Below are 115,343 nucleotides of genomic sequence, written 5' to 3'. Positions count from 1 at the left end.
TGCTTGACCATAAACTTACGGAACTCATCAGTACCTAATGGCGGTGACTTGGCATAAGGATCAGGATCGGTTTCCCACTCAACCTTCATCATCAAACCCGGTCGCCATTCGCGGGGCAGCATCACGCAGCACATACCTCCCCCATAACCATGGGGAGAGATATTCGGCCCTCCATACCCATTGACCTTGAAGTAGTTGATTGCGGCCGAAGTATGATTGACGCCATTCAGGTTCCCTCCCAGATATTCAGACTCCCCCAGCGAACAACCCGCCAAACTTAAGAACAACACCCCCCATAACCAGTTGAGTACACACGCAGCCCTCATTTCCAATTCCTCGCAGCGATACTCCAGTGACAAATTAAAACCGCCTAGTGCAAGGGGACTTCATTTATTTCAGGAACAACCACCTTATGAACTATTACTTCGGACATACCGCAGGCTCCTTCATTTCCAGAGGTTCCCTGATCGGGCTATTGGGCGAGGGGTAGCGCCAACATGAAGTCGTGACCTTGACCTGATGGCAGGGGAAAAAATGCACCTCCAGCGCACACAGGCCCTCTTCTTCATAGGGTGGCAAGGGAACGCTGGCGGTGTGTTGCTGATAATTAGCGGCGTGCTTGGCGTAGGCCTCTTCATCAAATCCATAGCCAGTTGTTTTGCGCTTGATCTTGGCATAAGGATCAGGATCGATTTCCCACTCAACCTTCATCATCAAACCCGGCCGCCATTCGCGAGGCAGCATCACGCAGCACATACCTCCCCCATAACCATGGGGAGAGATATTCGGCCCTCCATACCCATTGACCTTGAAGTAGTTGATTGCGGCCGAAGTATGATTGACGCCATTCAGGTTCCCTCCCAGATATTCAGACTCCCCCAGCGAACAACCCGCCAAACTTAAGAACAACACCCCCCATAACCACTTGAGCTCACACGCAGCCCTCATCTCCAATCCCTCGCAGCGATATTCCAGTGACAAATGAAAACCGCCTGATGCCAGGGGAATTCACTTATTTCCGAAACAACCACCTCATAAACTGTTACTTCGAACATACGGCAGGCTCCTTCATTTCCAGAGGCTCCCTAACCAAAACTTTCGACCACCTTCAAAAAAGCAACTTAGAGTCTTGAATCACATAGATTTCCAAGTCTCCGAAGAAGCCTTCCTGCTCCGCTTTGAGAGCCAGGTGGTAGCAGGCTTCGAACCGTTGTTCTTCTGTGCTGTCCGGCATTCGCTCACTTGCCAGTCCAAGCAATTGCTGGGCATCGCTGAGGCTGCCCAGGCGAAAATACTGTTCATCGGTCAGGGTGATGGCTGCCGGCGGCTCCGGCGCAGCGGAGCTTGAGCGGTAGGTGCCGGACCGCCAGACGGGTAGCCGGTCGCGGTCCAGCCAGCTCCAGAACAACGCCACGCCGAGGAACTGCTCCTTCTGCTCCGGGTCCAGCACTCGGTCCAGCAGATGCGGCAGCACTCGTGGGTCGTAGAAACGCAACAGCCCACTCAGCCCTCCCCATTCCAATTGCGAGAGGCCTTGAAACGTCTTGGCCAGCGACTCGAACGGTAAAGGCGAGAGCAACACCAGGAGCCGTGACTGCGGCGCCAGGTGCTCAACCAACTCGCCCAACCAGCTCTTGTGCCGCCACTCATCAAGGCTGATTCGTATCAGCAGTGGTGCCTGCTCCAGGAGTGCCTCTTCAGGCAGGCCACTGAACAACGAAAACCAGGGCATGGCCGGCTCCATCAGGGCCAGCCCTGGCAGGATGGCCAGGTCACAATTGGCCTGGTCGATCAGTACGTCGACATGGTTCAAGCCCGCCGCAGCTACCATGTCGGTAATCTGCTCTAGCCAGACATCGAAGGATGGGTTCATTCCGCTCACCTCAATTGGTCACGCGCATAACGGCGCCTGCAGCTTGTGCCTGGGCTTTCTTCAGGCAGTCCTCGCAAACGGAGGTAGGTAGTTCAGGAAGCGGGAAACCCTGGCCTGCCGGGCCTTCCCATACGTGCCGGCCCTTGAGATTGAGCGTGCCGGGGCTGTGGATTTCGATGGCGCCATCGGGGGTGATGCGGATGTAGCCACCGCCGCTGGCCAGGGTGATGCCGTTCTGGGCGGTGATCTGCAGGTGGCCCTGTACCGATTGCAGGGTGATGTCCCGCTGGGCGATGAGGTTAAGCAGGTCGCCGTGGGATTCGATTTCCAACGGGCCCCTGCCGGATACCAGGCGCAGGCCTTCTTGCTGGGCCAGCAGCGACAGACCCTGATTGGACTGCAGGGCCAGACGCTGGGCGGCGGCGAGGTTGATTTCGTCCAGGCTCTGTAGGTAGAGGGTCTGATCACTCTGCAGCAGCAGGCTGGATGGGGTGACGGCGGCGATACCGCTCGGAGCGCTGAGCAGAATGGCCGGGCCTTGCAGCCCTTTGCCCTGCTTGAGGAGGTCGTCCAGGCCTTCATGGCTCGACTCGCGGCTTTGGTGGGCCCGGGCGATTTCCTGCCACTGTTCGAGCTGCTGGCTGGCCTTTTCCATCTGGACGACAGCGGGCTTCATCTCGAGCACCTGCCCCTGGGCCCTGGCCTGCTCGTCGGCACTGATGAACACCCCCTTGCCCGCGCGGATGGCGCCCCAGCCATCGGTGCGCAGCTCGAAGCCTTCGCCGCGCTTCTGCCGCTGGCCGTCCACCAGGTGGCCGAGGTTGAGCTGGCTCTTGCCGCTGTGTTCGGTGCTGAGCTTGATGTGCTCCTGGCCACGGCTGTCGTCCAGGCGCAGCTTGTTGTTGGCCGGGGTGCGCAGGACGTTGCGCTTGTAGTTCTTCAGGGTCACCAGGTCCGGGTGCTGGCTGTCGTGCAGGGCGAAGGCGATGAAGCCCCGGTCCGGGTCGCCGTGCTCGAAGGCGATGGCGACTTCGGTGCCCTGGATCAGCGGCAGGTGCAGGCCGTAGGTGTCGCCGGCGTAGGGCCGCGCCAGGCGCAGCCACAGGCTTTCCTGCCCGGCGGGCCAGCTGTCCTGGTCGAAGAGGAAGTTGACCTTGTAGCGGCCGTCCAGGTCGATGTGGCTGTAGAGGTCGCCCGCCTGCGGGCTGGTGACCCGCGCCGGGATAGTGCCGGCGATCACCGGTTTGGCCAGGCGTTCCGGGCGGAAGCAGATGTGCTCGGCGTAGGGGATGGCGCTGAAGCTTGCCTGGAAGCTGCGGTCGCGGGCGGCGGTGGTCTCCAGCCGGGTGATGACGGCGCCGGGGGCGAAGGCTTCCGGCGCGCCGCCTTCGACCTTGAGCACCTGGCCCGGCGCCAGGGCGGCGCTGCTGGTGAGGCCCGACAGGCTGGTCTGCTGGTTGAGGTAACGCTCGTGGGCGAGGCGGGCATAGAAGAAGCCGCTTTCGCTCTGCAGGTCTTCATCGCGGGCGTGGGGGTCGTCCAGTTCGGTATAGGGCTCGGCATAGTGATAGGCCTCGCCGTAGGTGGTGGGGTCGCCCCGGGTCTGGTCGACTTCGCCGTCGAGGTAGGCGGCGGCATCGCGCGGGGTGTAGGCGCGAATGCGCAGGTGCTTCTCCACCACGCCATGGCTCGTTTGCAGGCCCCAGACGGCATCCGCTCCGCTGCTTTGGGTGCCCGATTGCGGGCGGCAGGGCAACTGGAGGCCGAACTGGTAGTTGCGCTGGTCGTCGTGGAACTGGACCACGTCGATACCCAGGCGCTCGTCGGCGGTGAAGCGGAACCAGATGCCGACCTCGGCCATCAGGCGCCGGATGAAGGCCAGGTCGCTCTCGCCGTACTGCATCACCTGCTCACGCTTGGGGTATTCGCGCTTGAGGTCGAAGAGGAAGTCCTGGCCGGCCCAGCGGTGGCGGTCGCTGCGCAGGATCTGCTCGACGATCTCGGGCACCGAGAGGTGCTGGTAGATGCGGTACTGGCGGCCCCGTCCGAGCAGCGCCAGGCGCGGCTCCAGGGTGAGTTGGTAACGGGCCTCGTCGTTGGAGCCGGAGAGCCGGCAAAAACCGGTCACCACGCCGTGCAGGGTGCGCAGGGGTTGCGCGGGGGGCAGGCTCAGGCCGACGAAGGGCACCGGGGTGGGCGGCGGATGGAGGCTGAAGCGGGCGGCCTGGCCGAGGAAGCGGTCAGCCGGCAGGTCCCGCGCGGTGGCGGTGAATTCCACCTGGTAGGAGAAGGGTTCACTGAGGGCTTCCTTGCCGTGGAAGGCCAGCACGTCGAGGGCGGTATCGAGCCCGTCGACTGTGAGCGTGTGCCGGCTGTGATCGAAGAAGGGGCGGATTTCAGCGAGCATGTTCAGGCCTCCTCGAGCATCCCGTGCGGATGCTCAAGCGAATCGGAGAAGTGCAAGGTGATGCCGTCGGCATCGCTATGGCTCAGGGTGACGCCGCGGGTGCCCAGCCGGCTGGCCTGGCGCTGCAACAGTTGCTGGCTGAGCACCGGCAGGATCTGCTGGTTGAGCAGGCTGTCGATGTTGCGGGCGCCGGTGTCAGGCAGCAGGCAGGCGGCGGCCAGGGCATCGCTCAAGGCGTCGTCGATGCGGCAGTCCAGCCCGTAATGGCGCTGCAACCGGCGGGCGACCTGGGCGAGCTTGAGGTCGACGATGCGCTTCAGCGAATCGGCCCCCAGCGGCCGGTAGATCAACGTCTGGAAGCGGGCGAGCAGCGCGGGCTGGAAGTGCTCGCGCAGGATTGGGCGCAGCAGTTCCTGAAGGGTGCCGTCGGTGGCGTCCGGCTGCTCCTGCAGGCAGGCCTGCAGCAGGTCGCCGCCGAGGTTGGAGGTCATGAGAATGACGGTGTTGCGGAAGTCGATCTCGCGCCCCTCACCGTCGCGCATGAAGCCCCGGTCGAAGACCTGGTAGAAGAGGTTCAGCACGTCGCGATGGGCCTTTTCCACCTCGTCGAGCAGCACCACGCTGTAAGGGCGCTGGCGTACCGCTTCGGTGAGCACACCGCCCTGGCCGTAGCCGACGTAGCCGGGCGGCGAACCCTTGAGCTGGCTGACAGTGTGGGCCTCCTGGTACTCGGAGAGGTTGAGGGTGATCAGCGATTTCTCACCGCCGAAGAGGCTGTCGGCCAGCGCCAGGGCGGTTTCGGTCTTGCCAACGCCGCTGCTGCCCACCAGCAGGAACACGCCCTGGGGCGTGCGTTCGTCGGTGAGGCCGGTACGCGCGGCACGCAGTCGCTGGGCCAGCGCAGCCAGGGCGGTGTGCTGGCCTATCACTCGCTGGGCCAGGCGGTGCTCCAGTTCCAGCAGATTGGCCTGTTCGTCCTTGAGCAGGCTGCCCAGGGGTACGCCGGTCCAGTCGGCGATCACCTCGGCGACGTTGCGCGAAGTGACGTCGAGGGAAAGCAGAGGCCGGTCGCCCTGTGCTGCTTCCAGTTGGCGTTGCAGCTCTGCACAACGCTCCGCCTGCCGGGGCTCTTCCTGGCGAGCGGCGAGCAGTTGCAGGCTCAGTTCGAGTTCAAGGCGATACTGGCGCTCCAGCTCGCAGTGCTGGCGTTCCAGCTCGGCGCGCTGCTCGGAGAGTTCATCGAGCCGCCCGGCGGGGGGGCGCCCTCCCAGGTGACTGTCCGCGTCCAGGGCCTGCTGCTCCAGCTCCAGGGCCGACAACCGGGATGCCAGTCGCACCAGCGATTGGGGCTCGCAGTCGAGACTCATGCGTACCCGGGCGCTGGCGGTGTCCAGCAGGTCGACCGCCTTGTCCGGCAATTGGCGCCCGGTCAGGTAGCGACGTGAAAGGCTGACCGCGGCCTGCACGGCGGCGTCTTCGATATGCACGCCGTGGTGGCGGGCATATCGGCCCTTGAGGCCCCGCAGCATGAGGCAGGCGCCGGCGTCATCCGGTTCGTCGACCTTGACCATCTGGAATCGACGCTCCAGCGCGGCGTCGCGCTCGAAGTACTGCTTGTACTCGCTCCAGGTGGTGGCGGCGATGGTGCGCAGTTCGCCACGGGCGAGTGCGGGCTTGAGCAGGTTGGCGGCATCGGCGCCACCGGCCTGGTTGCCGGCGCCGATCAGGGTGTGGGCCTCGTCGATGAACAGCAGGACCGGACGCTCCGCACGCTGGACGGCGTCGATGACCTGCTTCAGGCGCTGCTCGAACTCTCCCTTGACGCCGGCCCCGGCCTGCAGCAGGCCGAGATCGAGGGTGCGCACGCTGACCGTCTTGAGGCTGTCGGGGACGGAGCCCTCGGCAATGCGCAGGGCCAGGCCCTCGACCAGCGCGGTTTTGCCGACACCGGGCTCGCCCACCAGGATGGGGTTGTTCTTGCGCCGGCGGCTGAGGATGTCGATGACCTGCCGGACTTCGTCGTCACGGCCGAATACCGGGTCGATTCGCCCCTCGCGTGCCTGGGCGGTCAGGTCCTGGGTGAAACGCTCGAGCACCGCGTGAAGCGCATCCGTTCCCGCCTTGCCAGCCGGCGCGGTGGCCAGCACGGCGGCGCAATTCTCGTCACCTTCGAGGGCGGCCTCCCGTTGCAGCGCCGGACGTTCTTCGGAGTGCTGGTCGAGCATGGGCAGCAGGCGCTGGACCTGCGACTCGCCGAGGCTGAACAGGGGCCAGGCGGCCTCGCAGCGGATCAGATGGGGGGCCTCCAGCAAGGCACCGAGCAGGTGCAATGAGCGCAGGCGGTCGTTGTCCTCATCCAGCGAGGCCCGCAGCCAGGCGCTCTTGATGAGTTGCTGCAACTCGGCACTGAGCTGAGGCTTTTCACGCACGCTGCGGGGCAGGCGGTCCAGGTGGTCGAGCAGGCCCTGCCACAGCGCGTCGAGGTCCCATTCATAGCGGCGGGCGATCAGGGTGAGATCGCCCTCCCCCTGCTCCAGTAGCTTGAGCAGCCAGTGTTCGGGGGTGATCTGCCCGTGGGCGCGGCTCTGGCACAGTGATGCCGCGGCGCTGAGTGCCCGGGCGCAATAGGGATTGAGGCGACGAAGCAGGCTGGCGGGGTTCTGGGCCATGGAGGTGCGTCCTTGTACGAAGTGCGGGGCGCTTGCGCGTCCGATGGGAAGAGGCAGTGCGCCGGGTGCTGCGCGCCCCCGGCTCACCGCGACGGGCGAAGCCTGAGCTCCGCCCGTCATGCCCGACGTCAGGCGCTCTGACGCTCGTTCCAGGAATCGGAGTGGATGATGTTCCCGTCCTTGTAGGTCCAGGTGATCTTCTCGTAGCGCAGCTCGACCTGTTCCAGGTGGTTGTGCTTCTCCTTGGCCGGGTCCTTCACGTCATGCATCTTCGGCGCGACCTTGACGACCTTGACGTTCTCCAGCTTGGTGTTGAAGTACTCGACTTCCTGGCCGGCGTCGTCGATGCGATACCACTTGAACTCGGCGCTCTTGAGGGTCTGACCGGTGGTCACGGCCTTGTACAGGTAGGGACTGGACGCATCGATTTCCTTGGTGAAGAGGAAGGGAGTGTGCACCCGGGTTCCAGTCAGCTTGCCGGTGTTGTTGTCGGTCGGGATGTAGAGACTGTGATCCTGGGCGACGACCTCGATGCTGCCCTCGCGTTTCTGCACGTCCACCGAACCCTTGATGTCTGCGCCACCATCGTCTTGCAGCCAGAGGTATACGGGAATTGCCATTTGAAACTCCTTCTCAGAGGTTGACAGCCGCAGAGTGCGACTGGTGCTTGCCGTCCGGAGCGGTGGTGGGCAGCGCGCAAGCCCCCACTTCCGGCACCAGACGGATATCGACGCGCCGGTTCGCGGCACGTCCGATCTCGGTGTCATTGCTGGCGATCGGCTGGCCGGCGCCGAAGCCCTGTACGGCGAAGCAGCTGTCGGGGATATCGCCCATGCGCTGCATCCAGTCCCGTACGGCGCCGGCCCGAGCGCGGGACAGCTGGAGGTTCTGTTCGGCGTTGCCGGTGGCATCGGTATGGCCAGCGATGACGATCAGCCAACCGGGCTGGGCCTTGATGCCGACCAGGGCATTGATCAGCAGCTTGGTCGACTCAGGCTTGAGGGTGGCGCTGCCCACATTGAACAGCGACAGGCTGTCGAGCCTTAGGGGTTCAGGCTGAGGCTGATCCGCGACCTGCGCAGGTGCGTCCTGTGGCAACCGGTGGCGGGTGATCACGGCCAGCAGTTCACGCCTCAGGCGTTCGCCCTGATACAGGCCCATTCCGAGCCAGAGGGGTTCCCCATGGCGGTAGTAACCATCCAGGCGATCGGCGTCGGCACGCAGGACAGCTGCGGCGGCCTCGCGCAAGGCGAACTCGGGCAGGTTGCGGCTTGGTACATAAGGAATGGCCAGATAACGCTGCAGGTCATCGCTGACCTGACGCACCAGCCTGCTGTTCTGCCAGGTGGAGCCGGCCATGGCCAACAGGATGGCCGCCGTCGATAGCCAGAGAGCAACCGATCCGGCGCGGGCCAGGGCCGAGCTTCGTACCGTTACAGGCAGCAATGGCAACAGCGGGTCTGGAAGGGGCAGCCTTGCCGGCGCCGCCGGGACATCCAACTCACTGAGAACGGTCTTGCCATGCAGCCATTGCTGCCAGAGATTTCCGGGGAGACTGCGGGGCAAGGCCGGGACCAGCATGATCCCATGCGCAAGCGCGGCCGGCTCCCTTCGGATGGTGAAACGAACCAACAGATGCTGATTCAGCCATTCCGCGGCGCTGTCCAGCACGACGCTGGTCCGCAGCCGAGCCGCCGACAAGGAGAACGCCCCCCTGCACTTCTGCCATTCGCCAAGACCGATCCGAGCCCCCGCCTCGAAGACCTCCGGCTGCACCGCACCTTCCGTCCAGCAGAACCAGGGAGAGTCGGCTCGAGGGCATTGCAGATAGGTGACCCGAAGCAGTGGCAAGGCGGCGCCCTGTCGACGTGCCAGCGCCAGTTGATGGTGAAACGCCAGGAGACGCCCTTCCAGCTCAGCGGCATCATCGTGTTCGTTGGGGTTGATGACCAACAGAACAGCGAGCTGTCCAGCCCAGTGGGGCCGAAGCGCCAGAATGCTGCCAACCCGAAGTGGCAACCTCTCGCAGTCTTCCACCCGCAGGTAGCAGCCTTGCGACGTCGTCCTCAGCAAGGCCCCGTCCGCCGAGTCGCCGAAGAGACCCGACAGGCCATCACCACAAACCAGTACCAGGGGCTGTCGGAAGTCCGCCGCGGGCAAGGGTATGGCGCTGTCCAGTGCGGGAAGCGGGTGACTGACCCTGCGCCAGACAAGAAATGCCACCAGGGTGACGGCCAGAGCCGCACCACTGCGCTGCCACGCCTCGAGGGGAAAGAAGAACAGGAGTAACAGTGTGAGCAGCGCTGCCCATGCGCAGAGACCACGCTTCAGCGTGACGGTCATGGTGCCTCCTTCATGCCACACCAGGCAGCAGCGAGGCGACCGCACGCTGGAGCAGATGATCCATTGACCACCAGGCACCGGCGATCAGCGCAGCCGCCACGAACAGCTGGATGACAGGGCTGCGCAACCATTGCTGCAAGACGAAGCCGTGACCGCGCGCGGAGTCGGAGATCAATCCATCACGCACGACCAAGGGGCGGACCTGAGCGTCCAGCGTGCTCAGAAGCTCCTCTCGCTCAGGGGCCTGCAAGTCTCGATAGCGTCCCTTGAACCCCAGCATCAGCACACGGTGGTAGACCGTCAGGACCTGTGGGTCTGGCGCGGGTTGGCGCAGGACTTCGCGCATGTCCTCGTAGAGGAACTCGCCCGCCTGGTGACGGTTGAAGAACTTCGCCTGCAGGGGCTCGCTGGCCCAATTCGCATGAGCCTCGTCACTGGCATAGCCGAGTACCGTTTCATCCAGCAGGGCACATTGGGCATAGCTGATGCAGTCAATGCTCCGCTGGCTGATACCCGCTTCCTCCAGGGCATTGCGCAGGGTTTCGACCTGCTTGCAGCAATGCCGCCAGAGTTCGCGGCCACTCTGCGCAACAGCACCTTCGCGCAGGGATACGACAAGCAGGTAGGTGTCCTGAAGCAAGGCATCGATATCGATTGCCATGGGCTGTTTCCTTGTCGCGGCCTGGTTCATGAGCGCAGCACCGCGAAGAGTTCGAGTCGCGCCTCGATCAAGGCGGCGGGCACGTAGATGGCGCAGACGCCTGCGGCCAGCATGGCGCGCCCCTTGGGATGGTCGAGATCCAGCGCGAAGTACTGGTTCTCCAGGCGCAGCGGAATGGCAGCCGGCACGTGGCGGAGCGGTTGAAGCGGAACGCCGTCGAGCGCGGCATTGACCAGGTGATCGACGTCGTCCGGCGAACCCAGCTTGCACAGGTGCGGAAACTGGCTGTGCAGTTGTGCCGCCGAAAGACGCGAACGTACGGACAGGTAGAAGTCGGCACCGCCCGGCTCGCGCAAACGCGGATCGTTGAGTGCCACCTGCCAGCGGTTGGCCCCGCGCTCTTCCAGTTCCAGGGCGATGACGCGCGACGGCAGGCTGGCCTCGAGCAGGGAAGAGATCATGCCCATCAGCGGTGGCAGCACGGTCTCCAGGTGCTCGTGCCGGTAGGCCGGAATCTGCTCGATGTCGTGCTCAAGCGAAAAGGTCGACAGGCTGCCGGCAAGCTTCACCAGTTCCCGGTAGACCTGCTCGGGATGGCGCGCGGGATGGGCCCTCAGATCGGCCAGGATCGGCTGGTAGGTATTGAGAGCATTGAGCAGCCAGAACAGCGAGACATCCGCCACTGCGAAATCGGCCATGCGCTGATTGCTTTCGCGGCGCATGCCCATCAACCGCTGGCGCTTGGCGGACAACTGAGTGAGCAGGTTATCCAGTTGCGTCGAGAGCCCCGGATGAGCAGCGAAGCTCAACAGTGGCGGTACATAGACGGGGTCGAGCCCCCAGATACCTTGGGGGTCGCGCACCAGGCGCGCAACCGGACAGGTCAGGTAGTCGCCATTGTCATCACTGGCCAGGCGCAGGCAGAGCTGGTGCTCCATTACGCTGATGGACTGCCGCTCATCGCCGTAGAGGTCCTGCACCGCTCGCCAATCCTGGCGGTAGCGGGTCGGCCGGTCCTCGCGGTCGCCCTCGAGCAGACAGTTGTTGCCATTGCCCTGCTCCAGCGGCAGCGCCAGCAGCACCAACGCGCTCTGTAGGTCGTCCGGCAGCACAAGGGACAGCTCCAGCGCAGGAGGCAGACGGTCGCTACGGTCCGTGTCGATCAGGGTGCCGTCCGGCATCCTCAGGTGCAGCCGGAATGCCTTGAGCTTCCCAAGCTTCAGCGCGTCCGGATCGAAGGCGGCCGCCAGCGCGCCCCAGGGGTGAACCAAAGCAAGGTGGGCGATGCATTCGTTGGTCCAGGCCTCCCAGCGCGCCTGCTGCTGGAACTGCTGCGGGGACAGGAGCGTCCCCGCAGCCCATAGGGGGCGGTCGATGTTCATGACGTCGTTTCCCTATGGAAGTGCTCAGGCCTTGGCCTTGGGCATTTGCGAAACCAGCGACAGGTTGACGTCCATGCCTTCTACCTGGAAGTGCGGTACGGCGTAGAGCTTGACGCGGAAGAAGCCGGGGTTGTCGTCGATATCCTCGACTATCACCTTGGCTTCGCGCAGGGGGTAGGAAGCCTGCAAGTCGTCACTGGGGTCGGTCATCTCGGTGACCAGGCCGCCAATCCACTTGTTGAGCTCCAACTCCAGCACGCGACGGTCCTTGGTGGTGCCGATGTTTTCCCGCTGGATGAGCTTCAGGTAATGGGCGATGCGCGACAGCAGGAAGATGTAGGGCAGGCGCGCGTTGATGCGGCTGTTGGCGGTCGCATCGGCCGTGTCGTACAGCGCCGGCTTCTGCGCCGAGTTGGCGGAGAAGAAGCAGGCGTAGTCGCGGTTCTTGTAATAGGACAGGGGGATGAAACCGAGGTTGGCGAACTCGAACTCGCGGGTTTCCGGAATCATCACCTCCGAGGGAATCTTCACCTGGTTACCGGTGCCCAGATCGTAGAGGTGGATCGGCAGGTCGGTCACGGCGCCGCCCGATTGTGGGCCACGGATCTGCACGCACCAGCCGTTGTTGATGAAGCTCTTCACCATGTTGGCGGCAAAGGCGAAGGAAGCATTGGTCCACAGGTACCGGTCATGGTCGGGACCTTTCACCTTTTCCACGTAGTTGAAGTTGCGTACGGGAATGGTGTCCGGGCCGTAAGGCAGGCGTCCGAGGACACGCGGCAGGGTCAGGCCGATGTAACGGGCGTCGTCGCTGTCACGGAAGGACTTCCACTTGATGTACTCAGCCCTGTCGAAGTAGTTGCCGATGTCCTTGATGGCGGCGACCTCTTCCATGGTCTCCTTACCGAAGAACGCGGGCCCGACGGAGCCAATGAACGGCATGTGGGCTGCTGCGGCGACCTTGGACAGGTTGCGCAGGAGGGCGATGTCCTGGGGGCTGCTGTCGAACTCGTAGTTGGAAATGGCGGCCGCGATCGGCTCGCCACCGGGGGTGTCGTACTCCTGGGTATAGGTGTGGACGTAGAGGCCGCTCTGGGCGATCTCCGGTGCGTCGTCGAAGTCCTGAACCAGGTGCTCCTTGCTGACATCGAGCAACTCGATACGCACGTTCTGGCGGAAATCGGTCTGGTCGATCAGCGACTTGACGCCACGCCACGTGGACTCGACGCGCTGGAAGTCCGGGTGATGCATCACCGCATCGAGCTGACGACTGATCTGGGCGTCGAGGGATGCGATGTGTTCGTCGAGCAGGGTCTTGTCCAGGCGTTCCACCCGCTGCGACGACTGCTTGAGCAGGTCGAGGAACACGCTGACGGCTGCGGTGACCCGCTCGTCAGCGGAGGCTTCGGACAACGCCTCGTTGTTCTGAAAGGCTTCGATCCCACCCAGCTCGCTGATGGGGCTGAGGTTGATCTTGCTGAAGAGTGCGGCATAGACGCCCTGGTGCTCCTGGGTTGCGGCGGCACCGCCAGAGGCTGCGGAGGTGTGTTCTACGGACATGGAGGACCTTCCTTTGAATGACCGGATGCGTTAACGCGCATCCTGGGGAGCGAGCGCGGCGAGTTCGGTTCGCAGTTCTTCGCTGAGGGCGTCGTCCTTGAGGATGCGTTCCAGTTCGTGGCGGAACGTGGCGTTGTCCAGCAGGTTGGACTTGAGGTCGCGCAGCAGATTGCGCATGGCGAGCAGGGCGCGGAGCTGAGGGATCTGCCGGGCCACCTGCTCAGGCTCGAAGTCCTTCATGCGGGAGAAGGCCAGCTCGACGGAGGTCTCCGAGTCGTCGCCGGCCAGGGTGTTCTCCACCGCCAGTTTCAGGCGCGGGTTGAAGTCGGCGAGCACGCTGTCGAAGTTGTTCCTGTTGATGTTGACCTTGCTGCGCTCGGACAACGGGCGCGCTTCCTGTCCATTGCTGTAGTCGCCCATGAGCATCAGCTTGAGGGGAAGTTCGATCTTCTTCTGGGCGCCACCGGTGTGCAGGTCGAGCTTGATGTTGATGCGGGCCTTGGGTACTTCGTTCTGGAAACTGTTCGATGCCATGACTACTCCAGGAGTCTCCCTTGCGGGAGGTCAGATGAAAGTGGTCGAGCAGGAATTCATGACCACAGCCAGGCGCATGCATGGGCTGTCGGTTCGATCAAGGCGAGTGAATTCCATTTCGCGCTCTTTGCTGGGTTTGCAGGGGGAACAACGGCAGGAGCGGTTGCTCCCGGTGTCACCTGGTTTTGAAAGCGATCGCCACGCTGGCGGACCGGCAGATATCTAGACCGATAACGGCAAGGCGGGGAAAGAGGACCAATCCGAGAAGTAAGGGGGAATGGTCTGATGCCGTCAGATTCTGCCGAGCGACTGCAACCCACATCGGCATTGAGGAAGGTGATGGCGGGCGTCGTCCACCCGGACTGGCCGCGGCTCAATCCGCCAGGATGATCTGGTTCTTGCCGCTGCGCTTGGCCTGGTACATCGCCGCATCCGCGCGGGCGTAGAGGCTGTCCAGGCTGCCGTCGTCCCGCAGGCTGGCGAGGCCCTGGCTGATGGTGACGCCGAAGCCCTGGCCCGAGATGTTGAACCCCAGGCGCTGCACTTCACGCTGCAGCCGTTCGGCGATCTGCCGCGCCAGCTCCGGCGGGCAACCGGGCAGCAATGCGGCGAACTCCTCGCCACCGATTCGGCCGAACAGGTCGCCCCGACGCAGGGCGTTGGCGCCGCACTGGGCGATACGTTGCAGCACCTGGTCACCGGCCTGGTGCCCATGCGTGTCGTTGATCTTCTTGAAGTCGTCGATGTCCAGCAGGATGAAGGCGAGCGGGCTGCCGTACTGCACCGCGTACTCGAACTCGCGCTGGGCGCATTCGAAGAAATGCCGGCGGTTGCTGCTCTTGGTCAGCACGTCGGTGGTGGCCAGGCGATGGAGTTCGCCCTCCAGCTGCTTCTTCTCGGTGATGTCCTCGGCGATGCCCACCACCACGGTGCTCTGCCCTTCGCCCCCGCCTTGGCTGATGAAGCACTTGTCGCTGATCCAGCGCAGCTGGCCGTCCGCACGCAGGATGCGATATTCCCGGGCTTCCACGGCGCCCTTCTCCAGCACCTCGGCGAAGGTCCGGGCGGCGTACTCCAGATCATCCGGATAGATGCAGTTGCGCCACTCGTTGTAGTCCGCCAGCAGCAGGGCGGCGGAGCGACCGAACATCCTCTCGTAGGCGGGGCTGACATAGATGACCTTCTGGGACTCCCAGTCGAACGCCCAGAGCACGGCATTCACGCTGCCCAGCAGGCTGTTGTAGATGGCTTCGCGCTCGCGCAGCCGCTCCACCTCGCCACGGCTGTGGAGCAGCGCGAGGGTGAGGGATTCCAGTTCACTGGGAGAGTCGACGGATGTATCCATAGCGGCCGCTACCTTGACGGGACCTGCCTTGGACAGAGTAGGCGGCCGGAAGTGCGGCGGGCGATCCAGCCGACGGTCAGGCGTGGCTGGCGTGACGAAAGGCCGGAAAGCGGTTGAGCAACCGATGCAGCACGAACACTGCCACCAGGGTCATGAACACCGCCACGCAGACCGAGGACAACCGGTAGGCGATGGCGTAGGCGACATCATGCTGCGGCGTCAGGTACTGGCCGAAGACGATGGCCAGGGTGGTGAGAGCGCCGAAGCCGACGCCCTGCGCGCCCTCCAGCACATGCAACCGGGCGCAGCAGAAGGCCGCCGTCCAGTAGATCAGGGTCACCAGCGGCAGGACGTCGTAGTGGCTGTAAAGCACCAGTTGCAGCGCCAGTCCGATACCGCAGCCCAGCAGGGTGCCGAGGGCGCGGATGCGACCGGCGAAACGGATGCCGTTCCAGTGCATGGGAAAGAGCACGAGGATGGACGCCACCTGGGCCGAGAGCGAGTCCTTGAGGTCCAGGCTCTGGAACACCATGAAGGAAAGGGTCGCCAGGCTCGCCCCCAGCACCGCCTCGTGGCGCTGGCTCGGCAGGTCCTTGGATGGCACCGAACGGGCGGGCCGTGACTCGGCGTCGGGGAACAGCCAGAACATCAGCCAGGCGATGAGCACCGTCAGGGCGGCCGCCGCGAGATTGCTGGCGATGAGGTCGAGCAGGTGGGTTTCCGGGTAGCTGGCGAAGTGCAGCTGCATGGACAGGAACACGGTGCCCAGTGCGCCGAACATGAAAAGCGGCCCCTGGGCCATCAGGCGGAAGCGCCAGAGAAAGGCGAGGAAGGCCAGGGGCGCCATCAGTTGCGGACGGTCTCCGAACAGGCCGTGGATCAGCAGTACCTCCAGGCTCACCACCACCGACTGGAGCAGGAACTGGCGCACCACGTGGGCATCGATGCTGGGCGTCAGTCCCAGCAGCAGCATGGGGTAGACGCAGAAGAACGAGCCGTTGTCCCAGCCCATCAGCTTGCAGACGAACAGGCCCAGGGCGCCACCGCCCGCCAGGCGCAGGCATTGGCGCAGGTCGTTCTCGGTCAGTCGCTGGCGGCGCACCATCGCCTCAGTACAGGTAGTGCAGCAGGCTGATGACGGTGATCTGCAGCCGGCCGAAAAGATCGGCCAGGCCCGAGTCGCGCGGATAGAGCTGCACCGTCGCCTTGGCGCCACTGGGCAGGACGCGGGGCAGCGCCTCGGTGAGCTGCACGTGGAGGCGCTGGCGCTGGGCATCGCGCACCCAGCGGTCGGAGATGGTCGGCGCGGCCAAGTCGCCATTGGCATCCAGCTGACCCTCCTTGACGCCGGCATCGATGGCACTCACGCGGGCGGCGAACACCTGCCCGGGCAAGGCGTCGAACACCACGGAGGCGCCGTCTTCCAGGCTCACGTAGCGCAGCGCCTTCTCGCGGAAGTCGGCGCTGATGTCCGCCTCGTCCGCCACCAGGGCCGCCACCGGACTGCCCGCGGCCAGGTAGGCGCCAGCGGACAGTTGCAGGTTGCTCAAGGTACCGGCGCGCTCGGCCCGCACTTCGCTGAAGTCCTGCTGCAGGCGGGCCCGCTCCAGGGCATTGCGGGCCTGGCGCAGACGCAGGTTGTCGTCCCCCTCGGCGCCCCGCTGGACCAGCAGCTCGCGGACTCGCGCGCCGGCCGCCGCCACCCCGGCCTGCGCCGCCTGGCGCCGGGCTTCGGTCTGTTCGAAGAGCTGGCGGGAAACGTGCTGGCTCCGCACCAGGCGCGCCAGCCTTGCGCACTGGCGCTGCAACTCGCTGGCGGTGGCCTGGGCGGCGGCCAGTTCGGCACGGGCGGCGGCGATGGCCGCATCCAGCTGGCGGTTATCCTGCCGGGCCTGCTCGAGCGCCAGCTCGGCGGCGCGCACGGCCAGGCGGAAGGGCTCGGGGTCCAGGCGGAACAGCAGCTGTCCGGCGTCGACGTGCTGGTTGTTGCGGACGGCCACCTCAAGCACCTGGCCCTCCACCCTGGGGGCGACGCGCAGGACGGGACGGGTCAGCTGCGCCTGGGGCGTGATGGGCATCCAGAGATCCGCCGCGAGGAAGTAGGCGAACAGCAGGACGAACAGGACGATGGCCACCTGGACCCGGCGGGCGAATTTCTGATCCGGAGTCATGGGGGAACCTCGAAAGGCCCGCGGAAAAAGCGGACAACAACGACGGAAACGGCCGACCTCGACCGGGAACCGCTCATGGGGCCAGTATATTTTCGGGGATTTCGTCGATAATCTGCGGTTTTCGAGAAGCAGTCTTACACGGGGAGTAACAATGGACACGCTCCACTGCATGCGGGTTTTCGTGCGGGTCATCGACACCGGCAGCTTCACTGCCGCCGCCCAGGCCATGGATCTGTCCACCGCCCAGGTCTCGCGGCTGGTGTCGGAGCTGGAGCAGCAGCTCCAGGCTCGCCTGCTCCACCGCACCACCCGCCGCCTGGCCCTGACGGAAGTGGGCGAGCGCTACCTGCAGCGCTGCCGACAGATCCTCGGTGAAGTGGATGAGGCCGCCGCCGAAGCCCGGGGCGCCCACCTCAAGCCCCACGGCCGCCTGCGTGTGCACACCATGACCGGGCTCGGCCTGCAGCACCTGACGCACCTGGTGGCGCGCTACACCGAACGCTATCCCGAAGTGGTGGTGGAGCTCACGCTGTCCCAACGCACGCCGGACCTGCTGGAGGACGGCCATGACGTGATCATCACCTTCGCCCGCGAACTGCCCGACTCGCAGATGGTGGCCCAGGTGCTGGGCTCCATGTTCAGCGTGCTGTGCGCCGCCCCCGACTACCTGAAGAAGCGGGGCGTACCCATGGAGCCGGCGGATCTGCGCCAGCACCGGTACCTGCGCCTGCTGGACCCGCTTTACCACGACAACTGGTTGTTCGATGGAGAGGACAGCGAGTTCGACGTGCTGCCGGCGGAAAGCTTCCAGGTGAACGTCGCCGAATCCCTCGCCAAGGCCGCCCAGGCCGGCATGGGCGTCTGCCTGCTACCCTCGTTCGTCGCCTGCCCCCCGGTGCGCGATGGCAAGCTGCTGCGGCTCCTGCCGGAATACCGCCTGCGCGAGCGCAGCATCTATGCGGTCTACCCATCGCGGCGTTTCCTCGATGCCAAGATCAAGACCTGGGTGGAATTCCTCAAGGCCGAATTGCCGCCGCTGCTTGCCCAGGACGAGGCCTTGCTGGAGGACCCGAAGCACTGGGCGATCAACTCGAAATTGTTGCGCCAGCAGAAATAGTCATTCACTGAAACCGCTGTTTTTCGCCTGCCAGGACCTCCCTAAGATGGCGCCATGTTTCGCAAGAAACCATCCAAGAGGTTCAAGATATGCAACGCAACCTGATCGCTACTGCCTTTTTCGCCGTTTTTTCCCTCTTTTTCTCGCAACTGACCCTGGCCGAAGAGTCCAGCGCCTTTGTTGCACGCAACGCAGCGCTGGCCGAACAGCGCGCCGCGGCCGCACACCAGGACGCCGTTGCCAAGCAGAACGCTACCCCGCAGCGGGCCGAGAAGGCCGCCAGCGACAGCTGATCACTGCGTCCCCAAGGTTCTCCACCTCCTGACGTCGGTGCGTGACAGCTCCTAATCGACGTCTTGTTCAAGCCGCCCATGATGGGCGGCTTTTTTTGGTTCTTCGCAGATTATCGGGGAAGGGACTTGCTCAAGCCGGATTGTCGAACCGGCGTCAGGTTTTGTGGGGGATCGGCTCATTTCCGCGCAGGCTGCGAGTTGCTGTTTCGCCCTCCCGGGCGAGTCCCTTGTGCGCCCAGCATGGGCGCCATCCTAGAGGTGAAAGTCCTCTCTTGAGCTGGCCACAGCGAATGAAGTGAAGCGCAACTGCATGAAGGCGACTGAGTGTGGGGAGGAAGCGTGGAGCGTAAACCGCGAGCCGAGTTACACGAACTGCATCTGAGGCGTTACCGGACAGGGCGAGCAGCCAAGGTACTGCGAAGCTCTTGTGGCCAAAGCCCGGTGACGTAAATGCAGCGGTTGTGCGGTGAAGGATGGCGTTCTTACCTGGGGAGATCTCGCCTTATGCCTGAAAGGGCAACGACGTAAGTTGGAGCGAGAAGTCAGCAGAGGCCGTAGTAGTTGCGCTGCAGCGAAGGGCCGAACGAGAAGGAGTGAGGTTCACCATGGCGATACAGCAGGCCTTGCATCAGATGCCCGGGAAACCGGGGCGGGGACGGAGCTGCAACGGGTGAAGCCCGACGCGGGGCGTCCAGCGATGAAGCCGGCTGTCCGCGCCATGACCAGAACCACACGGGGTCAGGGCTTCTGCAAGAAGTCCTGACAAGAGAGAACCTGCAACTGGCGCTCAAGCGCGTTCGGGCTAATAAAGGTGTTGCGGGCGTCGACGGTCTTGGGATCGATGAGACGGTCGAGCATCTGAAAACGGCCTGGCCCGCGATACGGGCACAGTTGCTGGCCGGGACGTATCGGCCAAGTCCGGTGCGTAGAGTCCTGATCCCCAAGCCGGAGGGTGGCGAGCGCAAGCTGGGCATCCCGACGGTGACGGACAGGCTGATCCAGCAGGCGCTGCTACAGATTCTGCAGCCGTTGCTGGACCCAGGGTTCAGTGATCATAGCTACGGCTTTCGTCCCGGTCGCAGCGCTCACCAAGCGGTACTGGCAGCGCAGCGATACATTCACTCGGGGCGGAACATCCTGGTGGACGTCGATCTGGAGCAGTTTTTCGATCGCGTCGACCATGACCTGTTGATCGCTCGACTGAGCAGAAAGGTGACCGACCGAGGCGTTCTGCGTCTGGTCCGGGCCTACCTGAACAGCGGGACGTTGATCGACGGCGTGGTGGTGGCCAGTGAACGAGGGACACCGCAAGGCGGCCCCCTTTCACCACTGCTGGCCAATGTATTGCTGGATGAGGTGGACAAAGAGTTGGAGCGACGAGGCCATTGCTTCGTCAGGTACGCGGACGACGCGAATGTTTACGTACGCAGCCTCAAGGCCGGTCAGCGGGTAATGGCAGTGCTCCGTCGCCTTTATGATCGACTCAGGCTGCAAGTGAACGAACGCAAGAGCGCGATTGCCAGTGCGTTTGGCCGCAAGTTCCTGGGCTACAGCTTTTGGCTGTCGGCTCAAGGCGAGATCAAACGCGGGGTGGCCAGCCAAGCACTGCAGCGGTTCAAAAGCCGCATCCGACAGCTGACGTCTCGAAACGGAGGCCGAAGTGTGTCGCAAGTGGTGGAAAGCCTGAGGCCTTACCTACTGGGTTGGAAAGCGTACTTCGGTCTATCGCAAACCCCTCGTCGTTGGCGGGGTTTTGATGAGTGGATACGCCGACGACTCAGGGCCATCCAGCTCAAACAATGGAAAACCGGACGGAGAACGTACCGTGAACTGCGCAAACTTGGAGCATGGCCTGATCTGGCAGCGGCGATAGCCGGCAACAGCCACAGGTTCTGGCACAACAGTGTCGGTCTGATCCATGGAGTGCTTACGGTGGCGTGGTTCGACCGGTTGGGTCTACCTCGACTCTGCTGACCTCAACTTCTCGAACCGCCCGGTGCGGACCCGCATGCCGGGTGGTGTGGCAGGGGCGCGGCCCGATGGCCGCCCCCTATGCCGATTCTCAATCGCCGAAAGGAACCAAAGGGCTTGCCCCTGCATCCAGGTTTGGCTGTGCCAAACTTCCCTCGCTGCATCGTCGCTCCGGGGGCACGGCGCGAGGGGCCATCCATGGCCCCACACGCCTCTCGCGGCATCCATGCCGCTCGTCCTCCTGCACGACGACTCCGCTCGGCCTCCTGACGGGGCACTTCGCGCGGCGTCATATTCTTCGCCTGGTTTCAGATTGGTTTGGGCAGCAGGATGACTTGTCCCCTGCCGGCGCGAGTCACCCCTCTCCTCTTCTGGGAGAGGGGCGGGGGAGAGGGCGGTATCCGCAGACTGGGAGTGGGTCAGGGCGCCACGCAAAATCGCCAATCCAGTGTGAACAGGATTTCCCCGATAATCCGCGATGAACCTTTTTTTATGCGCTGGGCGGGGAGCGGCGGAGCAACCGAGGACCTTCGTGGCCCCGGAAAAGAAAAAGGCCGGCTTCATTGCCGGCCTCTTCCAGAGGGTTGCCCCGAATCAGGCAGTGGCCGGACGCAGGGAATAGGTCTTGAGCTGCTCGGCGAAGTCCCGGAGGGACTGGATGCCGCTGGTTTCGGCCTCGTGGATCCATTCCTTCATGGCCGCCAGCATCTCGTGGCCATTGGCACTGGTCTTGACCCAGATCTGCTGCAGCGCGAGGCGCTTCTCATAGATCACCTTGAGTGCCTGGCTCTGCTCCAGCATGGCGGCGATGCGCGCCTGGTGGCTCTCGTCCAGCAGGCTCGTCTCGCGGGAGAGCAGGCGCTTGGCGCGGCGGAACAGGTGGCGCACCGACTCGTCGGCCTTGGCCAGTTCCTGCTTCACCAGCGGGCTGATCACCAGCTTTCGGTACTGCGCCATGATCTGGAAGCGGTTGTTGAGGATGGCCATGGCGGTGTCCATGTCCAGGCTGCCCTTGCCTTCCACACGGTGGGCGATGGGCGCGACACGCTGCACCTTGGCCAGGCCCAGCAGGCTGAACAGGCGTATCCAGGCCCAGCCCATGTCGAACTCCCACGACTTCACCGAGAGCTTGGCGGAGTTGGGGTAGGTGTGATGGTTGTTGTGCAGTTCCTCGCCACCGATGAGGATGCCCCAGGGCACCAGGTTGGTGGCGGCGTCGCGGCACTCGAAGTTGCGATAGCCGATGGCGTGGCCCAGGCCATTGATGACGCCGGCGGCCCAGACCGGGATCCACATCATCTGCACGGCCCAGATGGTGATGCCGGCAGCGCCGAACAGGGCGAGGTCGATCAATGCCATCAGGGTCACGCCGCCGATGGGATAGCGGCCGTAGACATTGCGCTCCAGCCAGTCGTCCGGGCAGTTCTTGCCGTAGATGCGCAGGGTTTCCTCGTTCTTCGCCTCCGCCTGGTAGAGCTCGGCCCCCTGGCGCAGCACGGTCCAGAGCCCCTTCACCACCGGGCTGTGGGGGTCGTCGACGGTCTCGCATTTGGCGTGGTGCTTGCGGTGGATGGCGGTCCACTCACGGGTGTTCATGGCAGTGGTGAGCCACAGCCAGAGGCGGAAGAAATGCTTGAGCGCGGGATGCAGCTCAAGGGAACGATGGGCGGAATAGCGATGCAGATAGACGGTGACGCTGACGATGGTGATATGGGTCAGCACCAGGGTGACCGCCACCAACTGCCACAGCGACAGGTCGAGAATTCCGTTGTACCACATGGATGGTGTTGCCTCGGATGATGTGAACGGGACTTGTCAGGCACGACAGGTTCTGGATTATCACAAAGCGATCGGAGAAAACCATCCTCTCTTTTAGATAGAAGCCCTCCGACCGTCGGTTGGCCCTATAATGCGATCCGCCCACGAACGATCAAAGCCAGGAAGGCCACGCCTCCATGCGTTCCAAGTTCAACGCCCTCAGACTGGTACTCACCTATTTCGTCCTGGCCAGCCTCTGGGTGCTCTTCAGCGACCGCGTGCTGCTCGGCCTGGTGGGTGACCGCGATCTGCTGGCCGAACTGCAGACCGTCAAGGGGTTGGCCTTCGTCGCCGTCACCAGCCTGCTTCTGTTCGGCCTGATCTGCCTGCACCTGCGCAGCCTGCGCAGCTACCTGGATGCCCGTCGCGCCCACGAAAGCAGCCTGCGCCAGGCCGCCGCCGTGTTCGACGCCACCCAGGAAGGCGTGCTGGTCACCGACGCCACGCGCAGCATCGTCCACGTCAACCGTGCCTTCGCCCGCATCACCGGCTACGAGGAGGCCGAGGTGCTGGGCCATGATCCGCGCCTGTTCAGCTCCGGTCGCCATTCCCGGGAGTTCTACAATGCCATGTGGCACGCCCTGGACAGCCGCCGGGAATGGAGCGGCGAGGTCTGGAACCGACGCAAGGACGGCGAGATCTACCCGCTCTGGCAGAACATCCGCGCCATCCATGACGAGGACGGCGTGCTGACCCACTACGTCGCGGTGTTCTCCGACATCAGCGCCATCAAGCGCTCACAGAACGAACTGGACTTCCTCGCCCACCACGACCCCCTGACCAACCTGCCCAATCGCCTGCTGTTCACCGAGCGCGTGGAGCAGGTGCTGGAGCGCTGCCGCCGCGAGCATCGCAACGGCGCCATCCTGCTGATGGACCTGGACCACTTCAAGCACATCAACGAAAGCCTGGGCCCTTCCCAGGGCGACCTGCTGCTGAAAATGGTCGGGACTCGCCTGCAGACGCTGCTGGAAGGCGGTATGACCCTCGCGCGGCTCGGCGGCGACGAGTTCGGCCTGCTCTGGGACAACTGCCCCCTCGCCGACCAGGCCGCCGCGCTGGCCGAACGCATCCGCTCCGCACTGGCCACCCCCTTCCGCATCGGCGGCCACGACCTGTTCATCAGCACCAGCCTCGGGATCAGCCTGCTGCCGGAGGAGGACGACAATGTCGAGCGGGTGATGCGCAACGCCGACTCGGCACTGTTCAAGGCCAAGAGCGCCGGCCGCGACTCCTACGCCTTCTACAGCCAGGAGCTGACCGCCCAGGCCCAGCAGCGGGTGGAGATGGTCAGCGCCCTGCGCGTAGCCCTGGAGCGGGACCAATTGCGGGTCCACTACCAGCCCATCCGCCGCCTGGCCGATGGCCGGCTGATCGGCTTCGAAGCCCTGGTGCGCTGGGAGCATCCCGAACGCGGCCTGGTGTCGCCAGGCGAGTTCCTCCCGGTGGCCGAGGACAGCGGCCTGATCGGCGGCATCGATGTCTGGGTGCTGGAGCGCGCCTGCCGGCAGATCCAGCAGTGGCTGGAGCAGGGCCATGAACTGGATTTCGTCGCGGTGAACCTGTCCTGCCGGCTGTTCCGCCGCACCGAACTGGAAGGCCAGGTGGCCCGGGTGCTGGCCGCCACTGGCCTGCCGCCGGGCTACCTGGAACTGGAGATCACCGAGAGCGCGGTGATGGAAGACCCGGACACGGCCGAGGCGCTCCTTTCCCGATTGCGTCAGTTGGGCGTGCGGCTGGCCATCGACGATTTCGGTACCGGCTACTCCTCGCTGCAGCGCCTCAAGCGTCTGCCGGTGCACAAGCTGAAGATCGACCAGAGCTTCGTCCGTGGACTTCCCGCCGACCAGAACGACATCGCCATCGCCCGGGCCGTCACCGCCCTGGGCCACAGCCTGGGACTCGCCGTGCTTGCCGAGGGCATCGAAACGGCCGACCAGGCCACCTTCCTCCGGGACCTGGGCTGCGAGTACGGGCAGGGCTACCTGTTCAGCCGCCCCGTCCCGGCAGAAGAGGTTGAGCGGCTCTGGTCCCCGGTCTGACCTCACCATCGAACAAAACTTTCAGCTATATAAAAATTCTTAAATAGTATTTTTAAGAATATATGGCAGCTGCTTAAGATCCGCTCCACGCCACGCGGAACCCTCTCCGTCCCACGCCGCGGGCCTCATATCCAAGGAGCACGATCATGAGCGCACCCCTTCGCAGCCTGGAAGGCCAGGACGATGCCGCCCTCCTGCGCGAAATCCAGAACGCCCTGCACGGCCTGCGTTTCGGTTCGGTGGAAATCACCCTGCATAACGGCCAGGTGGTGCAGATCGAGCGCAAGGAAAAATTCCGTCTGCAACCGCCGAACAACCGCACCAGCTGATCCACCCGCACAGGCCGAGACACGGCCGACCCAAGGCCCGACCGGACAGCCGGAGGGCGACTCGACAACCCCATCCAACCCGCCAACAGCACAAGATTCCCGTCAGGAGCTGCACCATGTCGATTCGCCGTTTCGCCCTCGCCACCCTCGCCAGCGCCCTGATCGCCGGCCCGGCCGCCGCCACCGAACTGCTCAACGTGTCCTACGACCCGACCCGCGAGCTCTATCAGGATTACAACGCCGCCTTCGCCAAGCATTGGAAGGCCCAGGGCGGCGACGATGTGAAGGTCCAGCAATCCCACGGCGGCTCAGGCAAGCAGGCCCGCGCCGTGATCGACGGCCTGAGGGCCGACGTGGTGACCCTGGCGCTGGCCGGCGACATCGACGAATTGCACAAGCTCGGCAAGCTGATCCCCGAGAACTGGCAGGCCCGCCTGCCCGACAACAGCACCCCCTACACCTCGACCATCGTGTTCCTGGTGCGCAAGGGCAATCCCAAGGGCATCAAGGACTGGGGCGACCTGACCAAGGCGGGCGTGGAAGTGATCACCCCGAACCCCAAGACCTCCGGCGGCGCCCGCTGGAACTTCCTCGCCGCCTGGGCCTGGGCGAAAAAGACCTACGGTAGCGACGCCAAGGCCCAGGAATACGTGAAGGCGCTGTACCAGCAGGTACCGGTACTGGACACCGGCGCTCGCGGCTCCACCATCACCTTCGTCAACAACAACATCGGCGACGTGCTGCTGGCCTGGGAGAACGAAGCCTTCCTGGCCCTCAAGGAGCAGGGTGGCGAGAACTTCGAGATCGTCGCCCCGAGTCTCTCGATCCTCGCCGAGCCGCCGGTATCCGTGGTGGACAGGAACGTCGACAAGAAGGGGACCCGCAAGGTGGCCGAGGCCTACCTGCAGTACCTCTACAGCGAAGAAGGCCAGCGCATCGCGGCGAAGCACTTCTACCGCCCGCGCAACGAGAAGGTGGCGGCGGAGTTCGCCAGCCAGTTCCCGAAACTGGACCTGGTGACCGTGGACAAGGACTTCAACGGCTGGAAGGAGGCGCAACCCAGGTTCTTCAACGACGGCGGCATCTTCGACCAGATCTACCAAGCCCATTGATCCCCAGGGTGCGCTGCGCGTACCAGCCGCCAGCAGGAATGCAGGCCCCGCGCGCGGCGCCCCTACTTCACGTACAGGTCCATTCCATGTCCCGCCGAACGTCCCCGGTCATACCCGGCTTCGGGCTGACCCTGGGGTACACCCTGGTGTACCTCAGCCTGTTGGTGCTGATTCCCCTGGGCGCCCTGTTCCTCAAGACCTTCGACCTCACCTGGGCGCAGTTCTGGAACATCGTCAGCGCACCCCGCGTGCTCGCCGCGCTCAAGCTCAGCTTCGGCACCGCGCTCGCCGCCGCCGTGCTCAACGGCATCATCGGCACCCTGCTGGCCTGGGTGCTGGTGCGCTACGAGTTCTTCGGCCGCAAGGTCATCGAGGCCATGGTCGACCTGCCCTTCGCCCTGCCCACCGCGGTCGCCGGCATCGCCCTCACCGCGCTCTACGCGCCGGCCGGCCTGGTGGGCCAGTTCGCCACCGACCTCGGTTTCAAGATCGCCTATACCCCGCTGGGCATCACCCTGGCGCTGACCTTCGTCACCCTGCCCTTCGTGGTGCGCACGGTGCAGCCGGTGCTGGCCGACATCCCCCGCGAGGTGGAAGAGGCGGCTGCCTGCCTGGGCGCGAAGCCCCTGCAGGTGTTCCGCCACGTGCTGCTGCCGGCCCTGCTGCCCGCCTGGCTGACCGGCTTCGCCCTGGCCTTCGCCCGGGGCGTGGGCGAGTACGGCTCGGTGATCTTCATCGCCGGCAACATGCCGATGAAGACCGAGATCCTGCCGCTGCTGATCATGGTCAAGCTGGACCAGTACGACTACGCCGGCGCCACCGCCATCGGCGTGCTGATGCTGGTGGTGTCCTTCCTCCTGCTGCTGCTGATCAACCTGCTGCAACGCCGCATCGAGACCCCCTGAGGAGAGCGCCATGAGTTCCGCAACCCTGACCTCCGTCAGCGCAGCCCGCCGTGGCAGCGCCTGGGGACGCCGCCTGCTGATCGGTGCCGCCTGGCTGGCCTTCGTGCTATTCCTCGTGCTGCCGCTCCTGGTGGTGTTGAGCGAGGCCCTGAAGATGGGCCTGGGCACCTTCTTCGCGGCCATCCTCGAGCCCGACGCCCTGTCCGCCCTCAAGCTGACGCTGATCGCCGTGGGCATCTCGGTACCGCTGAACCTGGTGTTCGGCGTGGCCGCCGCCTGGTGCGTGAGCAAGTACGAGTTCCGCGGCAAGAGCCTGCTGGTGACCCTGATCGACCTGCCGTTCTCGGTATCGCCGGTGATCGCGGGCCTGATCTACGTGCTGCTGTTCGGCGCCCAGGGCTACTTCGGCGAATGGCTGATGGACCGTGACATCCAGATCGTCTTCGCCGTGCCCGGCATCGTCCTGGCCACCCTCTTCGTCACGGTGCCCTTCGTCGCCCGCGAACTGATCCCGCTGATGCAGGAGCAGGGCACCCAGGAAGAGGAAGCCGCGCGCCTGCTGGGCGCCAGCGGCTGGCAGATGTTCCGGCACGTGACCCTGCCCAACATCAAATGGGGCCTGATCTATGGCGTGGTGCTCTGCACCGCGCGGGCCATGGGCGAGTTCGGCGCGGTATCGGTGGTGTCCGGCCACATCCGTGGCGTCACCAACACCCTGCCGCTGCATGTCGAGATCCTCTACAACGAGTACAACCACGCCGCCGCCTTCAGCGTCGCCAGCCTGTTGCTGGCCCTGGCGCTGTGCATCCTGCTGCTCAAGCAGTGGAGCGAATCCCGTCTGTCCCGCCTACGTCACAGCGACGCGGAGGAGTAAGCCATGTCCATCGAAATCCGTAATGTCAGCAAGACCTTCGGCGCCTTCCGCGCGCTCGACGACATCAACCTGGATATCCACAGCGGCGAGCTCGTGGCCCTGCTCGGCCCGTCCGGCTGCGGCAAGACCAGCCTGCTGCGCATCATCGCCGGCCTGGAAACGCCGGATGCCGGCAGCATCCAGTTCCATGGCGAGGACGTCTCCGGCCACGACGTGCGTGATCGCAACGTCGGCTTCGTGTTCCAGCACTACGCCCTGTTCCGCCACATGACCGTGTTCGACAACGTCGCCTTCGGCCTGCGGATGAAGCCCAGGGGCGAGCGCCCGAGCGAGAAGCGGATCGCCGAGAAGGTCCACGAGCTGCTGAACATGGTGCAGCTGGACTGGCTCGCCGACCGCTACCCGGAGCAGCTTTCCGGTGGCCAGCGCCAGCGGATCGCCCTCGCCCGCGCCCTGGCGGTGGAGCCGAAGATCCTGCTGCTGGACGAGCCCTTCGGCGCGCTGGACGCCAAGGTGCGCAAGGAGCTGCGCCGCTGGCTGGCGCGCCTGCACGAGGACATCAACCTGACCTCGGTGTTCGTCACCCACGACCAGGAAGAAGCCATGGAAGTGGCCGACCGCATCGTGGTCATGAACAAGGGCGTGATCGAGCAGATCGGCTCCCCGGGCGAGGTCTACGAGAAGCCCGCCAGCGACTTCGTCTACCACTTCCTCGGCGACTCCAACCGCCTGCACCTGGGCGATGAGCGGCACCTACTGTTCCGGCCCCACGAGGTGTCCCTGTCCCGCGGCGAGGAGGCCGAACACCGCGCCGCCCAGGTCCGCGACATCCGCCCGCTGGGCGCGATCACCCGGGTAACACTCAAGGTCGAGGGCCAGGACGAGCTGATCGAAGCCGAGGTGGTCAAGGACCATGACAGCCTGGTGGGCCTGGTCCGGGGCGAGACGCTGTTCTTCAAGCCCAAGGCCTGGCAGAAAGCCGTGGGCGCATGACTGGAACGGGTACCCCGGCGACGCGCCAGGGGTCGCCGCGCCGCGCGCACTGGCAGGTGGAACCTGAAAGCGCGACACAGCCCACAACAAATCACTCTTTCGGGTAATAGCCTCGAGGCCAAGGCACAGTAGGCTGTGCCGCTCATTCCACGACTCCTCAAGAACAACAAGAACAGGAGCAACCACGATGATCCGCAAGGTCCTGCTGTACCCGCTGTTCTGGCTGCTGCTCGCCCTCTCCGACCCGGCCCATGCCCAGTTGTCGGCGGCGACACTGGCCCAGGTCCACGCCTGCCGCGCCACCAGCAGCCTGCTGCTGTTCCGCGGAGAAGGCTTCCAGGACACCCACGCCGCCCGCATGAAGGCCGACCTCGCCGCCCTGGACACCGCCTACCGGCGCATCGCCGACCCCGGCGAGACGCTGGCCAGCGCCCACGCCAACCTGCTGGAACAACTGCGGCGAGGCGCCACCTTCGGCCCCCGCGAAGAGGACGTGCCCTGGCGTTATCCACAGGAGCTGGCCAAGGCCCTGCGGGACTTCCTCATCGCCGCCCGCACCCGGGAGGACGCCTCCGAGGCCGACGCACTGCCGGCCAAGGTGGAATACCTGAACGTGCAATACCTGAGCCGCGCCTACATCGGCACCTTCGAGATCGCCCGGGAGGACGGTGGCATCTACGTCGGCCAGGACGAGCGCCTGCTGCTGCCGGCCATCGACCAGGCCCTGGCGCCCCTGGACGACAAGGCCGACCCGAGCCTGGCGAGGCTGAAGACCCGCTGGAGCTTCCTCAAGACGGCGCTGGCGGACCTCAACAGCCAGAGCAATGCCCTGGTCAGCGCGTCCGGCCGGCCCTACGCGCCCATGGTGGTGGACCGCCATGCCAGATCCATGAGCACGGCGTTGCTGGCGAAAGGCGATTGAAGGCGCCGACTCGCGTCAACCTCAGACCGCCGCCTTCTTCTCGCGGATGCAGGTGGGACCGGCGCGCTCCTCCACGGCGCGCTCGACCTCCCTGCGCAGGCCCATCAGGAAGCCCAGCTCGGCCAACACGAACAGTGGGCCGACGATCAGGCCCGACAGGTCGTCGACGAAGGCCGGCTTGCGCCCCTCGTAGTGGTGACCGACGAACTGGATGATCCAGCCCACCACGAACAGCGCGAGCCCCACGCCGAGCCACAGGGCGGTGCTCTGCACGGCGAGGCCGGCGCCCACCCAGAGACAGAGCAGCAGCACCATGGCCATCACCAGGCCGTAGGCGCCATCGAGGCGGAAGTAGAAGCGGGCGGACAGCAGGCTCACCAGCGCCGCAGGTGACAGCCAGAGGCCGAAGGCCTCGAAGCCCGGGCGGGACAGCAGCACGGCCACCGCCAGCACGATCATCGGGATACCGACGAAGTGGGTGGCGATGTTGCGGCGGTCGCGGTGGTACTCGGCGTACTGGCCAAGATGGTCGATGAGGGTTTTCATTGTCCTGGTCCTCAGGTTCGCGGGCGGTTGCGCGAATGATGGCGCCCCGCACCGGACAACCTCTGTCAGCTAGCCGACAAAGCCCATGAATGAATTCAAGCACCTTCCCGACCTGCTGCTCACCGGCCACTGGTTCAGCCAGTTGCCCGTCGGCCTGCGCGACGCGCTCCTGGCCATGGCCCAACTGCGGCGACTGGCCCCCGGACAGCGCCTGTTCCGTCGGGGCGACCCACCTTGCGGCCTCTATGCCGTGCTGGAAGGCGCGATGCGCGTCGGCAGCATCGGCGAAAGCGGCAAGGAAGCCTTGCTGGTGCTGGTGGAGCCGCCCCACTGGTTCGGCGAGATTTCCCTGTTCGACGGCCAGCCCCGCACCCACGACGCCTTCGCCGAAGGCCAGGTGACCCTGCTGCACCTGCCCCAGGTGCCCTTGCTGGCGCTGCTGGAACGGGAGCCCCGCTACTGGCGGGAGATCGCCCTGCTGATGAGCCAGAAGCTGCGCCTGGCCTTCATCGCCCTGGAGGAGATGAGCCTGTTGCCGGCGCCCCAGCGACTGGCCCGGCGGCTCCTGATGATCGCCGAGGGGTACGGCGCCCTCAGCGGCCAGCGGCGGGTGCTGCATCTGGCCCAGGAGCCGTTGGCGATGATGCTGGCGATCTCGCGCCAGACCACCAACCAGATCCTCAAGGAACTCGAAGCCCAGGGCGCCGTGCGCCTGACCTACGGCGAAATCGAGATCCTCGACCCCGACCTGCTCAAGCGCGCGGCCCAGGGCAAGACGCCCTGAGGCGAGCCCTCTTGCGACCCCCGAGATCGCATGCCTTCGGGCACGCCTTCCCCGTTCAACAGCATCCCGGGCCCCAGTGCCCTAGAAGCGCAGGCTCAACCTCGCCGTCAGGCCGTTGTCCCGCCCGTCCTCCGCGTAGGTGCCGTTGTAGAACAGCCCCAGGTAGGCCGCTTCGACCAGTTGATAGTCCGCGCCCAGGTCGAGGCGGAAGGCGTCGCGCAGCAAGGCCGCATCACCGCCACTCGCGTCCTGCAGGCGGCTGTCGCTGAAGGCATGGCGCCATCCGGCGCCGAGTCGTGTGGTGAGACGCCGGCCGGAGCCGAGGTCGAAGCGGGTGGTGCCGCGCAATCCGAAGGTGCCATAGCCCAACTCGTCCCGCTGGCTGCCCGTGGTGGCGATGGCGTCGCTGTCCAGCCGCAGGTAGGCCAGTTCGGTGTAACCCTCGACACTGAAATCACGGAAATCCAGCGAATAGCCGAGCTCGCCGAACACCTGGTCGGCATCGCCATCGGCCGCGCGTCCGTCGCCGTCATGGGCACTCCAGGCCGCCCCCAGTTTCACACCGATCTGGTTGTAGACCTTGGTGCCGGCATAGGCCCCCAGATGCAGGCTGTGGATATCCGCCCCCGCGCCGCTCAGGTCCATCGAGGTGGCCGAGTAGCCGCCCATGCCTCCCACCAGCCAGTCTCCCAGGGGCCGTTCGGCACCCAGCAGCATGCCCGCAAGATCCCGCTCCCGACGGGGTGCGCGATGGTCGGCGTCCACCGATCCCCGGCTGCCGAAGGCGCGGGCCCAGGCGGGTTGCTGCCCCTCTTCCAGGGGCGGCTCACGGAAGGAGAAGCGCAGTTGCTGGATGCGTTCCGATGCCGCGTCGCGCAGGAAGTGACTGTCCTCCAGCAGCGTCGCGCGACTGGCGGCGGCCAGTTCGTCGCCGGGAGTGGGCAAGGCCACCAACAGGGCACAACTGCCGCAGAGTATCGCGGGCGATCGAGGGAACCTGGACATCGGGGGGCTTCCGGATAGGAACTTGGATAACTCTAGCCCCTGATCAGGTCATGCATTTTTTCGAGTGTCCATCGGCATTTCTGGTTTGCCGGACCCACTGCGGACGGCTGCAATGGCCCTCCGTCCAACAAGGAGCCATGCCATGCGCCAGCCACCCTCCCCCGCCTTGGGCGCCCACGCGTCGATGCTGCTCTGGGCGCTTCTGGTGGCGCTGTCGTTCTTCGCCGCCGCCGAGGTGAACCCGGCCCTCGACGCGCTGCCCCTGACCGCCCTGCGCCTGCTCCTGTCCGGCTGCCTGTTCCTGCCTTTCCTGCTCCTGCGCCGCCCCGCCCTGCCCGGTGCTCGCGCCCTGCTGGCCCACGCCGTGCTGGGCGCTCTGCTGGCGATGTACTTCGGTGGCCTGTTCGAGGCCCTGAAGCGCACCCGAGCACTGGACACCGCCCTGCTCTACGTCAGTGTTCCACTGCTGACCCTCGGCGCCGAACGCCTGCTGCTGGACCGTCCGGTGTTGCAGCGCCTCTGGCCCACCCTGGTAGCCGCCCTCGGGGCGCTGGCCCTGCTGGGCCTGGAGAACGCCCATTTCGACGCCTACGCCTACGGCGTCTACGGCCTGGGCTGCCTGGCCATGGCCGGCTACGGTCCCTTGAGCCAACGCCTGAAACCCTGGCTTGGCCCCGAGCGCGGCGCCGCCTCCCTGGCCTCTGGCAACCTGCTGGCCGGAGGCGTGCTGCTGGCCCTGGCCTGCACCCTGGGCCAGCGCTGGGAGGGCCTTCAGGGCCTCTCCAGCCGGGACCTGGGCTGGCTGCTCTACCTGGCGCTGACCGCCACCCTGGCCACCTTCTGGCTGCTGCACCGGGCCATTCACTGGCTGCCACCGGCCACCGTGATCGCCTACAGCTATGTCAGCGGCCTCTTCGCCCTGCTGCTGCAAAGCGCCTGGCTGCAACAGATGCCCGCCCCCCTGGCCTGGCTGGGCACGGGGCTGATCGCCCTCGGCATCGCCTGGCTGGCGCGATTGAGCCCGGTGCGGGTCGCCACGACATGAACGCTTGCCAGCCCATCGGGTAACCGCTCTGATGACAGCCTCCCACCTTGGAACGCCCAGATGCTGCTCGCCAACGCCCTCCGCAAGATCGACTTCCAGGACCTGCTGGTCTTCCTCGAGATCTGCGAGCGCCAGCATCTGGGCGAAGTCGCCGAGGCTCTGAACCTCAGCGCATCCAGCGTCAGCTACAGCCTGAAGAAATTGCGCGGCTGCTTCGATGACGAGCTGTTCATTGCCACCCGCAGCGGCATGCGTCCCACCCGCAAGGCGCTGGCCATGCGGCCCCAGGTTCGCACCATGGTGGAGATGATGAACGGTTGCCACGGCGACCAGGGTGCCTTCGACCCCTGCCAGGCGCCACGCACCTTCCGGCTCTGCGCGCCGGAGTATTTCGAACTGCTGATCCTCCCCGCGCTGCTGCGTCGACTGAACGACGCGGGCTACCCGGTGAGCCTGGACGTGCAGCGCCTGGGCCGGGATATTCCCGCCGAAGCCCTGGTTCAGGGCGGGCTGGACCTGGCGCTGGGCTTCGGCCCCAACCTGCATCGCGCCCATCCCGCGCTGATGAGCCTGGCACTGCTGAAGGACGAGCTGCTCTGCATCAGGGATGCGGCGAGTGCGCCGGTGAATGACCTCGACGACTTCTGCGCCCGCCGTCAGGTGTTCCCGACGCCCTGGAACTCGGAGCGCAACATGATCGACGGCTGGTTGCAGGAGCAGGGACGCGCCCGGCAGATCGCCGCCCGCACCAACAACTACCTCGCCGCCCTGCAGCTGATTCCCCACAGCGACCTGCTGCTGGTGCTGCCGGAACGGGTGTATGAGCGCCTGGGGGACGCGCGAACGGCCCGAAGCCCGCTCCCCGGGCTACCGAGCTTCTCCCTGGAAATGCTCTGGGCCCAGCCGTTCGACCAGGACCCGGCCAACCTCTGGCTGCGGGAGCAGATTCTCAGCGTGTGTGCCGAGCAGTCACTGCTCTAGCCGTTCGTCCAGAACGCGGTCGAGCAAGCTTCGGCTGGATGCCAATACCTCGGCCTGCGTCGTCTCGCTGGCCAGCATGCGCGCGACCACCAGCGCACCGACGCATTGGGCGATCAGCGCCCAGGCCAGTTCGTCATCCCCAAGGATCTCGGCCCAGGCCCGCTGGAGCTGCTGCATCCAGTGCTCGGCCCGTTCCCGGACAGCCTCGTCGGCGCGGGCGATCTCCGCGCCCAGGGCCGGGATGGCGCAACCGGATTCCGGATGCCGCACATGGGCCATGCAGAGGTAGTGGTCGAGGCAGCGGTCCAGCCTGTCGCGGCTGAAGCCGGACTCCTGGGTGATCCGGCCGATGAGGCTGCGGGACAGTTCACGCTGGACGATGGCGCTGAAGAGGTCGTCCTTCGAGGGGAAGTGGCTGTAGAAGGCGCCGCCGGTCAGGCCGATGGCCTTCATCAGGCCATCGACGCCGGTGGTGGCGAAGCCGCCGCGCTTGGCGAGCGCGGCGCTGCTTTCCAGCAGCTTCTCCCGGGTTTCTTCCTTGTGACTGGCGGAATAACGCATGGCGACCCCCTCGCTCGATCTGGCTTGACGCGTCGCGAAGGGTAACATAACGTCCGTTTACCTAACGATCGTTCATCAAGGTGAAGCGCATGCCCAGCGAGCCCCATAACAAGAAAGTCGTACTGGTGATCGGTGCCGGTGATTCCACGGGGGGCGCCATCGCCAGGCGCTTCGCCCGCGAGGGTTACATCGCCTGCATGACCCGCCGCAACGCCGAAAAACTGCAGCCCCTGGTGGACGCCATCCGCGCCGAAGGCTTCGAAGCCCACGGCTTCGGCTCCGACGCCCGCAAGGAAGACGAGGTCGCCGAACTGGTGGAAACCATCGAGCGGGACATCGGCCCCATCGAGGCCTTCGTCTTCAACATCGGCGCCAACGTGCCCTGCAGCATCCTCGACGAGACTGCGCGCAAGTACTTCAAGATCTGGGAAATGGCCTGCTTCTCCGGCTTCCTCACCAGCCAGGCCGTGGCGCGCCGCATGGTCGCCCGTGGGCGCGGCACGCTGCTGTTCACCGGCGCCACCGCCGGCCTGCGTGGCGCCGCCGGGTTCGCCGCCTTCGCCGGCGCCAAGCACGCCCTGCGCGCGCTGGCCCAGAGCATGGCGCGGGAGTTGGGGCCGAAGAACATCCACGTGGCCCATGTGGTGGTGGATGGCGCCATCGACACCGACTTCATCCGCGACAACTTCCCCGAACGCTACGCCCTGAAGGACCAGGACGGCATCCTCGACCCCGAGCACATCGCCGAGAACTACTGGTACCTGCACAGCCAGCCCCGGGATGCCTGGACCTTCGAGCTCGACCTGCGCCCCTGGATCGAACGCTGGTGATCAGCGCTCTGTCCTTGCGGCCTCGATGAGGTGCCGCTCCTCCGGAATCAGGAACGACAAGAGAAAAACAAATGACCAAGACCCTTGAGTTCTACTTCGACCTCGGCAGCCCGGCCAGCTACCTGGCCTGGACCCAGCTGCCAGGTATCTGCGCCCGCCAGAGTGCCGAGTTGCGCTACCGGCCCATGCTGCTGGGCGGGGTGTTCCAGGCCACCGGCAACGCGTCGCCGGCCGCCGTCCCGGCCAAGGCCCGGCACAGCATGATCGACCTGCAGCGCTTCGCCCGCCGCTACGGCGTACCGATGCACTTCAATCCGTACTTCCCCATCAACACCCTGACCCTGATGCGCGGCGCCATCGGCTTGCAACTGCGCCAGCCGGAACGCTTCGAGGCCTACCTGGAGGCGATGTTCCGCGCCCTCTGGGAGAACAAGCGCAATCTCGGCGACCCCGCCGTGCTGGCGGCCACGCTGCAGGACGCCGGGTTCGACCCGCAGGCGTTGCTCAGCCTGGCAAGCGATCAGGCGGTCAAGGACGCCCTGAAGTCCGCCACTGAGGAAGCCGTCCGCCGGGGCGTGTTCGGTGCGCCCACCTGCTTCGTCGGCGATGAGATGTTCTTCGGCCAGGACCGGCTGGATTTCGTCGAGGAGGCGCTGGCCTAACCGGGCATCACACTGGGCTTGGACGCCAGCACGCTGGCGTCCAAGCCGAGCATCCGCGCGGCCTTGTGCCGGGCCAGGGGGCGGGCGTCGGCGCCTTCGGGCAGCTCCGCGACGAGACGGGCGATGTGCAGGATCAGCCCGTCACGGGAATGCACACCGCCTCCCAGCTGGAACGCCGCCGCGATCAATTGGCGCAGTTCCAGCGGCAGGCGCCAGCGAGTACGCAGCGCCGAACCGAACGGGGCGCCGTGCTTGCGCAACGCCGCCTCCACGTCGTCGTCGACCAATGCCCGGCCACCGGAGTCCCGCCAGGCCTGGATGCTCCGCAGCACCGCGAGGTCCCCCAGCAGATGCAAGAGACCTGCGGTGTAGCAGCGCTCGGCGTCGCCCTCCAGGCATTGGGCAAGCCAGCGCGCCGTCTCCGCGGTGCGCTGGGACTGCTGCCAGATGCGCTCGCCGTGGGGCAACAGCAGCGGGTCGCCGAGGCTGACGCTGCGCTGCAGCGCCAGGCCCAGCGCCAGGTTGAGGCTGTACTTCGCGCCCAGGCGGGACAATGCCTGGGGCAACGTCTGGCAGGCGCTTCCCACATGCCGAGCGGCGCTGTTGGCGGCGGCGATGAGCTGGCCGGTGAGCTGCGGGTCACGGCGAAACAACGGCTCCAGGTCCGCGAGATCCCGCTGATGGGCGTTCAGGGCCAGTTCGAGCGCCTCCAGCACCTCGGTCAACAGGGGCGCTCCGGCCGAGCCGTCGCGGGCCTCGCTCAGGTAATCGTCCAGCTCCCGGGTCGCGTCCACCGCCGGCATCGGGCAGGCGATCTCTTCCCCGGGCTCGAGCAGCAGGTTGCGCAAGCGCTTGAGCAGGTCCTCGGTGTTGAAAGGCTTGGCCAGGTAGGCGGTCGGTGCGAGGGGCAGTGCGGCACGCACGCTGGCGGCATCCACCCGGTCGGTGAGGAGAAAGAAGGGGACCGGCGGATGGCGACGCTGCCGACGGACTTCCCGCAGCAACTCCAGGCCGCCGATGCCGGGCAGGCCGTAATCGACGATCAGCAGGTCGGGCCAGCCGTCGACGCACTGCTCCAGGACGGCATTGCTGTCCGCCAGCACCTTGAGGTTGGCGTCGCAGCGCGCCTTGCGCACCAGCTCCGCGAGCAGTTCGGCGCTCCAGCGATCAGGGTCGGCAATCAGCACCCGGGGTGCCTGTTGGGGTTCAGCCATGGGTGGCCTCGGTCTCAAACGCTACTGCATCCCCGGCCGATCGACGGAAGGCCCGGGTTCCAGCGGACACTCCAGCAGACTAGCCAATGGCATCGCCATCGGCCATGAGTCGTGTCAACGCAACAGGCGCTGTGGTATGCGCTCCAGCAACCGGGGATCGAGGCGAAGGAGGCGTGCGGAGCGCTCTCCCAGCAGGCTGGCGAGCGGCTGGTCGTCCGGCAGTCGCAACAGGGCGGCGCAGAGGTTGAGGACCAAGGCTTCCCGAGAAAACACGCCGCTGCCCAGGCCATGGAAGGCGGCCACCAGTTCCCGCAGCCCGAACGGCAGGCGCCAGCGGATGCGCAGCGCCGAACCGAAGCTGGCGGCGCGTCGACGCAAGACGTCCTCCAGCTCCTCGTTGCCGAGGCTGCCACCGGCATCCTGCCAGTCCTGGAGGCTGCGCAGCAGCGCCAGTTCGCCGATGTTGTGCAGAAGCCCGGCGGTGTAGCAGAGCTCGGCATCCAGATCGAGTTCGCTGGCCAGCCAGTAGCCCAGCTCCGCACTGCGCTGGGCGGATCGCCAGACCGTCTCGGCCAGCTCCGCCAGACGCGGGTCCCGCAGGCGCGCGTTGCGCTCCAGGGCCATGCCCAGCACCAGATTGAGTACGCGGGTGATGCCGAGGCGCTGCATGGCCTGGGCCAGGGTCTGGCAGGGCATGCCCAGGTGCTGGGCGGCGCTGTTGGCGGCGGCGATCAGGCGGGCGGTGATCTGCGGATCGCGGGAAAACACCTCGTCCAGGTCACGCAGGTCCACCTGGTCGGCCTGCAGGGACTGGCTCACGGCTTCGCGCACGTCACCCAGCAAGGGGGCGCCCTGGCCTTCCTCACGCACGCTGTCGAGGTACTCCGCCAGGCTGTTGAGCAGCAGGGCCGGCTCAAGGCGACCGGCCCGCTCCTCGGCAGCCGGCAGCAGCGCCACAAGGCGCTTGCGCAGCTTGGCGGCATTGAAGGGCTTGCCGAGGTAAGCGGAAGGCGCCAGCGGGCGGACGGCGCGGACACTGGTGGCATCCACCCGACCGCTGATGAGGATGAAGGGCAAGGCGGGAAGTCGGGGGTGGCGCCGCAACTGGCGCAGCAGCTCGACGCCATCGATTCCGCCCAGTTCGCCATCGGCGATCACCAGGTCAGGCAACCCGCGCTTGCAGCGCGCCAGGGCTTCACGGCCATCGGCCACCTGCATCACCTTGGCGTCCGGACGTACATCGAGCACGAGCTGGGCCAGCAAATCGGACGTCCAGGGGTCGGGCTCGGCAATCAGGATGTGCGGAACCTTGGGGGTGGGCATGGCGATCTCGGCTGAAGGGTGGGTCGTCCCTGACGAAATGACGCACGTCCGGGAGCTGGCCGAAATGCAGATCAGATTCGTCTGAAAAAACTTAAGCGCGCAGTCTAATTCGGGGCCGTTCGGCTGGATAGTGGCCTAGTCCAGCGATCGTGAACTCATGCCGGGCGAGGTCGTACCCACGGCAAATGCGCCGGTGCGCACGGAAAGAAAAAGACCCGCCGGGGCGGGTCTTTCTTCAGCACCTGGGCGATCAGGCCAGTTCGTCGAAGCACTCGGCGACAATGGCGATGCCCTTGTCCAGCTGTGCGTCGGGAATGGTGACCGGCATCAGGAAGCGGATGACGTTGTAGTAGGTGCCGCAGGACAGCAGGATCAGGCCCTTCTCGCGAGCGCGAGCGACGATCTTGCCTACCAGCTCGGCAGCCGGCTTGCTCTCGTCACCGCCTTCGAACAGCTCGATGGCGACCATGGAGCCCAGGCCGCGGACGTCGCCGATGACCTTGTGCTTGGCCGCGATTTCACGCAGGCCGGCCTTCAGGCGCTCACCCACTTCCTGGCTGCGGGCCAGCAGGTTTTCTTCGTCGAACACCTTCAGCACGGCCAGGGCCGCGGCGCAGGCGATCGGGCTGCCGGCGTAGGTGCCGCCCAGGCCACCGGGGGCGATGCTGTCCATGATCTCGGCCTTGCCGCAGACGCCGGAGATCGGGAAGCCGCCGCCAACGGACTTGGCGAAGGTGGTCAGGTCAGGCACAACGCCCAGTTGCTCGGTGGCGAAGAAGGTGCCGGTGCGGCCAGCGCCGGTCTGCACTTCGTCGGCGATCAGCAGGATGCCGTGCTGGTCGCACAGGGCGCGCAGGCGCAGCATGAAGGCCTTGGAGTTGACGTAGAAACCACCTTCGCCCTGGACCGGCTCGATGATGATGGCGGCGATGTCCTGGGGCTGGGCGTCATTCTTGAAGATGCGCTCGATGCTGGCGATGGAGTCGTCTTCGCTCACGCCATGCAGCTCGCACGGAGCCAGGGCGCGGAACACGCCACCCGGCATCAGGCCCATGCCGGCGGAGTACGGAACCACCTTGCCGGTCAGGGACAGGGTCATCATGGTGCGGCCGTGGTAGGCGCCGGTGAAGGCGATCACGCCGGCGCGGCCGGTGGCGGCACGGGCGATCTTCACGGCGTTTTCGACGGCCTCGGAGCCGGAGGTCACCAGCAGGGTCTTCTTGGCGAAGTCACCCGGTACGCGCTTGGCGATCTCTTCGCAGAGCTCGATGTAGGGCTCGTAGGCCAAGACCTGGAAGCAGGTGTGGGACAGCTTGGTCAGCTGCTCCTGGACGGCGGCGACCACTTTCGGGTGCAGGTGGCCGGTGTTCAGCACGGCGATACCGCCGGCGAAGTCGATGTACTCGCGACCGTCGACATCCCAGACGGTGGCGTTCTCGGCGCGCTCGGCGACGATCGGGTGGATCTGGCTGACACCGCGGGCAACGGCAGCGGCACGGCGTTTCAGCAGGGATTCATTCTTGCTCATAAGTTCCTCACGGCCGCTCATCGGGCGGCGCAGTCTCAAGGATTAATGCCCCCGGTAGGGGCCGTCGCAGCATACGATGATCGACTGCGAGGGCTTGCCGGAGGCTCGTTTCTTCAGGGGTGGAGCTGGGGCGCCGCGCGCTCTTTCGCGCCTTGTCCCGTCTGGGGGAGCCTGCAGGGGCTCAACACTGTTCTACTGCGTGAAAGCCGGATTTGGCCATCTTTTCCGATTTCCCTCGTCAAATAGCTCGCTATTCTCCTCAGCCAACCGAAAAACCTGCCTCAAACCGGTCTTCCCCTCGTTACGAACGGTCGAGCCCAACAGGCTCCGGATCAGATACCGCCGAGGCAGAGATACTTGATCTCCAGGTAATCCTCGATGCCGTACTTGGAACCTTCACGGCCCAGGCCGGAGGCTTTCACACCGCCGAAGGGCGCGACTTCGTTGGAGATCAGGCCGGTGTTGATGCCCACCATGCCGTACTCCAGGGCTTCGGCCACGCGGAACACGCGGCCCAGGTCGCGGGCGTAGAAATAGGAAGCCAGGCCGAACTCGGTATCGTTGGCCATGGCGACCACGTCGGCCTCGTCCTTGAAGCGGAACAGCGGGGCCAGCGGACCGAAGGTCTCTTCCTTGGCCACGGCGGCGCTCTTCGGCACGTCCACCAGGATGGTCGGCTCGAAGAAGGTGCCGCCCAGGGCGTGGGGCTTGCCGCCGGAGAGCACCTTGGCGCCCTTGGAAACGGCGTCGGCGATGTGCTCCTGCACCTTGGCCACGGCTTTCTCGTCGATCAGCGGGCCGGTGGTGGTGCCCTCTTCCAGGCCGTTGCCGATCTTCAGCTTGGCCACGGCGGCCTGCAGCTTGGCGGCGAAGGCGTCGTAGATGCCGTCCTGCACGTACAGGCGGTTGGCGCAGACGCAGGTCTGGCCGTTGTTGCGGTACTTGGAGATCAGCGCGCCTTCGACGGCGGCGTCCAGATCGGCGTCATCGAAGACGATGAAGGGGGCGTTGCCGCCCAACTCCAGGGACACCTTCTTGATGTCCTTGGCGCACTCGGCCATCAGTTGGCGGCCGATTTCGGTGGAGCCGGTGAAGGACAGCTTGCGCACGATGGGGTTGCTGGTCAGCTCGCCACCCACTTCGCCGGCGGAACCGGTCACCACGCTCAGCACGCCCTTGGGAATACCGGCGCGCTCGGCCAGGACCATCAGGGCCAGGGCGGAATAGGGGGTCTGCGAGGCGGGTTTGATCACCATGGTGCAGCCGGCGGCCAGGGCCGGGCCGGCCTTGCGGGTGATCATCGCCGAGGGGAAGTTCCACGGGGTGATCGCGGCCGTGACGCCAATGGGCTGCTTGATGACGATCAGGCGCTTGTCCGGCTGGTGGCCGGGAATCACGTCACCGTAGACACGCTTGGCTTCCTCGGCGAACCACTCGATGAAGGACGCCGCGTAGGCGATCTCGCCCTTGGCCTCGGCCAGCGGCTTGCCCTGCTCGATGGTCATCAGGCGACCCAGGTCGTCCTGGTTCTCCATCATCAGCTCGAACCAGCGACGCAGCTTGGTGGAGCGCTCCTTGGCGGTCAGCGCACGCCAGGCCGGCAGGGCGCGCTCGGCGGCCTCGATGGCGCGACGGGTTTCGGCGGTGCCCATCTTCGGCACGCTGCCGATGATCTCGCCAGTCGCCGGGTTGTTGACCTTGATGGTCTGGCCGTTGTCGGCATCAACCCAGGCGCCATCGATGAAGGCTTGCTGGCGGAACAGCGCGGCGTCTTTCAGTTGCATCTCTGTCTCCTTCACACCGGCGCGACACGGGGCGCCGGGGCAGGTTGTCGTTCTTCGGCCCATGCAGGATTGGCCAGGAGGGAGTCGACCGAGCGGCCCGGATATCCTGGTACGGCAGGGGGCGTTTGAAATCTCAAACGGAATCCTAGGGTGCCGAAAACCTTAGGGCAATAGCCTGTTCGATAAAATCAACAAAAAGTCACTGCAGCTTGTCGAAATCCTGATCAAACGTGACCAGAACCGGAACCATCGTTCAACATCACGAACAAGGCGACGCGCATGGACGACAGCGCTGGAGATGGGTATGATGCGCCCCGCGTGCATCCGTAGCTCAGCTGGATAGAGTACTGCCCTCCGAAGGCAGGGGTCGTGGGTTCGAATCCCGCCGGATGCGCCAGACACAAGAAAGGCCCCAGGAGAAATCCCGGGGCCTTTTGCTTTTTCAGCGAGAACCTCTCAGTCCATCTGCCTTGTCCGGCGCCTCAGACTGTCGAAACGCACACTGCCCGCCATGAGGCGAGCCTGCCACGGACGAGGACCGGGTCCACCTGAAGGCCAGCCGGTGGAGGTAGCGACGCTGCTCCTCGGCGGTGGCGGGAGTGCCGAGGCCGGTGGTCATCAGCAGGTCGCCCTCGCCCAGCCACTCGGTGGGATCGGGTAGTTCGCAGACATGGGCCCAGCGAACGGGCCGGTCGAGGCCCGCCGCGCCGCTCAGCAGTCGCGAGCGGCGTTCCGGCAGGCCGAGCAGGTCACGGAGATTCAGAGGCATGTAGAGGGCGCTCCGGCGGTCCGCCACCAGGGTAAACGCCGGCCGTCTCCGCTGCCCCGGGCTCACCAGCTGGCGGGCAGCATGCCGAGTGCGGAGGCGACGGCATAGACGCCGCTGGCGGCGAAGATGGCGATGATCGCCACCTGGATCGACGGATGGGCGTACCAGCCGCAGGTGAACTCGGGCTGGCGATCCCCGGAGCGTCGGGCGGCGTTGAGCAGCAGGATCGGGATGATGCCCATCGGTACGCCGCCGAAGGTGCCCAGGTAACGGCGCGACAGGCCGCTGAGCTGGTTGTTGCCGCGGGTGCGCAGGCTGGCCTCGGCCATGTAGAGCAGGGTGATGATGCAGAAGAAAGAGGTGATGGCCAGGCAGGCCAGCCGCGGCAGGTAGCCGACCTTGCGGGCGGCGTAGGCCATGCTGAACACGCCCGCGCCGATGATGATGGCGATGGACTCCAGCGAGCCCAGGGCGTGCGCCTTGAGTCCGGATTCCGCTTCGGAGCGCTGGTTGATACCCACTTATCGTGTCCTCTGTTGTCGGGGTGCTGGGGGCGGCCGGCGGGGCTCATCCGAGAATCAGGTAGGTCTTGCGGACGGTCTCGCGGATGTCCCAGGTGCCAAGGGAGTTGGCCGCGAAGTAAAGGGCGTCGCCCGCCTGGAAGTGGATCGGATCCCCGGCGTCCGGCGTGAAGCTGCCGGCGGAAGCGCCCCGGGGTGCACTCCCAGATGCCGGTAGAGGCGTTCTGCCCGGGCAACTCCTGGTGCAGGGCAGTGGCGGCCCGGGCGACAGGCTCGCCGAGGGGCTGGCCGACCGGGGTGGCGGCCCAGGCGTTGGTGGCGAGGACGACGCGATCCGCCTGGATCCGCGCCTGGGCGGTGCTGACCTGTGCCGGGCGGCCGGGCAGGAGTTCGGTGACGCCGGAGCGCTCGTGGATCTCCACGCCCCTGGCCAGGGCCACCCGGCGCATGCCTCGGGCCAGCAGCGCAGGCTGTACGGTGGCATTGCTGCGCTCGAAGACGCCGGCCAGGAGAACGGTCGGGCCACCTCGGCTGCGTCCAGGCGCTGGAATGGCGTCACGCCCAAGGCGTTCGCAGGCCTGGAGGGTGGCGTTCCAGGCGTCCACGTGGCTGGGCGTGGTGGCCGTCCAGAGCCAGCCCTGCTGCCGGAAGTGGGCATCGATGCCATGTTCGGCGCAGAACTCGCCAAGTTCGGAGATGGCGCGCTCGGCGCTCTCGCCCAGGAAGCGCGCCTGCTGGGCGTCGCAGAAGCTCCTCAGGGAGCCGATCTTCGGCAACCAGGACATGACGAAACCGCCGTTGCGTCCTGAGGCCCCGCCCCCGCAGACGTCATGCTCGACCAGTATGACGCGGGCGCCAGGTTCGAGTTGCTAGAGCGTCAAGGCCCTCCACAGGCCGACGAAGCCGCTGCCCACCACGAGGAAATCGACCTTGTGGTTGCCGGCGATGGGCGTTCGGGCCGGTCTTCCGGCCTCGGCGGTCTCCAGCCAGTAGCTGGTCTTCAGGGGCGGGGTAAGCGGGAGTTTCATGTCGACGACCCGTGGGTGGCTGTGGGGTCGTGTCAGTTTCAGCAGGCGCGGCCGGCGCAACAATCGAGCGCGGCTAAGAAACGAAACGCCCCGCTCATACGATGGTATGAGCGGGGCGGTGGGTGGGTGCGATCGCGGGGCGCGTCAGAGCAGGCTTCTGAGCACCAGGAAAGCACCGGCGCTGAGCAGCGCCGCGGCGGGCAGGGTGATGATCCAGGCGAGGCCGATGGGTTTCATCAGGCCCCAATTCGTCTGGCGGTTGACCAGGCCGATACCGAGCACGGCACCGATCAGGATGTGGGTGCTGGAGACCGGCAGGCCCATGACCGAGGCCGCCATCACCACCCCGGCGGCGGCCAGTTCGGCGGAGAAGCCTGAAGCCGGGTGCAGTTGGGTGAGGTTGTGACCGACGGTCTGGATCACTTCCTTGCCGATGAACCAGAGGCCGACGATCAGTGCCACGCCGAAGGTGATCATGGCGATGGTAGGGATGGCCGCCTGGGTGCCGGTTTCCCCGGTGCGCAGCACATCGATGATCGCGGCGAAGGGGCCGATGGCATTGGCGATGTCGTTGGCACCATGGCTGAAGGCGAATCCGCAGGCGGTGAACACCTGCATCCAGCTGAAGATGAGGAAGGTCGCGCGGCCGAGGGGCTCGTCCCGCAGCGAACGGGCGAAGACGTAGGTGGACATCCATACGCCGACACCGATCATGCCCAACAATAGATAGCTGTTGAGGGTGGTCAGACCCAGTTCGAGGTTCTTCAGGCCCTTGAACAGCAACATGGAGCCGATGACCATGGCGCCGATTGCGGCCACCAGCGGCACCCAGGTCTCCAGGGCACGGTGAGAGGCGATGTCCTCGCGCTGTCGTTCGAGGTGATAGAGACCCTTGAAGTAGTCGGACTCCAGGTCTTCGGGATCGAAGTCCCGGTCGCTCATCAGTTGCTGGTCCCGCGCCATGGCGTGGGTGTAGGCGACCTTCTGCAGTTCAGAGAGACGGTCAAAGCCTTCCTGATGCTGGGCCTTGTGGGCACGCTTTTGTTCCCGCAGGGCTTCCAGGCGGTCTTCGGCGCGCTCGTTGTAACTGAGGATGTGCTTCTTGATCTGGTTGAACAGCAGGAAGGCCACCAGGCCGCCTAGCAGCGGAGAGAGTACCCAGGAAATGACGATCTCGCCGATCTTGCCCCACTGCACCAACTCGAACGCAGCGTCGCTCCCCTGCATCAGGATGCCGAGGGTGATGGAGCTGCCGACAATGGCACCAATGATGGAGTGGGTGGTGGAGACCGGATAGCCGCGCTTGGTGGCGAACAGCAGCCACAATGCGGCGGCGATCAGCGCCGACATCATGATGTAGACGAAGTCCATGGGCGCGACCTGCATGGCGCCCAGGTCGACGATGCCGCCGCGGATGGTCTGGGTGACGTGGCCACCGGCGATGATGGCGCCGGACACCTCGAACACGGCGGCGATGATAAGTGCCTGCTTGATGGTCAGCGTGCCGGCGCCCACAGAGGTACCGAAGGAGTTGGCGACGTCGTTGCCGCCGATGTTGAACGCCATGAACACGCCGAACAGTGTGGCCAGGACGAACAGCAGGATGTGGTTACCCTGGACGTAGTCAACGCCCCAGAACAGGAAGTAGCCAGTGACGGCGATGAACAGCGTGCTGAAGAACAGGCTGATGGGCGAGATGCCGGACGGCGACGCACTAGGGATCGTCGTGGGGTTGGTCATGGAAACTCCAAAGCATGGCCGATTGTCGCCGAGCCCAGGCCAGACGGCCCGCCACTCGACGGCACGAACCCCCAGGGTTCGTCGCCGCGCAAAATTAAGACAGTTTCATGACCATTTGATGACAGCGCATCGCTGGCTGGACGTCAGGTACGCAGCGGGCAGGAAGACGGCAGCTGCCTGCTCGATGGCGGGCGACAAGGCACACTTGCCAGTCCTCGGCGGAGGGCATGGGACGGCAGACGCAGTCTCGGCAGCGCGTTTGGGGGACTTTTGCGACACCCGATAGCCATCAGGCGCCCCACTGCCTGCGGCGCCCGTGAAGCGGCCTGTGCAGGTTTTCCGGGCGCCCAAAGACAAACCCCCGACACGCGTTAGCGTATCGGGGGTTTGGGATAGGAGCTTGACGATGACCTACTCTCACATGGAGAAGCTCCACACTACCATCGGCGATGCGTCGTTTCACTGCTGAGTTCGGGATGGGATCAGGTGGTTCCAACGCTCTATAGTCGTCAAGCAATTCGGTTGGGGCATCGTCTGGGACGCTACCCCTAATCAGGTATGTGACAGTTGTTGGCTTTGCGGTTCATGCGAACTTTCGGTTCACATCGACTTCACCAGTCGCACCCACAATCACCAGATTGTTTGGGTGTTATATGGTCAAGCCTCACGGGCAATTAGTATTGGTTAGCTCAACGCCTCACAGCGCTTACACACCCAACCTATCAACGTCGTAGTCTTCGACGGCCCTTCAGGGGATTCAAGATCCCAGTGAGATCTCATCTTGAGGCGAGTTTCCCGCTTAGATGCTTTCAGCGGTTATCTCTTCCGAACATAGCTACCCGGCAGTGCCACTGGCGTGACAACCGGAACACCAGAGGTTCGTCCACTCCGGTCCTCTCGTACTAGGAGCAGCCCCTCTCAAATCTCAAACGTCCACGGCAGATAGGGACCGAACTGTCTCACGACGTTCTAAACCCAGCTCGCGTACCACTTTAAATGGCGAACAGCCATACCCTTGGGACCGGCTTCAGCCCCAGGATGTGATGAGCCGACATCGAGGTGCCAAACACCGCCGTCGATATGAACTCTTGGGCGGTATCAGCCTGTTATCCCCGGAGTACCTTTTATCCGTTGAGCGATGGCCCTTCCATACAGAACCACCGGATCACTAAGACCTACTTTCGTACCTGCTCGACGTGTCTGTCTCGCAGTCAAGCGCGCTTTTGCCTTTATACTCTGCGACCGATTTCCGACCGGTCTGAGCGCACCTTCGTACTCCTCCGTTACTCTTTAGGAGGAGACCGCCCCAGTCAAACTGCCCACCATACACTGTCCTCGATCCGGATGACGGACCAGAGTTAGAACCTCAAGCATGCCAGGGTGGTATTTCAAGGATGGCTCCACGCGAACTGGCGTCCACGCTTCAAAGCCTCCCACCTATCCTACACAAGCAGGCTCAAAGTCCAGTGCAAAGCTACAGTAAAGGTTCACGGGGTCTTTCCGTCTAGCCGCGGATACACTGCATCTTCACAGCGATTTCAATTTCACTGAGTCTCGGGTGGAGACAGCGCCGCCATCGTTACGCCATTCGTGCAGGTCGGAACTTACCCGACAAGGAATTTCGCTACCTTAGGACCGTTATAGTTACGGCCGCCGTTTACCGGGGCTTCGATCAAGAGCTTCGCTTGCGCTAACCCCATCAATTAACCTTCCGGCACCGGGCAGGCGTCACACCCTATACGTCCACTTTCGTGTTTGCAGAGTGCTGTGTTTTTAATAAACAGTCGCAGCGGCCTGGTATCTTCGACCGGCATGGGCTTACGGAGCAAGTCCTTCACCCTCACCGGCGCACCTTCTCCCGAAGTTACGGTGCCATTTTGCCTAGTTCCTTCACCCGAGTTCTCTCAAGCGCCTTGGTATTCTCTACCCAACCACCTGTGTCGGTTTGGGGTACGGTTCCTAGTTACCTGAAGCTTAGAAGCTTTTCCTGGAAGCATGGCATCGACCACTTCGCTTTCTAAAAGAAAGCTCGTCATCAGCTCTCGGCCTTGAACACCCGGATTTGCCTAAGTGTTCGGCCTACCACCTTAAACTTGGACAACCAACGCCAAGCTGGCCTAGCCTTCTCCGTCCCTCCATCGCAGTAACTAGAAGTACGGGAATATTAACCCGTTTCCCATCGACTACGCTTTTCAGCCTCGCCTTAGGGGCCGACTCACCCTGCGTCGATTAACGTTGCGCAGGAACCCTTGGTCTTTCGGCGTGGGAGTTTTTCACTCCCATTGTCGTTACTCATGTCAGCATTCGCACTTCTGATACCTCCAGCAAGCTTCTCAACTCACCTTCACAGGCTTACAGAACGCTCCTCTACCGCTCGTCTTGCGACGAACCCGTAGCTTCGGTGTGTAGTTTGAGCCCCGTTACATCTTCCGCGCAGGCCGACTCGACTAGTGAGCTATTACGCTTTCTTTAAAGGATGGCTGCTTCTAAGCCAACCTCCTAGCTGTCTAAGCCTTCCCACATCGTTTCCCACTTAACTACAACTTTGGGACCTTAGCTGACGGTCTGGGTTGTTTCCCTTTTCACGACGGACGTTAGCACCCGCCGTGTGTCTCCCACGCTGACACTTCCAGGTATTCGGAGTTTGCATCGGTTTGGTAAGTCGGGATGACCCCCTAGCCGAAACAGTGCTCTACCCCCTGGAGTGATACGTGAGGCGCTACCTAAATAGCTTTCGAGGAGAACCAGCTATCTCCGAGCTTGATTAGCCTTTCACTCCGATCCACAAGTCATCCGCTACCTTTTCAACGGGAGTCGGTTCGGTCCTCCAGTCAGTGTTACCTAACCTTCAACCTGCTCATGGATAGATCGCCCGGTTTCGGGTCTATACCCAGCGACTAAACGCCCTATTAAGACTCGCTTTCGCTACGCCTCCCCTATTCGGTTAAGCTCGCCACTGAATATAAGTCGCTGACCCATTATACAAAAGGTACGCAGTCACCTAACAAAGTAGGCTCCCACTGCTTGTACGCATACGGTTTCAGGTTCTATTTCACTCCCCTCTCCGGGGTTCTTTTCGCCTTTCCCTCACGGTACTGGTTCACTATCGGTCAGTCAGTAGTATTTAGCCTTGGAGGATGGTCCCCCCATGTTCAGACAAAGTTTCACGTGCTCCGTCCTACTCGATTTCACTTCCAAGAACCTTTCATATACGGGGCTATCACCCACTATGGCCGCACTTTCCAGAGCGTTCTATTAGATTCAAAGAAGCTTAAGGGCTAGTCCCCGTTCGCTCGCCACTACTAAGGGAATCTCGGTTGATTTCTTTTCCTCAGGGTACTTAGATGTTTCAGTTCCCCTGGTTCGCCTCTTGCACCTATGGATTCAGTACAAGATACCTAGGTTATCCTAGGTGGGTTCCCCCATTCAGAGATCTCCGGATCAAAGTCTGTTTGCCGACTCCCCGAAGCTTTTCGCAGGCTACCACGTCTTTCATCGCCTCTGACTGCCAAGGCATCCACCGTATGCGCTTCTTCACTTGACCATATAACCCCAAGCAATCTGCCTGCGATCATGGTGTGAAGACGACATTCGCCGAAAATTCGCGCTTGAACTCGCAAATTTTGCCTTGAGTTGCTGAATGCAGTGAAACATTCAACAAGTCACTTCTATCACATACCCGAATTTTTAAAGAACGATTCTGAAGCAAAGTCCAGAATTCAATATCCAACCACGGATACTCAATTCTGCACTCTTGGCTGCCTGACTGGAGAGTGGTGGAGCCAAGGAGGATCGAACTCCTGACCTCCTGCGTGCAAAGCAGGCGCTCTCCCAGCTGAGCTATGGCCCCAATGTCGGCCGGTCATTCGACCCCGCGACAATTGGTGGGTCTGGGCAGATTCGAACTGCCGACCTCACCCTTATCAGGGGTGCGCTCTAACCAACTGAGCTACAGACCCAATCGCCTTCGCAATTGAATCAAGCAATTCGTGTGGGAACTTATGAAGAAGCTGATGTCTTCGATTAAGGAGGTGATCCAGCCGCAGGTTCCCCTACGGCTACCTTGTTACGACTTCACCCCAGTCATGAATCACTCCGTGGTAACCGTCCCCCTTGCGGTTAGACTAGCTACTTCTGGAGCAACCCACTCCCATGGTGTGACGGGCGGTGTGTACAAGGCCCGGGAACGTATTCACCGTGACATTCTGATTCACGATTACTAGCGATTCCGACTTCACGCAGTCGAGTTGCAGACTGCGATCCGGACTACGATCGGTTTTATGGGATTAGCTCCACCTCGCGGCTTGGCAACCCTTTGTACCGACCATTGTAGCACGTGTGTAGCCCTGGCCGTAAGGGCCATGATGACTTGACGTCATCCCCACCTTCCTCCGGTTTGTCACCGGCAGTCTCCTTAGAGTGCCCACCATAACGTGCTGGTAACTAAGGACAAGGGTTGCGCTCGTTACGGGACTTAACCCAACATCTCACGACACGAGCTGACGACAGCCATGCAGCACCTGTGTCTGAGTTCCCGAAGGCACCAATCCATCTCTGGAAAGTTCTCAGCATGTCAAGGCCAGGTAAGGTTCTTCGCGTTGCTTCGAATTAAACCACATGCTCCACCGCTTGTGCGGGCCCCCGTCAATTCATTTGAGTTTTAACCTTGCGGCCGTACTCCCCAGGCGGTCGACTTATCGCGTTAGCTGCGCCACTAAGATCTCAAGGATCCCAACGGCTAGTCGACATCGTTTACGGCGTGGACTACCAGGGTATCTAATCCTGTTTGCTCCCCACGCTTTCGCACCTCAGTGTCAGTATTAGTCCAGGTGGTCGCCTTCGCCACTGGTGTTCCTTCCTATATCTACGCATTTCACCGCTACACAGGAAATTCCACCACCCTCTACCATACTCTAGCCCAGTAGTTTTGGAGGCAGTTCCCAGGTTGAGCCCGGGGATTTCACCTCCAACTTGCTGAACCACCTACGCGCGCTTTACGCCCAGTAATTCCGATTAACGCTTGCACCCTTCGTATTACCGCGGCTGCTGGCACGAAGTTAGCCGGTGCTTATTCTGTTGGTAACGTCAAAACAGCAAGGTATTAACTTACTGCCCTTCCTCCCAACTTAAAGTGCTTTACAATCCGAAGACCTTCTTCACACACGCGGCATGGCTGGATCAGGCTTTCGCCCATTGTCCAATATTCCCCACTGCTGCCTCCCGTAGGAGTCTGGACCGTGTCTCAGTTCCAGTGTGACTGATCATCCTCTCAGACCAGTTACGGATCGTCGCCTTGGTGAGCCTTTACCTCACCAACTAGCTAATCCGACCTAGGCTCATCTGATAGCGTGAGGTCCGAAGATCCCCCACTTTCTCCCGTAGGACGTATGCGGTATTAGCTCGAGTTTCCCCGAGTTATCCCCCACTACCAGGCAGATTCCTAGGCATTACTCACCCGTCCGCCGCTCGCCGGCATCCCGAAGGACCCGCTGCCGCTCGACTTGCATGTGTTAGGCCTGCCGCCAGCGTTCAATCTGAGCCATGATCAAACTCTTCAGTTCAATACTGCTTGGGTTTTGAGAAAACCCTAAACCTGGCTCAGCAATCGCAAATAAACTCTCGAATTCACGAGTGTTACTTGTGATGCTGATAATCAGTTGACTATCAGTCTTACCTCACAAGCACCCACACGAATTGCTTGATTCAGTTGTTAAAGAGCGTTTCGATCAAGTCTTTCGTCTCAACCGAGGCCGCGCATTCTACAGCAGCCCTTCTTGCTGTCAAGCTGTTTTTCAGAAATTTCCTTCTTACTCAACCGCTTGCAAAATTGGATGGTTCAACTTCGCTAACCATCCAGCAGCGCCACTAAGTGACAGCTGCGAACCTACGTTTCATAGGCTTTCACTAAAAGGCAAAGCCCCGGCATGCAGTGAGCATACCGGGGCCTTGGGATAGGAGCTTGACGATGACCTACTCTCACATGGAGAAGCTCCACACTACCATCGGCGATGCGTCGTTTCACTGCTGAGTTCGGGATGGGATCAGGTGGTTCCAACGCTCTATAGTCGTCAAGCAATTCGGTTGGGGCATCGTCTGGGACGCTACCCCGAATCAGGTATGTGACAGTTGTTGGCTTTGCGGTTCATGCGAACTTTCGGTTCACATCGACTTCACCAGTCGCACCCACAATCACCAGATTGTTTGGGTGTTATATGGTCAAGCCTCACGGGCAATTAGTATTGGTTAGCTCAACGCCTCACAGCGCTTACACACCCAACCTATCAACGTCGTAGTCTTCGACGGCCCTTCAGGGGATTCAAGATCCCAGTGAGATCTCATCTTGAGGCGAGTTTCCCGCTTAGATGCTTTCAGCGGTTATCTCTTCCGAACATAGCTACCCGGCAGTGCCACTGGCGTGACAACCGGAACACCAGAGGTTCGTCCACTCCGGTCCTCTCGTACTAGGAGCAGCCCCTCTCAAATCTCAAACGTCCACGGCAGATAGGGACCGAACTGTCTCACGACGTTCTAAACCCAGCTCGCGTACCACTTTAAATGGCGAACAGCCATACCCTTGGGACCGGCTTCAGCCCCAGGATGTGATGAGCCGACATCGAGGTGCCAAACACCGCCGTCGATATGAACTCTTGGGCGGTATCAGCCTGTTATCCCCGGAGTACCTTTTATCCGTTGAGCGATGGCCCTTCCATACAGAACCACCGGATCACTAAGACCTACTTTCGTACCTGCTCGACGTGTCTGTCTCGCAGTCAAGCGCGCTTTTGCCTTTATACTCTGCGACCGATTTCCGACCGGTCTGAGCGCACCTTCGTACTCCTCCGTTACTCTTTAGGAGGAGACCGCCCCAGTCAAACTGCCCACCATACACTGTCCTCGATCCGGATGACGGACCAGAGTTAGAACCTCAAGCATGCCAGGGTGGTATTTCAAGGATGGCTCCACGCGAACTGGCGTCCACGCTTCAAAGCCTCCCACCTATCCTACACAAGCAGGCTCAAAGTCCAGTGCAAAGCTACAGTAAAGGTTCACGGGGTCTTTCCGTCTAGCCGCGGATACACTGCATCTTCACAGCGATTTCAATTTCACTGAGTCTCGGGTGGAGACAGCGCCGCCATCGTTACGCCATTCGTGCAGGTCGGAACTTACCCGACAAGGAATTTCGCTACCTTAGGACCGTTATAGTTACGGCCGCCGTTTACCGGGGCTTCGATCAAGAGCTTCGCTTGCGCTAACCCCATCAATTAACCTTCCGGCACCGGGCAGGCGTCACACCCTATACGTCCACTTTCGTGTTTGCAGAGTGCTGTGTTTTTAATAAACAGTCGCAGCGGCCTGGTATCTTCGACCGGCATGGGCTTACGGAGCAAGTCCTTCACCCTCACCGGCGCACCTTCTCCCGAAGTTACGGTGCCATTTTGCCTAGTTCCTTCACCCGAGTTCTCTCAAGCGCCTTGGTATTCTCTACCCAACCACCTGTGTCGGTTTGGGGTACGGTTCCTAGTTACCTGAAGCTTAGAAGCTTTTCCTGGAAGCATGGCATCGACCACTTCGCTTTCTAAAAGAAAGCTCGTCATCAGCTCTCGGCCTTGAACACCCGGATTTGCCTAAGTGTTCGGCCTACCACCTTAAACTTGGACAACCAACGCCAAGCTGGCCTAGCCTTCTCCGTCCCTCCATCGCAGTAACTAGAAGTACGGGAATATTAACCCGTTTCCCATCGACTACGCTTTTCAGCCTCGCCTTAGGGGCCGACTCACCCTGCGTCGATTAACGTTGCGCAGGAACCCTTGGTCTTTCGGCGTGGGAGTTTTTCACTCCCATTGTCGTTACTCATGTCAGCATTCGCACTTCTGATACCTCCAGCAAGCTTCTCAACTTACCTTCACAGGCTTACAGAACGCTCCTCTACCGCTCGTCTTGCGACGAACCCGTAGCTTCGGTGTGTAGTTTGAGCCCCGTTACATCTTCCGCGCAGGCCGACTCGACTAGTGAGCTATTACGCTTTCTTTAAAGGATGGCTGCTTCTAAGCCAACCTCCTAGCTGTCTAAGCCTTCCCACATCGTTTCCCACTTAACTACAACTTTGGGACCTTAGCTGACGGTCTGGGTTGTTTCCCTTTTCACGACGGACGTTAGCACCCGCCGTGTGTCTCCCACGCTGACACTTCCAGGTATTCGGAGTTTGCATCGGTTTGGTAAGTCGGGATGACCCCCTAGCCGAAACAGTGCTCTACCCCCTGGAGTGATACGTGAGGCGCTACCTAAATAGCTTTCGAGGAGAACCAGCTATCTCCGAGCTTGATTAGCCTTTCACTCCGATCCACAAGTCATCCGCTACCTTTTCAACGGGAGTCGGTTCGGTCCTCCAGTCAGTGTTACCTAACCTTCAACCTGCTCATGGATAGATCGCCCGGTTTCGGGTCTATACCCAGCGACTAAACGCCCTATTAAGACTCGCTTTCGCTACGCCTCCCCTATTCGGTTAAGCTCGCCACTGAATATAAGTCGCTGACCCATTATACAAAAGGTACGCAGTCACCTAACAAAGTAGGCTCCCACTGCTTGTACGCATACGGTTTCAGGTTCTATTTCACTCCCCTCTCCGGGGTTCTTTTCGCCTTTCCCTCACGGTACTGGTTCACTATCGGTCAGTCAGTAGTATTTAGCCTTGGAGGATGGTCCCCCCATGTTCAGACAAAGTTTCACGTGCTCCGTCCTACTCGATTTCACTTCCAAGAACCTTTCATATACGGGGCTATCACCCACTATGGCCGCACTTTCCAGAGCGTTCTATTAGATTCAAAGAAGCTTAAGGGCTAGTCCCCGTTCGCTCGCCACTACTAAGGGAATCTCGGTTGATTTCTTTTCCTCAGGGTACTTAGATGTTTCAGTTCCCCTGGTTCGCCTCTTGCACCTATGGATTCAGTACAAGATACCTAGGTTATCCTAGGTGGGTTCCCCCATTCAGAGATCTCCGGATCAAAGTCTGTTTGCCGACTCCCCGAAGCTTTTCGCAGGCTACCACGTCTTTCATCGCCTCTGACTGCCAAGGCATCCACCGTATGCGCTTCTTCACTTGACCATATAACCCCAAGCAATCTGCCTGCGATCATGGTGTGAAGACGACATTCGCCGAAAATTCGCGCTTGAACTCGCAAATTTTGCCTTGAGTTGCTGAATGCAGTGAAACATTCAACAAGTCACTTCTATCACATACCCGAATTTTTAAAGAACGATTCTGAAGCAAAGTCCAGAATTCAATATCCAACCACGGATACTCAATTCTGCACTCTTGGCTGCCTGACTGGAGAGTGGTGGAGCCAAGGAGGATCGAACTCCTGACCTCCTGCGTGCAAAGCAGGCGCTCTCCCAGCTGAGCTATGGCCCCAATGTCGGCCGGTCATTCGACCCCGCGACAATTGGTGGGTCTGGGCAGATTCGAACTGCCGACCTCACCCTTATCAGGGGTGCGCTCTAACCAACTGAGCTACAGACCCAATCGCCTTCGCAATTGAATCAAGCAATTCGTGTGGGAACTTATGAAGAAGCTGATGTCTTCGATTAAGGAGGTGATCCAGCCGCAGGTTCCCCTACGGCTACCTTGTTACGACTTCACCCCAGTCATGAATCACTCCGTGGTAACCGTCCCCCTTGCGGTTAGACTAGCTACTTCTGGAGCAACCCACTCCCATGGTGTGACGGGCGGTGTGTACAAGGCCCGGGAACGTATTCACCGTGACATTCTGATTCACGATTACTAGCGATTCCGACTTCACGCAGTCGAGTTGCAGACTGCGATCCGGACTACGATCGGTTTTATGGGATTAGCTCCACCTCGCGGCTTGGCAACCCTTTGTACCGACCATTGTAGCACGTGTGTAGCCCTGGCCGTAAGGGCCATGATGACTTGACGTCATCCCCACCTTCCTCCGGTTTGTCACCGGCAGTCTCCTTAGAGTGCCCACCATAACGTGCTGGTAACTAAGGACAAGGGTTGCGCTCGTTACGGGACTTAACCCAACATCTCACGACACGAGCTGACGACAGCCATGCAGCACCTGTGTCTGAGTTCCCGAAGGCACCAATCCATCTCTGGAAAGTTCTCAGCATGTCAAGGCCAGGTAAGGTTCTTCGCGTTGCTTCGAATTAAACCACATGCTCCACCGCTTGTGCGGGCCCCCGTCAATTCATTTGAGTTTTAACCTTGCGGCCGTACTCCCCAGGCGGTCGACTTATCGCGTTAGCTGCGCCACTAAGATCTCAAGGATCCCAACGGCTAGTCGACATCGTTTACGGCGTGGACTACCAGGGTATCTAATCCTGTTTGCTCCCCACGCTTTCGCACCTCAGTGTCAGTATTAGTCCAGGTGGTCGCCTTCGCCACTGGTGTTCCTTCCTATATCTACGCATTTCACCGCTACACAGGAAATTCCACCACCCTCTACCATACTCTAGCCCAGTAGTTTTGGAGGCAGTTCCCAGGTTGAGCCCGGGGATTTCACCTCCAACTTGCTGAACCACCTACGCGCGCTTTACGCCCAGTAATTCCGATTAACGCTTGCACCCTTCGTATTACCGCGGCTGCTGGCACGAAGTTAGCCGGTGCTTATTCTGTTGGTAACGTCAAAACAGCAAGGTATTAACTTACTGCCCTTCCTCCCAACTTAAAGTGCTTTACAATCCGAAGACCTTCTTCACACACGCGGCATGGCTGGATCAGGCTTTCGCCCATTGTCCAATATTCCCCACTGCTGCCTCCCGTAGGAGTCTGGACCGTGTCTCAGTTCCAGTGTGACTGATCATCCTCTCAGACCAGTTACGGATCGTCGCCTTGGTGAGCCTTTACCTCACCAACTAGCTAATCCGACCTAGGCTCATCTGATAGCGTGAGGTCCGAAGATCCCCCACTTTCTCCCGTAGGACGTATGCGGTATTAGCTCGAGTTTCCCCGAGTTATCCCCCACTACCAGGCAGATTCCTAGGCATTACTCACCCGTCCGCCGCTCGCCGGCATCCCGAAGGACCCGCTGCCGCTCGACTTGCATGTGTTAGGCCTGCCGCCAGCGTTCAATCTGAGCCATGATCAAACTCTTCAGTTCAATACTGCTTGGGTTTTGAGAAAACCCTAAACTTGGCTCAGCAATCGCAAATAAACTCTCGAATTCACGAGTGTTACTTGTGATGCTGATAATCAGTTGACTATCAGTCTTACCTCACAAGCACCCACACGAATTGCTTGATTCAGTTGTTAAAGAGCGTTTCGATCAAGTCTTTCGTCTCAACCGAGGCCGCGCATTCTACAGCAGCCTTTCTTACTGTCAAGCTGTTTTTCAGAAATTTCCTTCTTACTCAACCGCTTGCGTGATTTGGCGATTGCCTCGTCACTAAGTTGTCGATTAGGAATTTTCCTTTTACATCAACAACTTATCGCCTTCTGGAAGCTAAGTCCCCGTCAGCGAGGCGCGCATTCTATACAATCCACCAACCCTGTAAAGCACTTTTTTGAAGTTTCTTAAAAACCTCGTTCAAATGACCTGCTCCCGATGCAGCTGAGCGATACGCTCTTCCGTCAAACCAAGTACCCGCGCCAGTACCTGATCAGTGTGCTCGCCCAGAAGCGGTGGCGGCAGGCGGTACTCCACGGGCGTCTCCGATAGACGCAGGGGGCTGGCCACCTGGGGCACCACGCCTGCCAGGGCATGCTCCAACTCGACGCGCAGCCCACGTGCCTGAACCTGCGGATCGGCGAATACCGCTGCCAGGTCATTGATAGGGCCACAGGGAACGCCGACTGCCTCCAGCGCAGCGACCCACTCGGCGGTGGTCTTGAAGACGGTCGCCTGGCGAATCAGCGGGATCAGCTCGGCACGATGAGCCACCCGAGCCTTGTTGGTTGAAAAACGCGGGTCGTCCGCCCACTCCCGATGACCGGCGACCTCGCAAAACTTGCGGAACTGGCCGTCGTTACCGACGGTAAGGATGAAGTCCCCATCCGCGGTGGGAAAATCCTGGTACGGCACTATGTTGGGATGGGCATTGCCCAGGCGACGAGGCGGGTTGCCCGTGGTCAGGAAGTTCATCGCCTGATTGGCCAGGCAGGCCACCTGCACGTCCAGCAGGGCCATGTCGATGTGCTGCCCCTTGCCGGTCAGTTCCCGGGAGGCCAGCGCTGCCAGCATGGCAACCGACGAATAGAGCCCGGTGAGAATGTCCGTCAGGGCGACACCGACCTTCACCGGTCCAGCGCCTTCCTCCTGATCGGAACGGCCGGTGATACTCATCAGCCCACCCAGCCCCTGGATCATGAAGTCATAGCCCGCCCGCTTGGCGTAGGGACCGAACTGGCCGAAGCCTGTGATGGAGCAATAGATGAGGCGCGGATTGAGGGCCTTGAGGGACTCGTAGTCCAGGCCGTAGGCCGCCAGCCCACCTACCTTGAAATTCTCGATGAGGATATCGGAGCGGGACGCCAGCTCACGCACCAGCGCCTGCCCTTCCGGCTTGGTGAAGTCGATGGTCACTGACTGCTTGTTGCGGTTGGCGGAAAGGAAGTAGGCCGCCTCGCTGGTATCCCGGCCATCGGCCCCCTTGAGGAAGGGCGGCCCCCAGGCACGGGTATCGTCGCCGGCGCCCGGCCGCTCGACCTTGATCACCTCGGCCCCCAGGTCCGCCAGTATCTGCCCGGACCAAGGGCCGGCCAGTACGCGGGAGAGGTCGAGCACACGAATATGGGAAAGCGCGCCAGCCATGGGAACCTCTTCTTATATAGAGAGAAAAGCCGGAACCGCACCTTGCGCCTCCGGCTTTCGACTCGCAGGCCTTAGAAGAACGCCTGGATGCCGGTCTGGGCGCGACCCAGGATCAGCGCATGGACGTCATGGGTCCCTTCATAGGTGTTCACCACCTCCAGGTTGACCAGGTGGCGGGCCACACCGAACTCGTCGGAGATGCCGTTGCCGCCCATCATGTCCCGCGCCACCCGAGCGATCTCCAGCGACTTGCCACAGGAGTTGCGCTTCATGATCGAGGTGATCTCCACCGCCGCGGTGCCTTCGTCCTTCATCCGCCCCAGGCGCAGGCAGCCCTGCAGGGCCAGGGTGATCTCGGTCTGCATGTCCGCCAGCTTCTTCTGGATCAGTTGGTTGGCCGCCAGGGGACGGCCGAACTGGTTGCGGTCCAGCACGTACTGGCGCGCGGTATGCCAGCAGTATTCGGCGGCACCCAGGGCGCCCCAGGAAATGCCGTAACGTGCCGAGTTCAGGCAGGTGAAGGGACCACGCAGGCCACGGACGTCGGGGAAGGCGTTCTCTTCCGGCACGAAGACGTTATCCATGACGATCTCGCCGGTGATGGACGCCCGCAGCCCCACCTTGCCGTGGATCACCGGTGCGGACAGGCCCTGCCAGCCCTTTTCGAGGATGAAGCCGCGGATCTCGCCCGCATCGTCCTTGGCCCAGACCACGAAGACATCGGCAATCGGGCTGTTGGTGATCCACATCTTCGCGCCGCTCAGGCGGTAGCCACCGTCCACTTTCTTCGCGCGGGTGATCATGGAGCCCGGGTCGGAGCCGTGGTTCGGCTCGGTCAGGCCGAAGCAGCCGATCCACTCGCCGCTGGCCAGCTTCGGCAGGTACTTCTGTTTCTGGGCCTGGCTGCCGAACTCGTTGATCGGCACCATCACCAGGGAGGACTGCACGCTCATCATGGAGCGGTAGCCCGAGTCGACACGCTCCACTTCCCGGGCGATCAGGCCGTAGCAGACATAGTTGAGGCCGCTGCCGCCGTACTCAGCCGGAATGGTGGCGCCCAGCAGGCCTACTTCACCCATCTCGCGGAAGATGGCCGGATCGGTCTGCTCGTGGCGGAAGGCCTCCAGCACCCGTGGAGCCAGCTTGTCCTGGGCGAACTGGTATGCGCTGTCACGCACCATGCGCTCTTCTTCGGTGAGCTGCTGGTCCAGCAGGAGCGGGTCGATCCAGTTGAAGCTTGCTTTGGCGGCCATGGGGAGTGTCCTCGGTAAGCGGGAATGGAGTCGGGCCATCAGTGGCCCTGATCGTTATCAGTGTCGCTTCATCCTAGACAGCCTAGGCCGTAACCGACAAACGAGGATTTCGCATGCTGTTGTGCTAATTTCTCACTCCGAGATGCTCTTTTCCCGTGTTTTTGGCCACTTATTGTGAGACTGAGGTACAGCATGCGCAGGAAGATTCCCAGCACCGGCGCCCTGGTCGCCTTCGAGTCCGCCGCACGCCACCAGAGCTTCACCAAGGCCGCAGAAGAACTGGCCCTGACCCAGAGCGCCATCTGCCGGCAGATCGCCGGGCTGGAGGAGTTCCTCGGTCTGGAGCTGTTCCGCCGCTCCCGACGCGGGGTGAAGCTGACCGAAGCCGGGCTCGCCTACTCCCGCCGCATCGCCGCCCAACTGGATGCGGTGGAGCGCGACACCCTCGCCGTCATGGGCCAGCAGGGCGCGATGACCGTGGAACTGGCCATAGTCCCCACCTTCGGCACCCAGTGGTTGCTGCCACGCCTGAAGGACTTCCAGCGACTGCACCCGGAAGTGACGGTCAACCTCACCAACCGCACCCGCCCCTTCCTCTTCGCCGACACCGATTTCGACGCCGCCCTCTACTTCGGTGACGCCGAGTGGTCCGGCACCCGCGCCGACTTCCTCATGCACGAAAACGCCCTGCCGGTATGCAGCCCGGCCCTGCTGGAGGGACGCGACCGCCTCGACGCCGAGACCCTGGCACGCCTGCCGCTGTTGCAGCAGACCACCCGCCCCTATGCGTGGCGCCAGTGGTTCGGCTCCCAGGGCATGACTGTCGCCCGCGACCTCAGCGGTCCCCGCTACGAACTCTTCTCCATGCTCGCCCAGGCCGCGATGCACGACATGGGCGTGGCGCTGATCCCGCCTTTCCTGATCCAGCGGGAACTGGCGGACGGCCGCCTGGTGATCGCCAATCCCCACAGCTTTCGCAGCGACAAGGCCTATTACCTGATCATTCCCGAGCGCAAGCTGGAGTCCGCCGCCCTCGGCGCCTTCCGCCACTGGCTGGTGGACGCCGCCCGCCTGTATCGCCACGAAGCGGGGCTGGACTGACCCGCTGTAACCCCCGGTAGCAATCCTCCCGGGCGACGCCCTGCACGGCTGGCCCAGCCCACGCCAAAGCCACTTTCCGCCGCCGGCATCACCCCCTCGGGTGAGGCCCGAAATCGCCCGTTCAGGCAGTTATGGCGCCCATGGCGCCTGATTAGCATGAGGCCTCCCAAATCCCGCTCTGGAGAGCCGCATGACAACAAGAACAATGCGCGGAATCTTCCCGCCACACCTGCTGGCCGCCGCCGTCGCCCTGGGCTGCAGCGACCAGATCCACGCCATCACCTTCAACATCGGCGACATCGAAGCCCAGTTCGACTCCTCCCTCTCCGTCGGTGCCAGCTGGGCGGTGCGCGCCCCGGATCCGGAGTTCTATTCCACCGCCAGTGGCGGCGAGGCACTGACCCGAACCTCCGACGACGGCCGGCTGAACTTCAAGAAGGGCGAGACCTTTTCGAAGATCTTCAAGGGCATCCACGACCTCGAACTGAAGTACGGCGACACCGGCGTCTTCCTTCGGGGCAAGTACTGGTACGACTTCGAACTGAAGGACGAGCACCGGCTCTTCTATGACATCGACGATCACAACCGCAAGGAAGGTGCCCAAGCGTCCGGCGCCCAGCTGCTGGACGCCTTCCTCTACCACAACTACAGCCTGGGCGACCTGCCGGGCAGCTTCCGTGTCGGCAAGCAGGTAGTGAGCTGGGGCGAGAGCACCTTCATCGGCAACTCCATCAACAGCATCAACCCCATCGACGCGGCGGCCTTCCGCCGGCCGGGCGCCGAGATCAAGGAAGGCCTGATCCCGGTGAACATGCTCTACCTGTCCCAGAGCCTCACCGAGAACCTCTCGGCCGAAGCCTTCTACCAGCTGGAGTGGGACCAGACGGTAGCCGACAACTGCGGCACCTTCTTCGCCACCTCGGATGTGGTGGCCGATGGCTGCGTGGACCGCCTGATCGTTAGCGGACCGGATCTGCCGCCCGGCGTCTCCCCCAATACCGGTGGCACGCTTTACATACCCCGCGCCGGTGACCGCGACGCCCGCGACGGCGGGCAGTTCGGCGTGGCCCTGCGCTGGTTCGTGCCGGAGCTGAACGACACCGAGTTCGGCGCCTACGCCATGAACTACCACAGCCGCGGCCCGATCTTCAGCACCCTCCGCACCACCACCCCGAGCCTGGCGATCATCCCCGGCGCGCCGGGCGCCCGCTACTTCATCGAGTACCCCGAAGACATCCGGCTCTATGGCCTGAGTTTCCAGACCAATATCGAAGGCACCTCGGTAGCGGGTGAACTGAGCTTCCGGCCCAACATGCCGTTGCAACTGAACAGCACCGACCTGTCCTTCGCCGCACTGGGCATCCCCAGCGTCCCCATCTTCGAAAGCGGCCACGCCCGCAACGTCGCCGGCGAGGAGATCCACGGCTACATGCGCAAGCCGGTCACCCAGGCCCAGGTCACCGCCACCCAGTTCGTCGACCAGGTGATGGGTGCCAGCCGCCTGACCCTGGTGGCCGAAGTGGGCTACAACCACATCGGCGGCATCAGCGACGACATCGGCGACCTGCGTTTCGGCCGCGAACCCATCTACGGCCCCGGCCAGCTCTCCTCCCAACCCCTGTGCCTGGCCCTCACCGCGGCCAGCCCGAACCAGCGCGAATGCAACGACAAGGGCTTCTACACCAGCAGCTCCTGGGGCTACCGCGCCCGGGCGGTGTGGGATTACCCCAACGTCGTCGCCGGCATCAACCTGAGCCCGAGCATCGCCTGGTCCCACGACGTGGACGGCTACGGCCCGAACTTCAACGAAGGCTCCAAGGCCGTCAGCCTCGGCCTCAGCGCCGACTACCAGAACACCTACACCGCCAGCCTCAGCTACACCGACTTCTTCGGCGGCCACTACAACACCACCACTGATCGCGACTTCGTCGCCGTCAGCTTCGGCGTCAACTTCTGACAAAGGGGTCCGTGACCATGAAAAACAGTCTCCTGCAAGGCGGCGTTCTCGCCCTCGGCCTGTTGGCCCTTCAAGCCGTGGCCGCCGTCGCTCCCGACGAAGCCGCGCAACTGGGCGCCAGCCTCACCCCACTGGGCGCGGAGAAGGCCGGCAACGCCGACGGCAGCATTCCCGCCTGGACCGGTGGCCTGCCCACCAATGCGGCGACCGTGGACGACCGAGGCTTCCTCGGCGATCCCTTCCCGGGCGAACAACCCCTGTTCACCATCACCGCCGCCAATGCCGAGCAGTACAAGGACAAGCTCTCGCCCGGCCAGATGGCCATGTTCAAGCGCTACTCCAGCACCTACCGCATCCCGGTCTACACCAGCCACCGCAGCGCGGCCGTCCCCCAGACGATCTACGACGCAGCGAAGCAGAGCGCCCTCAACACCCAGCCGGTGGACGGCGGCAACGGCCTGACCAACTTCGCCGACAGCCACTACTACGCCTTCCCCATTCCCAAGGATGGCGTCCAGGTCATGTGGAACCACATCACCCGCTACCGGGGCGGCAACGCCCGGCGCCTGGTGATCCAGGCCACGCCCCAGACCAACGGCTCCTTCACGCCGGTGCAGTTCCAGGACGAGGTGGCCTTCCCGGCGGACATGACCGCGCTGGACAAGGAAAAGTCCGCCAACGTCCTGCTCTACTTCAAGCAGCGCGTGGTCGCGCCCTCGCGCTTGGCCGGCAACGTGCTGCTGGTCCACGAAACCATCGACCAGGTGAAGGAGCCGCGTCTGGCCTGGCTCTACAACGCCGGCCAGCGCCGGGTCCGCCGCGCGCCCCAGGTGTCCTACGACGGCCCGGGCACCGCCGCCGACGGCTTGCGCACCGCCGACAACTTCGACCTGTTCTCCGGCGCCCCGGACCGCTATGACTGGAAGCTGGTCGGCAAGAAGGAGATGTACATCCCCTACAACAGCTACAAGCTGGAATCACCCCAGGTGAAGTACAAGGACATCATCCAGCCGGGCCATGTGAATCCGGACCTGACCCGCTACGAGCTGCACCGTGTCTGGGAAGTGGTGGCCACCCTCAAGCCGGGTGAGCGGCACATCTATGCCAAGCGCCACTACTTCATCGACGAGGACAGCTGGCAGATCGCCTATGCCGACCATTACGACGGCCGCGGCCAGCTCTGGCGAGTGGGCGAAGGCCACGCCAGCTACCACTACCAGCGCCAGGTCAGCGCCTACGCCGTGGAGACCCTCTACGACCTGATCGCCGGACGCTACATCGCCCTCGGCCTGAAGAACGAGGAGAAGCGCGGCATCGAGTTCGGCTTCGCCGCCAATGGCGCCGACTACACCCCCGCCGCCCTGCGCAACGCCGGGATACGCTGACCCGACAGCGCCCCGCAAGGGGCGCTCACTCCCGGCGTTTTATGGCTTCGCATCACGCCGGTCCATGCTCCTTCACCCCCCAATCCGCGAGGCCTAGTCTCCCAGGACCCGGTTCACCCATTACAACAACAGCGCGAGAACCGCAGATGCCCCGCTCCGGCCAGACCACCCCCGTACCATCGTCTCGCCTGCCGCGCCTGCCACCGGGCCACATACCCCGTCCCGGCCTGGTGGAGCGCCTCGCTGCCCAGGACGCCCAGTTGCGGCTGCTGTCGGCCCCTGCGGGCTTCGGCAAGAGCGTGCTGCTCAACGAATTCCTGCGCACCCACGGCGGCAACGGCCGGGTGATCTGGTTGAACCTGGCCGGCCAGGCCCTCTCCCCGGGGCAATTGATCGCGCATCTGGCGAGCGAGCTGGACCGCGACCTTCCGGCGCTGCCCGCGCCACAGGCCCTGCAACAGCTGCTCGCCCAGCGCGACGCACCCCTCTGGCTGGTGCTGGACGACTACCCCGGCCAACCGCCCGCCGAACTCGACGACTGCATCGATCAACTGCTGGCTCGCGCCCTCCCGGAGCTGCGCCTCCTGGTCAGTACCCGCCAGCGGCCCGACTGGAACCTGCCGCGCCTGCTGCTGGCCGGCGAACTCCTGGAGCTGGACGCCCGGCAACTGGCCTTCGACCGCGAACACTACGAGCGCCTGGTGGACAGGCTGGCCCCGCAGACCGCCGCCGCCGCCCGGGACGAACTCTGGCGGGCCACCGAAGGCTGGTGCGCCGGCGTGCGGCTGCAACTCACGGGCGGATCCCCGTCCGGTGCCCAGGGCAATCATTGCTGGCTGAAGGAGTACCTCGACCATGAACTGCTCAACCGGCTGAGTGAGGACGAAGCCCAATGCCTGTTCGCCCTGGCGCACCTGCCGAAGGTTTCCGCCACCCTCTGCCAGCAACTCTGGGAAGACTGCGATGGCACCGCCCTGTTCGAGCGCCTGCTGGCCCGCCAGGCCTTCTGCATGCCGCTGGATGAGCACGGCAGCTGGTACCGGGTGCTGCCCGTGGTCGCCCGCGTGTTGCGCCATCGCCTGAGCGAAGCCGCCGCCACCCGCCTGCACCTGGCCGCCTGCCGCGTGTTCATCGCCGCCGGCCAGGTGGAGGACGCCATCGAACAGGCCCTCTGCGCCGGCCAGCCGGAGGCCGCCGCCAACTACCTGGAGCGGCTCGGCCAGGAATGGCTGACCGGCGAACAGCACCTGGCCCGTCTGCTGGCCTGGCGCAGTCGCCTGCCCGGCACCCTGCTGGAAAGCACACCGCGCTTGCTGACCCTCAATGCCTGGGGGCTGCTGGTGTCCTGGCGACTGGACGAGGCGGACGCCTGCATCGCCAAGCTCGGGCATTTCCTCCCGCAGCCCAGCGCCCGGCGCAACCGCAAGCTGCTGGCCAACTGGCAAGCCCTCCGCGGGGTCCTCATCGCCCTGCGCAGCCAGTCGGCCACCCACGCCGTCCGCCATTGCCGCGAGGCCCTGGCCGAACTTCCGGAGCATGACTGGATGGCGATCCTCTTCTGCCATTCGACCCTGGCCCGCATCGCCCTGGCCGAAGGCGCCCAGGACGAGGTCCAGACCCGCCTGCACCAGGCCCTGGAGATCGCCCGGCGTCACGGCAGCCTGCTGTTCGAGGTGCTGATCAACCTGGACTGCATCCGCCTGCTCCTGCTGCGGGGCGAGCACGGACGCGCCCAGGCGCTGCTGGACCAGAGCTTCGTCCTCATCGGCCAACGCAAGCAGGTGGACAGCCTGCTGCTCGGCCGCCTGCACCTGATCCAGGCCGAACTGCACCTGATCGCCGATCGCCTGGACGACGCCGAGCGCGCCCTGCACACCGGCCTGCGGGAGGCCCGGGCGTGCGCCGATCCATTCGCCCTGGCCGGCTTCCTCGGCCTGGCGGAACTGCATGCACGACGGGGCCATTTCGACCAGGCCTTCCAGGAACTGCGGGAAGCCGAACGCCATATGCACTGCCACCAGGTCTGGCGCTATGCCTACAGCGGACTGCTCAACCTGCAGCGCATGCGGGTGTTGGCCCGCCAGGGCCGCTGGGAACGCATCGGCCCCGTGGCCCTGCGCATCCGTCGCTACTTCGTCGGCGAACGACCCTGGATGCCGCAGCTGGACTACCCGACCCTGCCCCTGCGCAACCAGTTGCTGCTGGCCAGGTCGCGCCTGGAGACCGGCCATGCCGAGGAAGCGGAAGCCCTGCTGCTGCCGCTCCTTGATCGGTGCAAGGTGCTGCAGTTCATCCCGCTGGTTTGCGAGGTCCAACTGGCCCTGGCCGCCGCCTGGCACGCCCTGGGACGGGACGAAGCCCAGGGGCTGCAACGCCAGGCCCTGGAGCAGGCCGAGCGACTGGGCCTGGCCTGCCTGCTGCGCGACCAGCCGGATGCCGGGCAGGCCGCCGGGAGTGGCGGTCAGGCCAGCCTCCTCAGCCAACGGGAACGGGCCGTGCTGCAACTGCTGGCGGAGGGCTTCTCCAACCAGGAGATCGGCGGCACCCTGTTCATCTCGGTGAACACCGTGAAAACCCACACCAAGAAGATCAACAGCAAGCTGGGCGTCAAACGTCGGACCCAGGCCGTGATGCGCGCCAAGGCCCTCGGCCTGCTGGTCTGACCCCTTTCGCCTTCGCCCGACGAGCCAGCCAGCTCGCTTTACGCGCCGCGACAAATTGGCGCAGGCCGCGTCGCACCTGGGCTCCAGGCGAACCACCGATTCAGCTGGAAAACGCTGAAAACGAATTCCTGACCCTGTAGTCAATCATTTTCAAAAGCTACAGAACGCCCGATTTCCGCAGCCTTATGGCAACTATTAGAAAGTCTGATTAACAGTGCTCCAGCCATTAACGGCAGTATGTGTCGGGCTGCAAGCTCGTACCGGCGCTGGCTTGATGGAAAGTCATTCAGCACCGGGATGACCCGGGACACCCAATCCACCGACCGAAACACCCCCATGCCAAGGGCGACGGGGCCTGTAGAGGAAAGCGGGCACGACGGGTCCGAATATGACTTGTAGTTGTTACCGCGTTTAGCTTCAGAACTGCTTGAAGCGCCTGCGGTTCCGATTGCAGAATGCCGCCCCTCGAAGGTTTCGGCCTTCGCGGCCATGCCGATCCGCCCCCGCCAGAGCACCACCCGTAGTGCAACTGGTTCACCAGATCGATCACGCAGGAGAGTTAGAAGTGCACATCGGTGTTCCTCTCGAAACCCACGCCGGGGAGACGCGGGTTGCCGCGACACCCGAGACCATCAAGAAGCTGGTGAGCCAGGGCCACCAGGTGACTGTGCAGAGCGGTGCCGGCGTCAGCGCCTGCATCCCGGACAGCGCCTATGAAGCCGTCGGCGCCACCATCGGCAACGATGCCGCCGCCTTCGGTGCCGACCTGGTGCTGAAAGTGGTCGCCCCCACCGAAGCCGAGCTGGCCCACATGCGGACCGGCGCCGTGCTGGTGGGCATGCTCAACCCCTTCAGCAACGAGATCATCGCGCGCATGAACGCCCGCGGCATCACCGCCTTCGCCCTCGAAGCGGCGCCGCGCACCTCCCGCGCCCAGAGCCTCGACGTGCTGTCCTCCCAGGCCAACATCGCCGGCTACAAGGCCGTGATGCTGGCGGCCAACCACTACCCGCGCTTCATGCCCATGCTGATGACCGCCGCCGGTACCGTGAAGGCCGCCCGCGTGCTGATCCTCGGCGCCGGCGTGGCGGGCCTGCAGGCCATCGCCACCGCCAAGCGCCTGGGCGCCGTGATCGAGGCCTCCGACGTGCGTCCGGCAGTGAAGGAGCAGATCGAATCCCTCGGCGCCAAGTTCGTCGACGTGCCCTTCGAAACCGATGAAGAACGCGAATGCGCCCAGGGCGTCGGCGGCTACGCGCGCCCGATGCCGCAATCCTGGATGAAGCGCCAGGCCAGGGCGGTGCACGAGCGCGCCAAGCAGGCCGACATCGTCATCACCACCGCGCTGATTCCCGGCCGCAAGGCGCCGACCCTGCTCCACGAGGCCACAGTCGCCGAGATGAAGCCGGGCTCGGTGGTCATCGACCTGGCCGCCGCCCAGGGTGGCAACTGCCCGCTCACCGAAGCGGACCAGGTCGTGGTCAAGCACGGCGTGACCATCGTCGGCCACAGCAACCTCGCGGCCCTGGTGCCGGCGGACGCCTCCGCCCTCTACGCCCGCAACCTGCTGGACTTCCTCAAGCTGGTCATCGACAAGGACGGCCAGTACCACCTCAACCTCGAAGACGACATTGTCGCCGCGTGCCTGATGTGCCGCGACGGGCAAGTCGTCCGTACCAACGGCTAAGGGGCAGCGGACATGGATCTGATCTCTGACGGCATCTACAACCTGATCATCTTCGTGCTGGCCATCTACGTCGGCTACCACGTGGTGTGGAACGTGACCCCGGCCCTGCACACCCCGCTGATGGCCGTGACCAACGCCATCTCGGCCATCGTGATCGTCGGCGCCATGCTGGCCGCCGCCCTCACCGTCACACCCCTGGGCAAGACCATGGGCACCCTGGCGGTGGCCCTGGCCGCGGTGAACGTCTTCGGTGGCTTCCTGGTCACCCGCCGCATGCTGGAAATGTTCAAGAAGAAAGCGCCGAAAGCGGCTGCGGAGAAACACTGACCATGAGCATGAACCTGATCACTGTTCTCTACCTCGTCGCCTCGGTGTGCTTCATCCAGGCGCTCAAGGGCCTGTCGCACCCGACCTCGTCCCGTCGCGGCAACCTGTTCGGCATGGTGGGCATGGCCATCGCCGTGGTCACCACCGTCGGCCTCATCTATAAGCTGGGCGCCGATCTCGCCACCCAGGGCCTGGGCTACGTCATCGTCGGCCTGCTGGTCGGCGGTACCGCCGGTTCGATCATGGCCAAGCGTGTCGAGATGACCAAGATGCCGGAACTGGTCGCCTTCATGCACAGCATGATCGGCCTGGCGGCGGTCTTCATCGCCATCGCCGCCGTCGTCGAGCCCCAGTCCCTCGGCATCGTCGCCGCCATGGGCGACGCCATTCCGGCAGGCAACCGCCTGGAACTGTTCCTCGGCGCGGCCATCGGTGCCATCACCTTCTCCGGCTCGGTGATCGCCTTCGGCAAGCTGTCCGGCAAGTACAAGTTCCGCCTGTTCCAGGGTGCCCCGGTACAGTTCGCCGGCCAGCACAAGCTGAACCTGCTGGTGGGCCTGGCCATCATCGGCCTGGGCCTGTACTTCACCTTCACCGGCAACCTCCAGGCCTTCGCCCTGCTGGTGGCCCTGGCCTTCGTCATCGGCGTGCTGATCATCATCCCGATCGGCGGCGCGGACATGCCGGTGGTGGTGTCCATGCTCAACAGCTACTCGGGCTGGGCGGCCGCCGGCATCGGCTTCTCGCTGAACAACTCGATGCTGATCGTGGCCGGCTCCCTGGTGGGCTCCTCGGGTGCGATCCTCTCCTACATCATGTGCAAGGCGATGAACCGCTCCTTCTTCAACGTCATCCTCGGCGGCTTCGGCGCCGAAGCCGACGCGGGCGGTGCGGCCGGTGAACAGCAGCAGCGCAACGTGAAGTCCGGCTCGTCCGACGACGCCGCCTTCCTGCTGACCAACGCCGACAGCGTGATCATCGTCCCCGGCTACGGCCTGGCGGTGGCCCGCGCCCAGCACGCGCTGATGGAACTGGCCGAGAAGCTGGGCCACCGCGGCGTGACCGTGAAGTACGCGATCCACCCGGTCGCCGGCCGCATGCCGGGCCACATGAACGTCCTGCTGGCCGAGGCCGAAGTGCCCTACGAGCAGGTGTTCGAGATGGAGGACATCAACTCCGAGTTCGGCCAGGCCGACGTGGTCCTGGTGCTCGGCGCCAACGACGTGGTCAACCCGGCGGCGAAGAACGATCCGAAGTCCCCCATCGCCGGCATGCCGATCCTCGAGGCCTACAAGGCCAAGACCGTGATCGTGAACAAGCGCTCCATGGCCAGCGGCTACGCCGGCCTGGACAACGAACTGTTCTACATGGACAAGACCATGATGGTCTTCGGCGACGCCAAGAAGGTCATCGAAGACATGGTCAAGGCGGTGGATTGATCCCCCTCCGGCAACCCCGAGAACCCCGGCCCTGCGCCGGGGTTTTCATTTAAGGAGCCCCCCTGCGAGACCGTACGCCCCGACGGAAGGCCTTATATAGAGCGCTTTCTTCGACCTTGGTATAAAAGTCGGACGACCCGCCAGCCCCTAGACTGCGCGCCTTTCCTACCGGTTGTCCGAGGTTATCCCCATGTACTCCGATCGCGTGCGCCTGCCCTCCCTGCTGGACAAGGTGATGAGTGCGGCCGAGGCCGCTTCCCTGATCCAGGACGGCATGACCGTCGGCATGAGCGGCTTCACCCGCGCCGGCGAAGCCAAGGCGGTGCCCGAAGCCCTGGCCCAGCGCGCCAAGGAGCAGCCGCTGAAGATCAGCCTGATGACCGGCGCCAGCCTCGGCAACGACCTGGACAAGCACCTCACCGAGGCCGGCGTGCTGGCCCGGCGCATGCCGTTCCAGGTGGACAGCACCCTGCGCAAGGCGATCAACCAGGGCAAGGTGATGTTCATCGACCAGCACCTGTCGGAGACCGTCGAGCAGTTGCGCAACCACCAGCTGAAGCTGCCGGACATCGCCGTGATCGAGGCGGTGGCCATCACCGAGCAGGGCCATATCGTCCCCACCACCTCGGTGGGCAACTCCGCCAGCTTCGCCATCTTCGCCAAGCAGGTCATCGTCGAGATCAACCTGGCCCATGACACCAACCTGGAGGGGCTGCACGACATCTACATCCCCACCTACCGCCCCACCCGCACGCCGATTCCGCTGACCCGGGTGGACGACCGCATCGGCGGCACGGCGATTCCCATCGACCCGGCGAAGATCGTCGCCATCGTCATCACCAACCAGCCGGATTCGCTCTCCACCGTGCTCTCGCCGGATGACGAGACCCAGGCCATCGCCGACCACCTGATCGCCTTCTTCACGCGCGAAGTGGAGGCGGGCCGCCTGAGCAACAACCTCGCGCCGCTGCAGGCCGGCATCGGCAACATCGCCAATGCGGTGATGTGCGGCCTGATCGAGTCCCCCTTCGAGAACCTGACCATGTACTCGGAGGTGCTGCAGGACTCCACCTTCGACCTGATCGACGCCGGCAAGCTGCGCTTCGCCTCCGGCAGCTCCATCACCCTGTCCGCACGCCGCAATGGCGATGTCTTCGGCAACCTGGAGCGCTACAAGGACAAGCTGGTGCTGCGTCCCCAGGAGATCTCCAACCACCCCGAGGTGGTGCGGCGCCTGGGCATCATCGGCATCAACACGGCCCTGGAGTTCGACCTCTACGGCAACGTCAACTCCACCCACATCTGCGGCACGATGATGATGAACGGCATCGGCGGCTCCGGCGACTTCGCCCGCAATGCCCACCTGGCCATCTTCGTCACCAAGTCCGTGGCGAAGAACGGCGCCATCTCCAGCGTGGTGCCCATGGTCAGCCACGTCGACCACACCGAGCACGATGTCGACATCCTGGTCACCGAGCAGGGGCTTGCCGACCTGCGCGGCCTGGCCCCACGGGAGCGGGCCCGGGTGATCATCGACAACTGCGTCCACCCGGACTACCGCCCCGCGCTGCTGGACTACTTCGAGCGCGCCTGCGCCAAGGGCGGCCACACCCCGCACCTGCTGCGCGAGGCCCTGTCCTGGCATATCAATCTGGAGGAAAGCGGCCGGATGCTGGTCGACTGAGGGCATCTGAGCGAAACAGTTATAAGGCTGTAACGCTTCATTCTGACAAAGCGGCCTTAAAACAGTTTCTGAAAAAACAGAACTGTACTGTTCAAAAACACTACCTGAAGCTTTATCTACGAGAAATTATGCGGTGCTTCGTTGAAAGGCAGATAATTCAACGGGGCACCCATACAGCTGCGCATTATTTCAGCCAAACAGTTAGCAAGCATGCTAACAATGTCCTGCACAATTCAGAGCAACTGTGACTACAGCTGCGGCTGTTCCGGGAGGATCATAGGCACCAGTTGATAACCAAGCCCCGTCAAAAGCGGGAAGGACCTGCCGCCATGGAACGTACCCTCAGTTCCGACCTGATTTTCGAAAGCGTCGAACAATCCCCGAAATCCTCTTGGGTTCTGCGCGCCGCCTCCGCCCTGCTGCTGTGGCAGCGCCGCATCGCCAGCCGTCATCAGCTGGCCCGCCTGGACGCCCGCCTGCTGGCCGACGCCGGCATCAGCGAAGCCCAGCGCGAAGCCGAGCTGCGCAAGCCCTTCTGGCGCTAAGCCGATCGCCGGGCCAAGGCCCGGAGCGCAACACCCCAGACAGAACCCGTCGCTACCGCGACGGGTTTTGTCGTTTCTGGCCCGGAGTAACCGAGGAGCCGCCCTTACCAGAACAGGTGGAGTCACCGGGAGCAGTACAATTCGAACAAATACCAATCTGATACAGCACAATTTCAGACTGCTGTGACTGCACAGCCTGTTCCTCCAGCGCGACCATGGGCACCCAATAGCCAAACCCGCGAAGATCGCGGGAAGGAAACGCGCCATGGACCGCACCCTGACGGCCTCCTCCGCCTCCACTTCGCCCCCCGCCCCGGTCGCGCCTTACCTGCGCCTGTTCGCCACCCTGGTGCTGTGGGCGCGCAATGTCCGTACCCGCCGACAGTTGGCGAGCCTGGACGACCGGGCCCTCGCGGATGTGGGGATCAGCCGCGGCGAGCGCCTGGCGGAATTGGAGCGACCCTTCTGGCGTTGAACGGCGACAGGCCACCACTGGCCGGAGAAGCCCGGATTGACTAGGCTTCCCGCAGTCGGCAGCGCCTCTCGCGCTGCCGCTCCGGTCAGTTCAAGGAGCCTCCCATGACCTCTCTTCGCATCCTCGGCGCCGCCGCCCTGCTGGCACTCGCCGGCAGCGCCTCGGCCACCAGCTTCGTCGTCACCACCGATGCCGTGGTCGGCGCGGTCGCAGCCACGTCCGAAGCCACCACCGACGTCTCTTCTTCCTTCAATGACGACAAGATCGTACTCGCGGCCCGAGACGACGCCGCCAGCTTCGTCGCCAGTGCCGGCGAGATCCGCGGCGCCCACCTGGAGGCCGCGCTGAAGCATATCCGCAACGTCCAGCCGCAACTGGCCGCCAGCGATCTGCAACTGGCCCAGGCCATCCTCACCCTCTGACGGGTTCCGGGCCGCGCTCCCCGCGCGGCCCTCCCGCCTGAAAGGCCCGTGCCGCCTGGCTCTGAGGGCCTCATTCCGTTAACCTTCGCGCCCTGAAGAACCGGTGGAGAACCGCCGCCGGATATCGACGTCAAAAGCCTTAGAAATTTCCTACGGAGAGCCTTCATGCGCCGTTCGCTGTCTGTCGCCGCCCTCGCCCTGTCCCTCGTTGCCGGAGCCGCCCAGGCCCAGACTCTGGTGGCCACCAGCAACATCATCGTTCGTGCGCTGGACCGCACCCTGGACTTCACCTCCGACACCACCACTTCCATCCGCGACATGAAGGTCGTGGTGGCCGCCCGTGACGACGCCGCCAGCTTCGTCGCCAGCGCCGGCGACATCCGCGGCGCCCAGCTGGAAGCGGCCTTCAGCGCCCTGCGCGAGCGCTTCCCGCAGGCCCGCGAGGCCAGCGACCAGGCCCTGGCGGAAACCATCCTCGCCCTCTGACCGAACGCGAGCGTTATCCCCTGAACGCCCTCCTGCGCCTGATCGGCCTCTGCGGCCTGCTGCTGGCCGGCGAAGCCCAGGCCGACCTGCGCCTGGTGCTGGACGACGAGGGCCTCTCCCGTGCCCAGCGACAGGCCAGCCAACAGCTGCTGGACGACGCCCTCGCCGCCCTGCCGCCCAGCTTCATCCAGCGCCTGGATCGGGTGGTGCGGGTGGGCTGGAGCGATGAGCTGCCGGACAACGGTTACGGCCGCGCCACCCGTTTCGACGCCCTGGTGCTGAACCGCAGCCTGCTGCCCTCCCTCGCCGATGGCAGCGCCGCGACGCAGAAGACCGCCCGGGTCCACGGCAGCGTGCGCCGGGAGCTGCTGGCCACCGTGCTGCACGAACTGACCCATCTCTACGACCGGGCGCGGCTCTGGAGCCCGGCGGAACGCACGCGCCAGTTCCGCTGCCGCCTGCAGGTCGCCAGCACCGGCCCGGTGGGCCTGCCCGGCGACTGCCGGGGGCAGGACCAGCGGCGCTTCACCCTGAGCGACGACCCTCGCCTGCTGGACCTGGCCGGCTGGCCCCAGGCCGTGGGCCGGCGTGGCCAGCGCGAGGCGGAGAACCACCAGCTCGCCCGCAGCCCGGACCCTTACGAGCTCACCAACCCCCGCGAGTTCGTCGCGGTGAACATGGAGTACTTCCTCCTCGATCCGTCCTACGCCTGCCGCCGCCCGGCGCTGCAACGCTACTTCCGCGAACACTTCGACTGGCAGCCGGCGCAGCGCGAGGCCTGCACCCAGGGTTACGCCTACCTCAACGCCGGCCGCGACTTCGCCCGCCAGCCCCTGGGCAAGCTGGACCCCGAGCGCGTCTTCGAAGTGGACTACCTCTTCGCCGAAGCGAACCAGAACTGGGCCAGCCGCTGGGGCCACAGCATGCTGCGCCTGGTGATCTGCGCCCCCGGCCGGCCACGGGGGCCGGATTGCCGGCTGGACCTCGACCAGCACCTGGTGCTGTCCTACCGCGCCTTCGTCGGCGATGTGCAACTGTCCAGCTGGGACGGCCTCACCGGCGCCTATCCCTCGCGGCTGTTCGTGTTGCCGCTGCACCAGGTGATCGAGGAGTACACCAAGGTGGAACTGCGCAGCCTCGCCTCGGTGCCGCTCACGCTCGACCGTCGGCAACTGGAGCACCTGGTGGAACACGCCGCCGCGATGCACTGGAGCTACGACGGCGACTACTGGTTCCTCTCCAACAACTGTGCCGTGGAGACCCTCAAGCTGCTGCGCAGCGGCACCGACCACCCGGCCCTGAAGGACCTGGACAGCATCATGCCCAACGGCCTGCTGAAACTGCTGGAAGGTCGCGGCGTGGCCGACCCGACGCCCCTGCGGGACCCGAAGGAAGCCTTGCGCCTGGGCTACCGCTTCGACTCCTTCCGCGACCGCTACCAGGCCATGTTCGTCATCCTCCGCGAACGCCTGCGCGTGCCCCAGGAGAACGTGGAGGACTGGCTGGAGCTCAAGGCCGAGCAACGCCGGCCCTGGTTCAACGCAGCCGACCTGCGCGCCAGCGCCGCCCTGCTCCTGCTGGAACAGGCGGCCCAGCGTCGCCAACTGCTGCTGGCCCAGGACGAACTCAAGCGCAACTACCTCGGCTCCCGGGAGCAGGCCGGCCAGACCCGCTTCGCCAAGGCCGGGGGCACCCTGGAGCAGATGCTGGCCAACAGCGGCTTCCTGAGCCGTCCGGCGGAGATGCTCCAGGGTGGCTACGGACTGCCCCAGGACGCCGAGTGGCGACGCCTGGAGGCTGAGAGCAGCAGCCGCCAGCAGACCATGCGCCAGCTCAGCGACGACCTCGACCGGGAAGTACGCAGCCTGCTGGAGCCCCGGCGCCTGGCCGAGCTGAACGCCACCGAGGCCAACCTCAAGGCCATCGGCGAGCACCTGCGCCAGCTGCACAAGGCCTCCGGCGGGCTGCAGCTGCCATAGGGTGCAGCACCGGTTCGGCCAGCCTCATCAAAGCGTCTCCTCGTCCTCCTCCGGCAACTGCGGGTCCAGGTGCAGCCAGGGCAGCCGGCTCTTCACCCAGATATGCCGGCTCGGCGGCGAATCCTCCGGACGGTCCAGCGTCGCCACGGTCAGGTCCAGGCTGTCCGGGCTCAGCTGCGTGAACAGCGCCAGGTGGCTGCCGCAGTTCGGGCAGAAATATCGGGTGCAACTGGCGGACGAGGCGTACTGGGCAGGGGTGCCTGCGGTCCAGCGGAAACCGGTCAGGGGCACCGTGGCCCAGGTGGTGACGATGCCGCCGGTGGTGCGGCGGCAGATGGAACAGTGGCAGTGGGCGACGTCGGCCAGGTCCGCCTCGACCTGGTAGCGCAGCTGCCCGCAGTGGCAGCCGCCGGTGTGCAACTGATGCATGGTGGACTCCTGCGCGGGGCTACCCCCAACCCTAGCAGGCGGTTGCGCGGCCCCACCGGATGCAAGGAAGATGGCCCGTCCCCGCAGACCCGGATGTCGCCGTGCTGACCCTCTTCCAGGCCCTCTGGCCCCTCTTCGCCCTGATCGTCGGCGGCTACCTGCTGCGCCGCTGGGATTTCCCCGGCGAGGCCTTCTGGCCCGCCGCCGAACGCCTGAACTACTTCATCCTGTTCCCCGCCCTGCTGTTCAGCAGCCTGGCCACGGCGCCCCTGGACAACCCCGCCCTGCCCCGGCTGGCCCTGGCGGTGTTCATCGGCCTCGGCGCCGGCTGGGTGGCCCTGCTGCTGGCGCGACGCCTGCTGGGCTGGCCGGCGGCGCGCTTCGGCGCCCTCACCCAGGGCCTGCTGCGCTTCAACACCTACCTGGGCCTGGCCGCCATCGGCAGCCTCCATGGCAAGGACGGCCTGGCCATCGCCGCGCTGATGCTGGCCCTGATGGTGCCCACGGTGAACCTGATGTCGGTCTGGGCGCTGACCGCCGAGCGCGGCGTCAGCCTGGGCGGCCTGCTCAGGCCCATGGCCAGGAACCCGCTGATCCTCGCCTGCCTGGCCGGCGCACTGGTCAACCTGGCCGGCGTCGGGCTTCCGGGCGGCAGCGACCGTCTGCTCAACCTGCTGGCGGTGGCCAGCCTGCCCCTGGGCCTGCTCTGCGTGGGTGCGGCGCTGAGGCCCCAGGAACTCACCGGCGAGATCCCCGCCCTGGCCTGGAACTGTGCCCTGCGCCTGCTGGCCATGCCCGCCCTTGCCTTCGCCGTGGCTCTGGGCCTGCGCCTGCCCTCCATGGAGAGCGCGATCCTGGTGCTGTTCTTCGCCCTGCCGACGGCCCCCACGGCCTACGTCCTGACCCGGCAACTGGGCGGCGACAGCCACCTGATGGCCGGCATCATCACCCTGCAGACCCTGCTGGCAGGCGCCAGCCTGCTGCTGGTGATGCAGCTGATGACCGGTTCGACCTCATTGGCGGGATGAGCCGTCAGCTTCGCCGTTCGTCGCCCATTCCCCCCACGATCACCTCGGATCGCCGCCGAAAGCTCGCTGAAAGCTTGACGCCTTAGCATCCGCCCCACTGCCGGCACGACCGGCCGCCCGGGGCGACCCGGGCCATTCGACAACAACAAGATTGGTGATCGCCATGCCCCGCTCCTGCTGCCGCCCCGGCATTCCCCTACCCGCTCTCCGCACGCCCTCGGCCGCGCGCTGATCCGCCCTTCACGCCGCCCACGTCCGGAGAATCCCCATGCTGACCCTGCTCGGCTTCGCCATGGTCATCTGCTTCATGTACCTGATCATGACCAAGCGCCTGTCCGCCCTGATCGCGCTGATCATCGTGCCCATCGCCTTCGCCCTGATCGGCGGCTTCGCCGCGGGCATCGGCCCGATGATGCTGGAAGGCATCGGCAAGCTCGCCCCCACCGGCGTGATGCTGATGTTCGCCATCCTCTATTTCGCCCTGATGATCGACTCCGGCCTCTTCGACCCGCCGGTGCGCAAGATCCTCAAACTGGTGAAGGGCGACCCGCTGAAGGTGTCCATGGGCACCGCCGCCCTGGCCCTGATCGTCTCCATGGATGGCGACGGCGCCACCACCTACATGATCTGCGTCGCCGCGCTGCTGCCGCTTTACAGCCGCCTGGGCATGAGCCCGCTGATCATGGCCGGCCTGATCATCCTGGCCGGCGGGATCATGAACATGACCCCCTGGGGCGGCCCCACCGCCCGCGCCGCCAGCGCGCTGCACGTGGACCCTTCGGACATCTTCGTGCCGATGATCCCGGCCATGGCCGTCGGCGCCCTCGCCCTCTTCGGCCTGGCCTGGGCCTATGGCAAGCGCGAGCGCGCGCGCCTGGGTGTGCTGCACCTGCCGGACGAGGAGATCAACCATGACGAGATCAGCGTGTCCCAGTACCCGGAGGCCCGCCGGCCGAAGCTGCTGTGGGTGAACGCGGGCCTGACCGCCGCCCTGATGGTGACGCTGATCCTCGGGCTGCTGCCCCTGCCGGTGCTCTTCATGATCGCCTTCAGCATCGCCATGATCATCAACTACCCCTGCCTCCAGCAGCAGAAGGAGCGGGTCGCCGCCCATGCCGGCAATGTCCTGGCGGTGGTCGGGCTGATCTTCGCTGCCGGCATCTTCACCGGCATCCTCTCGGGTACCGGCATGGTGGAAGCGATGTCGAAGAGCCTGCTGGCGGTGATCCCGCCGTCCATGGGGCCCTACCTGGCGGTGATCACCGCGCTGGTGAGCATGCCCTTCACCTTCTTCATGTCGAACGACGCTTTTTATTACGGCGTGTTACCGGTGCTGGCCGAGGCGGCGAGCCATTACGGCATCAGCCCCGTGGAGATGGCGCGGGCCTCTATCGTAGGCCAGCCGGTGCATCTGCTGAGTCCGCTGGTACCCTCCACCTACCTCCTGGTGGGGCTCGCCAAGGTGGAGTTCGGCGACCACCAGCGCTTCACATTGAAGTGGGCGGTGATGATTTGTCTGTGTATCCTCCTCGCCGCCCTGCTGCTGGGAGTCTTCCCGCTCTTTGGAGCCCACTGAGCAGCCGCTGAATGACCTACACGAGAAAGCCGGAAACTGCTTAAGCTCTTTCCGGCTTCTTCGTGCCCAACCTAAACCAGAACCTACGAGGATCAACGCATCATGGAATGGCTGACCAGCCCGGAAATCTGGGTCGCCTTCTTCACCCTGACCGCCCTGGAGATCGTCCTCGGCATCGACAACATCATCATGATCGCGATCCTCGTGGGCCGCATGCCGCCGCACCTGCAGGCGCGTACCCGCTTCTTCGGCCTGGCCCTGGCGATGGTCACCCGCATCGCGCTGCTGCTGTCGATCACCTGGATCATGCGGCTCACCAACGACCTGTTCCACCTGTTCGGCCAGGGCATCTCCGGCCGCGACCTGATCCTCTTCTTCGGCGGCCTGTTCCTGCTGTGGAAGAGCTCCACCGAGATGTACCACAGCCTGGAAGGCGAGGATGAAACCGGTGAGCAGCCCTCCGGCGCCGCGCGCAACTTCATCGGCACCATCATCCAGATCGCCATTATCGACATCGTGTTCTCCCTGGACTCGGTGATCACCGCCGTCGGCATGGTCTCCCACGTGCCGGTGATGGTCGCCGCGATCATCGTCGCCGTCCTGGTGATGATGCTGGCCGCCGGCACCATCAGCGATTTCATCGACAGGCACCCGAGCCTGAAGATGCTGGCCCTGTCCTTCCTCGTGGTGGTAGGTACCGTGCTCATCGCCGAGTCCTTCGAAGTCCACGTGCCCAAGGGCTACGTCTACTTCGCCATGGCCTTCTCCCTGGGCGTGGAGGCGCTCAACATCCGCGCCCGCATCGCCCGGGGCCGCAAGGAAGACCCGGTGAAGCTGCGCAAGGACATCCCCGGCCAGTAACAGGCCCGGATGACCGACGAACGGGGCCGCAAGGCCCCGTTCCTGTTTCCGGAGGCCCACTTGGCGATGCCCCTGGATGTTTCACCTCAGAAAATCGCGCCAACTCCTTGATCGATAACAGGCAGCCTCGCCATCCAGGGTCTTTAATGAAGGGCAAGGGCCGAACGGGCAGTTCCATCATGGAAATCCGTCCGGCTCCGGGGGTCCAAGGATGACAACCGTATTACCACTCGCCTGACTGCGCCGCCGCGCCCACCGGAGGCTGCGGCGACCCTCGTCTTCGCCAGGAGGGCCACCATGCTGACGCTGCTCAACCTGCTTTCCGCCGTCGCCCTGCTCATCTGGGGCACGCACATCGTGCGAACGGGCATCCTCCGCGTGTACGGCGCCAACCTCCGACGCCTGCTCAGCCGCAGCGTACGCCGTCGTCCCCTGGCCTTCGCCGCCGGCATGGGCGTCACCGCCCTGGTGCAGAGCAGCAACGCCACCGCCCTGCTGGTCAGCTCCTTCGTGGCCCAGGGCCTCATGATGCTGGCCCCGGCGCTGGCCATCATGCTCGGTGCCGACCTGGGCACGGCCCTGATGGCGCGGGTCCTGACCCTCGACCTGTCCTGGCTGTCGCCGCTGCTGATCTTCTTCGGGGTGATCTTCTTCCTCACCCGCAAGCAGACCCGGGCCGGGCAACTGGGCCGCGTCGCCATCGGCCTCGGGCTGATCATCCTCGCCCTTCAGCTGATCATCGCCGCCGCCGAGCCCATCACCTCCGCCAAGGGCGTGAAGGTGCTGTTCTCCTCCCTGACCGGCGACGTGCTGCTGGATGCCCTGACCGGCGCCCTCTTCGCGATGATTTCCTACTCCAGCCTGGCCGCCGTGCTGCTCACCGCCACCCTCGCCGCCTCCAAGGTGATCTCCCTGAAGGTCGCCCTGTGCCTGGTGATCGGCGCCAACCTCGGCAGCGGCGTCCTCGCCCTGCTCAGCAGCAGCCTGCAGAACCCCTCCGGTCGCCGGGTGGCCCTGGGCAGCCTGCTGTTCAAGCTGGCCGGCTGCGCCCTGGTGCTGCCCCTGGTGGGACCGCTGGCCAACTGGATCGACAGCTGGCCCATCTCCAACGCCGAACTGGTGATCGCCTTCCACGTGCTCTACAACGGCGTGCGCTGCACCCTCTGCCTGCCGTTGACCGTCCCCATGGCACGCTTCTGCGACTGGCTGCTGCCCGATCGGCCGCAGCCGGACGACGTGGCCAAGCCGCGCCACCTGGACCCGGCCGCCCTGGACACGCCCAGCCTGGCCCTGGCCAACGCGGTGCGGGAAACCCTGCGCATGGGCGACATCGTCGAACAGATGCTGAACAACCTGGTGCACCTGCTGCGCGGCGGCGACCCGCTGCTGGGCAAGGACATCCACCGCCTCGACGACGACCTGGACGCCCTCTACACCGCCATCAAGCTCTACCTGGCGCGCATGCCCCGGGAGGACCTGGGCGAACGCGACAGTCGCCGCTGGGCCGAGATCATCGAGCTGACCATCAACCTCGAACAGGCCGGCGACATCATCGAACGCATGCTCGACGACCTGCGCAGCAAGAACAGCGCCCAGGGCCGGGCCTTCTCCGAGGAAGGCCAGGCGGAGATCGTCAGCCTCCACGACCAGTTGGTGGAAAACCTGCGTCTCGCCCTCTCGGTGTTCCTCAACGGCGACCTGGAAAACGCCAAGCGCCTGCGCCGTGCCAAGCAGCGCTTCCGCATCCTCGAACGGCGCTACGCCCACGCCCACGTCTCGCGACTGCACCAGCAGGTGGTACAGAGCATCGAGACCAGCGCGCTGCACCTGGGCCTGATCAGCGACATGAAGCGGCTGAACTCGCTGTTCTGCGCCATCGCCTACGCGGTGCTGGACAACCCCGATGCCCCGGAAGCCATGGACGAAGATCCCGCCTCGGACGTCCCCCAGCGCTACTACGAGCCGGAGATCAGCTCCCATCGTTGACCCCGGCCGGCCCCGCGATCGCAAGTCGCCGGGGCCGGACCGCAGGCAACCGCGCATCGCCGGTGCTGATGGCCCATCGCGACAACTGATGCGGATCAATATTCGCCCCGTTACCCAGTCTTAGAGTTGATGGCCTTTTGATAGCAGGTCAGTCGCCATGCCGCGTATTTCCCCGCCCCTGATGCTGATCAGTCCAGACCGTCCGCTGGCCGAGCGGGCCCGCCGCCTGCTGGCGGACGATAACCTGGAGTGCGCCGTGCTGGTGGACAGCGGCGACTGCACCCGGGCGCCGCTTTGCCACTGGCTCAAGGACCCACCCCAGGGCCAGGCCGGCCAGCTTCGCGCCTTGCTGGTGGAAACCGTGAGCGTGCTGGACGATACCCGCCACGCCTTCCGCTCCCGGGAGCTGGGGCGGTTGCGCAAACGTCTCGAACTGGCGCTGAGGGAGTTGCCGGCCCTCGAGGACTGAGGTAAAAACGCCCGGCAAGGTTCCGCCAAGACGGAAGCCGGCTTTGCCGGGCAGGACGCAGGGGCCTGCAAGACAAAGCGCCGTGATCGGCAGCTCCAGACCCGGGGCTGACGATCACGGCGCTTTTTTTATGCCCGCGAAAAGCACCCAAGGGGGGGAGTAATGGGCCTGGAACGACAACTCAAGGGAATGCCCGGCCGCATGGGCCTGTCGCGCAGCGAAGTGGAACTGCGCTGTCGCTACCTGGACTGGCACACGGAAGATGCCACGCGCCTCAATGCCCGGGGACCGGAAATGGAGGCGGTCCACCACGCCTTCGTCGAACGGCTCTACGCGCACCTGGACCAGTTCGACCCCATCGCCGTCATCCTGCGGGACCCCGCCACCCTGCAACGGCTCAAGCGCAGCCAGCTGGATTACTACCGGCGCCTCTGGAGCGGTCCCTACGACCGCGAATACGTGGAGAACCGCCTGCGGGTCGGGCTGGTGCACCAGCAGGTGGGCGTCGACCTCAAGTGGTACCTCGGGGCCTACCGGCTCTACCTGGACCACATGCTCGACGCGATGCTCCCGCCGGGCGAGGGGCGCGACACCTTCTCCAGCCTGCTCAAGGCCGTATTCTTCGACATGGCCCTGGCCATCGACACCTACAGCTGCGCCCAGCGCCAGGCCCTGGAGGACAGCGAGGCCCGCTTCGCCCGCGCCCTGCGCGGGGCCAACGACGGCCTCTGGGACTGGGACCTGGAGCAGGATCGCCTGTACTGCTCCGAACGCTGGGCCGCCATGCTCGGCGTTGGCCGCGACAGTCTGGGGGAGGGCAGCGCCAGCTGGTTCGCCCGGGTCCACCCGGATGACCTGCCGGGCCTGCGCCAGGCCATGGATGCCCACCTGCGGGGCGACACGCCCTCGCTGCACCACGAGTACCGCATCCGCCGCCGCGACGGCGGCTACCTCTGGGTGCTGGTGCGCGGCGTCGCCGAGGAGGGCCGCATGGCCGGCTCCCAGACCGACATCAGCGAGCGCAAGGCCTCGGAGCAGAAGCTGCGGCACGCCGCCCGACATGACCCCCTGACCGGCCTGGCCAACCGCCTGCGCCTGGACGAACTGCTGCACCAGGCCCTGTCCCGCCGCCAGCGCCCGGGGGCGCGGGAAGCGGCGCTGCTGTTCATCGACCTCGACCGCTTCAAGCTGATCAACGACAGCCTGGGCCACGCCATGGGCGACCGGGTGCTGGTCGCGGTGGGCCAGCGACTGTCCCGCTGCCTGCGTCCCGGGGATCACCTGGTGCGCTTCGGCGGCGACGAGTTCGTCGTCCTGCTGGACGATCTGGCCTGCCTGGCGGACGCCGAGCAGGTCGCCCAACGCATGCTCGACAGCCTGCACCAGCCCCTGCGCCTGGACGACCACGACCTGGCGGTGAGCGCCAGCATCGGCATCACCGGGCTGCTGCTGGACGGCCAGGCGGTGGACACCCTGCAGGCGGCCGACCTCGCCCTCTACCGCGCCAAGGAGGCCGGCAAGGCCCAGTTCGCCCGCTACAGCGCCGAGCTCCAGGCCACCGCCCAGCGACGCCTGGCGCTGCACAACGACCTGGCCCTGGCCCTGGAGCGGGAGGAGTTCGAGCTGCACTACCAGCCCATCTGTCGCATCGACGGCGACAGGCACCGGATCATCGCGGTGGAAGCCCTGCTGCGCTGGCGCCGCGACGGCCGCCTCGAGTCGCCGTTGCAGTTCATCCCGGCCCTGGAGGAGTCCGGGCAGATCATCGCCGTGGGCGACTGGGTCCTGCGCCGGGCCTGCCGGCAGCTCCGCCGCTGGCAGCTGGCCGGCCTGGGCGAGCTGCGCTGCTCGGTGAACCTTTCCAGCCGCCAGTTGCTGCAACCGGACTTCGCCGGCCGGGTGGCGGCCATTCTCGCGGAAAGCGAACTCGCTCCGGCCAGCCTGGTGCTGGAGATCACCGAAAGCCTGCTGATGCAGGACAGCGCGGAGACCCTGGCCTGCCTGCGGGAACTGGCGGTGCTGGGCGTGCGCCTGGCCCTGGATGACTTCGGCACCGGCTATTCCTCCCTGGGCTACCTCAAGCGGTTCCCGCTGCAGATCCTCAAGGTGGACCGCAGCTTCATCGGCGGGATACCGGACGACCCGGAACTCAGGGTCATCGCGCGGGCCATCATCGGCCTGGGCCACAGCCTCGGCCTGGAGGTGGTCGCCGAGGGCGTGGAGCGTCCGGGCCATCTGGACTTCCTCCACGACGAGGACTGCCGCTACGCCCAGGGCTACTGGTTCAGCCGTCCGCGGCCGGCGACGGCCCTTGAGCCGCTGCTCCGCGGCGAATGCGGTTTCGAGGGCGAGGGCGACCTGCCCGGCGGCATCGAGTGGCTGCAAGAACAACAACAGGGAAGCACGCCAGCATGAAGATCAACCTGCCGGTCACCGGCCGCGCGGTGGCGTTCGACGCCGACGCCAACATCCTCTCCACCACCGACCCCAAGGGCGTCATCACCCACGTCAACCCGGACTTCCTCGCCATCAGCGGCTTCAGCGCCGACGAGCTCCTGGGTCGCAGCCACAACGTCGTGCGCCACCCGGACATGCCCCCGGCCGCCTTCGCCCACCTCTGGCAGACCCTGAAGGGCGGCCGCAGCTGGATGGGCCTGGTGAAGAACCGCTGCAAGAACGGCGACCACTACTGGGTCAGCGCCTACGTCACACCGGTACAGCGCGAGGGCCGGGTGGTGGAGTACCAGTCGGTACGGACCCTGCCGGAGCCCGGCCAGGTCGAGGCCGCCGAACGGCTCTACGCCGAGCTGCGGGAAGGCCGCACACCGAGGGTCCTGAAGCGCCCGCGACTGGGCCTGGCGCTGCGCCTGCCGGGCGGCTGCGCGCTGTCCGGCCTGGGCGTCGCCCTGCTGATGGCACCCCTGGCGGATTCCGCGTTGCTCGCGGCGGGCGCGGCCCTGGCCAGCGCGGCGCTCTGCGGCGCCTGGACCCTTTGGCAGATGCGCCCGCTGCAGCCGCTGCTGGCCAAGGCCAGGAGCATCGCCGACAACCCCTTGGGACAATGGCTCTACTGCGGGCGCCGGGACGAGTTCGGCGAGCTGGCCTTCGCCCTGCGCATGCTGGAAACCGAGGCCGGCGCCGTCGTCGGGCGCATCGCCGAGTCGGCCCGGCAACTGGCGGACCACGCCGACCAGATGGCCAGCTCAGTATCCAGCACCAGCCAGGCGACCCGCCGCCAGCAGGCGGAAACCGAGCAGGTGGCCAGCGCCGTCGAGCAGATGGCCTACAGCGTCCAGGAAGTCGCCCGCAGCGCCCAGCAGAGCGCCACCGCCGCCGACCAGACCGACTCCGCCGCCAGCCTGGGGCGCGAGGAGGTCGAGGCCACCCGCAATCGCATCACCCGCCTGGAGGAAGACGTGCGGCGCGCCAGCCAGCAGGTGGAGACCCTCCGGGAGCACAGCGGCGACATCACCCAGGTGCTCGGCGTGATCCACGGCATCGCCGAACAGACCAACCTGCTGGCGCTGAACGCGGCCATCGAGGCGGCCCGGGCCGGCGAGGCCGGACGCGGCTTCGCCGTGGTGGCCGACGAAGTGCGCGCCCTGGCCTCCCGTACCCAGAGTTCCACCGAGGAGATACGCGGTCTGATAGACACCCTCCAGCGAGGCGCCAGCCAGGCCAGCGAGGCCATGCAACGCAGCCGCGAGCAGGCCGCCGACAGCCTCCATCAGGCCCTGCGGGCGAGCGAGTCACTGGCCCTGATCAACGACCAGGTCAGCGAGATCAGCGGCATGAGCCTGCAGATCGCCAGCGCCGTGGAGCAGCAAAGCGTGGCCAGCGAGGAGATCCAGCGCAGCCTGGCGAGCATCCGCCTGGCCGCCGACGACAACGCCCGCAACGGCGGCCTGAGCCAGCACAGCGCGCTCCGCGTGGCGGAACTGGCCGGCGAGCTGCAGCAGCTGGCCCAGCAGTTCTGGGAGCGGCGACGACGGGTGGAAGGAGGCCGTTAGCGCCCCCGGTCAGCCCGGGGCGGCCGCGCCTTCTCAGGGCCGGCGCCCGGCAGTATCCTGCCCGGCTTCATCCCTCCAGCCCGCCGCCCCGATGCCGCTGACCGCCTTCAAACCCCAAGTGCTGAAGCTGATCGAACTGCTGCAGCGCCACCCCCGACTGATCGCCCTGTACGGCTTCGGCTCCGGCCTGGCGAGCTTCTTCCTGGTGGAGCGGGGCGCCCGGGTGGCCAAGGTGATCGCCATCCTGCTGCTGGTGAGCTGGGTCTGGCTGATGCTGGAGAACCTGTTCCGACGCGGCGTGGAGCGGCTCTTCGGGATCGAACTGCCGCCGCCGCTGATGCGCTTCCTGACCCAGCTGATCCACCAGGAAAGCCTGTTCTTCGTGCTGCCGTTCTTCTTCGTCACCACCAGCTGGAACAGCGGCCAGGCCCTGTTCACCGGACTGCTGGGGGTGGCCGCGCTCTGCTCCATCACCGACCCGGTGTACAACCGCCACCTGGCCCCACGGCGCTGGCTGTTCCTCGCCTACCACACCCTGACCCTGTTCGCGGTGCTGCTGGCCGCGTTGCCGCTGATTCTCCAGCTGACCACCGCCCAGAGTTACCGCTGGGCCCTGGGTACCGCGGTGGCGCTGTCCTTCATCAGCCTGTTCGGCGTCCTCCGCGCGCAACGATGGTGGCGCACCCTCGGCCTGCTGGGCCTGACCCTGGCCCTGGGCGGGCTGGGCTGGGTCACCCGGGTCTGGGTACCACCGGCGACCCTCTGGCTCACCGAGGTGGCGGTATCGCCCGAGCTGAACGATCGCACGCCCGGTGAGGGCGTCGACCGCGTGACGGCCAATGACCTGCGCGCCAGGGGGCTCTACGCCTACACCGCGATCAATGCGCCCCGGGGTCTGAACGAGCGCATCGTCCATGTGTGGCGCTTCAAGGGCCGCGAGGTGGACCGTATCGCCCTGGATATCCACGGCGGCCGCGAAGCGGGCTACCGCGCCTGGACCCACAAGCGGAACTTCCCCAGCGATCCCGTCGGCCGCTGGCAGGTCCAGGTGCTCACCGAAGCGGGCCAGATGATCGGCACCCTGCGCTTCACGGTCACGCCCTCCGAGCTGCCGCCCAAGCCCCGTTGAGGCGTTCGTGGGGGGCGGGGCGGGAGGCCCCTCAGCCGAAGAACCAGTAGCAGACGCCGATGGCCGCCAGCACGCCGGCCAGCTCAGCGGCCAGGGCGCAGCCCACGGCATGGCGGACACGCTGGATGCCCACCGAGCCGAAATAGACCGCCAGCACGTAGAAGGTGGTTTCGGTGCTGCCCTGTACCGTCGCCGCCACCAGGGCCGGGAAGCTGTCCACACCCTGGGTCTGCATGGTCTCGATCAGCATGGCGCGGGCGGCGCTGCCGGAGAACGGCTTGACCAGGGCGGTGGGCAACGCTTCGACGAACCGGGTGTCCCAGCCCAGCCATTCCACCACCACGCGAATCCCGTCGAGGCCGTAGTCCAGGGCGCCGGAGGCGCGCATCACGCCAATGGCGCAGAGCATGGCGACCAGGTAGGGCAGGAGATTCTTCGCCACCTCGAAGCCCTCCTTGGCGCCGTCCACGAAACACTCGTAGACCGGTACCCGTTTCAACGCCCCCAGTACCAGGAAGCACAGGATGATGCCGAACAGCGTGAGGTTGCCCAGCAGCGAGGAGAGGGCGGCCAGGGCGGTGGCCGAGAGCCCGGCCAGCACGGCCATGAATCCGCCCAGGAGCAGGGCCCCGGGCACCAGGTAGGCCAGCACCACCGGATCCCAGAGGCGCAGGCGCTGCACCAGGGCCACGGAGAGCAGGCCCACCAGGGTCGAGGCGCTGGTGGCCAGGAGGATCGGCAGGAACACCAGGGTCGGATCGTCCGCGCCCTGCTGGGCGCGGTACATGAAGATGGACACCGGCAGCAGGGTGAGGGACGAGGCGTTCAGCACCAGGAAGAGGATCTGCGCATTGCTCGCCGTGGCGGGATTGGGGTTGAGATCCTGCAGGGCGCGCATGGCCTTGAGGCCGATGGGCGTGGCGGCATTGTCCAGGCCCAGGCCGTTGGCGGCGAAGTTGAGGGTGATCAGGCCCAGGGCGGGATGGCCCCGGGGCACCTCCGGCATGAGGCGGTGGAACAGGGGCGCCAGCGCGCGTCCCAGGGCGTCCACCAGCCCGGCCCGCTCGGCGATGCGCAGGAAGCCCAGCCACAGGGTGAGGGTGCCGAAGAGGAGGATCATCACCTCGACCGACAGCTTGGCCATGGCGAACAGGCTTTCCACCATCGCCGCCCAGACACCCGGGTCCCCCCCGATCCAGCGTCCCAGCGCAGCCACCGCCGCCACCAGGAAGAAACCCAGCCAAAGGCCGTTGAGCATGTGCAGTCCCCCCGAAATCCATTCGGCGGATTCTAGCGGGGAGCTGGAAGCGGACGCGACCCAATCCGGTCAGGGGTAGGGCGCGGAGTGGGATCCCGCTGCCGGCCGGGAGCCTGGAACTCCGGCTCCCGGCAGCAGCTCGCCTGACCCGCTTGCGCGGGAGCTTCCCCTCAGCCCCTGGGTCACGCCGCTCCCACCGACGCGGAACAACCCGGCCCCCTGGTCGATGGGCCCGTCGCCGGGCCCTTGTCCTGCCTGTCTCAGCCGGACCGGCGCCCCATGATGAAGGACACCACGAACAGCACCAGGAAGATGATGAAGAGGATCTTCGCGATCCCCGCGGCGGTCCCGGCGATGCCCCCGAAACCCAGTACGGCGGCGACTATGGCGATAACCAGGAAAGCAAGCGCCCAACTCAGCATGGCCTTTCTCCTTCTGCTTGGGTGATCGGCGCGCGCACGGCGTGTTCGCGGCGCCAGGTCCGAGGGCAGGGCGACCAGAGCCCCGCCCTCGGGTGTTACGAATCGGTGGTGCATCGCCCCTGCCACCCACAACCCATTGAAGAACCTGTCTGCTTCAGTGACCTGAAACTATCCGGGCAAGCGCGGGCGGCATTCTGCGCGAGGGGGCTTGCCGGCCGGAGATCCTGCTGTCCGGAAAAAACCCGAAACCTCCCTGTTCCGGGTGGAGCACCCTGGACGGCCTCAAGGGTCACAAGAGGTAAAGGCCCTTACTCGTTCAGGTACGAGTACTTTCGCAATGCCTGTGCCAGATTCCGGAAAACAATAAAGAGCTTATTAATCAATCAATTAGCTTTTATTCAGGGACTTCCTACACTTGCAGGCTGCAAGGTGTGTAGGAAAAGTACGTGCAACTTGCACGATTTTTCCTGGACTAACTTTCTATGACTCGGAAATGGAGTGAGAGCATGGAACAGGTCACCGAGAACCAGGGGCGCATCCTGCTGGTGGATGACGAAGCCGCCATCCTGCGTACCTTCCGCTACTGCCTGGAGGACGAGGGTTACAGCGTGGCCACGGCAGGCAGCGCGGCCCAGGCCGAGGCGATCCTGCAACGGCAGGTGTTCGATCTGTGCTTCCTCGACCTGCGCCTGGGCGAGGACAACGGCCTGGACGTCCTGGCGCAGATGCGCGAGCAGGCGCCCTGGATGCGGGTGGTGATAGTCACCGCCCACTCGGCGGTGGATACCGCGGTGGATGCCATGCAGGCCGGTGCCGCGGACTACCTGGTCAAGCCCTGCAGCCCGGATCAGTTGCGCATGGCCGCCGCCAAGCAACTGGAAGTGCGCCAGCTCACCGCCCGCCTGGAGGCCCTGGAAGGCGAAGTGCGCCGGGGCGGCGATGGCCTGGACTCCCACAGCCCGGCGATGATGGCGGTGCTGGAAACCGCCCGGCAGGTCGCCGGAACCGACGCCAACATCCTGATCCTCGGCGAGTCCGGCACCGGCAAGGGCGAGTTGTCCCGCGCCATCCACGGGTGGAGCAAGCGGGCGAAGAAAGCCTTCGTCACCATCAATTGCCCCTCACTGTCGGCGGACCTCATGGAAAGCGAGCTGTTCGGCCACAACCGGGGGGCCTTCACCGGCGCCAGCGAAAGCACCCAGGGGCGGGTCAGCCAGGCCGATGGCGGCACCCTGTTCCTCGACGAGATCGGCGACTTTCCCCTGGGCCTGCAACCCAAGCTGCTGCGCTTCATCCAGGACAAGGAGTACGAACGGGTGGGCGACCCGGTGACCCGCCGCGCGGACGTGCGCATCCTCGCGGCGACCAACCTGGACCTGGACCAGATGGTGCGCGAGGGGCGCTTCCGCGAGGACCTGCTCTACCGCATCAATGTGATCGCCCTGAAGATCCCTCCGCTGCGGGAGCGCCACGAGGACATCCTCGGCCTGGCGGAACGCTTCCTCGCCCGCTTCGTCACCGAGTACGCACGGCCGGCGCGGGCCTTCAGCGAGGAGGCACGCGCGGCACTGCTGGGCTATCGCTGGCCGGGCAATGTGCGGGAACTGCGCAATGTGGTGGAGCGCGCCAGCATCATCTGCAACCAGGACCTTGTCGAAGTGGTCCACCTCGGCCTGGGCGAAGCCCCCGCTAGCAACACGCCCCGGGTGGGAGGCCACCTGAGCCTGGAGGAGCTGGAACGCGCCCACATCGCCGGCGTGCTGGCCAGCAGCGAAACCCTCGACCAGGCCGCGCGCACCCTGGGCATCGACGCCTCGACCCTGTACCGCAAGCGCAAGCTCTACGGGCTCTGACCCCATGCGACTGCGGACCCGGCTGTTCCTCAGTATTTCCGCGCTGATCACCGTGGCGCTGGTGGGCCTGCTGCTGGGCCTGGTGAGCGTCATGCAGATGGCCGGCGCCCAGGAGCGGATGATCGGCCGCGCCTTCGCCACCATCGACATCAGCCTGCGGATGCGCCAGCACCTGGGCGACCAGTTGGTGAACCTGATGGGCAAGGACCTGGACCTGCCCGCCCTGGAGCGCTCCCAGCGGCGATTCCTGGGCGCGCTGGAAGAAGGCCTGGCCAACTCGGCCGACCCGGACACGCGGGAACGGGTACAGCGCATCGCCGTCGCCTACCAGACCTTCCTCGATGTGGTGCGCCAGCCCGCCAGCCTGCGCTGGGGCCTGCTGGACGACAACGATTTCAGCCATGCCCTGGACGTGCTGCGCAACAGCATGGTGGACCTGCAGAAGCATGCCCTGGAGCGGGTTGGCCAGGCCGAGGGCGCGGCCCGCGAACGCGCCGTGCTGATCGGTGGCCTGCTGGGACTGCTGGGCATCGCGGTGCTGCTGATCGGCGTCATCACCGCCCATGGCATCGCCCGGCGATTCGGCGAGCCCATCGACGCCCTGGCCAAGGCCGCCGACCAGGTGGGCCGGGGCGACTTCCAGGTGACCCTGCCCCTTTCACCGGTCAACGAGATGGCGGCGCTGATCCGCCGCTTCGGCCTGATGGCGGAAGCGCTTCGCCTGCTCAAGGAAACCAATATCGAGCAGCTCCTGGCCGAGCGCCAACGGTTGAAGGCGGTGCTGGACAGCATTGACGACGGCCTGCTGATTCTCGACCGCCAGGGCCGGGTGCAACACGCCAACCCGGTGGCCCAGCGTCAGCTGTCCTGGGGCGCGCTCCCGGAAGGCCAGCCACTGTCCCGGGCCCTGGCGCGACCGGAGCTGGAGGAGGCGGTCCAGCGGGTGCTGCGTGGCGACCCCCTGGAGGAGGAGCCGGAGGACCTGGTGATCGAAGCCGAAGGCGAACAGCGGCTGCTGAGCTGGAGCCTGGCCCCGGTGCTGCTGGACGAGGGGCGGGTGCTGGGTGCGGTGATGGTGCTGCGGGACGTGACCGAGGCGCGCGCCTTCGAGCGGGTACGCAACGAGTTCGTGCTGCGGGCCTCCCACGAGTTGCGCACGCCGGTGACCGGCATGCAGATGGCCTTCGGCCTGCTCAGCGAGCGCCTGCGCTTCGCCCCCGACAGCCGGGAAGGCGACCTCCTGACCACGGTGGACGAGGAGATGCAGCGGCTGGTGCGGCTGATCAACGACCTGCTGGACTTCTCCCGCTACCAGAGCGGCGTGCAGGTGCTGGCGCGGGAGCCCTGCGACCTGGAGGACCTGCTGGCGGCCCTGCGCCAGCGCTATTCGGCCCAGGCCGGGGAACTGGGCCTGGAGATCGAACTGGAGCTGCACCCGCCGCTGCCCCGGGTGAACCTGGACCGCCTGCAGATCGAGCGGGTGCTGGACAACCTGGTGGGCAACGCCATCCGCCACAGCCGGCCCGGCGGCCACATCCGCCTGCAGGCCCGCCGTCACGGCGAGCGGGTGTTGCTGAGCGTGGCCGACGAAGGCGAGGGCGTGCCCTACAGCCAGCAGGCGCGGATCTTCGAGCCCTTCGTGCAGGTGGGCCAGCGCAAGGGCGGCGCCGGCCTGGGCCTGGCCCTGTGCAAGGAGATCGTGCAGCTCCACGGTGGGCGCATCGGCCTCTATTCAAGGCCGGGGCAGGGCGCGCGGTTCTACATGACGCTACCGGTGTGACCGCTCGCCCGGCCGGTCGAGGGCCGTGGGGTCAGCGCGGCATCCCATTGAGCACCAGCAGCAGGGCGGCGGTTTCCGCATCCGGTTCGCCGTCGTAGAGGCGCTGCCGGTACTTCATCTGGAAGGCGGCGATGACGTTGCGGGTTTCCTTGTCCAGCACCCCGGTGCGCGGCGTGGTGTAGCCCTGGCGCGCGAGTTGTTCCTGGAACCAGCCCACAGTGGGCAGCGCCACGGCGAAGCGGGCCTGGGCGCGGGCTACGGCAGCGGCATCCGGCCAGGGCACCAGGCCGGCGTCGGCCAGGCGCTTCCAGGGGAACAGGGGGCCCGGATCGACCTTGCGCTGAGGGGCGATGTCGCTGTGGCCGATGATGCTGCCCAGGGGCAGGTGGTGGCGCTTGACGATGTCTTGCAGCAGCGGGATCAGCGCGTCGATCTGCTCGTCGCTGAAGGGCTGGTAGACCCGGCCGGCGGGGGTATCGCGGTAGCCGTCGTTGACCAGTTCGATGCCGAGGGTGCTGGCGTTGAGCCAGGTCCGTCCCTGCCACTCGCTTTCCCCGGCGTGCCAGGCGCGGCGGTTCTCGTCCACCAGGCGGTAGATGGTCGCCGGCTGGTCGCCGATCAGGTAGTGGCTGCTGACGCCGTCGCGGGTGAGCAGGCGCAGGGAGCTTTCCAGGCCGGTGGAGGTGTAGTGCAGCACCACGTACTGCACGCGGCTGCTCTGGCTCACCGAACGGTAGCTGTCGTCGATGCGCAGGCCGCCGGTGCAGCCGCCGAGCAGGAGGAGGGCGAGACCGAGGTAGAGCTTCTTCATGGGGTCAGGTGGAGGACGCTTTGCAGGTTGTCGAGCAGCATGTCGACGCTGAGCATGATCAGCAACATGCCGGTCAGGCGCTCCACGGCCATCAGGCCGCGGTCGCCCAGGAAGCGCTGCAGGAACGCGGCCTGCAGCAGGATGAGGGCGGTAGCGGCCCAGGCCAGCAGCACCGCGACATAGAGCACCCAGAGCTCGCCCTGGTGGGTATTGCGCAGGGTCATCAGCACCGCCAGGGCCGAGGGCCCGGCCACCGCCGGCGTCGCCAGGGGCACGAGCATGGGCTCGCCGCCGGGCAGGTCGCCGAGGACACCTTCCGGACGCGGGAAGATCAGCCGCAGGGCGATGATGAAGAGGATGATGCCGCCGGCGATGGCGATGGACTCCCGGGAAAGGCCCAGGCCGCTGAGGATCCTGTCGCCGAAGGTGAGGAAGAGCATCAGCAGCGCGAGCGCGAACAGCAGCTCACGCAGGGCGACCCTGAGCCGCCGCTCCGGGGCCACGCCCTTGAGGGCGGCGATGAAGATGGCGATGTTGCCGAACGGATCGGTGACCAGGAAGACCAGGACGGCGATGCCGAGGATTTCCATGGGGGGCTCCCCTTGAACGATGCTGAGAAGTGTAATGGCCGGATGCGCAGCCGTCTTCGCGCACGCCCCGGACTGTTGCGGCGACGCGAGGGGCGCGGATTATACGCAGGCCCCGGCACCTGGCCAGTCCGGCGACCGGGCGCCACGCCGGGATGAACGGTGACACGGGTTATTTCAGCTGCGGTTAATGTTGTAGGAGAAGGATTCCCAACCGAGGAAGACCGCCATGCGCCGCGCGCTGCTGTGGTTGAAGCAGGATCTGCGACTCGACGACCACCCGGCGCTGCACGCGGCGATACAGGCCGACCGGCTGTTGCCGCTGTTCGTGCTCGATCCCCAGTGGCTGCGCCCTTCCCCCCTGGGGCCCCGTCGCCTTGGCGTGCACCGCGCACGCTTCCTGCTCGAAAGCCTGGCGGCCCTGGACGCGGGCCTGCGCCAGCACGGGTCTCGGCTGCTGGTGGTGCAGGGTGATGCGGAACGGGTGATCCCCTCCCTGGTGGAGCGCCTGGACCTGGATGAGGTGCTGACACTGGAGGAGGTGGCGCCTTTCGAGCTGGACGAGATGCGTCGGGTCCGCCATGCCCTGGGGGTTCCCCTCACCGAATGGCCGGGCAACAGCCTGTTTCGGGAAGAGGAACTGCCCGTGCCGCTCCAGGCACTGCCCTCGGTGTTCAATCGCTTTCGCGATCTGGTGGAGGCGCGGGTCCATGTCTTCCAGCCCAATCCGACGCCCCACGCATTGCCGCCCCTGCCCACGGGTGCCGCCGCGCTGCTGACCCCCCTGCCCAGCCTGTCGCGCCTGGGCCTGGGCGAACCCCTGGGCGTTCCCGCCACGGCGTTCCCCTTTTCGGGCGGCGAGCCGGCCGCCCTGGCCAGGCTGCGCGACTACCTGTGGGAGTCACGCAGCATCCGGGACTATCGGATCAGGAGCGACGGCATGATCGGCAGCGAGTACTCCTCGAAGCTGTCGCCCTGGCTGGCCAACGGCAGCCTGTCGCCTCGCCGGGTCGCCGCCGAACTGCATCGGCTGGAGTCCCAGCACGGGCGCGACGACTCCACCCAGCAGCTCTGGCACCAGTTGCTCTGGCGCGAGTATTTCCGCTGGACCATGCGCCGGCTCGGCGATGCCCTGTTCCGTGCCGACGGGCTCAAGGCCACCGCGCGGGCGCCGCGCAACCTGGATGAGCGATTCCATGGCTGGTGCATAGGTCGCACCGGAATGCCCCTGGTGGACGCGAACATGCGCGAGCTGGTGATGACCGGCTGGATGTCGGGCCGTGGCCGCCAGGTGGTGGCCAGCTACCTGGTGAACGACCTGCAGCAGGACTGGTGCCACGGCGCCGCCTGGTTCGAGGAACACCTGCTGGACTACGACCCGGCCAGCAACTGGGGCAACTGGGCCTACCTCGCCGGGGTGGCCTGCGACCCGCAGCGGGCGAAGGCCTTCAATGCCCTGCGCCAGGCATTCCAGTACGACCCTGAGGCGGCCTATGTCAGTCTCTGGCTTCCGGAGCTGCGCGGCCTGCCGGTGGAACAGCGGCACGCCCCCTTCATCCTCAGCGAGCATCAGTTCGCGGGGCTGGACTATCCCCGGCTGGCGTCCATTCCGGAGTACTGGAAGCCGTATCTGCCGAGTGCGGCCTGACGCGTTTCAGACCGCCCTGGAGACTTCGTCGCTGGCCGGTGCCGGTTCGATCCGGTTGCGGCCCTGGTGCTTGGCCCGGTAGAGGGCCTCGTCGGCTCGCTGGAACGCGGCGTCACCAGGCTCGCCGGGCAGCATCGGGGTCAGGCCTGCCGAGAAGGTGATGGCTACGCGCTCGCCCTTGAAATGGAAGGGGCAGGCTTCGATGTCGGTGCGCAGGGCCTCCAGCAGTTGCCGGCCGCCATCCAGGGGCGTGGAGGGCAGCAGCAGGACGAACTCCTCGCCACCGAAACGGGCGATGAAGTCCGTCTTGCGCAGGCGCCGGGCCAGCTCGCCAGCGATGATCTTCAGCACCTTGTCGCCGGCCAGGTGGCCGAAGCTGTCGTTGATGCGCTTGAAGTGGTCGATATCCACCACCGCCAGCGACAGGTCGCCGCCATAACGCTGCTGGCGCGCGCGCTCGATCTCCAGGCGCTCATTCCAGGCCGCGCGGTTGGGCAGGCCGGTGAGGGGGTCCTGCAGGGCTTTCTGCCGCTGAAGTTCGAGGTCCTCCTGGAAGGCCCTGGCCTCCACCTCCATCGTCGACACCCGCGCCATCAGCGCCTGGAGACGCTCGCCCACCTCATGTTCCCGGGAGGAGCGCTGCCGGTGGAAACGGTCCAGGGTCTGCAGCAGGCCGTCCAGGCGTCGTTCCAGGCTGCGCTTGAGGTCGTCGAGGTCGCTGGCGTCCTGGACGCTGGCCTGCAGGCCGCTGACCTGCTCGCGCAGCTGGTCGTCGAGGGCGCGAGCGCTGTCCAGGGATTCGGCATAGCCCTCCTGGGCCGCCGTGAGGTGTTCGAGAAACAGTGCCAGGCGCTGGTTGAGCTGCTTGAGGTAACCGACGAACTCACGTTGGCCGTTTCCGGTGATCGCCAGGACCAGGACGCCGAAATCGTCCAGCACCGGCACCAGCTCGTACCAGTTGAGCCCGCCCTGCAGGCGCTGGCGCAACGCATCGGCCTGGGGCTGGTGGTGTTCGGGAAGGTCCAGCTCGTCCAGCAGGGCACGCAGGCTCGCCGCCACATGCGGGGCGATGGCGCTGTAGCCGGGCTCGGGTACGCTCGGCAGGGCGTAATCGGGGTCGCCCTCGCCAGTGATCAGGGATGCCGCCAGGGGCAGGCTGTCCAGCGTGCTGCTGCGAGGCGCGGACGCAGGGGTGGCCGGCATCGGTGCGGGGGGAACCGGCACGGGTACGGGTGGTTCGGCCGCCGGGAAAGGCTCGGGGCCCTCGGCCACCGTAGAGGTCACGGCGGCCGCCGGTTGGCCAACGGGAGCGGCGTCCGCCGGGATCTCCTCACGGGCACCGAAGAGTCGTTGCAGCAGACCGGGGCGAGGCGCCGAGGGGTCGACACGGGCAATGGCTTCCAGGGCCTGGCCCTGGAGCATGCCCAGCTCGGCCAGCAGGGCCGGCAGTTCACGGGGCTGGCGGGCGCGCTCGTCGATTCGCTTGGCGAACTGCTTGAGGCCCTTGCGCACCTCCCGTGGCAGGTCCAGCTCAAGCAGGCGTCCGGCCAGCGCGGCCAGGGCGCCGACGCTCTGCTCCGCGCGCTGCTGGCGGCGCTGCTCGGAGTCGAGGACGGCTTTCTCCAGACGCGGAATCAGGGCGGAGAGGCCGGCGTCCATCTGTTCGCCACGAATGATTTCCCGCAGCTCCTGCATGCAGAGGTCCACCGCCTTGTCGGTGCCCTCGGCAGCCAGGGAACTGCGCACCAGGCCACGCCGCAGCAGGTCGAGGCGGGCGTCCCAGCGACGCTCCAGCTTCTCCTGCTCCTCGAGGTTCTCCAGGTACTTGGCTTTCCAGCGCTGGGCGTCGTCGCTCATGCGGGAACACCCTGCGGGGACGGGCTGAGGGCCAGGGGCAGGTCCGCACGCAGCCCGTCGGGCAGGCGGATGTCCACGGCCACGGGGAGGTGGTCGGAAATCGGCTGGCTCAGCACTTCCACGCGCTCAAGGGTGAGGCTGGGGCTGAGCAGGATATGGTCGAGGCAGCGCTGGGGGCGCCAGCTGGGGAAGGTGGCCTCGACCTGGGGCGCCAGCAGGCCGAGGTCACGCAGGGGCGAATGCTCCAGCAGGTCGTTGGCGTGGGTGTTCATGTCACCCATCAGCACCAGGTGCCGGAAGCCGGCCACCCGCTCACGGATGTAGGCCAGCTGGCGGGTGCGGGTCCGCGCCCCGAGTGCCAGGTGCATCATCACCACGGCGAGGGCATCGCGCCCCTGGCCGAAGCGCAGGAGGATCGCGCCACGGCCGGGAGGGCCGGGCAGGGGATGGTCTTCCAGCAGGGTAGGTTGCAGGCGGCTGAGCAGGCCATTGCTGTGCTGGGCGAGACGCCCGAGGTTGCGATTGAGTTGCTGGTACCAGAAAGGGAAATCCGCCAGTTGCGCCAGGTGCTCCACCTGGTTGACGTAGCCGGAGCGCAGGCTGCCGCCGTCGACTTCCTGCAGGGCGACCAGGTCGTATTCCCCCAACAGCTCGCCAATGCGCTGGAGGTTTACTGCGCGACCCGGGTGGGGCAGCAGGTGCTGCCAGCCACGGGTGAGGTAGTGTCGATAGCGCTCGGTGCTGATGCCGACCTGGATGTTGAAGCTGAGCAGCCGCAAGCGCCCGTCCACGGGCAAGCCATCGCGGTCGCAATGGGGATTCACCCGTGCATCGCACGAGCTCGCCTCACGGTCTCCCCAGCGTCGCAGCATCGGGCGAATGCGCCGCTTACTTCGCGGCGCGCTCCTTCTCGATCAGGTGCTCGGCGACCTTGAGGGTCTGCTCCGGACCACCGGAGGAGCTGATGTCGAAACGGTACTTGCCGTTGACCACCAGGGTCGGCACGCCCGTGATCTGGTAGGCCATGGCCAGCTTCTTGGCCTTCTCCATCTGGCCCTTCACGGCGAAGGAGTTGAAGGCCTTGAGGAAGGCGTCCTTGTCCACGCCCTGACCGGCCAGGAATTCGGCCATTTCCTCGGGGGTCGCCAGTTTCTTGCCGTCCTTGTGGATGGCGTCGAACACGGCCTTATGCACCTGATGCTCGACCTTCATGCTTTCCAGGGTGATGAACAGTTGGCCGTGGACATTCCACAGTCCGCCGAACATGGCGGGAATGCGCACGAAGTTGACGTCTTCCGGCAGCTTCTCGGCCCAGGGGTTGAGGGTGGGCTCGAACTGGTAGCAGTGGGGGCAGCCGTACCAGAACAGTTCCACCACCTCGATCTTGCCGGGCACGGCGACCGGTACCGGGCTGCCCAGCTCGACGTACTGCTTGCCGGCTTCGATGTCATCAGCCTGGACGGCACCCATGCCCAGCAGGCTGGCACCGGCGAGGACAGCGGAAAGGATCAGGTTACGCATGCTTCACTCCTTGGGGGAAATTGGCGCCACGAGGGCGAGAATTCGACCTGCGGCAATGCGGCGGGTTCCGGCCATTGTAGCGGGCCCAGGAACGAAAAAGGGTGGCCGAAGCCACCCTTGTTCAAGTTCCCACGCCGGTATCAGTGCAGGCCCTGGATGTAGCTGGAGACCGCTTCGATATCCTTGTTGCTCAGCTTGGCCGCGATGCCGCGCATGATCATGCTGTCGCCGTCGTTGGTGCGGTTGCCTTCACGGAAATCGGTCAGCTGCTTGGCCACGTACTGCGCATGCTGGCCACCCAGATGCGGGAAGCCCGCCGCCGCGTTGCCGGTGCCATCAGGCGCATGGCAACCGGTGCAGGCCGGCATGCCCTGGTCGAGCTTGCCACCACGGAACAGGGCTTCGCCCCGCGCCACCAGCTTGGGATCGGCGGCGCCAACGCTGCCTTTCTGGCTGGCGAAGTAGGCAGCGATATCCGCCATGTCCTGGTCGCTCATGTTGGTCAGCAGACCGGTCATTTCCAGCACAGTGCGGTTACCGGACTTGATGTCGTGCATCTGCTTGAGCAGGTAACGCTCGCCCTGGCCAGCCAGTTTCGGGAAGTTCGGGGCGGCGCTGTTGCCATCCGGGCCATGGCAAGCGCCGCAGACAGCGGCCTTGGCCTGACCGGCCTTGGCATCGCCAGCGGCGTGGGCCATGCCGGTGATGCCCAGGGTCAACAGCAGACTCACGATTACTTTGTTCATCAGCTAATCCAACTACGGCTAAAGGGGTGAAGGTGTTATGTACCGGGCTACTTTTACTGGCTCATCCACTCGATGACGGCCTTGTAGTCCTCGGCACTGCAATCCATGCACATGCCTTTCGGCGGCATGGCGTTGAGACCATTGGTGACGCTCTGCACCAAGGTATCCATCCCCTTGGCAAGTCGCGGTTCCCAGGCAGCCTTGTCGCCCTTCTTCGGCGCCATCGGCAATGCACCGTTGTGGCAGGCCGCACAGGCCTTGTTGAAAACCGCTTCCGGATCCTGTGCAGCTTGGGCGACACAGGAAATCGCCGCGAAGCCGGCGACCAGCAGGTATTTCTTCATGATCAACCTCATCGGGAGGGCATTGCCGCGCATTCTTTCGTGCGTCGGTCACTGCCGTGGACACCAGACCCTGGGGGATAAAGCGCACACTAAATCTGCGGCATTATATACTGGCGATGCATAAACGGAAACGAAACCGGCCTATGCGACACCGCGTCGCACCCCCCTTGGATTCCCCATGTCAACGAAGAACCCGATCCTCGGCCTGTGCCAACAGGCCCGCTTTCTCATCAGTGCCGCCAAGGTCGACCAGTGCCCTGCGGATACCGGACTGGAAGTGGCTTTCGCCGGACGCTCCAACGCAGGCAAGTCGAGCGCCCTGAATACCCTGACCCACGCCAGCCTGGCCCGTACCTCGAAGACCCCCGGCCGCACCCAGTTGCTGAACTTCTTCTCGCTGGACGACGAACGCCGCCTGGTGGACCTGCCCGGCTACGGCTACGCCAAGGTGCCGATTCCCCTCAAGCAGCACTGGCAGCACCACCTCGAAGCCTACCTGAGCAGCCGCGAGAGCCTGGTAGGCCTGGTGCTGCTGATGGATATCCGCCACCCCCTCACCGACTTCGACCGGCTGATGCTGGACTGGTCCCAGGCTGGCGGCATGCCGCTGCACATCCTCCTGACCAAGGCCGACAAGCTGGCCTTCGGCGCGGCGAAGAACGCCTTGCTCAAGGTGCGCCAGGAGATTCGCAAGGGCTGGGGCGAAGGCGTGACCATCCAGTTGTTCTCCGCGCCCAAGCGCCAGGGCATCGAGGAAGCCCATGCGGTGCTGGCCGAATGGCTGCAACTGGGCCAGGACCCCGAGGCCGACGCCTGAATCGCAGGCAAAAAAAACCCCGGACTTCGTATGGGGAGGGGGAAGTTCGGGGTCTAAGTCTGAACCGCTAGGGCGGGGTTCAGATATCTGCCAACACTAAACACAGCAAAAGGAGCATCGAAGGGCTTCACCAGCCATTCCTACTCTGTGACTCACCCTCCCGGCAGAAAGTTCAGACCAATATTCAAACCACTTTGCTATCAGGGCAAAGCTGTTTATTCGATCAGGAACTAAGCATCTGTTTCACGACTGAAACAGATGCTCGCCCCCATGCGAAGACTCAGTGCGCTTCGTCCCAGTTGTTCCCCACGCCCGCCTCCACCACCAGCGGTACGTCCAGCTCGGCGGCCCCGCTCATGAGCGGGCGGAGGGTATCGCGGACCCGCTCCACCAGGTCTTCGCGCACTTCCAGCACCAGTTCGTCGTGAACCTGGAGGATGACGCGGGCGTCCAGGCCGCTGTCCTGCAGCCAATCGTCCACCGCCACCATGGCGCGCTTCATGATGTCCGCCGCGGTGCCCTGCATGGGGGCGTTGATGGCGGTACGTTCGGCGCCCTTGCGCATGGCCTGGTTCTTCGAATGGATTTCCGGCAGGTAAAGGCGGCGCCCGAACAGCGTCTCGACGAAACCCTGGGCGGCGGCCTGCTCGCGGGTGCGTTCCATATAGGCCAGCACGCCGGGATAGCGGGCGAAATAGCGGTCGATGTACGCCTGGGCCTCCTTGCGCTCGACGCCGATCTGCTTGGCCAGGCCGAAGGCGCTCATGCCGTAGATCAGGCCGAAGTTGATGGCCTTGGCACTGCGGCGCTGGTCGGAGGTCACCTCGTCCAGGGCCACGCCGAAGACCTCGGCGGCGGTCGCACGATGTACGTCGCGGCCGTGGCGGAAGGCATCCAGCAGGCCCTCGTCCTTGGCCAGATGGGCCATGATGCGCAGCTCGATCTGGGAGTAGTCCGCCGCCAGCAGCTTGTAGCCCTCGGGCGCGACGAAGGCCTGGCGGATGCGGCGACCCTCGGCGGTGCGGATCGGGATGTTCTGCAGGTTCGGGTCGGAGGACGACAGGCGCCCGGTGGCCGCCACCGCCTGGTGGTAGGACGTGTGGATGCGGCCGGTGCGCGGGTTGATCTGCTCCGGCAGCCGGTCGGTGTAGGTGCTCTTGAGCTTGCTCAGGGAGCGGTACTGCATGATGACCTTGGGCAGCTCGAAATCCTGCTCGGCCAGGTCCGCCAGCACATTCTCGGCAGTGGAGGGCTGGCCGGTGGCGGTCTTGGCCAGCACTGGCAGGCCCAGCTTTTCGTAGAGGATGGCACCCAGTTGCTTGGGCGAGCCCAGGTTGAACTCCTGCCCGGCAAGGTCGAAGGCCTGGCGCTCCAGGGCCACCAGTTTCTCGCCCAGCTCCAGGCTCTGCTGGCCCAGCAGCTTGCCATCCACCAGGGCGCCGTTGCGCTCGATGCGGGCCAGCACCGGCACCAGGGGCATCTCGATTTCCGTCAGCACCTTGGCCAGGGATGGAACGGCTTCCAGCTTCTGCCAGAGCACCTGGTGCAGGCGCAGGGTGACGTCGGCGTCTTCGGCGGCGTAGGGGCCGGCCTGCTCCAGGGCGATCTGGTCGAAGGTCAGCTGCTTGGCGCCCTTGCCGGCGATGTCCTCGAAGCGGATGGTGCTGTGGCCGAGGTACTTCAGGGCCAGGCTGTCCATGTCGTGACGGGTCGCGGTGGAGTCCAGCACATAGGATTCCAGCATGGTGTCGAAGGCCACGCCGCGAACGGCGATGGGGGTCGACGCGTTGGCCAGGACGTTCATGTCGTACTTGGCGTGTTGCCCCACCTTGGCCTTGGCCGGGTCCTCCAGCAGGGGCTTGAGGGCCTTGAGCACTGCATCGCGATCCAGCTGCGCCGGTACGCCCATGTAACTGTGGGCCAGGGGGACGTAGGCCGCTTCACCGGCTTCCACCGCGAAGGAGACTCCCACCACCTGCGCCTGCTGGGCATCGAGGCTGGTGGTCTCGGTGTCGAAGGCGATGAGTGGCGCGGCCTCCAGCTTCTTCAGCCAGGCGTCGAACCGGGCCTGATCCAGCACCACCTCGTAGCGCTGCTCGGCCTTGGCGGCCGGGACGTCCTCCAGCACGAGTGAATCACCCTCGGACTTGGCCTGGCGCTGCAGCTCGTCCAGCCAGCTCTTGAACTCGAGGATGCGATAGAGCTCGGCCAGGGTCTCGCGATCGGGCTCGCCGGGATGCAGGGCGTCGATCTCGACATCCAGCTCGACATCGCACTTGATGGTGGCCAACTTGTAGGAGAGGAAGGCCATGTCCTTGTGCTCCAGCAGCTTGGCCGGCAGCCCCTTGGCCCCCCGGATCGGCAGCTCGGGCACCTTGTCGAGGCTGGCATAGAGCACATCGAGGCCGCCGCCGACACCGGTGAGCAGGCCGAGGGCGGTTTTTTCGCCGACGCCGGGGACACCCGGGATGTTGTCCACCTTGTCGCCCATCAGGGCCAGGTAGTCGATGATGAGTTCAGGACCGACACCGAATTTCTCCTTCACGCCATCCACGTCCAGCGTGCTACCGGTCATGGTGTTGACCAGCGTAATGTGCCCGTCGACCAACTGCGCCATGTCCTTGTCACCGGTGGAAATCACCACCGGGCGGCCACCTGCGGCGCTCTGCCGGGCGAGGGTGCCGATCACGTCGTCGGCTTCCACACCCTCCACGCACAGCAGCGGCAGTCCCAGGGCGCGCACGCTGGCATGCAGCGGCTCCACCTGCACCCGCAGCTCGTCCGGCATAGAAGGGCGATTGGCCTTGTACTCGGCGAACATCTCATCGCGAAAGGTGCCTCCCTTGGCGTCGAAAACCACCGCAAAGGGGCTGTCCGGAAATTGCCGGCGCAGGCTCTTGAGCATGTTCAGCACGCCCTTCACCGCCCCAGTGGGGAGGCCGGCGGAGGTGGTCAGCGGGGGCAGGGCATGGAAGGCGCGGTAGAGGTAGGAGGATCCGTCCACCAGGACGAGGGGAGCTTGGCTCATGCGTGAAATCAACCTTTATTCGCCGGACCCGAAGTAGAATGGACCGATCATTGACGAGAAGGGACAAGGTTACCATGCGCGCACTGAACCGCCTGTTGATCGCCAGCCTGCTGGCCGTCGCCCCGGTCGCCACGTTCGCCGCCGACGAGCCGTCTGCGGAGCCGGACGTCACCATCCGCCAGGAGGGCGACAAGACCATCCAGGAATACCGTGTGAACGGCTTCCTCTACGCCATCAAGGTGACCCCGAAGAACGGCAAGCCGTACTTCCTGGTCCGGGCCGACGGCGAGAGCAACTTCGTTCGTTCGGACAAGCCCGACATGCTCATTCCCGCGTGGGAAATCTTCAGCTGGTAGCACACGCAATCCCGTAACAAGGTAGTCCAATGTCCGTATTCACCCCGCTCGAACGCCCGGAACTGGAAGCTTTCCTCGCCCCCTACGGGCTGGGACGACTGAAGGATTTCCAGGGCATCGCCGAAGGTTCAGAGAACAGCAACTTCTTCGTCAGCCTGGAGCGGGGTGAGTTCGTCCTGACCCTGGTTGAGCGCGGCCCCAGCCACGACCTGCCGTTCTTCATCGAGTTGCTGGACGTGCTCCACGATGCCGAACTTCCGGTGCCTTTCGCCCTGCGCACCGAGACCGGCGAGGCCCTTCGGGAGCTGGCCGCAAAGCCGGCGCTGCTGCAGCCGCGCCTGCCGGGCAAGCACGTGCACCACCCCAATGCGCACCACTGCGCCGAAGTCGGCACCCTGCTGGCGCGCCTGCACCTGGCGACCCGCGAGCGGGTACTGGAACGCAAGAGCGACCGGGGCCTGGCCTGGATGCTGGAGGAGGGCCCGAGCCTGGCGCTGCAGCTGGACAACACGGCGCTGCCGTTGCTGCGCGACGCGTTGAAGGAGATCGACGCGGTCCAGCAGCGTTTCCTCGCCCTGCCCCGCGCCAACCTGCATGCCGATCTCTTCAAGGACAACGTACTGTTCGACGGCCCCCACCTGACTGGGGTGATCGACTTCTACAACGCCTGCTCCGGCCCGATGCTCTATGACCTGGCCATCTGCCTGAATGACTGGTGCTCCGACGCCGACGGCCACCTCGACAGCCAACGGGCCCGAGCCCTGCTGGGCGCCTATGCCGCCCTGCGCCCCTTCACCGCGGCCGAGGCCGAACTCTGGCCGGCCGCCCTGCGCATCGCCTGCGTGCGGTTCTGGCTGTCCCGCCTGATCGCCGCCAATGCCTTCGCCGGGCAGGACGTGCTGATCCACGACCCGGATGTGTTCCGCAAACGCCTGGCGCAGCGGCAGCAGGTCGACCTGCCGCTGCCGTTCGCGCTTTGAGGCCTGGAAGCGAGCTCACCCGCCAAGGGCGCTGCCAAGGCTCGACCCCGGCCCGGCCATCCTTGGCCGGGCGTTCGCCCTTCAAAACGCATGCTTGTCCGGCGTGAAGATCAGACCCGCAGTCGACATCCCTGTCGGTACTCCGCTGCCAAGGCTCGACCCCGGCCCAACCATCCTTGGCCGGGCGTTCGCCCTTCAAAACGCATGCTTGTCCGGCGTGAAGATCAGACCCGCAGTCGACATCCCTGTCGGTACTCCGCTGCCAAGGCTCGACCCCGGCCCAACCATCCTTGGCCGGGCGTTCGCCCTTCAAAACGCATGCGTTTTGAGCGGGCTCACCCACATTTCGAGTGGCCGCAGTTGAGGCAGGTGGCGCAGCCATCCAGTTGCACCACGGCCTGGGCGTTGCACTTGCCGCAAAGCTGGGCTCCGGGGGGGAAGTCTTCGCCGGGCTCGGCGGTGGAAGTGCCCAGGCTGGCTTCATAGGCGGCGCGTTTCTCCGCCAGGTAGAGCCGCTGTTCCTCGTCCAGTTTCTGCCCCTCCATCAGGCCGATGGCGATCAGGTGCCGTTCCAGCACCGCGCCGATCTCCGCCACCAGGGAGGGCATGTAGACACCGCCGCGCTTGAGGTAGCCGCCGCGGGGATCGAAGACCGCCTTCAGTTCCTCCACCAGGAAGGTGCAATCCCCCCCCTTGCGGAACACCGCCGACATGATGCGGGTGAGGGCGACTATCCACTGGAAATGCTCCATGCCCTTGGAGTTGATGAAGATCTCGAAGGGTCGTCGCTGCTCATGGGGCGTGCCGGGATTGAGCACGATGTCGTTGATGGTCACGTACAGGGCATGCTCGAACAGCGGCGACTTGATCTTGTAGGTGGCGCCGACCAGGATTTCCGGACGCTGCAGCGTCTCGTCCATCTGCACCACCGGCACGGCCTCGCCCGTCTCGCGGGCCTTGTCCGTCTCGGGCTGGACCAGACTGAAACCGGTGATCCGCTTTTCGATCTTCAGGCTCATGACGGCCTCCGCAGGCTCAGAACCTGCCGTAATAGCCCTCCTTGAGGGCGTCGAACAGGTTGGCGGCGGTATGCACCTCGCCGTCGTACTCCACTTCCTCATTGCCCTGGAGCTCCACCACGCTGCCGTCTTCCAGCTCGAAGCGGTAGCGCGTTCGCGCAAGGTCCGCCTCCTTGACCAGCACACCCTGGAAGGCCGCCGGATTGAAACGGAAGGTGGTGCAGCCCTTCAGCCCCTGTCGCCAGGCGCGCAGGTAGATGTCCTTGAAGTCTTCGAAGGGGAAATCGGTGGGAACGTTGGCGGTCTTCGAAATGGAGGAGTCGATCCACTTCTGCGCCGCCGCCTGCATGTCCACGTGCTCGGCCGGGCTGATGTCATCGGCGCTGACGAAGTACTCCGGCAGGCGCTGCGCCGGGTGCTCGGCATCCGGACGCGCCTGGGCGTTGACCAGGGCACGGTAGGCCAGCAGCTCATAGCTGAACACCTCGACCTTTTCCTTGGTCTTGCGCCCGGGCCGAATGAGGTTGCGGGCGTAGTGATGGGCGTAGCTGGGTTCGATGCCATTGGAGGCGTTGTTGGCCAGGCTCAGGCTGATGGTGCCGGTCGGCGCGATGGAGCTGTGGTGAGTGAAGCGCGCGCCCACCTCCGCCAGTTCCGCCACCAGTTCCGGCGCATGCTCGGCGATCCGCTGCATGTAGCGCGAATAGCGGGCATGGAGGATGCGCCCCGGCACCCGGTCGCCCGCCCGGTAGCCGTCGTCCACCATCTCCGGACGCTTGCGCAGCATCGCGGCGGTCACCTCGTAGTCCAGCAGGAGCACCGGTGCCGGCCCTTTCTCCCGTGCCAGCTCCAGGGCGACCTGCCAACCCGTCAGGGCCATCTCGCGGCTCACCTCCTCAGTGAAAACGCAGGCTTCCGGGCTGCCGTAACGCAGGCGCAGCAGGGCCAGTGTCGAGCCCAGGCCGAGAAAGCCCATGCCATGGCGGCGCTTGCCGAGTATCTCCTCGCGCTGGGGCGCCAGGGGCAGGCCGTTGATCTCCACCACGTTGTCCAGCATGCGGGTGAACACCCGCACCACCTCGCGGAAACGTTCCCAGTCGAAACGCGCCTCCTCGCCGAAGGGCTCCTCCACGAAAGCGGTGAGGTTGACGGAGCCCAGCAGGCAGGAGCCATAGGGTGGAAGCGGCTGCTCGCCGCAAGGGTTGGTGGCGCGGATCGCCTCGCACCACCAGTTGTTGTTCAGCTCGTTGACCCGGTCGATGAGGATGAAGCCGGGCTCGGCGAAGTCGTAGGTGGAAACCATGATCAGGTCCCACAGGTGGCGGGCGCGGACGCGACCGTAGACCTTGCAGGCCACCAGGCCGTCGTCGCGGGTGATGTAGCCCTCGTGCACCGGCCAGTCGCGCCAGATCACCTGGCTCACGTCGTGGAGGTCCAGTTCGTCCCGTTCACGGGGATGGACGGGAAAGAGCAGGGGCCATTCGGTGTCGTTCTCTACCGCGTGCATGAAGGCGTCGGAGACCAGCAGGCTGAGGTTGAACTGGCGAAGGCGGCCGTCCTCGCGCTTGGCGCGGATAAACTCGCGCACGTCCGGATGGCAGACGTCGAAGGTGCCCATCTGCGCGCCCCTGCGGCCACCGGCGGAACTGACGGTGAAGCACATCCGGTCGTAGATATCCATGAAGGACAGCGGACCGCTGGTCTGCGCCCCGGCGCCGGCGACGAAGGCGCCCCGGGGACGCAGGGTGCTGAACTCATAGCCGATGCCGCAGCCGGCCTTGAGGGTGAGGCCGGCCTCATGGACCTTGGACAGGATGTCATCCATGGAGTCGAGGATGGTGCCGGAGACGGTGCAATTGATGGTGGAGGTGGCCGGCTTGAGGTCCTGGGCACCGGCGTTGGAGAGGATGCGGCCGGCAGGAATGGCGCCATTGCGCAGCGCCCAGAGGAAGCGCTCATACCAGTGCTCGCGCGCCGTGGGTTCGGCCTCCACCCCCGCCAGGGCTCGTGCCACGCGCTGCCAGGTGCCGTCGGGGCTGAGGTCGATGGGCGTGCCGTCCTTCTGTTTCAGGCGGTACTTGCTGTCCCAGATGTCCTCGGACGCCGCCTGCAGGGCGACGCCGTGGTGACCCTGGGTCGCCTGGGGTGCTCCCGTCCCGGCCATCAGCTGCCCTCCCGTATGAAGCGTCCAGACTCGTCTGACCATGATCGCCGGCCGCTGACTCACCTCAACAGGGACCGGTGTCCTTCTTCACCTTAGCAGGCGACGATCCAGGCACGGATAGGGGGCGGAACGCACGACGGGTACGCGCGGCGCGCCCCAACCCGTCGCAGCGGATTCAGAGCGCTTCCAGGCACCCGGCCAGGCCATCGGCCAGGCTCTCCAACAGGGCTTCGTAGCCGTTCGCAGCCACCGGCGCGTGCATGCCCATGGCATCCAGCTCCGCCAGGCGCACCTGGAGCCCCGCTGTCAGGGTTTCCGCCAGACGAGGCACCACGGGCGGTTCGTTGAACACGCAGCTGGGGCCTGCCTTCTGCAGCCGCTCGCGCATGGCGGCGACGTGCCGGGCGCCGGGCTGGACCTCACCGGCCACGCTGAAGACCCCGGCATGACGCAGACCGTAGGCGGACTCGAAGTAATCGAAGGCTTCGTGGAAGACGAAGAAGGGCTTGCCGGCCACCTTGGCCATGCGCGCCTTGAGGCGTTCGTCCAGCGCCGCCAGGCGGTCCTCGAAAGCCTCGAGGTTGGCCTGGTAGCGGGCGGCATTGGCCGGGTCGGCAGCGGCCAGGTCGGCAGCCATGCGTGCCGCGATCACCCGGGCGTTGGCGGGCAGCAACCAGAGGTGGGCGTCGAGCGAGCCGGGGCGGTGATCGTGATCATGCTCATGGGCATCGTGGTCGTGCTCCCCATGCTCGTCGTGCAGCGCTTCGAAGCGGCGCAGGTGCATGCCGGGCTCGTCCTGAAGGGCCACGCTGGGCTTGTCGCGCCCCTGCAGGACGCGGGGCAGGAAGCTTTCCAGGTCGGGGCCGACCCAGTACAGCAGGTCCGCTTCCCGCACTCGCCGGACATCCGATGGACGCAGGGCGAACTGGTGGGGCGAGGCCCCCGGAGGCAGCAATACGTCGGGCTGGCCGACACCCTCCTGGACGGCGGCGGCGATCAGTTGCAGCGGCTTGATGCTGGTAAGCAACCGGACATCCGCCTGGGCCGACAGGGCGCAGGCGGCAAGGAGCAGGGAGACGAATAGACGGATCACGGCGCAGACTCGGCGGCAAAAGGGTAATAGAATAACGTCTCTTCGAACGGACGTCGCCGCCACCATGCTCAAGCCGATCAGCGTGAAAGCCCCCCTGGCCTGCCGCCCCCACGACCATTCCCACTGCGTCAGCAACGCCCTGGCCGAGGCCGAGGCCATCTGCAGCCGCCACGGCCTGCGCCTGACCGCGCTGCGCAAGCGCGTGCTGGAGTTGGTCTGGCAGAGCCACCGGCCCCTCGGCGCCTACGACATCCTCGGCGTGCTGGCCGAGGAAGACGGCCGCCGCGCCGCGCCGCCCACGGTGTACCGCGCCCTGGACTTCCTGCTGGAGAACGGCCTGGTGCACCGCATCGCGTCCCTCAACGCCTTCGTCGGCTGCAACCATCCCGGCGAGGCTCACCAGGGCCAGTTCCTGATCTGCCGCAACTGCCAGACCGCCATCGAGCTGGAGCAAACGCAGATCAGCCAGGCCATCGTCGAGAGCGCCAGCGCCGTGGGTTTCACCGTCGAAGGCCAGACGGTCGAGATCGTCGGCCTCTGCGCCAACTGCCGGACCCAGCCATGAGCGACGCCCTGATCCGCCTCGACCGGGTCGGCGTGGACTTCGCCGGCCAGTCCGTGCTGCAGGACGTGCAGCTGGCGCTGAAAGCCGGGGAAATCGTCACCCTGATCGGCCCCAATGGCGCCGGCAAGACCACCCTGGTGCGCACCGTGCTGGGCCTGCTCAAGCCCGACCGGGGCGAGGTGTGGCGCAAGCCGCGCCTGCACATCGGCTACATGCCGCAGAAGCTCCAGGTGGACGCCACCCTGCCGCTCACCGTGCTGCGTTTCCTGCGCCTGGTACCGGGAGTCGACCGCAAGGCGGCCCTGTCCGCGCTGGACGAGGTGGGTGCCGTCCAGGTCATCGACAGCCCGCTGCAGGCCATCTCCGGCGGCGAACTGCAACGGGTGCTGCTGGCCCGCGCGCTGCTTCGCGAGCCCGAACTGCTGGTGCTGGACGAACCGGTGCAGGGCGTCGACGTCGCCGGACAGGCCGAGCTCTACCGGCTGATCACCCGCCTGCGCGACCGCCACGGCTGCGGCGTGCTGATGGTGTCCCACGACCTGCACCTGGTGATGAGCGCCACCGACCAGGTGGTCTGCCTGAACCGCCACGTCTGCTGTTCCGGCCACCCGGAGCAGGTCAGCGGCGACCCGGCCTTCATCGAGCTGTTCGGCCAGGACGCCAAGAGCCTCGCGGTCTATCACCACCACCACGACCATTCCCATGACCTGCACGGCGAAGTGGTGAAGAGCCCCTTCCCCGACGGCACCCGTTTCACTCCCGCCCACCAGCACGGCCCCGACTGCAACCATGGCTGATTTCCTGTTCAACGCCCTGCTCGCCGGCCTCGCCCTGGCCCTGGTGGCGGGCCCCCTCGGCTCCTTCGTCGTCTGGCGGCGCATGGCCTACTTCGGCGACACCCTGTCCCACGCCGCCCTGCTGGGCGTGGCCCTGGGCCTGATGCTGGACGTCAGCCCCACCCTGGCGGTGACCGTCGGCTGCGTATTGCTGGCGGTGCTCCTGGTGACCCTGCAATCGCGCCAGCCGCTGGCCTCCGACACCCTGCTGGGCATCCTCGCCCACAGCACGCTGTCCCTGGGCCTGGTGGTGCTGAGCTTCATGACCGAGGTGCGCATCGACCTCATGGCCTACCTGTTCGGCGACCTGCTGGCGGTCGGCCCGAAGGACCTCGCCTGGATCCTCGGCGGCAGCGCCCTGGTACTGCTGGTGCTGATCCCCCTGTGGCGGCCGCTGCTGGCCATCACCGTCCACGAGGAGCTGGCGCGGGTGGAAGGCCTGCCGGTGGCGGCCATCCGCCTGGCCCTGATGCTGCTGATCGCCATCGTCATCGCCGTGGCCATGAAGATCGTCGGCGTGCTGCTGATCACCTCGCTGCTGATCATTCCCGCCGCCGCCGCCCAACGCCACGCCCGCAGTCCCGAGCAGATGGCCCTGGGCGCCAGCCTGCTGGGCCTGGTTGCGGTCTGCGCCGGCCTGGCCCTGTCCTGGTACGAAGACACACCGGCCGGGCCGTCCATCGTGGTCTCCGCCGCCAGCCTGTTCCTCCTCAGCTTCGCCCTGCCCCGGCGCGCCTGAGGTCCTCCAGCACCAGGGTCGCGGCCCTCTCGGCGATCATCAGGGTCGGCGAGCAGGTGTTGCCGGAGACGATCTCCGGCATCACCGAGGCATCGGCGATCCGCAGCCCTGGCACCCCATGCACCTTCAGCTCGGCGCCCACCACCGCCTCGACACCCTGGCCCATGGCGCAGGTGCCCACCGGATGGAAGATGGTGGTGCCGATCCGCCCCGCCGCGTCCTGCAGCGCCTCCTCGGATTGCAGCGCGGGCCCCGGCAGGTGCTCCTCCGGACGATAGGCCGCCAAGGCGGGCGCGGCGACGATGCGGCGGGTGAATCGGATGGCGTCGGCGGCCACCCGCAGGTCCTCGGGATGGCTCAGGTAGTTCGGCTGGATCACCGGCGGCGCCTGGGGGTCGACGGAGCGCAGGTCGATACGGCCCCGGCTCAGGGGACGCAGGTTGCAGACCGAGGCGGTGAAGGCCGGGAAGGGATGCAGCGGTTCGCCAAAACGCTCCAGGGACAGCGGCTGCACGTGGTACTCCAGGTTGGCCCGGGGTTGCTCGGGACCCGAACGGACGAAGGCGCCCAGCTGGCTCGGCGCCATGGCCAGGGGTCCGCTGCGGCTGGCCAGATAGCGCAGCGCCATGCCGGCCTTGCCCCACAGGCTGCCCGCCATCTGGTTGAGGGTGGGCACGCCGCTGACCTTGAACACCAGACGCAGTTGCAGGTGATCCTGGAGGTTGCCGCCGACGCCGGGAAGTTCGTGACGCACACCGATGCCGAGGCGCTCCAGCAAGCCCCGTGGGCCGATGCCCGAGCGCTGCAGCAAGAGCGGCGAGCCTACGGCGCCCGCACAGAGGATGACCTCGCGGCGGGCTCGGACCTCATGCTCCAACCCCTGCCAGCGTCCGGCCACGCCGACCGCGCGCCCCTGCTCCAGCAGCAGGCGATGGGCTTCGAAGCCGGTGTACACGAACAGATTGGGCCGCTGCCGCACCGGCCTCAGGAAGGCCTTCGAGGCGTTCCAGCGCACACCGCCCCTCTGGTTGACCTGGAAATAGCCGCAGCCTTCGTTGTCGCCGGTGTTGAAGTCATCCACCGGGGCGATGCCGCACTCCGCGGCCGCGCGGCGAAAAGCGTCGAGAATCTCCCAGGACAGCCGCTGGCGTTCCACGCGCCACTCGCCGGCATCGTTATGGAAGGCGCTGGCGCCGCCGAAATGGCTCTCGCTGCGAAGGAACAACGGCAGCACGTCCGCCCAGCCCCAGCCGGGGTTGCCCAGCTCCACCCAGCGCTCGTAGTCGGCGGCCTGGCCGCGCATGTAGATCATGCCGTTGATGGACGAGCTGCCGCCCAGCACCCGGCCCCTTGGATAGCCCAGGCTGCGGCCGTGCAGGCCGGGCTCGGCCTCGGTGCGGTAGCACCAGTCGGTACGCGGGTTGCCGATGCAATAGAGATAACCCACGGGAATGTGGATCCAGGGATGGTTGTCGCGTCCGCCGGCCTCCAGCAGCAACACCCGCACGCCAGGGTCGGCGGACAGGCGGTTGGCCAGCAGGCAGCCGGCCGGACCGGCGCCGATGATGATGTAATCGAACGCCTGATGGGCTGTGTACATGGCATTCCTCGCCGTTCTTGTCGTTGTGCCGGCCATCTTGCCGGAATCAGCCGGGCAAAAGAGCCGCTGCAGTGCATGGGATGCCTCTGGAAATGCCAGGATTACGGCGGATTTGCCTCTATTTTTTGTCCTGAAGCCATTGTCGATGTAGAATCGCGCGTTTTTTGAGCAATCAGAGACCCGCCGGAATGAAGTCGTTCGCCACTCGTTGCCTGCCCGTTGTCGCCCTGTCCCTGCTGCTGGCCGCCTGCCAGACCGCCCGGCAGACGGCCGAGGTACCCGACGCCGCACTGGTCAGCAGCTTCCAGGAGCTGGGCGACGACCTGTCCGCGGGCAAGCTCACGGAAGCCGAGGTGCAGCTCAAGACCCTGCAGGACACCGCCGCCGGCGATGCGCGCCTGGAGCACTACCAGCGCCAGCTCGCCGATGCCTGGCTGCAGCGCAGCCAGGACGCCCTGCAGCAGGGCGACCTGGATGGTGCGACCCGCGCCCTGAGCCACGCCCGCAGCCTGATGCCCAAGGCGCCGGCGTTGACCACAGGCCTGGACGGCGCCATCGACAAGGCGCGCCAGCTCAATCCCCAGAGCACCGCCGTCGAGCCCGGCCCGCAGTCCTGAGGCGGCCGGACCCGGCCCCATCCATCCTGTTATTCCCCTTGGCTATAGCCTTAGGTCCAGAAAGATTTTCTGCGCCTATCCCGCAACGGGTAAACTTTCCGGTTTTTAGCCGATCCGGCTAACGACGAGCCCACAAGGTTTCCGCAGTGATCGAATTCCATAGCGTCCACAAGGCGTACCGCGTCCAGGGCCGCGAAATCCCTGCCCTGCAGCCGACCGACCTGGCCATCCAGCACGGCGAAGTGTTCGGCCTGATCGGCCATTCGGGCGCCGGCAAGAGCACCCTGCTGCGCCTGATCAACCGCCTGGAAGAACCTACCGGCGGTCGCATCGTCATCGATGGCGAGGACGTCACCGCCCTCGATGCCGAAGGCCTGCGCCGCTTCCGCCAGCGGGTCGGGATGATCTTCCAGCACTTCAACCTGCTGTCGTCCAAGACCGTGGCGGAAAACGTCGCCCTGCCGCTCAAACTGGCCGGCGAGCTGTCCCGCACCGAAGTGGATCGCCGGGTGTCCGAGCTGCTGGCCCGGGTCGGGCTGTCCGACCATGCCCGCAAGTACCCGGCCCAGCTCTCCGGCGGCCAGAAGCAGCGGGTCGGCATCGCCCGCGCGCTGGCCACCCAGCCGAAGATCCTGCTCTGCGACGAAGCCACCAGCGCCCTGGACCCGCAGACCACCGCCCAGGTGCTGCAACTGCTGGCCGAGATCAACCGCGAACTGAACCTGACCATCGTCCTCATCACCCACGAGATGGACGTCATCCGCCGGGTCTGCGACCGCGTCGCGGTCATGGACGGCGGCGTCATCGTCGAGCAGGGCCCGGTGGCGGACGTGTTCCTCCACCCGCGGCACGGCACCACCCAGCGCTTCGTACTGGAAGACGAGCAGGTGGATGAAGGCGAGCAACGCGACGACTTCGCCCATGTCGAAGGCCGCATCCTGCGCCTGACCTTCCGCGGTGAGGCCACCTACGCCCCGCTGCTGGGTACCGTGGCCCGCCGCACCGGCGTGGACTACAGCATCCTGGCCGGCCGCATCGACCGCATCAAGGACACCCCTTACGGCCAGTTGACCCTGGCCCTCACCGGCGGCGACATCGACGCCGCGCTGACCTGCTTCCGCGAGGCTGACGTGCACCTGGAGATCCTGCGCTGATGGACGCCCTGCTCGCCAATATCGACTGGTACGAAATCTGGCTCGCCACCCTCGACACCCTGCTGATGCTGGGCGGCTCGCTGCTGTTCACCGTGCTGCTGGGCCTGCCGCTCGGCGTACTGCTGTTCCTCACCGGCCCGCGCCAGCTGTTCGAGAACCGCGCCGTCTACAGCCTGCTGTCGCTGGTGGTGAACGTCCTGCGCTCGCTGCCTTTCATCATCCTGCTGATCGTGATGATCCCCTTC

At 65.2% G+C, this 115,343-nt stretch carries 89 protein-coding genes, 5 tRNA genes, 6 rRNA genes and 3 pseudogenes (2 of these 103 only partly in view); 49 read left to right on the top strand and 54 right to left on the bottom strand.

Going from position 1 to position 115,343, the window contains the following annotated elements; translation table 11 throughout:
* From KF707C_RS00800 to KF707C_RS00735, 14 genes are all read right to left on the bottom strand, one after another.
* Positions 1-326, bottom strand: the 5' portion of a protein-coding gene (locus KF707C_RS00800; protein ID WP_096367998.1) for a DUF3304 domain-containing protein. 193 nt of this gene lie to the left of the window's left edge; 326 of the gene's 519 nt are visible here — the first part of the coding sequence; its start codon is at positions 324-326; its stop codon lies beyond the left edge, outside the window.
* Between the two features lie 94 nt (positions 327-420).
* The gene (locus tag KF707C_RS00795; RefSeq protein WP_096367997.1) at positions 421-948 is read right to left on the bottom strand and encodes a DUF3304 domain-containing protein; all 528 of its coding nucleotides are present in this window, start codon (positions 946-948) and stop codon (positions 421-423) included.
* Between the two features lie 160 nt (positions 949-1,108).
* Entirely contained in the window at positions 1,109-1,873 is a 765-nt protein-coding gene (locus KF707C_RS00790) for a DUF4123 domain-containing protein (protein ID WP_003455014.1), read from the bottom strand.
* Between the two features lie 10 nt (positions 1,874-1,883).
* Positions 1,884-4,280, bottom strand: coding sequence for a type VI secretion system Vgr family protein (locus KF707C_RS00785; protein WP_096367996.1), 2,397 nt, complete (start codon positions 4,278-4,280; stop codon positions 1,884-1,886).
* Positions 4,281-4,282: 2 nt separating this feature from the next.
* The gene (gene tssH / locus KF707C_RS00780; protein WP_003453930.1) at positions 4,283-6,949 is read right to left on the bottom strand and encodes a type VI secretion system ATPase TssH; all 2,667 of its coding nucleotides are present in this window, start codon (positions 6,947-6,949) and stop codon (positions 4,283-4,285) included.
* A 128-nt stretch (positions 6,950-7,077) separates the two neighbouring features.
* Entirely contained in the window at positions 7,078-7,569 is a 492-nt protein-coding gene (locus KF707C_RS00775; protein ID WP_003453929.1) for an Hcp family type VI secretion system effector, read from the bottom strand.
* A 13-nt stretch (positions 7,570-7,582) separates the two neighbouring features.
* The gene (locus tag KF707C_RS00770; protein WP_003453926.1) at positions 7,583-9,292 is read right to left on the bottom strand and encodes an OmpA family protein; all 1,710 of its coding nucleotides are present in this window, start codon (positions 9,290-9,292) and stop codon (positions 7,583-7,585) included.
* A 10-nt stretch (positions 9,293-9,302) separates the two neighbouring features.
* Positions 9,303-9,983, bottom strand: coding sequence for a type VI secretion system protein TssL, short form (tssL, locus tag KF707C_RS00765; protein ID WP_036993352.1), 681 nt, complete (start codon positions 9,981-9,983; stop codon positions 9,303-9,305).
* The gene (tssK, locus tag KF707C_RS00760; protein WP_003453922.1) at positions 9,980-11,335 is read right to left on the bottom strand and encodes a type VI secretion system baseplate subunit TssK; all 1,356 of its coding nucleotides are present in this window, start codon (positions 11,333-11,335) and stop codon (positions 9,980-9,982) included. The genes tssL and tssK overlap by 4 nt, the downstream gene beginning before the upstream one ends.
* A gap of 24 nt (positions 11,336-11,359) precedes the next feature.
* Positions 11,360-12,895: a type VI secretion system contractile sheath large subunit gene (gene tssC, locus KF707C_RS00755; RefSeq protein WP_003453919.1), complete on the bottom strand. Its 1,536-nt coding sequence runs from the start codon at positions 12,893-12,895 to the stop codon at positions 11,360-11,362.
* 30 nt (positions 12,896-12,925) lie between these two features.
* Complete coding sequence (tssB, locus tag KF707C_RS00750) at positions 12,926-13,429, bottom strand: type VI secretion system contractile sheath small subunit (RefSeq protein WP_003453916.1); 504 nt, start codon at positions 13,427-13,429, stop codon at positions 12,926-12,928.
* A gap of 373 nt (positions 13,430-13,802) precedes the next feature.
* Positions 13,803-14,774 (bottom strand): diguanylate cyclase domain-containing protein, encoded by a 972-nt coding sequence (locus KF707C_RS00745; protein ID WP_003453914.1) that lies wholly within the window; start codon positions 14,772-14,774, stop codon positions 13,803-13,805.
* 76 nt (positions 14,775-14,850) lie between these two features.
* A complete protein-coding gene (locus tag KF707C_RS00740; protein ID WP_003453911.1) occupies positions 14,851-15,879 on the bottom strand; it encodes a DUF2955 domain-containing protein in 1,029 nt (342 codons plus the stop codon).
* Positions 15,880-15,883: 4 nt separating this feature from the next.
* Positions 15,884-16,945 carry an HlyD family secretion protein gene (locus KF707C_RS00735; RefSeq protein WP_003453909.1) on the bottom strand — a complete coding sequence of 354 codons (1,062 nt, stop codon included), beginning with the start codon at positions 16,943-16,945 and terminating at the stop codon, positions 15,884-15,886.
* A gap of 151 nt (positions 16,946-17,096) precedes the next feature.
* Here KF707C_RS00735 and KF707C_RS00730 point away from each other — a divergent pair, with 151 nt between their 5' ends.
* The 3 genes and pseudogenes from KF707C_RS00730 (at position 17,097) to ltrA (ending at position 20,329) form a co-directional block, all read left to right on the top strand.
* Positions 17,097-18,062 carry a LysR family transcriptional regulator gene (locus tag KF707C_RS00730; protein ID WP_003453907.1) on the top strand — a complete coding sequence of 322 codons (966 nt, stop codon included), beginning with the start codon at positions 17,097-17,099 and terminating at the stop codon, positions 18,060-18,062.
* Between the two features lie 89 nt (positions 18,063-18,151).
* On the top strand, positions 18,152-18,355 hold the full coding sequence (locus KF707C_RS00725) for a hypothetical protein (RefSeq protein WP_003453906.1): 204 nt from the start codon (positions 18,152-18,154) through the stop codon (positions 18,353-18,355).
* A 605-nt stretch (positions 18,356-18,960) separates the two neighbouring features.
* Positions 18,961-20,329: pseudogene (gene ltrA / locus KF707C_RS00715) on the top strand (group II intron reverse transcriptase/maturase).
* A gap of 591 nt (positions 20,330-20,920) precedes the next feature.
* On the opposite strand, the gene desA reads toward ltrA, so the two are convergent.
* Entirely contained in the window at positions 20,921-22,105 is a 1,185-nt protein-coding gene (gene desA / locus KF707C_RS00710) for a delta-9 fatty acid desaturase DesA (protein ID WP_003450035.1), read from the bottom strand.
* 176 nt (positions 22,106-22,281) lie between these two features.
* Between desA and dibA the strand changes: the two genes are divergently transcribed.
* From dibA to KF707C_RS00675, 7 genes are all read left to right on the top strand, one after another.
* Positions 22,282-24,186 (top strand): phosphodiesterase DibA, encoded by a 1,905-nt coding sequence (dibA, locus tag KF707C_RS00705; RefSeq protein WP_003450033.1) that lies wholly within the window; start codon positions 22,282-22,284, stop codon positions 24,184-24,186.
* 146 nt (positions 24,187-24,332) lie between these two features.
* Positions 24,333-24,515: a sulfur starvation response protein OscA gene (oscA, locus tag KF707C_RS00700; RefSeq protein WP_003450009.1), complete on the top strand. Its 183-nt coding sequence runs from the start codon at positions 24,333-24,335 to the stop codon at positions 24,513-24,515.
* Positions 24,516-24,631: 116 nt separating this feature from the next.
* On the top strand, positions 24,632-25,627 hold the full coding sequence (locus KF707C_RS00695) for a sulfate ABC transporter substrate-binding protein (RefSeq protein WP_003450054.1): 996 nt from the start codon (positions 24,632-24,634) through the stop codon (positions 25,625-25,627).
* Positions 25,628-25,713: 86 nt separating this feature from the next.
* Positions 25,714-26,532 (top strand): sulfate ABC transporter permease subunit CysT, encoded by an 819-nt coding sequence (gene cysT / locus KF707C_RS00690; protein ID WP_088193415.1) that lies wholly within the window; start codon positions 25,714-25,716, stop codon positions 26,530-26,532.
* A gap of 10 nt (positions 26,533-26,542) precedes the next feature.
* A complete protein-coding gene (gene cysW, locus KF707C_RS00685) occupies positions 26,543-27,406 on the top strand; it encodes a sulfate ABC transporter permease subunit CysW (protein WP_096367995.1) in 864 nt (287 codons plus the stop codon).
* A gap of 3 nt (positions 27,407-27,409) precedes the next feature.
* Complete coding sequence (locus KF707C_RS00680) at positions 27,410-28,399, top strand: sulfate/molybdate ABC transporter ATP-binding protein (protein ID WP_096367994.1); 990 nt, start codon at positions 27,410-27,412, stop codon at positions 28,397-28,399.
* 187 nt (positions 28,400-28,586) lie between these two features.
* The gene (locus KF707C_RS00675) at positions 28,587-29,321 is read left to right on the top strand and encodes a hypothetical protein (protein ID WP_003454430.1); all 735 of its coding nucleotides are present in this window, start codon (positions 28,587-28,589) and stop codon (positions 29,319-29,321) included.
* Positions 29,322-29,342: 21 nt separating this feature from the next.
* Here the strand turns inward: KF707C_RS00675 and KF707C_RS00670 are convergent, their stop codons facing one another.
* Positions 29,343-29,867 (bottom strand): Mpo1 family 2-hydroxy fatty acid dioxygenase, encoded by a 525-nt coding sequence (locus KF707C_RS00670; RefSeq protein ID WP_003454423.1) that lies wholly within the window; start codon positions 29,865-29,867, stop codon positions 29,343-29,345.
* Between the two features lie 85 nt (positions 29,868-29,952).
* On the opposite strand from KF707C_RS00670, the gene KF707C_RS00665 reads away from it, so the two are divergent.
* Complete coding sequence (locus KF707C_RS00665) at positions 29,953-30,651, top strand: Crp/Fnr family transcriptional regulator (RefSeq protein ID WP_003454421.1); 699 nt, start codon at positions 29,953-29,955, stop codon at positions 30,649-30,651.
* An 81-nt stretch (positions 30,652-30,732) separates the two neighbouring features.
* Here the strand turns inward: KF707C_RS00665 and KF707C_RS00660 are convergent, their stop codons facing one another.
* On the bottom strand, positions 30,733-31,656 hold the full coding sequence (locus KF707C_RS00660) for an autotransporter outer membrane beta-barrel domain-containing protein (RefSeq protein ID WP_069776292.1): 924 nt from the start codon (positions 31,654-31,656) through the stop codon (positions 30,733-30,735).
* A gap of 142 nt (positions 31,657-31,798) precedes the next feature.
* Between KF707C_RS00660 and KF707C_RS00655 the strand changes: the two genes are divergently transcribed.
* Positions 31,799-32,701, top strand: a complete 903-nt coding sequence (locus KF707C_RS00655) for an EamA family transporter (protein WP_003454416.1) — start codon at positions 31,799-31,801, stop codon at positions 32,699-32,701.
* 60 nt (positions 32,702-32,761) lie between these two features.
* On the top strand, positions 32,762-33,682 hold the full coding sequence (locus tag KF707C_RS00650; RefSeq protein ID WP_003454415.1) for a LysR family transcriptional regulator: 921 nt from the start codon (positions 32,762-32,764) through the stop codon (positions 33,680-33,682).
* Here KF707C_RS00650 and KF707C_RS00645 read toward each other — a convergent pair.
* Entirely contained in the window at positions 33,671-34,243 is a 573-nt protein-coding gene (locus KF707C_RS00645; RefSeq protein ID WP_003454414.1) for a TetR/AcrR family transcriptional regulator, read from the bottom strand. The two genes, KF707C_RS00650 and KF707C_RS00645, sit on opposite strands and share 12 nt — an antisense overlap.
* A gap of 89 nt (positions 34,244-34,332) precedes the next feature.
* Here KF707C_RS00645 and KF707C_RS00640 point away from each other — a divergent pair, with 89 nt between their 5' ends.
* Both KF707C_RS00640 and KF707C_RS00635 read left to right on the top strand, forming a co-directional pair.
* Positions 34,333-35,073, top strand: a complete 741-nt coding sequence (locus KF707C_RS00640) for an SDR family oxidoreductase (RefSeq protein WP_003454413.1) — start codon at positions 34,333-34,335, stop codon at positions 35,071-35,073.
* Between the two features lie 71 nt (positions 35,074-35,144).
* Positions 35,145-35,735 (top strand): 2-hydroxychromene-2-carboxylate isomerase, encoded by a 591-nt coding sequence (locus KF707C_RS00635; RefSeq protein ID WP_003454412.1) that lies wholly within the window; start codon positions 35,145-35,147, stop codon positions 35,733-35,735.
* Here KF707C_RS00635 and KF707C_RS00630 read toward each other — a convergent pair.
* The 4 genes from KF707C_RS00630 to gabD form a co-directional block, all read right to left on the bottom strand.
* Positions 35,732-36,949: an HDOD domain-containing protein gene (locus KF707C_RS00630; protein ID WP_003454411.1), complete on the bottom strand. Its 1,218-nt coding sequence runs from the start codon at positions 36,947-36,949 to the stop codon at positions 35,732-35,734. The two genes, KF707C_RS00635 and KF707C_RS00630, sit on opposite strands and share 4 nt — an antisense overlap.
* A 114-nt stretch (positions 36,950-37,063) precedes the next feature.
* Positions 37,064-38,272, bottom strand: coding sequence for an HDOD domain-containing protein (locus KF707C_RS00625; RefSeq protein ID WP_003454409.1), 1,209 nt, complete (start codon positions 38,270-38,272; stop codon positions 37,064-37,066).
* Between the two features lie 250 nt (positions 38,273-38,522).
* Positions 38,523-39,800, bottom strand: coding sequence for a 4-aminobutyrate--2-oxoglutarate transaminase (gabT, locus tag KF707C_RS00620; RefSeq protein ID WP_003454407.1), 1,278 nt, complete (start codon positions 39,798-39,800; stop codon positions 38,523-38,525).
* Between the two features lie 332 nt (positions 39,801-40,132).
* On the bottom strand, positions 40,133-41,584 hold the full coding sequence (gabD, locus tag KF707C_RS00615) for an NADP-dependent succinate-semialdehyde dehydrogenase (RefSeq protein ID WP_003454403.1): 1,452 nt from the start codon (positions 41,582-41,584) through the stop codon (positions 40,133-40,135).
* Positions 41,585-41,904: 320 nt separating this feature from the next.
* Here gabD and KF707C_RS00610 point away from each other — a divergent pair.
* Positions 41,905-41,981, top strand: a tRNA-Arg gene (locus tag KF707C_RS00610).
* A 45-nt stretch (positions 41,982-42,026) separates the two neighbouring features.
* On the opposite strand, the gene KF707C_RS00605 is transcribed toward KF707C_RS00610, so the two are convergent.
* The 17 genes and pseudogenes from KF707C_RS00605 to KF707C_RS00530 all read right to left on the bottom strand — a co-directional run bounded on the left by KF707C_RS00605 (position 42,027) and on the right by KF707C_RS00530 (position 59,665).
* Complete coding sequence (locus KF707C_RS00605) at positions 42,027-42,353, bottom strand: PucR family transcriptional regulator ligand-binding domain-containing protein (RefSeq protein ID WP_003454401.1); 327 nt, start codon at positions 42,351-42,353, stop codon at positions 42,027-42,029.
* Positions 42,354-42,415: 62 nt separating this feature from the next.
* Positions 42,416-42,874, bottom strand: a complete 459-nt coding sequence (locus tag KF707C_RS30210) for an aromatic amino acid transport family protein (protein WP_003454400.1) — start codon at positions 42,872-42,874, stop codon at positions 42,416-42,418.
* Positions 42,875-42,920: 46 nt separating this feature from the next.
* Positions 42,921-43,716: pseudogene (locus tag KF707C_RS29615) on the bottom strand (FAD-dependent oxidoreductase).
* A 27-nt stretch (positions 43,717-43,743) separates the two neighbouring features.
* The gene (locus tag KF707C_RS29290) at positions 43,744-43,902 is read right to left on the bottom strand and encodes a hypothetical protein (RefSeq protein WP_003454399.1); all 159 of its coding nucleotides are present in this window, start codon (positions 43,900-43,902) and stop codon (positions 43,744-43,746) included.
* Positions 43,903-44,046: 144 nt separating this feature from the next.
* Positions 44,047-45,642 (bottom strand): inorganic phosphate transporter, encoded by a 1,596-nt coding sequence (locus tag KF707C_RS00590; RefSeq protein ID WP_003454397.1) that lies wholly within the window; start codon positions 45,640-45,642, stop codon positions 44,047-44,049.
* A gap of 398 nt (positions 45,643-46,040) precedes the next feature.
* Positions 46,041-46,156 (bottom strand): 5S ribosomal RNA (gene rrf / locus KF707C_RS00585).
* A gap of 139 nt (positions 46,157-46,295) precedes the next feature.
* Positions 46,296-49,186 (bottom strand): 23S ribosomal RNA (locus KF707C_RS00580).
* A 230-nt stretch (positions 49,187-49,416) separates the two neighbouring features.
* A tRNA-Ala gene (locus tag KF707C_RS00575) sits at positions 49,417-49,492 on the bottom strand.
* A gap of 32 nt (positions 49,493-49,524) precedes the next feature.
* Positions 49,525-49,601, bottom strand: a tRNA-Ile gene (locus KF707C_RS00570).
* Positions 49,602-49,666: 65 nt separating this feature from the next.
* Positions 49,667-51,203, bottom strand: a 16S ribosomal RNA gene (locus KF707C_RS00565).
* Between the two features lie 396 nt (positions 51,204-51,599).
* A 5S ribosomal RNA gene (gene rrf, locus KF707C_RS00560) occupies positions 51,600-51,715 on the bottom strand.
* A 139-nt stretch (positions 51,716-51,854) separates the two neighbouring features.
* Positions 51,855-54,745, bottom strand: a 23S ribosomal RNA gene (locus KF707C_RS00555).
* A gap of 230 nt (positions 54,746-54,975) precedes the next feature.
* Positions 54,976-55,051: transfer RNA gene (locus tag KF707C_RS00550), tRNA-Ala, on the bottom strand.
* Between the two features lie 32 nt (positions 55,052-55,083).
* A tRNA-Ile gene (locus KF707C_RS00545) sits at positions 55,084-55,160 on the bottom strand.
* Between the two features lie 65 nt (positions 55,161-55,225).
* Positions 55,226-56,762 (bottom strand): 16S ribosomal RNA (locus KF707C_RS00540).
* Together the 16S, 23S and 5S rRNA genes with 4 tRNA genes alongside form the textbook arrangement of a ribosomal RNA operon.
* 426 nt (positions 56,763-57,188) lie before the next feature.
* Positions 57,189-58,412 carry a CaiB/BaiF CoA transferase family protein gene (locus tag KF707C_RS00535; RefSeq protein ID WP_003458220.1) on the bottom strand — a complete coding sequence of 408 codons (1,224 nt, stop codon included), beginning with the start codon at positions 58,410-58,412 and terminating at the stop codon, positions 57,189-57,191.
* A gap of 71 nt (positions 58,413-58,483) precedes the next feature.
* The gene (locus KF707C_RS00530) at positions 58,484-59,665 is read right to left on the bottom strand and encodes an acyl-CoA dehydrogenase (protein WP_003458219.1); all 1,182 of its coding nucleotides are present in this window, start codon (positions 59,663-59,665) and stop codon (positions 58,484-58,486) included.
* A 192-nt stretch (positions 59,666-59,857) separates the two neighbouring features.
* Here KF707C_RS00530 and KF707C_RS00525 point away from each other — a divergent pair, with 192 nt between their 5' ends.
* The 13 genes from KF707C_RS00525 to KF707C_RS00465 all read left to right on the top strand — a co-directional run bounded on the left by KF707C_RS00525 (position 59,858) and on the right by KF707C_RS00465 (position 75,815).
* Positions 59,858-60,766 carry a LysR family transcriptional regulator gene (locus KF707C_RS00525; RefSeq protein ID WP_003458218.1) on the top strand — a complete coding sequence of 303 codons (909 nt, stop codon included), beginning with the start codon at positions 59,858-59,860 and terminating at the stop codon, positions 60,764-60,766.
* Positions 60,767-60,956: 190 nt separating this feature from the next.
* Positions 60,957-62,723, top strand: a complete 1,767-nt coding sequence (locus tag KF707C_RS00520; RefSeq protein WP_003458215.1) for a DUF1302 domain-containing protein — start codon at positions 60,957-60,959, stop codon at positions 62,721-62,723.
* A 17-nt stretch (positions 62,724-62,740) separates the two neighbouring features.
* Entirely contained in the window at positions 62,741-64,108 is a 1,368-nt protein-coding gene (locus tag KF707C_RS00515; RefSeq protein ID WP_036994676.1) for a DUF1329 domain-containing protein, read from the top strand.
* Between the two features lie 146 nt (positions 64,109-64,254).
* Positions 64,255-66,771, top strand: coding sequence for a LuxR C-terminal-related transcriptional regulator (locus KF707C_RS29560; RefSeq protein WP_003458209.1), 2,517 nt, complete (start codon positions 64,255-64,257; stop codon positions 66,769-66,771).
* 565 nt (positions 66,772-67,336) lie between these two features.
* Positions 67,337-68,458: a Re/Si-specific NAD(P)(+) transhydrogenase subunit alpha gene (locus KF707C_RS00505; RefSeq protein WP_003458207.1), complete on the top strand. Its 1,122-nt coding sequence runs from the start codon at positions 67,337-67,339 to the stop codon at positions 68,456-68,458.
* Between the two features lie 12 nt (positions 68,459-68,470).
* Complete coding sequence (locus KF707C_RS00500) at positions 68,471-68,785, top strand: NAD(P) transhydrogenase subunit alpha (protein WP_003458205.1); 315 nt, start codon at positions 68,471-68,473, stop codon at positions 68,783-68,785.
* A gap of 2 nt (positions 68,786-68,787) precedes the next feature.
* Positions 68,788-70,224: an NAD(P)(+) transhydrogenase (Re/Si-specific) subunit beta gene (locus tag KF707C_RS00495; RefSeq protein WP_003458202.1), complete on the top strand. Its 1,437-nt coding sequence runs from the start codon at positions 68,788-68,790 to the stop codon at positions 70,222-70,224.
* A gap of 190 nt (positions 70,225-70,414) precedes the next feature.
* Complete coding sequence (locus KF707C_RS00490) at positions 70,415-71,908, top strand: acetyl-CoA hydrolase/transferase family protein (RefSeq protein WP_003458200.1); 1,494 nt, start codon at positions 70,415-70,417, stop codon at positions 71,906-71,908.
* A gap of 329 nt (positions 71,909-72,237) precedes the next feature.
* Positions 72,238-72,453 (top strand): DUF1127 domain-containing protein, encoded by a 216-nt coding sequence (locus KF707C_RS00485; protein ID WP_003458198.1) that lies wholly within the window; start codon positions 72,238-72,240, stop codon positions 72,451-72,453.
* 265 nt (positions 72,454-72,718) lie between these two features.
* The gene (locus KF707C_RS00480; protein WP_003458196.1) at positions 72,719-72,928 is read left to right on the top strand and encodes a DUF1127 domain-containing protein; all 210 of its coding nucleotides are present in this window, start codon (positions 72,719-72,721) and stop codon (positions 72,926-72,928) included.
* Between the two features lie 104 nt (positions 72,929-73,032).
* The gene (locus KF707C_RS00475; protein ID WP_003458194.1) at positions 73,033-73,350 is read left to right on the top strand and encodes a DUF2388 domain-containing protein; all 318 of its coding nucleotides are present in this window, start codon (positions 73,033-73,035) and stop codon (positions 73,348-73,350) included.
* Between the two features lie 165 nt (positions 73,351-73,515).
* Positions 73,516-73,836 (top strand): DUF2388 domain-containing protein, encoded by a 321-nt coding sequence (locus tag KF707C_RS00470; RefSeq protein WP_003458193.1) that lies wholly within the window; start codon positions 73,516-73,518, stop codon positions 73,834-73,836.
* Positions 73,837-73,856: 20 nt separating this feature from the next.
* Complete coding sequence (locus KF707C_RS00465; RefSeq protein ID WP_085986687.1) at positions 73,857-75,815, top strand: DUF7844 domain-containing protein; 1,959 nt, start codon at positions 73,857-73,859, stop codon at positions 75,813-75,815.
* A 27-nt stretch (positions 75,816-75,842) separates the two neighbouring features.
* Here the strand turns inward: KF707C_RS00465 and KF707C_RS00460 are convergent, their stop codons facing one another.
* Positions 75,843-76,244 (bottom strand): GFA family protein, encoded by a 402-nt coding sequence (locus KF707C_RS00460; RefSeq protein ID WP_003458190.1) that lies wholly within the window; start codon positions 76,242-76,244, stop codon positions 75,843-75,845.
* A 59-nt stretch (positions 76,245-76,303) separates the two neighbouring features.
* Between KF707C_RS00460 and KF707C_RS00455 the strand changes: the two genes are divergently transcribed.
* The 8 genes and pseudogenes from KF707C_RS00455 (at position 76,304) to KF707C_RS00420 (ending at position 87,303) form a co-directional block, all read left to right on the top strand.
* Complete coding sequence (locus tag KF707C_RS00455) at positions 76,304-77,272, top strand: AEC family transporter (protein WP_051050811.1); 969 nt, start codon at positions 76,304-76,306, stop codon at positions 77,270-77,272.
* A gap of 268 nt (positions 77,273-77,540) precedes the next feature.
* Positions 77,541-78,848, top strand: a complete 1,308-nt coding sequence (locus KF707C_RS00450) for a CitMHS family transporter (RefSeq protein WP_003458185.1) — start codon at positions 77,541-77,543, stop codon at positions 78,846-78,848.
* 102 nt (positions 78,849-78,950) lie between these two features.
* Positions 78,951-79,709 carry a TerC family protein gene (locus KF707C_RS00445; protein ID WP_003458183.1) on the top strand — a complete coding sequence of 253 codons (759 nt, stop codon included), beginning with the start codon at positions 78,951-78,953 and terminating at the stop codon, positions 79,707-79,709.
* A gap of 297 nt (positions 79,710-80,006) precedes the next feature.
* Positions 80,007-81,784 (top strand): annotated as a pseudogene (locus tag KF707C_RS00440) (Na/Pi cotransporter family protein).
* Positions 81,785-81,852: 68 nt separating this feature from the next.
* Positions 81,853-82,164 carry a hypothetical protein gene (locus tag KF707C_RS00435; RefSeq protein WP_003458174.1) on the top strand — a complete coding sequence of 104 codons (312 nt, stop codon included), beginning with the start codon at positions 81,853-81,855 and terminating at the stop codon, positions 82,162-82,164.
* Between the two features lie 162 nt (positions 82,165-82,326).
* Positions 82,327-84,579, top strand: a complete 2,253-nt coding sequence (locus tag KF707C_RS00430; RefSeq protein ID WP_003458172.1) for a putative bifunctional diguanylate cyclase/phosphodiesterase — start codon at positions 82,327-82,329, stop codon at positions 84,577-84,579.
* The gene (locus tag KF707C_RS00425) at positions 84,576-86,174 is read left to right on the top strand and encodes a methyl-accepting chemotaxis protein (protein WP_003458169.1); all 1,599 of its coding nucleotides are present in this window, start codon (positions 84,576-84,578) and stop codon (positions 86,172-86,174) included. Before KF707C_RS00430 ends, KF707C_RS00425 begins: the two co-directional genes overlap by 4 nt.
* A 91-nt stretch (positions 86,175-86,265) precedes the next feature.
* Entirely contained in the window at positions 86,266-87,303 is a 1,038-nt protein-coding gene (locus tag KF707C_RS00420; RefSeq protein WP_003458166.1) for a DUF5924 family protein, read from the top strand.
* 31 nt (positions 87,304-87,334) lie between these two features.
* Here KF707C_RS00420 and KF707C_RS00415 read toward each other — a convergent pair whose 3' ends face one another.
* Together KF707C_RS00415 and KF707C_RS00410 are read right to left on the bottom strand one after the other, a co-directional pair.
* Entirely contained in the window at positions 87,335-88,561 is a 1,227-nt protein-coding gene (locus tag KF707C_RS00415) for a nucleoside recognition domain-containing protein (RefSeq protein WP_003458163.1), read from the bottom strand.
* A gap of 260 nt (positions 88,562-88,821) precedes the next feature.
* Positions 88,822-88,983, bottom strand: a complete 162-nt coding sequence (locus KF707C_RS00410) for a DUF1328 domain-containing protein (protein WP_003458161.1) — start codon at positions 88,981-88,983, stop codon at positions 88,822-88,824.
* Positions 88,984-89,489: 506 nt separating this feature from the next.
* On the opposite strand from KF707C_RS00410, the gene algB reads away from it, so the two are divergent.
* Both algB and KF707C_RS00400 read left to right on the top strand, forming a co-directional pair.
* Positions 89,490-90,836, top strand: coding sequence for a sigma-54-dependent response regulator transcription factor AlgB (gene algB, locus KF707C_RS00405; protein WP_003458159.1), 1,347 nt, complete (start codon positions 89,490-89,492; stop codon positions 90,834-90,836).
* 4 nt (positions 90,837-90,840) lie between these two features.
* On the top strand, positions 90,841-92,616 hold the full coding sequence (locus KF707C_RS00400; RefSeq protein ID WP_003458157.1) for a KinB sensor domain-containing domain: 1,776 nt from the start codon (positions 90,841-90,843) through the stop codon (positions 92,614-92,616).
* Between the two features lie 31 nt (positions 92,617-92,647).
* Here KF707C_RS00400 and KF707C_RS00395 read toward each other — a convergent pair whose 3' ends face one another.
* Together KF707C_RS00395 and KF707C_RS00390 are read right to left on the bottom strand one after the other, a co-directional pair.
* Positions 92,648-93,427 carry an N-acetylmuramoyl-L-alanine amidase gene (locus tag KF707C_RS00395; RefSeq protein ID WP_003458156.1) on the bottom strand — a complete coding sequence of 260 codons (780 nt, stop codon included), beginning with the start codon at positions 93,425-93,427 and terminating at the stop codon, positions 92,648-92,650.
* Positions 93,424-94,017, bottom strand: coding sequence for a MarC family protein (locus KF707C_RS00390; protein WP_003458155.1), 594 nt, complete (start codon positions 94,015-94,017; stop codon positions 93,424-93,426). Before KF707C_RS00390 ends, KF707C_RS00395 begins: the two co-directional genes overlap by 4 nt.
* 226 nt (positions 94,018-94,243) lie before the next feature.
* On the opposite strand from KF707C_RS00390, the gene KF707C_RS00385 reads away from it, so the two are divergent.
* Positions 94,244-95,662 carry a DASH family cryptochrome gene (locus KF707C_RS00385; protein ID WP_003458153.1) on the top strand — a complete coding sequence of 473 codons (1,419 nt, stop codon included), beginning with the start codon at positions 94,244-94,246 and terminating at the stop codon, positions 95,660-95,662.
* Between the two features lie 6 nt (positions 95,663-95,668).
* Here the strand turns inward: KF707C_RS00385 and KF707C_RS00380 are convergent, their stop codons facing one another.
* From KF707C_RS00380 to KF707C_RS00360, 5 genes are all read right to left on the bottom strand, one after another.
* Positions 95,669-97,519, bottom strand: coding sequence for a GGDEF domain-containing protein (locus KF707C_RS00380; protein ID WP_003458151.1), 1,851 nt, complete (start codon positions 97,517-97,519; stop codon positions 95,669-95,671).
* Entirely contained in the window at positions 97,516-98,391 is an 876-nt protein-coding gene (locus tag KF707C_RS00375) for an endonuclease/exonuclease/phosphatase family protein (RefSeq protein ID WP_036994669.1), read from the bottom strand. Before KF707C_RS00375 ends, KF707C_RS00380 begins: the two co-directional genes overlap by 4 nt.
* Before the next feature lie 16 nt (positions 98,392-98,407).
* Entirely contained in the window at positions 98,408-99,040 is a 633-nt protein-coding gene (locus KF707C_RS00370) for a thiol:disulfide interchange protein DsbA/DsbL (protein ID WP_003458137.1), read from the bottom strand.
* A 140-nt stretch (positions 99,041-99,180) separates the two neighbouring features.
* A complete protein-coding gene (locus KF707C_RS00365; protein ID WP_036994667.1) occupies positions 99,181-99,786 on the bottom strand; it encodes a c-type cytochrome in 606 nt (201 codons plus the stop codon).
* A gap of 53 nt (positions 99,787-99,839) precedes the next feature.
* Complete coding sequence (locus KF707C_RS00360) at positions 99,840-100,130, bottom strand: c-type cytochrome (protein ID WP_036994665.1); 291 nt, start codon at positions 100,128-100,130, stop codon at positions 99,840-99,842.
* A 178-nt stretch (positions 100,131-100,308) separates the two neighbouring features.
* On the opposite strand from KF707C_RS00360, the gene yihA reads away from it, so the two are divergent.
* Entirely contained in the window at positions 100,309-100,947 is a 639-nt protein-coding gene (gene yihA, locus KF707C_RS00355; RefSeq protein ID WP_003458134.1) for a ribosome biogenesis GTP-binding protein YihA/YsxC, read from the top strand.
* A 280-nt stretch (positions 100,948-101,227) separates the two neighbouring features.
* On the opposite strand, the gene polA is transcribed toward yihA, so the two are convergent.
* Positions 101,228-103,975: a DNA polymerase I gene (polA, locus tag KF707C_RS00350; protein ID WP_003458133.1), complete on the bottom strand. Its 2,748-nt coding sequence runs from the start codon at positions 103,973-103,975 to the stop codon at positions 101,228-101,230.
* Between the two features lie 74 nt (positions 103,976-104,049).
* Between polA and KF707C_RS00345 the strand changes: the two genes are divergently transcribed.
* Complete coding sequence (locus tag KF707C_RS00345; RefSeq protein ID WP_003458132.1) at positions 104,050-104,331, top strand: DUF2782 domain-containing protein; 282 nt, start codon at positions 104,050-104,052, stop codon at positions 104,329-104,331.
* A 29-nt stretch (positions 104,332-104,360) separates the two neighbouring features.
* Positions 104,361-105,311 carry a homoserine kinase gene (locus KF707C_RS00340; RefSeq protein WP_003458131.1) on the top strand — a complete coding sequence of 317 codons (951 nt, stop codon included), beginning with the start codon at positions 104,361-104,363 and terminating at the stop codon, positions 105,309-105,311.
* 335 nt (positions 105,312-105,646) lie between these two features.
* Here KF707C_RS00340 and KF707C_RS00335 read toward each other — a convergent pair whose 3' ends face one another.
* The 3 genes from KF707C_RS00335 to KF707C_RS00325 all read right to left on the bottom strand — a co-directional run bounded on the left by KF707C_RS00335 (position 105,647) and on the right by KF707C_RS00325 (position 109,587).
* Positions 105,647-106,330 (bottom strand): TSCPD domain-containing protein, encoded by a 684-nt coding sequence (locus KF707C_RS00335; protein WP_003458130.1) that lies wholly within the window; start codon positions 106,328-106,330, stop codon positions 105,647-105,649.
* Positions 106,331-106,346: 16 nt separating this feature from the next.
* The gene (locus KF707C_RS00330; protein WP_394296144.1) at positions 106,347-108,536 is read right to left on the bottom strand and encodes an adenosylcobalamin-dependent ribonucleoside-diphosphate reductase; all 2,190 of its coding nucleotides are present in this window, start codon (positions 108,534-108,536) and stop codon (positions 106,347-106,349) included.
* 133 nt (positions 108,537-108,669) lie between these two features.
* Positions 108,670-109,587: a zinc ABC transporter substrate-binding protein ZnuA gene (locus KF707C_RS00325; RefSeq protein WP_003458127.1), complete on the bottom strand. Its 918-nt coding sequence runs from the start codon at positions 109,585-109,587 to the stop codon at positions 108,670-108,672.
* A gap of 64 nt (positions 109,588-109,651) precedes the next feature.
* Here KF707C_RS00325 and KF707C_RS00320 point away from each other — a divergent pair, with 64 nt between their 5' ends.
* The 3 genes from KF707C_RS00320 to znuB are packed head-to-tail and all read left to right on the top strand — an operon-like array spanning position 109,652 to position 111,727.
* Entirely contained in the window at positions 109,652-110,152 is a 501-nt protein-coding gene (locus tag KF707C_RS00320) for a Fur family transcriptional regulator (protein ID WP_003458126.1), read from the top strand.
* Entirely contained in the window at positions 110,149-110,949 is an 801-nt protein-coding gene (gene znuC / locus KF707C_RS00315; RefSeq protein WP_003458125.1) for a zinc ABC transporter ATP-binding protein ZnuC, read from the top strand. Before KF707C_RS00320 ends, znuC begins: the two co-directional genes overlap by 4 nt.
* On the top strand, positions 110,942-111,727 hold the full coding sequence (znuB, locus tag KF707C_RS00310) for a zinc ABC transporter permease subunit ZnuB (protein WP_003458124.1): 786 nt from the start codon (positions 110,942-110,944) through the stop codon (positions 111,725-111,727). The genes znuC and znuB overlap by 8 nt, the downstream gene beginning before the upstream one ends.
* Here the strand turns inward: znuB and KF707C_RS00305 are convergent.
* On the bottom strand, positions 111,699-113,327 hold the full coding sequence (locus tag KF707C_RS00305) for a GMC family oxidoreductase (RefSeq protein WP_003458123.1): 1,629 nt from the start codon (positions 113,325-113,327) through the stop codon (positions 111,699-111,701). The two genes, znuB and KF707C_RS00305, sit on opposite strands and share 29 nt — an antisense overlap.
* Positions 113,328-113,515: 188 nt before the next feature.
* Between KF707C_RS00305 and KF707C_RS00300 the strand changes: the two genes are divergently transcribed.
* The 3 genes from KF707C_RS00300 to KF707C_RS00290 all read left to right on the top strand — a co-directional run.
* Complete coding sequence (locus KF707C_RS00300) at positions 113,516-113,944, top strand: hypothetical protein (RefSeq protein ID WP_003458121.1); 429 nt, start codon at positions 113,516-113,518, stop codon at positions 113,942-113,944.
* Positions 113,945-114,090: 146 nt separating this feature from the next.
* Positions 114,091-115,098, top strand: a complete 1,008-nt coding sequence (locus tag KF707C_RS00295) for a methionine ABC transporter ATP-binding protein (RefSeq protein ID WP_003458120.1) — start codon at positions 114,091-114,093, stop codon at positions 115,096-115,098.
* Positions 115,098-115,343, top strand: the 5' end (the start) of a protein-coding gene (locus tag KF707C_RS00290; RefSeq protein ID WP_003458119.1) for a methionine ABC transporter permease. 420 nt of this gene lie beyond the right edge of the window; only the first 246 of its 666 coding nucleotides appear in the window; it begins with the start codon at positions 115,098-115,100; its stop codon lies off the right edge, out of view. The genes KF707C_RS00295 and KF707C_RS00290 overlap by 1 nt, the downstream gene beginning before the upstream one ends.

It is taken from the genome of Pseudomonas furukawaii (assembly GCF_002355475.1).
Classification (GTDB): Bacteria; Pseudomonadota; Gammaproteobacteria; order Pseudomonadales; family Pseudomonadaceae; genus Metapseudomonas; species Metapseudomonas furukawaii.
This window is presented reverse-complemented; position numbering and strand designations above follow the sequence as displayed.

Bases quoted from the DNA above. Each gene is read 5' to 3' on its own strand.
- KF707C_RS00795 (WP_096367997.1), bottom strand. From the start codon at position 948: ATGAGGGCTGCGTGTGAGCTCAAGTGGTTATGGGGGGTGTTGTTCTTA.
- KF707C_RS00790 (WP_003455014.1), bottom strand. From the start codon at position 1,873: ATGAACCCATCCTTCGATGTCTGGCTAGAGCAGATTACCGACATGGTA.
- KF707C_RS00785 (WP_096367996.1), bottom strand. From the start codon at position 4,280: ATGCTCGCTGAAATCCGCCCCTTCTTCGATCACAGCCGGCACACGCTC.
- tssH (WP_003453930.1), bottom strand. From the start codon at position 6,949: ATGGCCCAGAACCCCGCCAGCCTGCTTCGTCGCCTCAATCCCTATTGC.
- KF707C_RS00775 (WP_003453929.1), bottom strand. From the start codon at position 7,569: ATGGCAATTCCCGTATACCTCTGGCTGCAAGACGATGGTGGCGCAGAC.
- KF707C_RS00770 (WP_003453926.1), bottom strand. From the start codon at position 9,292: ATGACCGTCACGCTGAAGCGTGGTCTCTGCGCATGGGCAGCGCTGCTC.
- tssL (WP_036993352.1), bottom strand. From the start codon at position 9,983: ATGAACCAGGCCGCGACAAGGAAACAGCCCATGGCAATCGATATCGAT.
- tssK (WP_003453922.1), bottom strand. From the start codon at position 11,335: ATGAACATCGACCGCCCCCTATGGGCTGCGGGGACGCTCCTGTCCCCG.
- tssC (WP_003453919.1), bottom strand. From the start codon at position 12,895: ATGTCCGTAGAACACACCTCCGCAGCCTCTGGCGGTGCCGCCGCAACC.
- tssB (WP_003453916.1), bottom strand. From the start codon at position 13,429: ATGGCATCGAACAGTTTCCAGAACGAAGTACCCAAGGCCCGCATCAAC.
- KF707C_RS00745 (WP_003453914.1), bottom strand. From the start codon at position 14,774: ATGGATACATCCGTCGACTCTCCCAGTGAACTGGAATCCCTCACCCTC.
- KF707C_RS00740 (WP_003453911.1), bottom strand. From the start codon at position 15,879: ATGGTGCGCCGCCAGCGACTGACCGAGAACGACCTGCGCCAATGCCTG.
- KF707C_RS00735 (WP_003453909.1), bottom strand. From the start codon at position 16,945: ATGACTCCGGATCAGAAATTCGCCCGCCGGGTCCAGGTGGCCATCGTC.
- KF707C_RS00730 (WP_003453907.1), top strand. From the start codon at position 17,097: ATGGACACGCTCCACTGCATGCGGGTTTTCGTGCGGGTCATCGACACC.
- KF707C_RS00725 (WP_003453906.1), top strand. From the start codon at position 18,152: ATGCAACGCAACCTGATCGCTACTGCCTTTTTCGCCGTTTTTTCCCTC.
- desA (WP_003450035.1), bottom strand. From the start codon at position 22,105: ATGTGGTACAACGGAATTCTCGACCTGTCGCTGTGGCAGTTGGTGGCG.
- dibA (WP_003450033.1), top strand. From the start codon at position 22,282: ATGCGTTCCAAGTTCAACGCCCTCAGACTGGTACTCACCTATTTCGTC.
- oscA (WP_003450009.1), top strand. From the start codon at position 24,333: ATGAGCGCACCCCTTCGCAGCCTGGAAGGCCAGGACGATGCCGCCCTC.
- KF707C_RS00695 (WP_003450054.1), top strand. From the start codon at position 24,632: ATGTCGATTCGCCGTTTCGCCCTCGCCACCCTCGCCAGCGCCCTGATC.
- cysT (WP_088193415.1), top strand. From the start codon at position 25,714: ATGTCCCGCCGAACGTCCCCGGTCATACCCGGCTTCGGGCTGACCCTG.
- cysW (WP_096367995.1), top strand. From the start codon at position 26,543: ATGAGTTCCGCAACCCTGACCTCCGTCAGCGCAGCCCGCCGTGGCAGC.
- KF707C_RS00680 (WP_096367994.1), top strand. From the start codon at position 27,410: ATGTCCATCGAAATCCGTAATGTCAGCAAGACCTTCGGCGCCTTCCGC.
- KF707C_RS00675 (WP_003454430.1), top strand. From the start codon at position 28,587: ATGATCCGCAAGGTCCTGCTGTACCCGCTGTTCTGGCTGCTGCTCGCC.
- KF707C_RS00670 (WP_003454423.1), bottom strand. From the start codon at position 29,867: ATGAAAACCCTCATCGACCATCTTGGCCAGTACGCCGAGTACCACCGC.
- KF707C_RS00665 (WP_003454421.1), top strand. From the start codon at position 29,953: ATGAATGAATTCAAGCACCTTCCCGACCTGCTGCTCACCGGCCACTGG.
- KF707C_RS00660 (WP_069776292.1), bottom strand. From the start codon at position 31,656: ATGTCCAGGTTCCCTCGATCGCCCGCGATACTCTGCGGCAGTTGTGCC.
- KF707C_RS00655 (WP_003454416.1), top strand. From the start codon at position 31,799: ATGCGCCAGCCACCCTCCCCCGCCTTGGGCGCCCACGCGTCGATGCTG.
- KF707C_RS00650 (WP_003454415.1), top strand. From the start codon at position 32,762: ATGCTGCTCGCCAACGCCCTCCGCAAGATCGACTTCCAGGACCTGCTG.
- KF707C_RS00645 (WP_003454414.1), bottom strand. From the start codon at position 34,243: ATGCGTTATTCCGCCAGTCACAAGGAAGAAACCCGGGAGAAGCTGCTG.
- KF707C_RS00640 (WP_003454413.1), top strand. From the start codon at position 34,333: ATGCCCAGCGAGCCCCATAACAAGAAAGTCGTACTGGTGATCGGTGCC.
- KF707C_RS00635 (WP_003454412.1), top strand. From the start codon at position 35,145: ATGACCAAGACCCTTGAGTTCTACTTCGACCTCGGCAGCCCGGCCAGC.
- KF707C_RS00630 (WP_003454411.1), bottom strand. From the start codon at position 36,949: ATGGCTGAACCCCAACAGGCACCCCGGGTGCTGATTGCCGACCCTGAT.
- KF707C_RS00625 (WP_003454409.1), bottom strand. From the start codon at position 38,272: ATGCCCACCCCCAAGGTTCCGCACATCCTGATTGCCGAGCCCGACCCC.
- gabT (WP_003454407.1), bottom strand. From the start codon at position 39,800: ATGAGCAAGAATGAATCCCTGCTGAAACGCCGTGCCGCTGCCGTTGCC.
- gabD (WP_003454403.1), bottom strand. From the start codon at position 41,584: ATGCAACTGAAAGACGCCGCGCTGTTCCGCCAGCAAGCCTTCATCGAT.
- KF707C_RS00605 (WP_003454401.1), bottom strand. From the start codon at position 42,353: ATGCCTCTGAATCTCCGTGACCTGCTCGGCCTGCCGGAACGCCGCTCG.
- KF707C_RS29290 (WP_003454399.1), bottom strand. From the start codon at position 43,902: ATGAAACTCCCGCTTACCCCGCCCCTGAAGACCAGCTACTGGCTGGAG.
- KF707C_RS00590 (WP_003454397.1), bottom strand. From the start codon at position 45,642: ATGACCAACCCCACGACGATCCCTAGTGCGTCGCCGTCCGGCATCTCG.
- KF707C_RS00535 (WP_003458220.1), bottom strand. From the start codon at position 58,412: ATGGCTGGCGCGCTTTCCCATATTCGTGTGCTCGACCTCTCCCGCGTA.
- KF707C_RS00530 (WP_003458219.1), bottom strand. From the start codon at position 59,665: ATGGCCGCCAAAGCAAGCTTCAACTGGATCGACCCGCTCCTGCTGGAC.
- KF707C_RS00525 (WP_003458218.1), top strand. From the start codon at position 59,858: ATGCGCAGGAAGATTCCCAGCACCGGCGCCCTGGTCGCCTTCGAGTCC.
- KF707C_RS00520 (WP_003458215.1), top strand. From the start codon at position 60,957: ATGACAACAAGAACAATGCGCGGAATCTTCCCGCCACACCTGCTGGCC.
- KF707C_RS00515 (WP_036994676.1), top strand. From the start codon at position 62,741: ATGAAAAACAGTCTCCTGCAAGGCGGCGTTCTCGCCCTCGGCCTGTTG.
- KF707C_RS29560 (WP_003458209.1), top strand. From the start codon at position 64,255: ATGCCCCGCTCCGGCCAGACCACCCCCGTACCATCGTCTCGCCTGCCG.
- KF707C_RS00500 (WP_003458205.1), top strand. From the start codon at position 68,471: ATGGATCTGATCTCTGACGGCATCTACAACCTGATCATCTTCGTGCTG.
- KF707C_RS00495 (WP_003458202.1), top strand. From the start codon at position 68,788: ATGAGCATGAACCTGATCACTGTTCTCTACCTCGTCGCCTCGGTGTGC.
- KF707C_RS00490 (WP_003458200.1), top strand. From the start codon at position 70,415: ATGTACTCCGATCGCGTGCGCCTGCCCTCCCTGCTGGACAAGGTGATG.
- KF707C_RS00485 (WP_003458198.1), top strand. From the start codon at position 72,238: ATGGAACGTACCCTCAGTTCCGACCTGATTTTCGAAAGCGTCGAACAA.
- KF707C_RS00480 (WP_003458196.1), top strand. From the start codon at position 72,719: ATGGACCGCACCCTGACGGCCTCCTCCGCCTCCACTTCGCCCCCCGCC.
- KF707C_RS00475 (WP_003458194.1), top strand. From the start codon at position 73,033: ATGACCTCTCTTCGCATCCTCGGCGCCGCCGCCCTGCTGGCACTCGCC.
- KF707C_RS00470 (WP_003458193.1), top strand. From the start codon at position 73,516: ATGCGCCGTTCGCTGTCTGTCGCCGCCCTCGCCCTGTCCCTCGTTGCC.
- KF707C_RS00460 (WP_003458190.1), bottom strand. From the start codon at position 76,244: ATGCATCAGTTGCACACCGGCGGCTGCCACTGCGGGCAGCTGCGCTAC.
- KF707C_RS00455 (WP_051050811.1), top strand. From the start codon at position 76,304: ATGCAAGGAAGATGGCCCGTCCCCGCAGACCCGGATGTCGCCGTGCTG.
- KF707C_RS00450 (WP_003458185.1), top strand. From the start codon at position 77,541: ATGCTGACCCTGCTCGGCTTCGCCATGGTCATCTGCTTCATGTACCTG.
- KF707C_RS00445 (WP_003458183.1), top strand. From the start codon at position 78,951: ATGGAATGGCTGACCAGCCCGGAAATCTGGGTCGCCTTCTTCACCCTG.
- KF707C_RS00435 (WP_003458174.1), top strand. From the start codon at position 81,853: ATGCCGCGTATTTCCCCGCCCCTGATGCTGATCAGTCCAGACCGTCCG.
- KF707C_RS00430 (WP_003458172.1), top strand. From the start codon at position 82,327: ATGGGCCTGGAACGACAACTCAAGGGAATGCCCGGCCGCATGGGCCTG.
- KF707C_RS00425 (WP_003458169.1), top strand. From the start codon at position 84,576: ATGAAGATCAACCTGCCGGTCACCGGCCGCGCGGTGGCGTTCGACGCC.
- KF707C_RS00420 (WP_003458166.1), top strand. From the start codon at position 86,266: ATGCCGCTGACCGCCTTCAAACCCCAAGTGCTGAAGCTGATCGAACTG.
- KF707C_RS00415 (WP_003458163.1), bottom strand. From the start codon at position 88,561: ATGCTCAACGGCCTTTGGCTGGGTTTCTTCCTGGTGGCGGCGGTGGCT.
- KF707C_RS00410 (WP_003458161.1), bottom strand. From the start codon at position 88,983: ATGCTGAGTTGGGCGCTTGCTTTCCTGGTTATCGCCATAGTCGCCGCC.
- algB (WP_003458159.1), top strand. From the start codon at position 89,490: ATGGAACAGGTCACCGAGAACCAGGGGCGCATCCTGCTGGTGGATGAC.
- KF707C_RS00400 (WP_003458157.1), top strand. From the start codon at position 90,841: ATGCGACTGCGGACCCGGCTGTTCCTCAGTATTTCCGCGCTGATCACC.
- KF707C_RS00395 (WP_003458156.1), bottom strand. From the start codon at position 93,427: ATGAAGAAGCTCTACCTCGGTCTCGCCCTCCTCCTGCTCGGCGGCTGC.
- KF707C_RS00390 (WP_003458155.1), bottom strand. From the start codon at position 94,017: ATGGAAATCCTCGGCATCGCCGTCCTGGTCTTCCTGGTCACCGATCCG.
- KF707C_RS00385 (WP_003458153.1), top strand. From the start codon at position 94,244: ATGCGCCGCGCGCTGCTGTGGTTGAAGCAGGATCTGCGACTCGACGAC.
- KF707C_RS00380 (WP_003458151.1), bottom strand. From the start codon at position 97,519: ATGAGCGACGACGCCCAGCGCTGGAAAGCCAAGTACCTGGAGAACCTC.
- KF707C_RS00375 (WP_036994669.1), bottom strand. From the start codon at position 98,391: ATGCTGCGACGCTGGGGAGACCGTGAGGCGAGCTCGTGCGATGCACGG.
- KF707C_RS00370 (WP_003458137.1), bottom strand. From the start codon at position 99,040: ATGCGTAACCTGATCCTTTCCGCTGTCCTCGCCGGTGCCAGCCTGCTG.
- KF707C_RS00365 (WP_036994667.1), bottom strand. From the start codon at position 99,786: ATGAACAAAGTAATCGTGAGTCTGCTGTTGACCCTGGGCATCACCGGC.
- KF707C_RS00360 (WP_036994665.1), bottom strand. From the start codon at position 100,130: ATGAAGAAATACCTGCTGGTCGCCGGCTTCGCGGCGATTTCCTGTGTC.
- yihA (WP_003458134.1), top strand. From the start codon at position 100,309: ATGTCAACGAAGAACCCGATCCTCGGCCTGTGCCAACAGGCCCGCTTT.
- polA (WP_003458133.1), bottom strand. From the start codon at position 103,975: ATGAGCCAAGCTCCCCTCGTCCTGGTGGACGGATCCTCCTACCTCTAC.
- KF707C_RS00345 (WP_003458132.1), top strand. From the start codon at position 104,050: ATGCGCGCACTGAACCGCCTGTTGATCGCCAGCCTGCTGGCCGTCGCC.
- KF707C_RS00340 (WP_003458131.1), top strand. From the start codon at position 104,361: ATGTCCGTATTCACCCCGCTCGAACGCCCGGAACTGGAAGCTTTCCTC.
- KF707C_RS00335 (WP_003458130.1), bottom strand. From the start codon at position 106,330: ATGAGCCTGAAGATCGAAAAGCGGATCACCGGTTTCAGTCTGGTCCAG.
- KF707C_RS00330 (WP_394296144.1), bottom strand. From the start codon at position 108,536: ATGGTCAGACGAGTCTGGACGCTTCATACGGGAGGGCAGCTGATGGCC.
- KF707C_RS00320 (WP_003458126.1), top strand. From the start codon at position 109,652: ATGCTCAAGCCGATCAGCGTGAAAGCCCCCCTGGCCTGCCGCCCCCAC.
- znuC (WP_003458125.1), top strand. From the start codon at position 110,149: ATGAGCGACGCCCTGATCCGCCTCGACCGGGTCGGCGTGGACTTCGCC.
- znuB (WP_003458124.1), top strand. From the start codon at position 110,942: ATGGCTGATTTCCTGTTCAACGCCCTGCTCGCCGGCCTCGCCCTGGCC.
- KF707C_RS00305 (WP_003458123.1), bottom strand. From the start codon at position 113,327: ATGTACACAGCCCATCAGGCGTTCGATTACATCATCATCGGCGCCGGT.
- KF707C_RS00300 (WP_003458121.1), top strand. From the start codon at position 113,516: ATGAAGTCGTTCGCCACTCGTTGCCTGCCCGTTGTCGCCCTGTCCCTG.